Raw genomic sequence first — 115,343 nt, forward strand, 5'->3', positions numbered from 1 at the left:
ATCAAGAAATTCAACTTCCCTACTCCGGGACGCAATGGTAACTACATCGAGCAGGAAGAAGGAGCAGGTGCTTCTGCTTCTGTATCGGCCGACTCCATGGCCCCTGCCATCATAGATTTGCTGGGCGGAGCAAGCAATATCGAGGATGTGGATGCATGCATGACCCGCCTGCGTGTAACGGTAAAAGACCGTGAGCTTGTTGCAAACGAAGCGAAATGGAAAGAAAACGGTGCACTTGGCCTGATTGTGAAAGATAAAGGCGTTCAAGCCATCTATGGACCAAAAGCCGATGTCATTAAATCGGACATTCAAGATTTGTTAGGAGCGTAATACGATGAACCTGCTAACCTTAAACTGCCACTCTTGGCAGGAAGAGAATCAAATGGAGAAAATTCAGCATCTCGCCCAAACCATCAAGGAAAAAGCATACGATGTCATCGCTCTTCAAGAGGTTAGTCAAAGCATCGATGCGCCACTGGTCCGGGAAAACATAAAAGAAAACAATTACGGACTTGTTCTTTTGCAGGAGCTTAAGAAGCTTGGTGTCCAGGACTATCAGCTCGTGTGGGATTTCGCCCACATGGGGTATGACACGTATGAAGAAGGCCTTGCGATCCTGACGAGGCTGCCCCTGGTAAAGTCGCATTCCTTCTTTGTTTCCAAGGGTACGGATACTGACTATTGGAAAACCCGGAAGATTGTTGGCGTGACGGTGGAATATGCCGGGAGGGAGCTTTCCTTCTATACCTGTCATTTAGGCTGGTGGACGGATGAAGAGGAGCCTGCCCGATATCAGATCGAGCAGCTTCTCCATGAAGCACAAGGATGCGGGACGCCTTTCTTTTTAATGGGGGATTTCAACAACAGTGCCCATATTAAAGGGGAAGGCTATGAGCTGCTGACTGTGGAGAACGGGTTGTATGACACTTACCTGTTTGCTAAGGAGAAGGATTCCGGCATCACAGTGCGCGGCAAAATTGCAGGCTGGGATGACAACAAGCAGGATCTCCGGATCGACCTTATCCTGGCAAGTGAGCAGGTTGACGTCGCCTCGTCCCTAGTGATTTTCAACGGGGAAAATAAAGAAGTCGTGTCCGATCACTTTGGTGTGGAAGTACGCGTTCGTTTATAAAGTTATAAAAGGGGCCATCCGTTACGAGTCGGATGGCCCCTTTTATGTTTGTATTCCTGTTAAACTGACTACTTCGATTCCGCAATCTCCTCTATCTCTGCCTGAATCTTCTTCGTCCACTCATCCACTACGCTATAGTCCATCGCTTTTACATAGATAGCTTCAAGCTTCTCATGCCAGGTCTTCGCTTCTGCCAGCTTGCCGATAGCCTTCTGCATAGATTCGGAGTAACGGTCCTTGACTGCCTGGATTTCTTTTTCATAGCGCTCGTCTGTTCCGTTTCTGATGGTAGTTTCGTACATGTCGATGATGGAATCGCCTTCCCGCTCCGGAAAATACTCGTGAGGTGCGGTGCTGTCAAAGATGGCGAATCCGAGCTCCCGGCAGATGATCATATCCAAGCTGTAGGGATCAAAGCCGCAATGGTACACTTCCACGTCAAAGCCTTTATCCTCTGCTGCTTTGGCCAGCTTTTTCAGCATCGTCGACTTGCCTGAACCAGGGCGTCCTTTAATGAAATAGCGGTTGGTCAAGCCCTCTGTCAGGTTTGGTACGCAGTCCCTTGCGCCTACAGGAGTGGCTGCACCAAGGAACCGGTGACGGACATCGGCTTTTTTATCCAGGCTCTTCCCTTCAAAGAGGGAATCCACCAGGGAGAGGGTAAGCTCATTTGCCGCTTCAAAATTCATATTATGGATATAGTAGCGCTCCCAGTCATCATGGACCTTCAAGGCTCTGGCAAACGTTTGATAGGCTGCCTGATATGCCTGCTTCTTTTTCTGGGCAAGTTCCACGATTTCGGCCTTATACTCTTTTAGGAAACTGGAATTCCAGGCCTCACCCAAATTGACATACTCCTCGATGGCGCCTGGTGCTTTCGGCTCGATGACATGCGGTGCCGTTCCATCGACAATGCCGACACCCAGTTCCCTGATGATGAGGCCATCGACCGAATTCGTATCAGAAGAGCAATGCAGCAATTCGATATCATAGCCTTTTTCATTCCATGCCTTGCCGATTTTTTTGATGAGGGAGGATTTCCCTGTACCGGGGCCGCCCTTCAGGATGAATATCCGGTCCAGACCCTCTATGTTTGATTCATATAAACTGTAAAATCCACGTGCCGTATTTCCGCCAGCGTAATAATTCAACACTTTCCCTGCCAAAAAGAACACCCCTTCAATGGTAGGATATCTTACAAAGAACTATCCATTTTACCATATGCCAAATAGGCTGTATGGGTGATTGCCTAATTTTCAGTCCAAGATTATTTTAAGTCATTATAAAAAAGAAGAGTATACTAAACTCCTCTTTTTTACTTCTATAAAACTACTTTAAGAGTAAATTGATGTTTACTCGCAATCCTTTTCAAAATGCAAATTGATACAATAAGTACCAAAGCACCTCGAATTTCCTACACCATCACAACTGACTTCCAGGTTTGCGATCTGGGATAAAGAAACAGACTTTGTTTGCCCTTTTTCACTTATCGTAAACAAAATAACGTCATCGCCTCCTCCTGTTCCCGCTCTAACAGTCATCGGACAGTCGCTTTTATTTATAACGGAAAGGGTTGCTGAAGGCAGAGAAGAGAACCCGATTGCTCTCCAATACTCTACAAATTCCCCATTACATGTCTGCTCTATGTTGCCACAAATTTTATCTGTGACCAATTTCTTTTTCTTTCTAGGAGGTGGTGGTGGTGGTGGCTTTGGATGGGGCTTTGGATCTGGGTCTGGGTCTGGAGGACACCACGGATCCATATGAGAATGATCCCTGTGGGAATGATCATTGTAAGAAAAACACCTGCAAATATCATCTCTATAACCACATTGAGTACAAAATTCCACTTTATTTCACCTCCTAAAAATAATTTCATCGAATTGGTTTAATTAATTTTGTCTTAGTCTAAATAGCTAGCCTACATGGAGTAGACAATTAGATATTTGAAAACAAATTAAGCAAATAGGCGTTTATATAAAGTTATACAAAACTTTCCTCTTGTTCCCTCTGGTACCTGTACATTAAAAGTATTAGGATTGTTTACTGAAACCGCAACTGAATTTCCCGGTGGTACATCTATAGTACCAACCGTTGCACCCAAACTGTCTAAAATTTGAGCTGTAATATCTTCAGGTCCAGCGTTAAAAATTTCGAAGGTGCCTTGAATATAATCATTTACTTCCGGACCTTCCCAAGCAGTATAATTAAGAAGAGGTCCATTCAAATTTCCACAGATCTTTTCTTGAATCACTGTTGGACTTGGACAGCAACAACAGTTATTAGCAGATCCATTTGTACTGCACATTATTATCCCTCCAATCATCTGTTTTTTTATGCTATCACTCGTTTATAAAGTGTTATACACCATTTCCCTGTAGTGCCCGGCAGTGCACCAGTTTGCCCGGTAGTTTGAACGATAAACACCGTTGGGTTATTAACTGATACAGCTTTACTGCTTCCCGTTGGCACTGTGTAAACATCACCATTTACAGAAAAGTCGATCGTCCCAGGACCATTGTTTGTAACTTCAAACGTCCCTTGGATATAGTCACTTGCCTCAGGGGCACTCCATACGATTTGATCTATTGGATCCGTTATATTACCACATAATTTTTCTGTAAAAACAACGCCACTTGGACAACAACAGTCACTCCCTGTATTTAAACACATACTATCCCCTCCTTTTTTGTTAATTTCGATGAAATTTCCACCTACTGACATATTATGAATCCGCATTTTAGCATGTACATGTTATACGCGGAACAAATGTGCCTATTTCTATTGTTCCATCTGTTAAAGGTGTCTTAGGAAACCATCCCGCCGGGGGAAGCATGTCCTAAATTTCGGTAAACAGCAAATTAAAAAGACCGCCCAATTTGAGCGGTCTTTTCTTCATATTATTTTTCTTCCCATCTGTTCCAAAGCAAAATGGATGCCATGCTGCAGGGACTGGAAGAAATCAAAATGATCCAGGTCAATATCAGACTTTGTAATTTCCATACTTAATTGTGCGGATATCCCGACCAGTATCGTCTTGATTCCAAGCAATTCGGAAGATGATCCCAGCTTTTCGATCATGCTTGCCGTGTAGGCGGTAAGATTCTGGTCAATGCCTGTCAGGTCAAGCACCAGGTAGCTCGCCTTGTACTTCGGCAAATTGTAAAGGGTCTTTATTATCAGCTCATCTGCCCGTTCTTCATCATACTTCCCTAAAAGTGGAACGACCACAATGCCTTCAAGCACAGGAATGATCGGGGAGGAAATTGTCTGGACAAGCTCCTTCAGTTCTTTTGTTTTTTCTACAACCAGGGCTTCAAGCTTTGCAATCTGCTCCGCTTCTTTTCTGCGTGCAAGGCCATGGATGTTCTCTGCGACATTTACTTCCTGAGGGAAATATTGAATGATGGAGTATTCATGCCCTTCAATTTGGGACTGGATGACCTTGTACCAAATATCCGTTTTGAAAAGTCCAGTGAAGATACCGGCGTAGTGGGCAGCGAGGAAGATGCCGCCTTTCTTTTTTCCTTGCGCTTTGTTTATTTTGTATTCCCAATCATCCTTCAAATGGACGGTAAGGCTGTACTTCTCCACATCCAGATCGTGGATATAGGCCTTGCCCCAACCTGCGGAGGCATACGTATTTGTTATCAAGCCTGCAATTTTCTCGATGCTGATGTCTGTCATATTTTCAAAGTACTTCCCGACAACCGCTCCTTGGCGATAGCCTGTCGATTCCATTACGAGACAAGTGGATTCTTCACCTGAAACCTCTTCAATGGTATCGAAAAATGTTTTCATTGCCGATGATATCCAAAAAAGTACAGAGTCCTCCCCTTCAAAGAGGAATTCCCCCTTCTCCAGATCCCATTCAAACTGAAGCCCTTCTATGTCCATTTTATGTTGAGCGCTCATAAAACCAGTCCTTTAAAAGTTTATGAGTCTATTATAAACCATCTTTTTCGTAACATTAAATAAAATGTTATTACCAAAAAAAGAGTGGCGCTTCATTTAGCTCCACTCCTTTCCTTTTTTATTTTAACTTCAATTTAGCCAGGGCATCGGCAAGTGCGGTGTTGACCGGCTCATCCTGATCCTGGTTCTTCATGTATTGATTCACATCACGTTTGGAAGCTTTTTGGGAGTCATTTTTCTTGCGGCGTTCCTGGAAGGTGCTCAGCTTCTCGCGATGGCCGCAGACACAGGCAAACATCTGACCTTCCCCTTCCCCTCGCAATTCGAGCTTCTTGCGGCATTTCGGGCATCTTGCATTCGTCACCTTTGACACATTTTTGCGATGGCCGCATTCACGGTCCTGACATACGAGCATTTTCCCTTTTTTGCCGTTCACCTCGAGCATCGGCTTGTCACAATCCGGGCAGCGTTTGCCTGTTATGTTATCATGCCTGAATTTCTCTGTGCTGTTTTTCACCTCATGGACGATTTCCTTGGCATACGCCTTCATTTCGTTGATGAAGTCCGCTTTTCTCAGCTTCCCTTTTGCAATCAGGCCAAGTTTCTGTTCCCATTCCGCAGTAAGTGCGGGCGATTTAAGATCCTCTGGCACCAGATTCAAGAGCTGTCTTCCTTTGGAGGTAATATGAAGACCCTTGCCCCTCTTTTCCATCAGGAAGCTGTTGAAAAGCTTCTCGATGATATCGGCTCTGGTTGCCACCGTTCCTATCCCGCCTGTTTCCCCGATCGTCTTGATCAGGTTCCGGTCTGACTGCTCCATATATTTCGCCGGATTTTCCATGGCGGAAAGCAGGGTTCCTTCGTTAAAAGGCTCCGGCGGCTTGGTCTTGCCTGTGGTGATTTCCACCTTCCTGATGGACAGGGAATTCCCTTTATTCAAGCTTGGCAGCAACTGGTCGGTGTAGCCATCGCCAGCGTCTTCCTGCTCCTCAAGCGAACCGAATACTTCCTTCCACCCTTGGGAGATGACAGTTTTTCCTTTTGCCACAAACTGCTCCGAGCCGAGTGTTGCGGTGACGGTCGTCTGCTCATAGATGAATGGCGGCATCAATATTGCCAGGAAGCGTTTGACGATCAGGTCATAGATCTTGTACTCCTTGTCGGAAAGCTTGCTTAGCAGCACTGTCTCCTCAGTCGGGATGATGGCGTGGTGATCGGTCACCTTTTCATTGTTCACGAATGATTTGCTCCCCTTGATCGGCTTGGACAGAATTTTGGAGGCAACTGATTTATAGGAATGGGCACGAACAGCTTCCACCCTCTCCTTCAGTGTGTCAACCATGTCTGTCGAGATGAAGCGGGAATCCGTTCTTGGATAGGTGACTATTTTATATTGCTCATACAGGCGCTGCAGGATGGACAAGGTTTCCTTGGCAGAGTAGCCGAAGATCCGGTTTGCATCACGCTGCAGTTCCGTGAGGTCGTAAAGGGCAGGGGCGTAGCTTTTCTTTTCAGCCTTTGAAATTTCTGTGATGTTGCCCTGTTTGTTTTTCACCTGTCCATAAAGTCCTTCGATCTCACTTTTGTTAAAACTGCGTCTTTCCTTCGATTTCGCATCCTGCCATACAAGCTGGAAGCCTTTTTCGGTGAGTGCCTTCATGCCGTAAAATTCCTTTGGCACAAAGCTCTGGATCTCCTCTTCCCTTTTCGCAATCATCGCAAGGGTCGGGGTCTGCACCCGGCCGCAAGAAAGCTGTGCGTTGTATTTGGTCGTGAGCGCTCGGGTGGCATTCATTCCGACTACCCAGTCCGCTTCTGCACGGGCGACAGCAGAGTAATAGAGATTTTCGTATTCCTTTCCATTCCGAAGCTGGCTGAATCCATCCTTGATTGCTTTGTCTGTAACAGATGAGATCCAGAGACGCTTGATCGGCTTTTGCACACGCGCCTTCTCAAGGATCCAACGAGCTACCAGCTCCCCTTCACGCCCTGCATCTGTTGCAATGACGATCTCTTTCACATCTTTTCTGGTCAATTGGGCCTTGACCGCATTGTATTGCTTGCCTGTCTGCTTGATGACGACAAGCTTTGTTTCGTTCGGCAGCATCGGAAGGTCCTCGAGCTTCCATGCCTTGAATTTGGCATCATAGGCTTCGGGGTCCGCTAGTGTCACAAGGTGTCCGAGTGCCCATGTCACGATATACTGGTCTCCCTCAAGGAACCCGTTCCCCTTTTTGCCGCATTTCAATACGCGTGCTATATCCCTTGCCACGGATGGTTTTTCTGCAAGTACTACTGTTTTTGACATATCATACAAATCCCTTCGTTTCTTATTCCTTCCATCATCTTGGCATAATGTTTGGAGCTAGTCAAAAAAAGAAGAGAAGGGTGATTGGCCCCTCTCAGACTTGCTTTTATTTGTTTTCCGGCAGCTTTTTTAATTCTGCGACCGCTTCTTCCAAGCTGCCGACCGGAATCAGTTTGATGGACAGGCCTTCTCCTTTTACTGTCTGTTTTGCAATCTCTTCGTTGTTTCCATAATCATTGTCTTCTGGTACAAGGAAATATTCGTAGCCTGCCAGGTCCGCGCCGATGACCTTCTGTTTGACTCCGCCGATCGGACCGACAAATCCGTCCATTTCAATCGTCCCCGTCCCTGCTACTTTGTTGCCTTTTAGTAACGACTCTTCTGTCATCTTCTCGATCAGGGTCAAGGTAAGCATCAAGCCGGCACTCGGCCCGCCGATCTCTTCTATGTTGAAAGAGATCCGTTCATCCTCCACGAGCTCAAATACCTCTTCCACGTACATGCCAAGGAACGTATTGTTGTAATAGTCGCGTTCTGGATAGGTGCGGACCTCGATATCCTTTCGTTCCCCATCCCTCATTACACTAAGTACCGCCTTTTCATCCGGTTCCTTCTCTAGGATCAGTTGATCGAGCTGTTCATAGGATTCAAGCTCCACCCCATCCATCGCTACTAAAATATCAGTCACCTTTATCATATTCTTGTATTTCCAGTCAGGCTCAAAGTACGCAGGATAGAAGCCGGTCAAGGTCAAATCGGGGGAATCATCCATATATTCCCTTGCCTTGTATTCAGCCTTTATTTTAGATTGGATCATCATCATTTCATATTGATAATGAAGATCCTCCACGTCGATATCCAGCTCCTCGGTGGCAGCTGGCTCGATATCCACTCCCTCTTCGAACAGCATGCCCAGAACAAGATAAGGCCACCCGACATTTTCTAAGGAGGAAACATAGGTCATCCCAATCTCCCCATCAAGCTCATAGCCGTCCTCATAATCGACAAGTTCATCGAGCATGATCGGCTCATCGGCAAACAATACATCGTAGCCTGTAGGTACTATTGCCGATCCCACTAAAAGTATTGAAGCTAAAACGATACCCAATGCAATTTTCTTATCTCTCATCTAGTAAGGCCCCTTCTCTTCCAATTTTCTCTATTTTCTATTTTATATGAAGTGAAAGGGGAATAGTTCAAAAAAATTACGATAATAGGAAGAAACTTCTCTTTTCCTTTCCTAGCAGAATTTAGTATGATGAAAAGTAGATATTTTTAGAGGATGTTCAAAAAGTCCGGTAAAAATAGCTTCGAATTTCTACGTCAGCTTGTCTCTCCGCTCCTCACGTATACAAATCATACGCTGCGGTGCTCGAGACTTCGCTTCCTCGAACTTCTTTGCTCTTTTTATCCTCCTTTTTGAACTCGCTCTTAGAGATAGGATGGATACGAGCATGAGTTTATTAAGCATAGATGGATTAAGCCACAGTTTTGGCGATCGCATGTTATTCAAGGATGTCTCCCTGCGCCTTCTTGCAGGTGAGCATGTAGGGCTGGTTGGAGCCAACGGGGTTGGTAAATCCACTTTGATGAATATTATTACTGGGGAAATAGTGTACGACACAGGACGTGTGGAATGGACGCCAAGTGTGGAATACGGATATCTGGATCAGCATACTGTGCTGACACCGGGAAAGACGATCCGCGACGTATTGCGCGATGCATTCCTCCCGCTTTATGAAAAAGAAAAAGAGTTAAACAGCATCACTGACAAAATGGGCACAGCAACTCCCGAGGAATTGGAAGAACTTTTGGAGCAGATGGGGGAAATTCAGGACCATCTTGATGCCGGCGGCTTTTATAATCTGGATATAAAGGTGGAAGAAGCAGCGCGCGGACTTGGCCTTGATGCCATCGGACTTGAACGTGACGTTGCTGCCCTAAGTGGCGGACAGCGTACAAAGGTCCTTTTGGCGAAGCTGTTATTGGAGCAGCCGCAAGTATTGCTTCTGGATGAGCCGACGAACTATCTGGATGTCGAGCATATCCGCTGGCTGAGTTCTTATCTGAAGGAATATCCTCACGCATTCCTATTGATCTCCCATGATACGGAGTTTATGAATGGCGTTGTGGATATCATCTTCCACCTGGAATTTTCAAGATTGACCCGCTACACAGCTTCCTATGAGAAGTTCCTGGAGCTTGCGGAGCTGAACAAAAACCAGCATATCAACGCATACGAAAAGCAGAAGGAGTTCATCAAGAAGCAAGAGGACTTCATCGCGAAAAATAAAGCGCGCTATTCCACGACAGGCCGTGCGAAAAGCCGTCAAAAGCAGCTCGACCGCATGGAGCGTATCGACCGTCCAGAAACTGCAGCGAAGCCGACATTCGAATTCAAGGAATCCCGTGCAAGCTCCCGTTATGTGGTAGAAGCAAAGGATCTTGAAATCGGGTATTCCGAGCCACTATTGCCGAAGCTTACGATGGAAATCGAACGCGGCGATAAGATTGCCATTGTCGGATGCAACGGGGTCGGTAAATCCACCCTGCTGAAAACGATCTTGGGTAAAATCGATCCGCTTGGCGGGAATGTAGTCCGCGGGGATTTCCTTTTCCCATCTTATTTCGAGCAAGAGGTCAAAGCGAAAGACATCACACCGATTGACGATGTTTGGAATGAGTTCCCTGGACTCGATCAGCATCAGGTCCGTGCCGTGCTTGCGCGCTGTGGTTTGAAGAATGAACACATCTCCCGTCCACTGAGCCAACTGAGCGGTGGAGAACAGGCGAAGGTGCGCCTATGCAAGCTGATGATGCATGAAAGCAACTGGCTCCTTTTTGACGAGCCGACCAACCACTTGGATGTAGTCGCAAAAGAAGAGCTCAAACGTGCCATCAAGGCATACAAAGGCACCATCCTGCTGGTCTGCCACGAACCTAGCTTCTATGAGGACTGGGTAACGAAGGTATGGAACGTCGAGGAATGGGCTGAGCAGAAATAATTACTGGAGGCTGTCCGGAAAGTCATGATTTGTATGACTTTTGGGCGGCTTTTTTTGTGATGGGAACTTAGTGGTTGCGTGTTGAGTGTCGGATTATGTCGTAAAATGCGTTTTATCGATATCTTGGGGGTTTTCGTTGATATGTGAAAATTTCCGTTGATATATGAACGAGATCCATTGATAAAAAGATATTTCCGTTGATATATGAACGAAAACCGTTGATATCCGGTTCCGACGCCTATTCATGGACACGTATCCATTCATTATTTGCGGATAAATCATCCTCCACGCAACACTCTATGGAGAAAAGCTACCGTTCTTCGCCACTTTTGCCAGAAAACGCCTCCCGATATAAAATAAAATATATGTATCACGAAAAAAATCAGGGAGACGGTGCAATGAGCGACATAGATAAAAGAAACCGATTATCCGAAGAACCATTCTCTTATCAAATCACGAAAAAAGGGACGGTCCTGATCCAATACGAGGGGAAACAAATTAAGATTGTAAAGGAAAAGGAAGCCGAGCGCCTTATAGCCAGGATCCAGGAAGTCGAGAGAAACACGCCAGAAGTACAATTATTGCTGGCTAAAATAACAGGCAATTTTAAACGCGGTAACGAAAGACTCGGCAAAAACAAAAAATGAACGAAAAAAAACTCGAGGGCCTTCACCTTCGAGTTTTTCTTATATTCAATTTCCACTCGCCATTTACAACGGCTTCGGATTATAGCTCGATCCGGTCCAGTCTGTAAGCTCACAGATTGCCTCCCAAAGCTTTGGATAAAACTCGAACTTTGCCCCACGTTCAAGCGCTTGTGCCGGGATTCCCTTCAGGCTCTTCGTATTCAGGCCGATCATTCTCCGGACAAGTTGGATATGATGCTGGCGGAAGGTTTGGAAATTCTCATCAAACGCAATCATCTCCTGCATGAGCATAAACAGCTCCAGGTTATCCCCTGCGTTCTTGTGAAGTTCTAGCGGTGTCAGCCCGCGTTCATTCAAAATCGCTTCAAACGGCTGCCAGAGTGTCGGTCCCAATTTCAAAATGTGATTGAAGCCCGGTGAATCCTGACCGCTTCCTCTGCCAAGTGCGAGACGTATCGTATGGTAATCCCTCGGACTGATCACTTTTACCATATCGAACACTGGCGGCAGGTGCTTCATGTGCATATTGACCCGCTGCAGCTGCTGCGTCGCCTGAAGGACTTCCTTCGCTTTCATATCGGCGTCTGCGAGATTGATATATTGGATGACCAGCTTGAAGTGAAGCTCAGCGATCTGATGGATCATCTGAAATGTCAATTCATCCTCGCAGCACAGCTCCTGCTCCCCTTTTTGCAGGCTTAAAAGCTCTTCGGTGCGAATATATTTCTCATAATCGGTTATCTTTTTCTCTTCCATTTTTTCTCCTCCTGCTCCCGATCGAAATGGAAAGACTAACGGCTAACAACTAAGTTCCACTCTTTTCAGATATTTATGTAAACCCTTACATCCTATGTTACGCATTGCCTCAAACCACTGTCAACTATGATTCTATTCCCCTTGCAGGCTTTTATGCATCCATATGGCCGCCTGCACCCCGTCCCCCATGGCAATCGCCACCTGCTCGGAATGTGCCACAATGTCACCTGCCGCCCACACATGCTTCACATTCGTCATTTTCGTCCTTGGATCCACTTTGATATGCCTGTTCTTTTCAAGCAGCACTCCCAACCCTGCAGAGAGATCTGTATGAACCTCATTCCCGCCTAGAGCGAGAAACCCCTGTGAGGCCCTCAGGTGCAGACCTCCTTCCAATCTTATCCCTTCTAACCGCGTCCCGTTGCAAGCCACGGACACAATCTTTTCAACAATCACACGAACCCCTTTTTTATATAATTGTTCAAGTAGCTTTTCTCCGATGGGAGCCTTTCCATGGTTTACAAGAGTAATCTCCTGCGACCAATGTGTCAAAGCTAGTGCCATATTAGCCCCAGCATCCCCTGACCCTATGACCAAGGCCGGTTTATCGCTGACTTCATATCCATCGCAATCGGGACAGACAAATATACTGATTCCCATACATGGGATGAGCTCAGGAAACATGGGGATGTTGTCTTTTATCCCGGTGGCGAACAGGAGACGCCTGGACCTATAGGCACGGGACTGCTCTGTGGAAGCCTCAAACTCTCCAGCATCCTCTGATACGCTTGTCACACGGTCACTTACAAAATGAACACCATATCCCTCCGCCTGCTGCTTTCCAAGCATTCTCAGTGTCTCACCGCTCACACCATCAGGCCAGCCAAGGAGATTATGATAACACCGGCAGAGATTAGATCTCCCATCATTTGAATCAATCACAATCACCCTGTAGCGGTACCTGCCCAGCTGGATGGCAGCCTGCAGACCCGCAATACCCCCGCCGATAATCATGCAATCGTAGAGCATCATCTATCCCTCCTCCGACTCTTTTGGGTAGTATTATTTGTCAGTTCGGGATGAATTATCAATCCTTCACAAATCAATATTTGAGAAAAAAATTGTCCAAGCATGTTTCACTTTTTGTGAAGCGGGTATTTTTATTACATAACCAAGGAGGCGATTAACATGAAACCAACTTATAAAGAATTTCAAAATGATGAACAAGTAGTAGGAGCTGTACAGGAGCTTAAAGCGCAAGGTGTACACGAGAACGACATCTACGTGATCACACATGATGATGACCGCACAAAGCGTGTAGCTGACAACGCGGATGCTAACACAGTTGGCGTAGGCGATGTTGGATTAGATACTTATGTGAAGAATGTCTTCCGCAGTAAAGGCGATGAGCTTCGTGCCCAATTCCAGGAGCTTGGATTCACTTCCGGTGAAGCGGAGCAGCTTGAAGAAAAGCTTGATCATGGAAAAGTCATTCTGGTTGTAAAAGACGCAACTGCAAGCAGCACCTTTTAAGTAATCCTAAAACTAGTAAACTCCCCCCCTTATATATATAGAAAGAGGATGGTCCATGTGGCCATCCTCTTTTGTTGGTCCTATATGTCATACAATTCATCCACGTCGCGCTTTTCCCGTGTTAGATAAAAATAGTCATTACAGCTTGCACAATATACATACTCCCGCTTCCATTCCTCCTGATGACGAATGATGAGCTTGAGCGCGTCCACAAACTCGTATATCTCCCCATTGGTCATGGTAGGGTGCATCGAAAACCTGATCCATCCAGGTTTTCCGGAAAGGTCCCCTTCAGAGATTTTATCTGTGATACTTTTGGAAGCCGCTTCATCGATATCAAATAAAAAATGCCCATAGGTACCTGCGCAGGAACAGCCCCCCCTTACCTGGAAGCCGAATCGGTCATTCAACAGTTTCACGACGAGATTGTAGTGCAATTCTCTGATGCAAAAAGATACGATGCCGATGCGATGCCTTTTTTCCCCTTCAAGAACACGTACTTGTGGTATGCCCGCCAATTCACCAAGAAGCAATGCAACCATTTCCTGCTCACGTTCCATTATTTGCTGTGCACCCATCTTCTCTTTGAGGCGGATGCAGAGTGCCGTGCGGATAGCCTGCAGGATACCCGGTGTGCCCCCGTCCTCCCGCGTTTCAATATCCTCAAAATAAGCATGCCCGCCCCAAGGATCCGTCCACTTGACGGTCCCGCCTCCTGGATGGTCCGGCACCCTGTTGTGATAAAGATTTTTATCAAAAATCAGGACCCCGCTTGTACCCGGCCCGCCCAAAAATTTATGTGGCGAAAACAGGATGGCGTCGAGCTTCTCTAATGGATCCGGCGGGTGCATATCCATTGTTAAATAGGGTGCCCCTGCCGCAAAATCAACCACGCAAATTCCTTCATACCTGTGCATGACCTTGGCCAATTCATGATAGGGCGTCATGATCCCTGTCACATTTGAACAGGCGGTAAAAGAACCGATTTTCCATTTGCGATGCCGGTACTGTTTCAGCAACGCTTCCAGATTCCGAGGGCTTACATTGCCATTTGGGTCCGGCGGGACGATTACCACGTCCGCGATGGTCTCCTGCCAGGAGGTGTGATTCGAATGATGCTCCATATGCGTAATAAACACCACCGGCCGTTCCGCTTCAGGCAAAAATATACGGGCTTTCCACATCTCCGGGCCACGCAGGCCGAGAATTCTTTGAAACTTGTTCATGACGCTGGTCATTCCGAAGCCATCCATGATGAGGACATCCTCCTCACCTGCATGGACATGGGACTTAATGATGTTTCGCGCTTTATTATAGGCTGCTGTCATGAAGGAGCTTGTCGCATTTGACTCCGTGTGGGTGTTTGCCATGAATGGTCCGATTTTTTCAGCAATCCTCTTTTCAAACGGTTCATATAACCTGCCGCTTGCCGTCCAATCTGCATATCTGATTTGCTTTTCTCCAAATGGGGTTTTCATCTTATGTCCGTTCCCGATTATCCCTGTTCTGAAAGAGGAGAAATAAGTCTCCAGTTCTCCCCCATACTCCCTCCGCTTGCTCCCGATCCGAGCTCTAATCATCGATACTCCACCTTATCCTCGCGCATTCTCCACCCATTATATGTAAAGAAACATGGTAAGGGACCACTCTAAGGTTTTCAGTGATTTCTCTTTCTCTACGGATCCGTGTTACAATAAAGAGAGGCTATCTCTCAACACAAGGTACAAACCATTGGAGGGAATATAATGACGAAAATGACGTCCATTAACATTCAACACGATAAGCACTCCTTACTCCTTGAGCCAACCGGCCTATATACGTACCAAGGCTTTCAAGTACTGGAAGCACAAAATCAGGATCAGACAGACTGCTATTACTTGCTTTTTTATAAAACCGCCTATCTGACCGGAAAACATACAATCAAGATAAAAAGAAGCTCCAGATTAAGCTCCATCCTGCAAAAAGGCATCACTCTACCGCCGACCCATCCATTTGTATCCTATCTGCTTACACACAATCGCATACACACTTTCCCAGCCTTGAATCCACTATGGGAAAAAGTGCAGAAAAAATACTCCCCCCTTGAAGCAGCTAATATTCTCACCATCTTCGACACCTATATGAAAAAGGAAAAAATCATCAAAGCAATCAAGGAGCTTGCACTCAAGCTGCGACGTGATGGACAGCTACTCCACACTTATCAAATGCTGCGCCTGCTTTCTGATTTATATCCTTCCCACCCATGGGCACCTGACATGTCCAAGAGCCTGCAGTATCAGTCCTACCAATCACTCTATCAATCAAACCTTGCAACCCTTGCTGTAAAAGATCCCCTATATGCCGAGCAATACTGCTATGAACATCTGGAGGACAAGACATGCCTCACAACCCTTCATCAGCTTATGGAAAAGGAAGGACGCATCATGGAACTGCTCTGCTTGTATGCACACTCCCTGATTCATGACTCCCCTTGTGATGATCTCAACTACAAACAATTGACCGCCCTAATCACCGAGAACCCCGGCCTTGAGGGGAAAACGGATATCCTGGCTCATGTCGCACAGGCGAGAGCTGTCCCTCATGATAGATTATGGAAGGATCTCCTCACCCTTTTAAAGAACGAAGGGCGCTATGAGGACGCACTGCTGCTATTGACCAAAAATAATTCCCAGATTTCCACGAAGAATTTCCCTTATCTACTGGAAATCCTGACTCATCTCGATCCATCCAAGTATGTAAACATGCTGGAGAAGCTGAGACTCCCACTTTCCGACAGCATTTCTCCGAAGGAAGCGCAGTCGTTCTTCCAGGTTGTCATACCCATCCTTCTGAAGGAAAAGGGATTAGAATATACGAACGAATGGCTGATGCCGTACTACATTCAGTATCCTACCGTCCCGATCCTGCTGAAAATAAAGAAAATGGCCGTCCTCAAAGACGACCCGGATCAAATGTATGCCCTTGGCGAACTTTACTACCAAATGAAACAGCTGAACGAAGCGGTGGAATGCTTCAACTGGGAGCTCGAGCTCGATCCAACGGACACCCGCTCCATCAAATGGCTGACCAAGCTCTATCTCGAGCTCGGGATGATAGAGGAATCCAAATCCTATCAGTATATGTATCATAACCTGCAAAAGGGGTCTTGATAGTTGGTTCCATTTAAAAAAACTCGTCAAATTGACGAGTTTTTTTCATTTTGGGCTATGTTGCAGCCGCTTGGTTGAGCCGAGAAGTCGGATATCAATGAAAATTTCAATATATCGATGAATCCGGCCACGATATCAACGAAAATTTCCGGATATCAATGAAAATTTAAATTTATCAACGAAAACACAGGAGATATCGATAAAACGCATAATTCGACAAAAATCGATAAGGGCCTGGCCCCTGTCCCGTTAGAATGTTCACTAGTACGGGGTCTGGCCCCGCTAGGAATTTATCAATCGAATATTCCGCTCGGTAAGGAAGAATACTCCCACTATATCCTTAGTGTTGCGGGGCCAGACCCCCCTCGCTGAATCACGTGTCGTTTAAACGTTTATTCGCTCATCCCAGCATTTGCACAAACACAACCTTCAAGTAGTTGCCTTCTTTAAACTGCTTGATCGTCGCAAAATCACTTGGCAACGAAAACTCTTCGAGGATTTTGTATTTCTTTTTGTTGTCCTTGAAGGCCTGGTCGATAAAGCCTTTGAACTTGTCCATTCCGAAGGTGCTGCAATTGGTGGAAGCGACGATGATCCCGTCATGCTCCGTGATGGCTATCGCGTCCGAGACGAGGCTGGTGTAGTCCTTTGCTGCCCGGAATGTCACTTTTTTGGATCGTGCAAAGCTTGGGGGATCCATGATGACCATGTCGTATTTCAGGCCTTTTCTTTTGGCATATTTGAAAAAATGGAATACTTCCTCCACCAGGATGGACTGCGTCTTCTCGTCGATCCCATTGACGTTGAACTGCTCGGTCGTCTTAGGCAGGCTGCGGTTCGCAAGGTCTACACTCGTTGTTTTGGCTGCCCCTCCAAGTGCCGCATAAACCGAGAACGCACCAGTGTATGAGAAGGTGTTGAGGACCGTCTTCCCTTTCGCATATTTGTCCCGTATCGTTTTTCTGACCTCGCGCTGATCGAGGAAGATTCCCACCATGGCGCCGTCATTCAGATAGACTGCAAAATTCACGTCATTTTCTTTAATCAAATGAGGTTCGGGCGCTTTTTCCCCTGAAACAAAGTCATCGTCCTCGACATAGGTGCCGCCATCTGTATTGAATCGTTTCTTTTCATAGATGCCCTTTACATCGAGTACCTCCCCGATAGCGGCGAGCACCTCTTCCTTAAAGGTATAGATGCCTTCGCTGTACCAGTTGATCACAAGATAGCCGTCAAAATACTCGATGGTAAAGCCGCCGATTCCGTCGCCTTCCCCATTAAAGAGGCGATAGGCTGTTGTGGAGTTATCCTTCAGGAGGAATTCCCTTTTACCAAGAGCCTGCTGAAGCTTCCGTACAAAAAAACGGGTATCGAATTCCTCGTTTTCATTGTTGGTGACGATCCAGCCGTAGCCTTTATTCTGATTTCCATAATACCCTTTCCCAAGAAACTGGTTGGACTCATCCACCAATTTCACGAGGACCCCTTCTTCCTTCAGGTCCTTGCCATTGATGATGGCCTCTTTAGTTATCAGGGGATATCCGTTTCTATACTGCTTGCTGAATTTATTTTTCACTCTTAATGTGGTTTCCTGTCGCATCCCGTCATCCATTCTTCATATATTTTATTCTAGTATAACTCATTTACTGTTTTAGGGTATTTTATACATTCTCCCACAAAGATAAAGCCCCTACCCAATGGATAGAGGCCGTAAATGTCAATGTGTCGGTATGTTCGCGTTGTCCTCGCACACTTTTACCATGAATTCGTATTGAAGCAGTCTTACTTCGAATAGCTTCAGAGGGTCATAATAGCGCTCAGGGCTTGCTTTCATCTGAGCAAGCTTCTGATTTGCGTTTTCAATCGTCTGCTCGGTATCTATGACCGTTTCATCCAGTTCTGTGAAGGATGCCTGGTAGAACAAGCTGACATCGGCTTTCAGGGCCTTTTCAAACAAGTCGAATTCCAGGAAGAACTTTCTGATGACTGACTCTGTCACATCTTCAAATCTTTCATTCTCGATGTATTTTTTATATTGGTTGTAAAGCAGCTGGTTGTTGCTTTGAATGGAACCAAACAGGCGCCCTGCACTTTTCAGCAGGAATTGGGTCGTGTTTGGCCTGTTTAAAATGTTTTCCTTTTCCACGTCAGCCCTGCTAAGCATACGGTTGACGTCTCTTCGCCAGTCTTCGATCACTCTGAAATCACATTCCAGACGCATGCGGTCCTCTTTATAAAGGCCATTGAAGGTTTGGCTCATCTCCCTCAGGTATTCCTGACTTTCAAGGAGCTCCCTGTTCGAAGAGTCCAGCCATAGTTGAAGCTCCCCTCGGAATCTAGGCAAAAGATCCTCTTGCATGTAATGTTGGATCTTTATATTCATCTGCTCGTTCAATTCATGGTGCAGAGTGCTGAAATTGCTGTCCTCTTTCACGAGGCTTGAGCACTCTCTAAGCAGCTTCGGAATGGTGAGCTTCACTTCCCGTTTCATTTCCTGTGTTACCGCGCGATAATTCTCTGAAACTGTACGGATTTTCTCCTGTTCTGCATCCTGCAAATGATGGATGAAGCCTTTTAGTCTGCCTAAGATATCCTCATTGAATGCCACAGTGCTTACCAAGTTATCCTCCATCGCTATACGGCTATTCAGAAGCTCGGTCAATGTGGATCTGATCAGTTGCAATAGCTTGGACGTACGTCTTTCTTCCACTGCCTTGCTGCGCAGCTTGAAGTTGGCGTCCATGAAGGTGGCAAGACCAGGATGCTGTTTATTCGCCGCACGCAGAGAGGAATATGGATACACTCGTGCATCCGGGAAAAATTCGTTGATCCTGTTCTTCGTCTCCTCGATGATCTGTGTCGCTTCCGCCTCATGGAAGGCAGTATCCATTTTATTGATGACAAAATGCACGGGAATCTCCGGTGCACGTTCTTTAATTTTCACAAGCACATGCAGCTCTTCCTCCGTAAACGGAGTTTGAGCATCCAGTACGTATAGAAGGCCATCAGACAATGGGACAAAATCAAGGGTTTCGTTGCCTTCGACATTTTTCACATCAAATTCAGATGTGCTTATTAGAGAGTAATTCTGCTCTTCGAGGAACGTGGATGGCCATTTCAGATCAACAATCGCTCCTGCTTGATGTTCGCCTAGATCGTTCAGAACCCTTGTGCCCTCGGCCGTTATTTCGTTCAACTCAGCCTTTTCCCCATCAGCCCTGATAAAGATCGGACAAGCCTCATCCCCTAACAGCTTTTCCCCAATCAGGGAATTCAAGAAGGATGTTTTGCCATTCTGAGCAGTTCCGGTAACGACAATATGCTTTTGGTTCAGATTTGTCAGCTGGGAGAATAGCCACTTCTTGTGATGGCCCACCTCAAGGTGATTGTTCTTCGCCCAGTTGATCAATGTCTTGAATAACTCTACAGTATAATTCACCTGGATGCTGTCATGCTCATAACGGAAGATGCGAGTTTCGGCATCATGCAATGTATCTGCCGAAATGGCTGTCGGAAACACTTCCGCCCATGACATGACTGCAGCTGCAGCGAACAAGGAGTTGGACTGATTGGAGATCTTCAGCCAATTGCTTAAAAGATCCGGCACTATCCCTTCCAGTTCCTTGACCAAATATCTGCCGTCAATCAGATCAAGATAGGTTTCCTGATGAAGATCTGCCACCACATTCCAGGAGACGGAAGAGTTCTTCTCCACGTTCAGGAACACGGAATTAATCGTTTTTATCCAAGATAGGTATAACGGATGATTTTTATAGCTATTCCACAATCCTGCCGTCACTTCTTCGAATACACGTTTGTCGGATTCCAGCAATGCAATAAGAACATTTTGGAAATACTCAGGTGCAAAGCCTTCCGCGTGACGCTCCTGTTGCACATAAAGGCTCAGGCGCTCAAACCAGTGCGGCGACTTTGTACGGATGGACTCATTGACAGCAAGCTCGATTGCATGGTTCCAGTCCTCCTGCTCTTCATAGAACATCCTCGCAGTGGATGTCACTTCCGGATAATCAGGATTCACAGAGATCGCTTTACGCAATTGCTTATAGGCACCCTCAAGCTTCTCCCTTTCCACATACAGATTGAAGAGCTGCATGGCAACTTCCACTCGCAGGACATCATTATCGGTATGGATCTGCGTATAGATATCCTCCGCCTCTACAAGCATTCCCAGCTCATAATAGGCGTCCGCGATATTCTTTTTGGCCCATGGTGCCAGTTCATTGTTGATATTTTCCCACTTAAAGATGGCGCTCTCATAGTCCTTGCTATGGAAATATACCTCACCTTGAGCAAAGCGGATAAAGGATAGATCATACACTTCCTTCGTCTGTTCTGCCAAAAATGCCTCTCCAAGCACCTGGACAGGATGCTTCGTTTCAATATCGAGCATGAATGTTTCAAAATATGTTTTATTAATGAATTTGCTTTCCGTAGTCATTTTTCCCTCCACCAATCTCTATTTCTGCTTATTTTTAAAGAGAAAAGTAATCTAATGGTTCTAGTAGCTTCGTCTCTTGATAGAAAATATACTATTCTGCTATATAGTTCGTCAGTCTTTTCGTTTTTAGGACCATTCTATACTATACCCTTTTACTTATTGGTATAACTTTTCCTGTCCGAAAAAAATTCGACACATTTCCTTCGTACTTAACTTGATAAAATCGCACGGAATCTGGGATAATTCAGATGGTAGAATAATCTGAAAACAAAGGGGATTTGGGATGAAGATCAATCAAGTAGGTCAAATAGGGATACCTGTAAAGGATTTTGAAAGAGGAGTAGCCTTCTATAAAGAAAAATTGGCACTCCCTTTGCTATTCTCAACTGGGAATCTAGCTTTTTTTGATTGCAATGGCGTCAGACTACTTCTTAGCCTGCCTGAAAAAGAGGGATTTGCAAACGCCAGCTCTATCCTTTATTTTACAGTTGAAGATATTAAAGGCTCCTACGAAGAAATGTTAGAAAAAGATGTAAGGTTTTTGGATGAACCACATGTAGTAGCCAAAATGGGAGATACTGAGACTTGGATGGCCTTCTTTTCGGATGAAGAGGGTAATACTCATGCATTGATGAGTGAAGTTACTGTTTCCTAAGCTATTGTATTGGAGTTTTCTCATACACCATACATGCAAAAGAGGGCGCCCCAATCAGGAGCACCCTCTTTCTGCTACTTATTCATATGCGCCAGGAAATCCCCGAGCAGCTTATCGACATCTTCCACTTCCAGCTCTTCAGGCTCGTCTTCACTTGAAGCTTGCTCCTGTAAGGCTTTATCCCAATCAAAGGAATCCAGATCATCTTCTCCATTTACATCGATTGGGGCAACTTCCTCTTGAATGGAATCTTCCTGCTTGTCAAATCTTGCAGGGATATCCTCCTGAAGATAAAGTGCTTGATCGATATCCGTCGAGTTGCTGTTCATCGCAGCAAGGATGCTCGTGGCACGAACAGGGTCTGAGAGCAATTGATACACGATACTCCCAAGCAATGCCTCTGAGTGCTGATGCTTCAGCCAGTCCCGTTGACTTTTATTTAGGGAATTCGGCAACGGAATTGAAATGGTTTCTTTTTCCCTGGCACTCGAAGTGGTAACCCCTTGCAGGACAAACTCGGCTATTTTACTGGAAAAATTTCTTCTCTCTGTTTCCTTCAGCTTTTGCAGATGCTTCAGCAAGTGATCTGGGGTATCAGAGGGAATCCGGAAAGAGATGGCCTGTCCTCGCTTTATTTCGTTAAGGGAACCGGTTTTCTTCATAGAATCACCTTATTTTACGCTTTAACAGCTTTTTGGTCTTTCGGTTCTTTCGCTTTATCGGACTTCTTTTTGAAATCTGCGATCAGTTTATAGTATGCATTCGCCATCATCCAGATACTTTCCTTCTCATCCTCGAAGAAATCGATGTTATAGCCATCCAAGCTGTTGTTGAGCGTCTTCAGATAGTCCTTTAGCACCGTTGCTCCGCCGCCGACAAAATAGCAGATCTCCGTCTGGGAGTTTTTCAGCCAGACATTACGCAGAAGGCGATATTGCTTTTTCGCCAGATCTAATAGGATCCTATCCGTGATATCATGCACGCTCGTTCTGCTGCCGCGCACCATGATGTGGTTGCGGTCATTCTTCTTCGTGATGATTTCGACAACATCCCTGCGGCTATCAAGCTCCACGCCGTGCTTGGATCGGATTTCTTCGCGGATCTGCTCAAGCGCTTCAGACACACCAAGGTTGAACCCTTGTGCTTTATCATCGTCCACATTGCGGTTTTTAATGACTGCGATATCAGTTGACAGGCCTCCGATATCCTGGATAAGGATGCGCTTATCAATTAGGTCTTTATTGATGATATTTGCATTGTTATCCATCACAAGATTGATGTATGCAGCGAATCCTTCCGGATATACCTTCACTTCGTCAAATTTGATATTCACTTTCAAACCTTGATACTTCGGGGTAATAAGGAACTCTACCTGGTGTACTGATCCAAGGAGCTTGGAACGGTAGCCAGCGTCCTTGCCTTCCTTCACTTCTCTCAAAGGAAGTCCGGTCCCCAATGTGTAATTGGCATCAATGACATTTTTATTTCGCGGAAAATGCTTTTCATTTCTTGCATTTACAGCATCCAATGCCAAAGTGGCAAAAAGCATGATCAATGTCTGATCTTCCTCAGACTTGCTGCTTCCCGGATCCAATTCTGTCGCATTATTGCTTTTCGTTGCAAGATTACCAATCCGATAGATGCTGTTGTTATCTTTCAGGGCAGGGGAGTGGAGACGAACATGCAGACCATCCAGTGGATCCTTGTTGTCAAGCTCTTCTATTCCGATAACAGGACGATCCTCAATGTCTCTTGCCACTACGTTTGGAATGTTCAATTCTGAATCCATGTGGCCAAAAATAGCTTTAATAGAATCATTACCTACGTCAACTGCTGCAATTCTTGAATATGTCATTTGTTCATCTTCCTTTCTTTTCCTGTTTCATAAGTATCTTTCCATATGTAGCAAATAAATCTAGTCTGTATATCTTAAGCGTACAGAATGTTTGTCTACTATTCAATCATTCTTGCAATTCGTAATGAAAGTGTAAAAAATGTATACGTTTTTGTAAACTTAATATACTTGTATACACTTTTGGTTTACAACAAATACAAACCTGTACACATCCTTATATACCAACATGTTTACATATTTGTACACAAGTAAACCTAATTGTACACTTTTGTTTACTTTTATGTGTACATGTATACGTGAAGTGTAAACATGTAGAAATTGGATATTCCTCTATGTTTCACTCCCCTCCCCTCTTGTGAAAAAAGAGCGGGGCACCGTTATAATAACGATACCCCGTATCCATGTTCATGATCATTGCTAACCTAAATCAATCCGTAGTCTTGTATTCGAACGGGAAACACAGCTGACAATCACATTATGTGCATTCTTCTCGTCTTCCGTTAAAAAGGTATCCTGATGAACAACCTCCCCTTCCAGTACACGCATTTCACACGTGCCGCATCTTCCCATCTTGCATGAGTAAGGAACCTCTATCCCTGCTTCATGCAGTGAATCAAGTAAACTCCTATCAGCTGGTACAGAAATCGAAATTCCATTGCTAAGTTCTGCGATAAAAGAGGAAGAAGCGCGAATGATAGGAGGAGAAAAGTGCTCACTGTGTACACTGGAGGCAGGATAGCCAAGATCTTTACACCGCTCGATATGAGTGGAAATGAACGAGTCCGGGCCGCAAAAGTAAACATGCGTACCTATCCTGTGATCGGATAGCCCCTCCCCTTTCAACCGTTGACCCAGCTTGGAAAAGTAGAAATGGGTCTCTTTTGCATAATACTCAAGCAAAAAGGAAGAAAACGCACATTTGTCTTCACTCTTGGCTGCATAATGAAGCTCGAAAGACTTTCCCCTGCTTCGCAGATCGGCCATCATGGATAGAAAAGGCGTGATGCCGATACCTGCTGCATAAAACACATGGTGCCTGGCTTTATAGCTTAAAGGGAAGTAGTTTTTGGGGTAGCTTATTTCCAGCACGTCTCCTACCCTGGCTTCCCGATGCAAATACAGAGAGCCACCCTTTGAATTTGCTGCAAGAGCAACAGCAATCTTATATGAACCAGAATCATCCGGACTGCTTATCAAGGAATAATGCCTTATCAGATTAGAATCTGGTAGAAAGACTTTGATATGTGCTCCGCCGCTGAATGCCGGCAGTGATTTTCCATCTAGAGAAACCAAGTTAAATGATTTCACAGTTAACGTTTCCATTTTTATGGAATTTATGATTACTTTAAGCTTCTTTTCCACCAAACTTGGCCTGCCTTTCTACTGAAAGTCTGTATACCCTAAATACGCTTCCTTTTTTCTTGAAAAATGGTCGGAAATCGTTAAGGGAATCCCACATTTTGGGCATTCGATATTGAAAAGGTTATCCTTTACACTTGTTATTCCATGACACCTGCCACAAAAAACTACTTTTTCTTGTTCTCCGATTCCGTGATACTGTGCCTCTTCTTCTGAAAAACCTACTTCGCTTGCAATTCGTTTTATCACATTCAACTTATCCCACGAAGCAGCAACATAAAGGTACGTCCCCATTTTTTGCTTTAGGAGCCCCTCTTCCAATTCTGTCTGCCATTCTGTAAAATCCTTAACGCCAGCTACTTGGAACAGCTCATAAGTTACTTGGTCAGATTGGACATGCATCATGACATTCGCAACTTCTGCCAACCCTGCCTCATCGACACAGAATACGTAATGTCTTTTATACGGAATATAGGTTAGTGTTTTTCTCTCCATATCCATCACCAGCACTCCCCTATTCTCTTATTCTCTCATTCAAATAATCAATGACCGCCTCCCGATATAAGGCAATCCCTTTGTATTCATATATGTAGGAAGGAAGTTCTTCCAGAATCGCGGTAAACTGTTTGGCCCACTCCACATTGCCGGAAAATGCCTCCAGAGAAAGTAGATGTGTATGAATGGAAAATAGAATGGAATGTGTCCTTGGAAGGCGAAATAGTTTTTGCACCTCCACCCGAATATGTACCAGTTCCCCTGCATTGTCCTTCGTGACTTGCTTTCTTGCCTTGCCCCAATCGTGGAATGTCTCCAAGGGAGTATCAAGCCTGTGCCCGGCCGTCATCTGCCAATTGGTCCTTACCCACGGGGCTCCATCCTCAATTTTTAAAATAAATGCCTGAATTCGGTCCACCAAATCGTTGTCCTTAAATCCGGGTATAGGATGATGGAGCTCCTTAAAACTCATCCCCAGATTGAATGCAAGCGACCAGTTGGCAGGAAAACAGAGCTGGCCTGCATCCAAAAAAAGCTCCCCGTCTTTCTGAACCATCAGGATCAGGTCCTCCTGAACATGCCGTCCGATAAAATCCAACGGTTCCACGGGAAAAGAACTGTCATCCCCGAAAATAAACGAATGATGCTCGTTCATAACCTTATTGGAAAAGCTCCAATTCCTCCCTTCCTTCAGAAGACTGAACTTTTCCGGGAAATAAGTGGTCAGGTTATCCGCAACAAGGGCTAATGCCTCCCATTGAGCATCCATCGTATTCGGCAAGGATTGATAGCAACGCTCGGGATGTTCTTCAAGAAGCTTTCTTTTGATTTGTACTTCTCTCTCATAGTAATCGGTACACTCGATGCTGGATGGCGGATCCAACAGGACGGAATTATTCGTATACCTAAAACTCTTCCCCTTAAATGGATATGGGAAATTTCCACGATCATTATAGATAACCATCACACCACTTTCAGAATATTATTTATATTCATGTTAGGGTATTATTTACTGTTTCGCAATATGAAAAAGAAGGATGGAAGTCATTTTGACTCCATCCTCCTTATTAAAGACTTTTAATGAAGCGTTCCAACTCATGATTAAATCTTTCTGGTTCTTCAAGAAACGGACAATGACAGCTGTCTTCAAAGAAGACAAGTTCCGAATTGGGCAGATTGTCGCGAAGATGTTCACCCGCTGTAACAGGAATCAGCTTTTCTTCCCTTCCAAAACAAAGAAGAGTCGGCACTTGAATAGAAGGAAGAGAGGCTCGATAATCCACTACAGACTGATCAAAGAGAATGGCACTCGCAACTCCGGCAGGCAGGCTAGTGGTCTCCTCCAGCATCCACGTCATTTCCTCTTCTTCTACATCCTTTTTAAACATAAGTGGAATAAACCCTTTCAGGAATTCCTCTCTATTTTCCTGGACCTCCCTCATGAAATGCGTCAAGGTTGCGAGGTCAAAGGCGCCTATAGGAAAATCCGGCCATTTGTAGTCAGATGCCAACTCATCCACAATCACGGTTCCTTTTACATTATCCTCTCCGTACTGCTGTAAATACTCCCATACTAAAAATGCCCCCATCGACCAGCCTACCAGCACAACATCCTTCAATTCTAGTTTTTGGATAAATTTATGCAGATCTTCAGCATACGTTTTAATCGTATGGCCATCTTGATTCTTACTCGACCTTCCATGCCCTCTTAAATCCAATGTAATGGCTCGATGCTCCTCTTTGAAATGAGGTATCTGATTGCGAAAGAATCTACTACTCATCCAAACCCCATGAATGAACAGAACCGGCGTCCCTTCTCCCTCATCCTCGTAATAAAGCTCCACTCCTGGTTTAACTTCTAAAAAAGCCATCCTCTCACCACCCCTTCATATCACTACTAGATTATATATTCAGGGAGGAATTTAAATATTAATCACCTACAAAAAAGAGTGATTGCCGCATACGGGAAATCACTCTAATGATTATTCTTCTTCCCAAAACAGATCGTTCAGTGTCTTGGAGAGAGCTTTGCAGATGGAGACACATAAACTCAGACTCGGATTGTATTTCCCAAGCTCAATGAGCCCGATTGTCTGTCTGGATACCCCCACTATATTCGCCAGCTCCTCCTGTGAAAGATCATTTTCCACCCTGGCCATCTTCAATCTGATATTTTTCATATTCTCACCTTATATCTTTTCATCATCGTCAAGTTCCTTACTTTCAATTTTATCACTGATCCTTTTAGCAGCCAGGAGTGGTCCGCCAAAAATAATCAGGAAAAAAGGAATGTAAAATAATAGCGTGATAAAAAATACGCTGATGAAATAGTAAATGCTTTCTTCCCTTGTATCGGCAAAATTCACCGCACTGTTGGTTGCAAAAAATGCTGCAAGCCCAAGCCCGGCTAAGCCTGGTAATATAAAATTCTTCTTCGTAAACGACATCTTGCTGTTGCGATTATGCATTTCCACCTCTGATGACAGCAATCCCATGCTGGTGGAACGGATAATGTAATAGATGCCCTGCCCCATTATTATTACCAGCTCTGTTGTGACATTCACCAGATCTTTACCATTCAGATAGAATTTCACTGCGATGAACGCAAGGCAAATTATCATGATACCCATATAGATTTCACGATAAATCTTATTTTGCATATTAACGATTCTTTCGTCCACCACTTTTGTTTTCCCCTTAAAAATCCTCACCACTAACCCCTCCATTTATTTCCTTTGTTAATTCTATTATATATAATAAGTGTCTTTTTGCAACATATATATTGCAAAAAGCTAAATATATTTTATGCACCCAAAAAAAAACACAAAAACCAAGAATGGTTTTTGTGTTTTAGAATGTCACGATGATCTTCCCTCTTACATGGCGGCTTTGCAGTTTTTTCAGGCCTTCCACCAATTCTGTATGAGGTAGCACCTCTGTTATGAGGGGATTAAGTTTCTTATCCTTTATCATTTCCATCAATTCGCTAGCCATGAAGGACAGGTTACGGATCGCCCGCTCATCCTTGCTGGCATGGGCCGCTCCAAGTGCGACTTCATGGATGGATGGAGAAAGGGAAAATGGCTTTACTCCGGAAGTATCAGGTGGCCCAGCAATGAATGCAAGCTGGCCAGAAAAAGCAAGGCGTTCAAGGTCTGCTGTAGCGACATCCCGGCCCACTGTATTCAAGATAAGGTCCATGCCACGTCCAGCCGTTTCCTCGAGGATCCTCGCCGTCACATCTTCCTCTTTGTAGTCGATGGCAATATCTGCGCCAAGCGATTTTACCCACTCATGGTTTTCTTTAGAGGCGGTGGTATACACCTTCAGCCCAAGCTGTTTCGCGAGTTGGATGGCAAAGCCTCCGACCCCTCCTGCACCGGCATGTACAAGAATCGTTTCCTTCTGGGTTGTATTAAGCTTCTGGACGACTGCCTCATAGGCTGTCATCCCAGCACATAGAATGCCAGAAGCCTCTTCATAGCTTACATCTTCAGGGATAAGCGCTGCAGCCCTGGCATCCACTGCGGCGTATTCGGCGAATGCACCTTTTCTTGAAAGGTTCGTATGGATGGCGACACGATCACCTACGCTGAATCCTGCCCCTTCCCCTAACGATACAACCTCCCCGGCCAAGTCAACTCCTACAATATGTGGATACTCCCACGCCGGGTTTCCGTTTTGGGCGACTTTATAGTCAACAGGGTTTAAAGCGACTGCTTTGACTGCAACCAACAGCTCACCAGAATGTACAACTGGCGTCTCTATTTCCCCCCAGGTCATCCCGTCAAGACTCCCCGGTTCATTTAATAACCAAGCTTTCATTGTTTTACCTCCTCGTATATCAGTAAGCACCCTCTGAATAGGTCAGCTCATATGAGTGTGAATAAATTTCAACCAGATTTCCGAATGGATCTTCACAATATACCATTCTGTAAGGCTTTTCCCCCGGATAATATTCCCGGATCGGCATGCGCTGCTTCCCGCCGTGGGCTACAATTTTTTCGACTAGCCCCTCTACGTCTGGATCCTGGACACAATAGTGGAAGATTCCCGTTTTCCAATACTCAAAATTATTTTCCGGCTTTTCGTTCTGTGGGAACTCAAATAATTCGATTCCGATTTTATCTCCTGTAGCAAGATGGGCAATCCGGAACTTTCCCCAGCCTTTACCGAATACATCCGTACACATGATGCCGATGGCGGAATCGTCTTCCACGACCTCAGCAGGCTCCATGATGACGTACCACCCCATTACTTCCGTGTAAAATTTCACTGCCTCTTCAAGATTTGGGACAGAAAGTCCGATATGTGAAAATGTTCTTGGATATCTCATGGTTCTTCCTCCTCGTAATTTGTTATGATTTTTAATATAATGCATATCGTAAAGGATTATCCTAAGAAAAAAAAGTACGCACTTTCAGGTAACTACCAAAGCAAGGGAGGTATGTTTCACGTGGAACCAACAGCATTCCCTGTAAACAGGGCATTATCCATCATTGGAGGCAAATGGCGCCCCCAAGTATATTGTGCACTCGAATCAGGCCCTAAACGCTTTTCTGAACTGGAACGTGAGATTCCTGAAATAACCCGAAAGGTCCTGACCGATCAGCTTCGGGAATTGGAGGACCTGGGAATGGTGAAACGCACCTCTTATCCCGGCAAGGTCCTACATGTGGAGTATGAGCTGACAGGGGAAGCCCTGACCCTACAGCCTACGATGAAAAGCCTATGTAAGTGGGGCGAGGACAACTGTGAAGATAAATGAAAGCACGGCAGCCTGTATATTGACTGCCGTGCTTTAGATTCATTGCCCTCTCTATCTTTCTTCCTTCAGATCCTCATTTAAAATACCTTCTTCTAAAACAGCCGTTTTGTCTCCATACACCTTAGTGATATGTTTTGCTCCCCAGGCACATAAGGAGTCGAGAATCTCCTGTAAACTCCAGCCATATTCACTTAATTCATATTCAACCTTTGGAGGAACCTGATTATAGACGATTCGGTTTATCACACCGTCCTCCTCAAGCTCGCGCAATTGCTGTGTGAGCATTTTTTGCGTGATGCCGGGCATCAATCTTTTTAGTTCGCTTGTCCGCTTTTTTCCATGAGTCAGATGGCATAGTATGACGCATTTCCACTTGCCGCCGATCACTTCGAGTGTGGCCTCAACTGATATATTGTACTTCTTCTTTTGCATAGAATGCCCCTCCTGATTCCAAGGAACCTAAAAGTGCCTATATAACTTTTTGGTATCTATGGCACTTTAAAGTACGTTCTTCTCATAAGATTCCCATTGTATCATAATAACATTTGCCGGCTAACTTACACCAATTTCATTTTGCTGCTTTAAGAATTAGGCTGGGCTAAAGATAAGATGCCAACATTGAATGCCCTGTTGGTCTCCGTTCCAGGCGTTCGCTTTCCGCGGGCGGCCTCGGGAGCCTCCTCGGTGCTTGCGCACCTGCGGGGTCTCCCTTGACACGCTGCTTCCGCAGGAGTCTCACACCTTGCACTCCAACCAACAGGGGTGACCCGTAGAATAAATTCGCCTTAATAAAAGTACAAAAATTGCATTTTATCTTAGTCTTTAATTTCAGGGGCGAATTTAATTTATTTTTAGGATTCTCCTATTGGTAAATAACATTTATCCACTGAGTTGATTGGAACGGAGGACACTTGACTCCTGCGGGAAAGTAGAGGGCATGGGAGACCCCACAGGCAAAGCCGAGGAGGCTCCCATCCGTCCCGCGGAAAGCAAGTGTCCGGAGTGGAAATCAACGGGCTTCATTTGATGTATTCATACATCTATTTTCATATAGTGTGCAGCCATGGAGAGTCTTGCATACAACAAAGAACAGAACCCAAGGAGGAGAAAAAATGAGTTTAGATAAGAAAAGAAGTATCTTCGCACTGCTTGCTTTGGCAGTTAGTGCATTTGCGATAGGGACAACAGAATTCATCAGTGTTGGATTGTTGCCGCTGATTTCACAGGACCTTGATGTTCCTGTTACAACAGCAGGATTGACCGTTTCATTATATGCTTTAGGCGTTACATTAGGCGCACCAATATTAACCGCCCTGACATCCAGAATGTCGCGAAAAACCTTGTTGCTTTGGATCATGGTGATCTTCATCATAGGAAATAGTATCGCAGCCAGTGCGAGCGGCATCGGTGTGCTGCTATTTGCACGCGTGATATCTGCTTTTTCCCATGGTGTGTTCATGTCGATCGGCTCCACAATCGCAGCCAATCTGGTTCCTGAAAATAAAAGGGCCCAAGCAATATCCATTATGTTTACAGGCCTTACAGTAGCGACTGTTACAGGTGTACCATTCGGAACATTTATTGGACAGCAGTTTGGTTGGAGGATTGCTTTTATGGCAATAGTAGCTGTCGGAATCATCGCTTTTCTTGCCGTCAGTATCCTTATCCCGTCCGATTTGCCTAAGGGTGCTAAGACAAAAATCAGTGATCAAGCCAAGCTTCTGAAAAACGGCAGATTACTCCTTGTATTTATGATTACTGCATTAGGTTATGGTGGTACGTTTGTTGTATTTACTTATTTAGCGCCACTGCTACAGGATATTACAGGCTTTGGGGCAGAAACAGTCGTCATTATTTTACTTGTTTATGGAATTGCCATCGCGATCGGAAATATCATTGGTGGAAAGGTTGCCAATAAAAAACCGATTGTCGCACTCTTTTATATGTTTTTGGTACAGGCAATCGTACTGTTTGCCATAACCTTTACTGCACCGTATAAAATAGCCGGTTTAATTACCATCTTCTTGATGGGTATCTTTGCTTTTATGAATGTCCCGGGACTGCAAGTATATGTGGTGATGCTTGCGGAGAGGTTTGTGCCAAGTGCTGTTGATGTGGCTTCTGCCATCAATATAGCAGCATTTAATGCCGGCATTGCCATTGGATCTTATTTAGGCGGAGTGATCACTGACTCGATCGGATTGATCCACACAGCCTGGATCGGCGGACTCATGGTGCTCGCAGCCGTCCTTCTAACAGGCTTGAGCATGTCCCTCGAACGAAAGGATAACGAAGAAAACCGCTTTAAAGCAGTATAAAATTTAAAAAGGTATAATCCCACACACAGTAGGGATTATACCTTTTTATGTTATATATTAAATTTGCTCTCGATTCCAATGGCGATGTGCGGATATAGCTTCGATAAAGCTGGCAGAGAACTGTTTCATGTCCTCCCCTGCCACCACACCTGGACTATCCGATATTTCAAGCTTTTGCAGCCATTTCACTCCTTCATGTGTTGCTCCGATCGGTTTGAAATGGTCAAAGGCTTCTTCTGCAAAATATGTGGCTTCACGGTCGAACTGCTTGTCTGTTTCTTTGCCTCCTACTAGATAGAGCGCATCAAACAGGACAGAGTCACAGGTTAAGAAGGTATGATCGACCTCCAATTCGGAGCCGTCTGATCCCTTCACAACTCCAAGCTTTGCACTGATGACCTCTGCTTGCACACCTTGTTCTTTCAGTGTATCCAACACCGTCTTCACTTCGCTTCCGTTGTATTGATCAGCGATGATCACCCCAACTTTTCGAGTATCCGGTTTTTTCACCGTTTTCTCCTGGCTCAATGCAGGCGAAGCTTTGCTTACCCCTGAATCCTGTTCCTCAGGTGGGGTTGCACCGATTGCTTCTGCAAAAGTGGATGCAAGTTCCACGCTGACATTGGCGAACATATCCACTACCTGCTGTTGGACGGATTTACTCTTCACTTTGCCAAGCTCAAAGCTGAATGCCTGCTTGATATGTTCTTTCTCAGGCTCGCTCATGCTGTTCCAGAACATCGTTGCCTGGGAGAAGTGGTCCTTGAAACTCTCGCTTCTGTTTCGCACCTTGCGCCCTTCCACCTTTTCCTGATAGTGCACATAGCCGCCTTCCTCTTCACTCACTGGCCTTGGCGTGTTGGAGGCAAGGGAATTTTTATGATAGCTTACAGGGCCGCGATTGATGGTTTGACGGCCATAGCCATCCCTTTGGTTGTTATGGAACGGACATACAGGACGGTTGATTGGCAACTCGTGAAAATTTGGTCCGCCAAGTCTGATTAATTGTGTATCAGTATAGGAAAATAAACGTCCCTGCAGCAATGGATCATTGGAAAAATCGATTCCCGGCACTACATGTCCAGGGTGGAAGGCTGCCTGCTCGGTTTCGGCAAAGACATTGTCAACATTACGATTCAAGGTCATTTTCCCGATGATCTTGACTGGAATGTCCTCTTCCGGCCACAGCTTTGTAGGATCGAGAATATCAAAATCAAATTTAAATTCATCTTCCTCGGCAAGAATCTGAACGCCGAATTCATATTCAGGATAATCCCCGTTTTCGATCGACTCCCACAGGTCACGGCGATGGAAATCGGGATCTTTTCCGTTTATTTTCTGCGCTTCATCCCATACAAGGGAGTGCGTACCAAGTACCGGCTTCCAATGGAACTTCACGAAATGAGCCTTTCCTTCTTCATTTACAAAGCGGAAGGTGTGAACTCCGAACCCTTCCATCATCCGAAGGCTCCTTGGGATGGCACGGTCTGACATGGCCCACATCACCATATGTGCGGACTCCTGGTTGTTCGCTACAAAGTCCCAGAAGGTATCATGTGCAGATGCTGCCTGGGGCATTTCGTTATGCGGCTCCGGTTTTACGGCATGTACAAGATCAGGGAACTTCATGGCATCCTGGATGAAAAAGACCGGGATGTTATTGCCGACCAAGTCATAGTTTCCTTCTTCTGTATAAAATTTCGTGGCAAATCCTCTGGCATCCCGCACCGTCTCAGCAGAACCCTTGGACCCCGCAACGGTGGAAAATCGGACAAAAACTGGCGTCTTTTTTGAAGGGTCCTGCAGAAAGCCAGCCTTTGTATATTCCTTCATCGACTCATATAATTCAAACTCGCCATGTGCCGCGAATCCACGTGCATGTACAATTCGCTCCGGGATGCGCTCATGGTCGAAGTGCGTCATCTTTTCTCTGAAATGGAAATCCTCCATCAAGGTCGGGCCGCGTTCGCCTGCTTTCAGTGAAAATTCATCCTCCGACACCTTCACGCCTTGGTTGGTGGTCATCTCTTTTCCTTCATCTTTTACACGAAACTGTTCCAACTGATCGTTTTTGCGGTTTTCATTACTCAAACTGCGTTCCTCCCCTTGGTAACATTTATGTAAAACACATACCCTTTACACGTACCCTACCCTACTAAAGGACAAACGGGTATTAGGGGATTCTTTTTTACTATTTTTCTATAAAAGTCCTGTACTTTTGAGATACAAAAAATGATTCAGTTCACAGTTTTTTACTTCCAAATAAATATTATGAGAATCTCTCCTATAAAAAGGATTATGATATTATTGTAAATAATGGATATTCCGATAAAAGGGGGAGTAATTTGAAAATTGTAAAATGGGTAATACCATCAATTTTGTTAATTATTACATTCTGGTATTCTATTGATTTAATTAGATTTAGTGATTATGACGAAAAGAAATTAATATCTGAAGTTAGTGGAGATACCTTGGTATTATCAGAACTCATTATTGATCCCGAAGCCTCATATAAAGATTTAGAGGTGGAAATTACAGGTGAAACCAAAATAACAGGGTTAGGTCTGAAAACTCTCTTTGTAAATAGCATTGATGATTTAAAACAAGGTCAAAAAGTAAGAGTTTGGTTTAGTACAAATGCCGATAATAAATACATAGCTGAAAAAGTGGTAGTGTATAACTTGTTTAATTTTCATTGAAATTGTATTTAACAGTAAGAACCCAGACCTATATGGCACTGGGTTTATTGCGTTTTTATTAACTTCTTATTCAGTTAGAGCTCCAGTTTGTTGAAGATCTCCATTTATATCATTACAAATTCTTATGCAGGGTCTCTGCATTCATAATTTTTATTTGGGACATATTTTCTTACTTTATATTCTTTTAGCAACCAACCTTTATCCTCCCGGTCTTTCTTTACTATTACAGTAAATATATCGTGAGGTGGACCATGAGCCCCAGAGTAAGTCATTCCTTCCAACGTAGCTTCAAACATCCAAGAGCCTGGGTGGTGAAGTTTTTTGATCTCTATTACTCTTAAGCATTGAAAAGCTTTATCGTATGTGGTGCCATAATGTTTTTGAACTGCTTCATACATTTGTGATTGTAATAAGTCAATAACGGCATCTTCTAACAAATTTTCTCTTGTTGCTTCGGTTTCTGTGGGTAGGTTAGCATATGCTGAAGTTGTGATAATAAAAGTACATAAAATTAAGAAAGCTAATATTTTTTTCAATTAATCACCTTTATTTTTTTCCATTAGTTTCTCTCATAATTAAGACTTTATTCTTGTTCAGCTAACCTCTCCAATTCTTAAATAAATAGCGACTCAATATGCAGCTGCAATCGCTCCTAGATTGTGGAACACTTTACCTTTTATTAAAGTCAATTTTCTTATATGTAGATGTTCCTTGTATTAACTGGCATAATTCTACCTGGTCAGTTTCCCATAGTCTATATGCCTCTTCACCAACAAAAACTCCACCTATTTTTCCTACTGACAGTTTCCGAATAAAACTTTGTAACTGTTTATATACTTCTTTTTCGAAAGTTGCCTGTTGAATATTCCTTAAATCATCTTCCCATTCCGTTGTAATAGCAATTCTTCCAGTATCAATTGTGTTATGGGATTGTCGTGATAATTGTAATTGAATTGCCCTTGAATTTAGATTATCGAATGGGAATTTTTCTTTACCATTTCTTAATTTTATTGTATTCCACCTAACGAAGTGAGTTTCAGATTTAGGTATAATAAAATAGTGGGGGTCATTTTTATCAATACTTTCTTGATTATTAATAGGAATTTGTTGAGAAATGGCATCAACAGTGTGTTTATATAAAACTAAGTCTTTTTCAAAGAGTAGTTTGACCAACTTTTCATTATCATTTATTTCAAATATAAAACTTGTTGTAATCCCTTTTAAAAAAGAAGCCATAATTCCTCCTAAAAACATAGCATTATACACTATTTTTTCATTATTCTTACTCCGCAACCCTGTCCTTTAATGGAATATCCAATATTTACAACTGTATCACCTAATTCCTTACTAGAGGCTTAAAAGAGTAAGGTTCTCCGCAAGGACAGGTTGCGGATTAACAAGTCGTTTAGCACCCTAATTAGCACCTCATTCTATAACAACCGCTAAAGCAGGTCTAATTCACATGCGAATTATCCTGCTATTTTAATGCAATTTGTCACTTTCTCTCCCAAAACTGAGTCCCTTGCTCATCTCAATTCTCAGCCTCGAATATCAATGTATGGAGCTTCTTTCTGATACTTCTGATAGGCGTCTCGCGGCCGTAGTGGACGGCGTTGGTGAGAAATACGGCGGTTAGCTGATTGATCGGGTCTACCCAGAGGCTTGTGCCGGTAAAACCGGTATGACCAAATGATCCAATTGACCATTTATCCCCACAGGAGGGAGCCTCCCCATGTCCGCTCCAGACCTCAAAGCCCAGTCCACGATTAAACTGGCGATGTTCGACTGCCATTTTCAGATAAGAGGGCGGAATAACCGATTGCGACTCGGGGTGCAGCAGGATTCTTGCGTATTTCGCCATATCCCCTATCGTGGAAAATAACCCCGCACTTCCACTGACTCCTCCAAGCTGGAATGCCTTCTCATCATGGACCTCTCCTTGAATGAAGCTATCCTGATACTTTTCGGTGGAAGCTGCCTGTCTTTTGGACTCTTCGGATAGATTAAATCGTGTATGCTTCATTCCCCACGGTTCATGGATCTGTTCCTTCACAAATATGTCGAGTGGCTGATTGGTGACCTTTTCTGTTATTTTTCCGAGCAGGATCATGCCAAGGTCGCTGTAGATCATCTTTTGGCCAGGTTCATAGGTTAATTCCTTTTGATAGATTTCCTGGAGGACGTCCCTTTCTATTTTTCTTTCCCTATAAGGAAGATCTGCAGAAAAACCGGAAGTGTGCGTCAGCAGGTGCTCAATGGTGACATCATTGTGTCTGAACCCGGGCAATACATCCCTGACCAAGGTACTAAGTTTCAATTCTTTTTTTGCTAAAAGATACAGGATGGACGGTACTGTGGCAGAAATTTTGGTTAAAGAGGCTATATCGAATAGCGTACTTTCACAGATGCGCTGCTTCACACCAGACTTATCAGTAAATGATCCGTAAGATTCCAAGCATTTCACTTGATCATTTTTAGATACGTAAATGACCCCGCCTGGAATCTCCCCATTTTCCACCAGCTCTTTGATATAATCTTTATACAAGATGGTATGCCTCCAATCTTTTAATCTGACTTTTCTATCATTATATAATAAATGCACTAGTTGGATTTTCTTACAAAGGAATAATTAACTTTTAGGTAGTTTTATTTAAATTGAGGGAGAGAAAAATATGAATACAGCTTCACAAAAATATTGGAATGAGTTTTGGACAAGCAAAGGTCAAGAAAAACCAAGATCAGTGAGTGCATGGCAATTTGGATCAAAACCGGACCATTTAGCTCAATTAGTAATGGATGGTGTTAAAACAGCCACTTGTTCTGGTTTGATTTTTTATGAAATGGAAAACGAGCCCCTGCCTGCCGTGGAAGATTATAGCGTAATTTTAAATGGCAACGATGAACCTTTGGCGATCATTAAAACCGTCGATGTTAAACTGATGCCAATGAATGAGGTTCCAGAGGAGTTTGCTATTGCTGAAGGCGCAGGGGATCGAACATATCAATATTGGAAAGATGCGCACGAAAAGTTCTTCAAGAAAGAGTTGCGTGATCTAGGACTGGAATTTTCAGAAGATATGATGTTGGTATGTGAACGATTTAAATTAGTAGATATAAAAAACAAATAAAAACGCTTGGGGATACCCAAGCGTCTTTGTCTTTCAATCAGCTCAATATCCCATGAAGGCCACCGAGCAAAGTGAATATAACAAGATGGTCCCCGATTGCGATAAAAAATGCCTTTCGGGTCATCAATTTAAACAATGAATTTTTAAGATAAACCAATGAGATCACTACACCTATCATCGCTCCTATCATAAGCCCTTCCAGTAAGGTATGGGCACCAGTTGCCTCTGTGAGTACAGCCATGATAAATGAACCTATAAAGGCAATGATGACAGATACGATGTATTTGAGAGGCCCCTCACTTTGCGTGAATTGTGCATCCTTCTTCTTTCCGAGCATGATGGAGTAGTAAATGCCCCCGTAGACCATATAAAGGATCCCACCCGCTAATATTGCCAGTAAACTTAATTCGTTCAAATCCAATTCCATATTTGTTCCCCCTATTTCGGTTCGATGGCTAAAGCAATACTTTTAATCTTACACCGCAGGCTTAACGTGCCAGGAATGGGCTCCACCTCTACCAGTTCCACTGGATTCGCCAGATACTTATACCCGCTTTTAGGCAACCAGAAGCTGTAAAGTTCCGAATAGCATTCAATCAATCTGTTGCGCTCTCTATAATCGACAGGCTCCTCAAATTCATAGACAGCATGCTTACCGCCCCGGAAGTGATAGATCCGCTCCTGCTCCAACGTGAGCTTGTCAGGATCATTAACGGATAAGAGGCAGTCGTACCGGCTTTTTCCCGGTGGTGTAATATACGGGTTATTCTTAGGTATCCCGTACATAAACGTATCCTCCGTCACCAGATCCCTTGCATTCGCAAAGCGATAAATTTCCTCCCAAGCATTTGGCACACCTTCTGTATAAGGCCCGACACTTTGCCTTTTAATGGCTGAAAATGGAGGGAGTTCCACGATCTTGACCTTTTCCAAGTTAAGCCACTGAAACTTATTATATTCCTCTTGATCTTGAAGTTCTTTCTCCATCTTGCGGGATTGTTTAGATTTCTTGCTATCATCTTCGTATTCACGCGGGAACCGCTCCAGATATCCGCCTTCCCGCCACTTTTTCGGACTCATCTGGAAATTTGCCTGAAAGGTAGCTGTAAAATAGGAGAGAGAGGAAAAGCCGCACATGAGTGCAATCTGGGTGATGGGAATCCTATGTTCATAGATAAGGAAATGTGCTGCGTTCTCCAGGCGTAGCCTTTTAACATAATTAGCAGGTGTTTCCCCTACTATCCCTTTGAAAAGTCGCTGAAAATGATAAGGGGAATAGGTGGATATCTTAGCCAGATGTTCGAGGGAAAGCGATTGGTCAAGGTGAGTTTCTATATATTCGAGGACGATGTCTATCTGGTAGTGCTGTTCTTTTGTGTACATGTATGTAAAAAACCCCTTGCATTAGCTTTTATTGGTAATTTCATTATAGCAAGAAAACGCGAAAAGAACCGGAATATATCCGGTTCTTCGTGTATGATGCACCTTATTAGATGGACACATCTCCAATGGAAAATGACCATTTAAGTGCTTCAGATAGTTTATGTAAGGTAGATACTTGAACATCGACCGTTCCTGCTTCGATTGCAGCGATGTCGTTTACATTCAAGCCTGTTAAAAGGGCAAGGTTCTCTTGATCGAGGCCTCGTCTTGTTCTAGCCGTAATTAGTTGTTTGCCAATAATGTTCACCATAGTCCCCCCTGTGTTTGAAAGCGATTACATATATACTCATTATAATTAAATTTTTCGAAAATTACAATATCAAGTTGACGAAGGTTCTTACTCCGCTTTTGATTTCCGCAATAGGCTGCGCTTTCCGCGGGGCGTTTTGTGGAGCCTCCTCGGCTTCGCCTGTGGGGTCTCCCCTAAACGCTTCCTCCCGCAGGAGTCTTCGCCTATTGCTCCAATCAAAAGCTAGCATACTAAAAACATTTTTAAAATGTAAAATTCCGTGTCTTAGTTGTATCCATAACAAGCAACAATTTCTACAATAAACAACCATTAATAAAGGCAGTACACCTCTACACCCGGTGCACTGCCTTTTAGAAAGATGCTAAATGAAGATTAATATCCTGTTCCTTTTCCGCCTGTTACGATTGCGATGCCTGAGCTTGCTCCGATACGCGTTGCGCCGGCCTGTACAAGCTTTCTGGCAGTATCAAGGTCTCTTACGCATGCAGAGGCTTTTACGCCCATATCAGGGCCTACAGCTTCTCTCATGAGCTTGATGTCTTCAGCAGTGGCACAGCCAGGTCCAAACCCTGTGGAGGTCTTTACAAAGTCCGCCCCAGCCATTTTGGCAAGGATACAAGCTTTTTTCTTTTCTTCATTTTCAAGGAGTCCTGTTTCGATGATTACTTTTACAGGTGCATGGTCTTTTGCTGCAAGTACTACAGCCTCGATATCCTTTTTCACCGTTTCAAAATCGCCGGATTTAAGGGCACCGATATTCATCACCATGTCGATTTCCGTTGCGCCGCTTGCGATGGCGTCTCTTGTTTCGGACACTTTCACGAAGCTGTTCGTTGCGCCTAAAGGAAAGCCTACAACAGTAGTGATCCCGACGTTGGAGCCTTTCAGTTCCTTTGCAGCCGTTGCCACCCAGTAAGGATTTACACACACTGTCGCGAAGTTATATTCTTTCGCTTCTTCACAAAGCTTGATCACTTGGTCTTTTGTGCTTTCAGGCTTCAAAAGCGTATGGTCGATCATGCGCGCAATGGAAGGGCCTGTGATGATATTGGAAGAGGAGCTTGAAAAATTGCTGGATTGCCCGGTGACAGGTGCTGCCTGTACAGGCTTGCCATCCTTCAGTTCCTGTTTATTTGTAAGCTGTTCCATGATCTGATTCGTTATTTGTTCCACCAATGCTTCTATTTGCATTGTTTCCACCTCACATTAATGTAATCGGTCGACAATTCCGGCAATGACAGCATCAAAGGCGCCACTCGGGTCTCCGATGATGTCCCTTGCCGATCCACCTTCTTCTAGAATGAGCACATAGTCTCCCGCTCCTGCATGGAAATGATCGATGGCGATCATTGCATCGCCGCATTCCTTCCCCTGTGCATCAACGGGAATGACGACCATGAGCTTTTTATTTTGGTGACTTGGTGTTTTTATCGTCGAAACGACGTTTCCAACGACCTTTGCCAGCTTCATAGAGTGCTAGGCAGGATTTTCTCGATATCTTGGTGTGGTCTAGGAATAACGTGAACAGATAGGAATTCCCCTACGCGCTGTGCTGCATCCGCACCAGCTTCTGTAGCCGCTTTAACAGCTCCAACGTCTCCACGTACCATGACAGTGATTAGGCCACCGCCTACTTGCACCTTACCTACTAAAGATACGTTCGCAGCCTTCATCATTGCATCCGCCGCTTCAATTGCTCCTACCAAACCTTTTGTTTCGATCATTCCTAATGCGTTGCTCATTTATATTTCCTCCATTCGTTTTACGTTGTAATAGTCGATGATTCCTAGGATCCCTGCATCTGAGGGAACAAGATCTTTATTCAATGGGAGGGAGGATTCCCGGCTTTTTGCCAGGTATACTAGATCCCCTTCTCCGGATTGCCCGATGGTATCTATAGCAACAAGTGGTTTGCCTTTATTCTGCAGTTGATCATCCACAGGCTGGACAATCAGGAGCTTTAATCCTCTTAAATTGTCGTCTTTATGTGTACAGATCATATTACCGATCACTTTTGCTACAAACATGCTCTAACCTGCTTTCAGCGTTTGATAAAACGGCTTTCGATTTCCATGACCTTGGTCACACGGCGATCATGGCGGCCACCGGCAAAGTCCGTCTCAAGCCATGTCTTGACCAATTGTTTGGCAAGGCCTTCCCCGATGAATTGCCCTCCTATGGATAGCACATTGGCATTGTTATGCTCACGGCTGTTGATCACAGAGGACAGGTCCCAGCAAACGGCTCCACGCACGCCAGGTATCTTATTCAATACCATGCCGCTTCCTACTCCGACACCGTCAATCATGATGCCGACATAGGCCGGATTCGTTGCCACACACTCGCCGACAAGAAAGGCAATATCAGGATAGTCAACGGATTCGCCAGCTTTGCAGCCAAAGTCGAGATACTCATGTCCAAGCTCCGTCAAATAAACCTTCAACGCTTCCTTCAGTTCGTATCCACCATGGTCGCATCCAATTGCAACTTTTTTCATTTACATGTCTCCTTTGGCAAATACAGCGATGATTTTTTCAAATGATTCTGCGTTCAGGCTTGCTCCGCCGACAAGCACACCGTCTATATCAGGCATTTGGGAAAACTCGGCGGCATTTTTGTCATTCACTGACCCTCCATAAAGGATGGAGATGCCCTCTGCCCTGCCTCCGAGCAAAGCAGTAAGCACTTTACGGATATAGGCATGCGTGGACTGGGCCTGCTCGGCAGTAGCCGACTCCCCTGTCCCGATCGCCCAAACCGGCTCATAGGCCAGGATGAAATCTGAATCTATATCTTGCAGGGCACCGACAAGCTGTGTTGTCAGCACCTTTTCTGTTTGCCCGCTGTTCTTCTGTTCGATGGTTTCCCCGATACAGATGATCGGGGTCAGGCCCTCTTTTATGGCCTGTTTGATCTTTTGGTTCACCTGTTGATCATTTTCGTTAAAATACTGCCTTCTCTCTGAATGCCCGATGATGACATACGCACAGCCGATGTCCTTAAGCATGCTTGCAGACACTTCACCTGTATAGGCGCCCTTGTCCGCTTCATGGACGTTTTGGGCACCGATGCTGACCGTGGAGCCTTGTTGCTTCGCCATTAAGCCTGCTGGATATAAGAGCTGAGATGGTGGACAGATGACCACGGATACGCCTTCTTTGCTTTTCAGTTCCTGCAGATAGACCGCCATTTCCGAGAAGGTTTTATTCATTTTCCAATTCGCGATTGCGTAATTGGTTCTGGCGGAGGGGCTTGTGACGGATTGCCCAAGTGCATCTCTCACCATTTGTTCGATATAGGATTTTATCGCTTGATCCATCATGGTTTCCCTTACTTAGCTTTCGGCAGGATTCCATCCACTTCGCTGTTAGGGCGTGGGATTACATGTACAGAAATAAGGTGTCCCACACGTCCTGCTGCGTCCGCACCAGCTTCAGTTGCCGCTTTAACCGCCCCAACATCACCGCGTACCATGACTGTCACAAGGCCTCCGCCAACAAACTCTTTTCCTACAAGTGTTACGTTTGCTGCCTTCACCATTGCGTCTGCTGCTTCGATTGCCCCGATTAATCCTTTAGTTTCGATCATTCCCAATGCTTCTTGACTCATTTGAATTCCTCCTATTGATTGCTCTTCTATTTTTATTTTTGGTTGAGCTTTCGCCCGTGTTTTACCCTTGATTGGTTCTTGTACCTGCTCTGTATTCAATGGCAGTTCTTCGTTACGTTCTTCCATCTCATATCACCACACTAGATTATTCTGAAGCCGTCCACCAGCACGCAGCGTCTCTGACGGGTAAAGGTTTTGGCGCTTGTCAGCCCTTCCCCTGTCGGCCCTGCGATGGTAAGGGTTGTGAAACCCTCACTCTCATACCCGAGGCCGGATACGGAAGGTCCGTTTTTCACGAAAATGGTTGCTTGGATTTCCTTGGCCATCTTTGTGAGATTGGTAATGTTCTGTGAGTGCATCATGGCTGTATGACGATTTCCTTTTTCCGCCTTCACTGCAAGCTCAATCGCTTTGTCCACATTCGGGACCCTTACGATCGGCAGGATCGGCATGAGCATTTCAGTTTGTACAAGCGGATGGTCGGCAACTGTTTCGGCGATGATCAGTTTCACATTCGCGTCTGCTTTGATGCCTGCCGCTTCCAGGAGGATACGTGCATCTTTCCCGATAAAGTCACGGTTTGGATACGATTTGTCGTTCTTTTTGACCATGATTTTTGCCAACAGCTTATCCAGCTGGAAGCCTTTCAGCTCGATGGCGCCATTTTTGGTCATTTCATTTTTCAGCTCTGTAGCTACCTTATCGACGACAAATACTTCTTTTTCCGCTGTACAGAGGACATTGTTGTCAAAGCTTGCGCCTGTGACAATGTCTTTTGCCGCCTTTGAGAGGATGGCTGTCTCATCCACGACAACCGGAGGATTTCCCGGGCCTGCCGCAATGACTTTCTTGCCTGCCTTCATGGCTGCCTGTACGACAATTCCTCCGCCCGTCACCACAAGTGCATTCACTTTCGGATGAACCATGACCTCATTGGACGTTTCGATATTGGGGTTTGCCACAGAAGTTAATGTGTTCTCTGGCCCGCCTGCCTCGACAATTGCCCTGTTTAGAAGCTGCATCGTTCGGATGGATACCTTTTTGGCACTTGGATGCGGGTTGAATACTACCGTATTCCCCGCTGCGACAAGCGAGATCGAGTTGTTGATGATGGTTGCACCGGGATTCGTTGAAGGCGTGATTGCCCCAAATACCCCGATGGGAGCGTACTCCACAAGTGTCAGTCCGCCGTCCCCGGAATAGGTGGTGCTTACGATATCCTCCACCCCGGGAGTCTTATTGGCCGCAAGGAGGTTTTTGGCGATTTTGTCCGCCACCCTTCCAAGACCGGTTTCCTCTACTGCAAGCTTTGCCAGCTCCTCTGCATGGGACCGGCTTGCCTCGCGCATCTTATCGATCATTTTCTTTCTTGTTTCCAAAGAGGTTTCACGGAGCTTCTCCCACGCGACTCTTGCAGCTTCTGCCGCTTCGTCCACCGTAGTGAATACACCGTTGCCAAGTTGGACATCCTCTTCTGATACAACTGCCGCCTGTACGTTTCCGCCAAGCTGCTGCAGTACCTGCTCCACCATTTTCTTTATGTCGTTTTCCTTTATCTGCACAGATTACTCTCCTCCTTTTTTGAAGGTAAGTGACCCTTCTATTTCAATCTGATCCACTACTCCGACAATGGCTGCATCGACGGGTACACCGTTCGTGATTTCCGTCTGCCTCGCAGAGCTTCCACTGACAACAAGGACCACTTCCCCCACCCCTGAACCGACGGTGTCGATGGCGACGATGGGCTTTCCATCCTCCTCGATGGTTTTCATATCAAGGGGAGTGATGATAAGGAGCTTTTTTCCCTTCAGCTTTTCCGCTTTAGTAGTGGAAACAATGCTTCCTGTCACTTTTGCAATAATCATAGATTTGTCTCCTTTCTAGGAGTCCTGTTTTTTCAGTTGTATCTTGAATTCCCTGGCCAAATCCTTCGCCACTGGAGTCAGCTTGCTTTTCTTTGGCAAATGGAGCTCTTCCAGACCTTCCTGACTCGCTTTTTCAATATGCTTTGCGAGAATAAGAGGCTGTTTTTCATCCCATGCCTGAAGCTGTTCCTTGACCGTACGTACAAGGCTGCTCAATGGCACCCATTTCACCTGATCGGCTTGAATTTGCCTTATGTACCCATCCACCCTGTTCTGCACAGCATGCGGTGCTGAGATCTGTTGATACACATTGAACTCCACTTCGTCTTTCACCACAATCACCGGTTTGCCGAGCATTTGGAATTGAAGGACCAAGGAGGATATCGGATCGTCGTCGATTGTCAACGCAAGTTTGGCGAGCAATTGATAGGACGCAACCGGAAGAACAATGGCCCCAAGTTCATTCAGGAGTCCATTGACATCCTCCCGTTCGAGCCCCTCCAATGGCAAAATGGAATAGCCACTGAATGCATCCGTCTCGGCGAGATATTTCCTGCTCAAAAGCAGCGTTACTTCATAGCGTTCGGAAAGTATCGTAACCGCTTCCAAAACTCCTGTCAGATTACCAGTTTCATAGCCTAGCAGGATGCCAATCGGCCTTTTTTCTGCTCTTTGCTTATTTTCATTCAGATAAGCCTCCACTGCCTCTTGGACGAGCAGCTTAATCTTTTCCTTTACCGTTACATCCACAACCACAGCCTCCCATTCCATTTGATGGTCGTTCAATGGCAATGATTTCACCAAGCGTGCCATTCTGTAGTCCAGCTGCATTTGCTTCATCAAGGTCGATGTGCATTTCCAGCTTGTATCTTTCGGAGGACCGGATCAATACGTTGGAGAAAATCACCCCGCGGTCCCCATCCACCTTTACTTGCACGAGATCGCCATCCGAGACTCCGAATGTCTCTGCATCGCGTGGGTGCATGTGAATGTGGCGCGCAGCACAGATCAACCCTTCTTTTAAGATAAGCTGACCCCGCGGTCCCTGAACGGTGATGGATTCAGAGCCTTTTATATTCCCTGACTGCCTCACTGGAGGTTTGACACCAAGCGTAAATCCGTCAAACAAGGATACTTCCACCTGGGTATCCCCTCTTGCAGGACCGAGGACCCTCACCTTTTCTATCTTACCCTTGGGACCGATGAGTGTGACGGTCTCTTTGGCAGCAAATTGACCAGGCTGGGAAAGGTCTTTTTGCTTTTGAAGCTCATAGCCTCGGCCAAAAAGCCGTTCCACATGCGCAACCGATAAATGAATATGCCGGTTGGAGGCTGCAATCGGAACCATTTTTGCTGATTGCCCCAAGGAGTTCTGGACAACCTCCTGAACGAGCGCTTTAATTTTTTCCCTATCCATTCCTGTTATCACCCCTTTTCAAGTAAGGCTTTTGCCGTATACTGATCGGTAATCAGCACATTTGCATAGCCACCCTTAAGAGCACCCATCATTCCATCGGTTTTCTTGTTTCCACCCGCGACAAGAATGCTATATTCCTTTTTCGTCAGATGTGGTAGTTCGATGCCGATGGTTCTTTCATTCAAGGATTGATTGCTTAGATGCCCCTGTCCATCAATGAAACGGGAACAAATATCGCCGACTGTGCGATTTCGCTTGAGGGTTTCGATATCCTCATCCAAAAAGTAACCCGCACGCATCAACGTGGAATGATCCCCAGGCTCACCAACCGTATAGATCGCAATGTTCGCCTGTATGCCAAGCTCGAGCACTTTTCTTATGTGACGGTCGGCTACAATGGCCTGTTTGACGACAGTATGATCCACCACAGCAGGCACCGGTAAAAAGTGCGGTGTTGTATGGAACGCAGCTGCTAGCCCATTGAGTATTTCAGAAGCGTGGGTATTCAATTCCGAATAGCTGACCCCGCCATTCAACTGAACGATGGTTACATCCTTTACGTTTTTCGGATAGAGCCTTTTGGATAGCTCATAAAGTGTCGTACCCCAGGTGATGCCGATTGTATCTCCAGTTTTCACAATCGAATACAGGTAATCCGCCGAGGCCTCCCCAAGCTTTTCCTTGATCACCCGCTCCTCATTTGAATGGGAGGAGGTGACGACGCAGTGCTTCAGCTGATATCTGTCCCTTAACTGGTTGGCAAGCTCCTGGATATCTTCTGTCGGGTCATTGATGGTTACATGGACGATTCCGTCCTGCTTCGCCTGCAGCAGCAATCTGGATACCGTAGGACGGGAGACTCCCAATTCCTTTGCGATTTCCGCTTGGCTGAAATCCTGTACATAATACATTTTTGCCACTTCCACTAGACGAGCCATTTTTTCATTCGACATGTTCCACTCACCTAAATCTGAAATTATGTTCAATATAACGAGAATTTAATACGCTTCATTACGTGCTCTGGCTGTCGATTCTTAGAGGAAATAAAAGTAAATATGCTCAGTAAGCGTTTACAAATAAAATATTGTTCATGCGATATGAACATATGTTTAATTCTATTATAAACCCACTAAAAATTCTGTCAATACAAGTTATTCTTAATAGTCTAAAATTTATTTATTACTATAATTATAGAGGCACAAGCCATTTTTTTTGAAACCTATTAAACTGCCTATTCCTTTTCAAATAGGAAACATATATTACTAGAAACGACAGAAAGGATGTTTGTATGTATGGCACTTAGATTATTTTTGGCTATTCCGGGAATCCCCGGGAACTCCACTGTTATTCGGTTTGAAGATTCTATTGAACTATTGACCTACTCGTTGAATTTCTTTAATTCCGTTACCTCTCAATCTTTGAGCACCTTTACTGCCTCAAGGGCGACTTTAAGTCCATTGGTAATCACTAAACGGTCAGATAGATCCTCCCTCCCGCTATTATTTAACTTATTAACCGGCAGGACTATCAGGGAGATGACACTTTATGTTACGGATGATACCGGGGGAGATTTTCAAACACTATTCATTTTTACCTTAGAAAATGTTAAAGTTACACAATTCAATCAATCAGGTGAGGATGGGGCAGATTCCCCTATGGAAACCATTAATTTCCGTTACACTAAAATCACTATTGAGTCAGACGCTTTTGATGCGAATCAAGTTCTAACTTATGATACTTCTACCAATAGAGCCACCTTCAGTGATGGAGTAACATAAAAAACAAAAAAACATACGTCCTAATGGATGTATGTTTTCTTTGTTTGAAACCTATTCATTATGATTGTTACTTTCTAATTATCTCTTACCAGAATCAAACGGTTCTCCCACAGCCTTTGGTGCTTGTGAAGACTTGGAGAAAATAATCAGTGCAACAAGTGTTACTACATACGGGAATACTTTCAGGATCACCGGCGGAAATAATGCCAATGATGGAATTACCTGTGATACGTTTGCGATGGTGCTTGCAAAACCGAAGAAAAGGGTTGCTCCAAGGATTCCAAGCGGCTTCCATTGTCCGAAGATCAGGGAAGCAAGAGCAAGGAAACCAAGCCCCGCTACCGTTCCGGAAAACTCGCCCCCGAATGTTACGATGATGATGGCACCGGCAAGCCCTGAGAACGCACCCGAGATCATAACCCCGATATAGCGCATCTTTCTAACGCTGATACCGGCAGCTTCTGCAGCATGAGGATGCTCCCCGCATGCTCTTAGGCGCAGTCCGAATGGCGTCTTATACAGAGCGATCGTGCTGATGATCAAGATGATCAGTACAATCCAGGTTGTACTATATGTTTTAGTGAAGAACAGGCTTCCGATAACCGGAATGTCAGATAAAAAAGGAACGTCAAATGGACGCAAGCCATTGGAAATACGGATGTTCCCGCTTCCTGTAATATTCCGTGCAAGGAAAACCGTGATGGCACCGGCGATCATGTTGATGGCCGTACCACTGATGATCTGGTTTGCACTCAAGTTGATACTTGCAAATGCATGCAACAGGGAGAAAAGCAATCCCACAAGCGTCGCTACAATCAAACCGATCCAGATGGCCTTGGGATCTCCCGGCATGGCTTCTTGCATTTTCATGATCACTAGGGCACCAGAGAAAGAACCTACTACCATAAGCCCCTCTAGTCCGATGTTCACGACACCGCTTCGTTCACTGAATAATGCTCCTAAAGCTGTAATCAAAAGAGGGATTGTAAAAATAATTGCATACGGAGCTATTTGTTGTATGGTTGTCCACATAACCTATTCCCCCTCCTTGGCTTTCACGTTCGTGGATTGTTTGCTTTTACGTTTTTTGATCATAAAGCTGACAAGTCGTTCAATAAGAATACTTGTTGCTGCAAAGTAAATGATGATTGCGATAATGGAATCCGCAATTTCCGGCGGGATGTCTGTCATCGCGTTCATGAATCCGCGTCCGGAGTAAAGAAGACCGAAGAACACAGCTGCCAAAAGAACACCGATCCCGGTATTGGCACCAAGCAGTGCAACCGCAATTCCGTCAAATCCTTGAGTCGGCAGAATACCGATCTGGATACTGTTGGAGTTACCTGCATAATACGCCACCCCGCCAAGACCAGCCAGACCACCGGAGATCAGCATGGAAGTGATGACGCTGCGGTTTACCGCAATACCTGCATACTCTGCTGCGTCACGGTTGAATCCAACCGCCTTCAGCTCATATCCAAGCGTTGTTTTATTGATCACAAAAGAAAAGACAATAACCGCTATGACTGCAAGGAATAAACCTAGGTTGATGTAAGACCCATCAAATGCTTCAGTTAAAAATGGAACTTTAAGGGATGCTGTGTCCGGAAGCTTCTTTGATTCCGTTTCTAAGAATTCCCCTTTAAAATAAGCTGGAACTGCATAATATACCGTCCAGTAAGCGATCCAGTTCATCATGATCGTGGATACAACCTCATGAACATTGAATCTTGCCTTCAACAGACCTGGGATGAATGCCCACAGTGCCCCACCGATGAATCCGACAATGATCATTACCAAAAGCATGATTGGTTTTGGCGCATCAATGGATAAACCGATTGCTACAGCACAAAAACCACCAAATAGCATTTGGCCCGCAGCACCGATGTTGAATAGTCCTGTACGGAATGCAAATGCAACCGATAATCCTGTGAAAATCAACGGTGTTGCTGTTGCAAGTGTATTACCGGTCCTTGAGATGTTCTTCAGACCGCCTTCAAACAAGTATTGATATCCTTCTATCGGGCTGTTTCCCGTGATAGCCATTAATATCGCCCCTGCAATCAGTCCAAGAACGACTGCAATCAGCGAGATAATTCCTGCTCTCATTCGTCTTCCCCCTTCTTCACGCCTGCCATCATAAGACCGATCTCGTTTTCATTTGTGTCTTTTGCGTCCACGATACCAACGAGCTGTCCGTTATTCACGATAGCGATGCGATCCGATACATTTAATACTTCATCCAGTTCCAGAGATACAAGCAGAACGGCTTTTCCTTTATCTCTCTGTTCAATCAATCTCTTATGGATATATTCGATGGAACCTACATCCAGTCCACGAGTAGGCTGAACCGCGATCAACAGCGTAGGATCGAGTTCGATTTCCCTTCCGATGACAGCCTTTTGCTGATTTCCACCGGATAGGGATCTTGTAACGGAAACTGCCCCTTGTCCAGAACGGACATCAAAGCTTTTGATGATATTGTCTGCATGCTTTCTGATTTCAGAGAAATTCAACAGCCCTCTTTTTGAAAATGGCTTTTGATGGTAAAGCTCCAAAACCATGTTTTCTTCAATGGTATAATCTAAAACCAGACCACGTTTGTGGCGATCCTCCGGAATATGGGCAATACCCTTTGCAATCCTTGAACGGATCGGAAGCTTTGTGATATCTGCTCCCTCAAAGGTGATTGTTCCGGAATCGACACTTTTCAACCCGGTGATGCTTTCTACTATTTCAGATTGCCCGTTTCCATCGACACCGGCAATACCAAGGATTTCCCCTTTTCTCAGTTCAAAGGACATATTTTTCAGTCCGAAAACGTCCTTGCTCTGTTTCACGGAAACATCATCCATTTTGAGGACGACTTCGCCAGGAGTACTTTCTATTTTGCTCACTTTGAAGTTAACTTCACGTCCGACCATCATCTCGGCCATCTTTTCCTTGCTCGTTGCTGCAACATCTACGGTACCGATGGTTTTTCCTCTTCGGATGACCGTACATCTATCAGCCATTTCTTTGATTTCCTTCAATTTATGCGTGATGATGATGATGGATTTCCCTTCACCGATCAGGTTTTTCAGGATCTTCCCGAGTTCCAATATCTCCTGTGGTGTAAGGACCGCAGTGGGCTCGTCCAGAATAAGGACGTCCGCTTGACGATAAAGCATCTTTAAAATTTCTACACGTTGCTGCATTCCTACAGATATATCTTCTATTTTGGCATGGGGGTCTACATTAAGGCCGTACTTCACGGATAACTCTTCTATTCTTTTGCTTGCCGACTTTGTATCGAGCATGTAATAGTTGTGAGATTCAGAACCGAGAATGATATTTTCTGTAACGGTAAAGTTGCTCACTAGCTTAAAATGCTGATGCACCATTCCGATCCCGAGCTTCGTTGCAACGTTCGGATTGGAAATTTTCGTTTCATTTCCGTTGATCTTGATGGATCCTCGATCAGGTTGGTACATTCCAAACAGGATAGCCATAAGTGTGGACTTGCCCGCTCCATTCTCCCCTAAGAGGGCATGGATCTCTCCCTGTCTAAGTTGGAGGGTAATATCGTCGTTGGCAACGATCCCGGGAAACTCCTTCCTGATATTGAGCATCTCAACTACATATTCCATATAGCGATTCTCCCTTTTGAAGAGCGTATCCAGTAGGTTTTTTTACCATTTGGACACACTCGAGTATTATTTTTCCAAGAGGACAGACAACTAACCTCTAACAATATAGGCAACAAAAAAGACGGGACAACCCGTCTTTTTTTATTACATTATCAGCTTGCTTTCTCTCTATTACTTGATCAAGTCACCTTGTTCAGAAGCTACTTTCACTTCTCCGGACTTGATTAGCTCGAATACTTCATCAACTTTAGAAGTTGTGTCTTCGCTTAGGTTCGGGTTCTCATCAGGAAGACCAACACCGTCGTTTTTCGCGTCGAAGATTAATGTTTCTCCACCAGGGAACTCTCCGTCTTTTTCAGCTTTGATCATATCAGCCGCAGCTTTGTCGATTTGCTTCATAGCAGAAGTAAGGATAACGGATTTGCCGTCAGCGTATACGCCTTCTTCGTATTGGTCAACGTCTACCCCAACCATCCATACGTTTTCGCCGTCTTGAACACGGTTTTTCGCTTCCGTGATCGCACCAACACCAACACCACCAGCTGCTGCGAAGATTACATCCACACCACGGTCAAACATTTGAGCAGCGATTTGCTGACCAGCTGCCACATCGTCAAAAGTTCCTTGATATACAACATTGTCCGCTTTGATTGTTACGTTTGTTCCAAGGTTTTCATTTGCATAAGCAAGACCTTGTTGGAAGCCCCAGTTGAATTTTTGTACTGGAGGAATTTCCATACCACCGATGAATCCTGCTTCACCGTCTTTAAGCTCTAACGCAGTAGCAACCCCAGCAAGGAATCCTGCTTCATGCTCAGCAAAGAAGATGGAAACTGTGTTCTCTCCCACTACAGGATTGAAATCTCCATTATGTGGAGAACCATCGATTAAAACAAATTTAGCATCTTCGAATTGAGTTTGTGCATTGAAGATAGCTGTTTCAAATTTAAAACCAGGAGTTACGATGAATTTGAAATCTGCATCGTACAGGTTTGTGATTTCTTTAATATAATCTGCTTCTAACGTTCCAGCAGGCTTTAAGTATTTGTTTTTTAGGCCCAATTCTTTTGTAGCTTCTTTAATACCTTCCCAAGTACCTTGGTTAAAAGATTTGTCATCGATCGTTCCAGCGTCTGTTACCATCCCGACTTTAAATCCACCTTTATCTCCGCTGCCGCTGTCACTGCCGCAGCCAACTAAAAACAACATAGTTGTCATGACAGTAATGATTGTAGCTAGTAATCCCTTTTTCATGCCTTAACTCCCCCAAAATTAAAAATTTATAGTAAATTGAAAACCCTTACTAACATTACTATATTCGTAAACTTCCTATTTTTCAACATATGTTTTTAAAAGATGAACAAAATTTCCTGATTATATTTTCCTAGTAAAATATTTTGTCGAAAATTAATAGATAAATAGCGAATTCCTTCAATGGCACCTGGTAGAATTTACATTTTATCAGGGTCATTTGCTACTGGGGTTTTGTCGAATCGGTGTCTATTTTTCACCCTGGAACAGTTTCATTTTCACATAATAAAACCCTATTGGAAAAAAGTTGTTCCATAGGGTTTGCATACTATTTAAACGATCACCTCCAACTGAAGATCACGTGGTTCACGGGCATAGATGGCCGGATGGATTTCCTTGGCAGGAACGCAACCCATCTTTCTATAGAAGTGTTGTGTTTCGACAGAAGGATGTGCACCTATGTATAGTTTGGTGGCACCCATCCTTTTTGCTATCTCTTTGGTCCGATTGAACAGTTTCTCTCCAATACCCTGTCCCCTGCAGTCCGCAGACACATGAATATAGGAAAGCTCAAGGTAGCTGTCACCGGTTCCAAAGGGTTCTGGTTCAATACATGAGAAGCCCACAAGCTTTCCTCCCTTCATGATCGAAATCACTGCACCTCCACCTTCCGCTGCCTTTCTCAAATGTTCGGTAATCTTTCTTCTCTGCTCCATATCCCAATCGTCGATAAAGGAATCCTGTTGCTCCACAAAAACCCTGCTTTCCTGTACATAGACTTTTGTTGTTTGCTGATAGCGGGTAAAACCCTCAAGGAAATCATCCGAAATCTCCTTACCCGTAAGTATTAGCATCTCCAATTTCTTCACCTCTCCATTTGTAAGCACATCTATCTATATTGTATGATTAGTATATTCAAAAACAAACATATAAACATGTATATTCACTACGATTGAGAATATCGTAAAATTTTTCATAGAAGGACGTGGGTACACTGCGAATCAATAAATTCATCAGCGATTCTGGCATAGCATCCAGACGCGGGGCAGATAAGTTAATAGAAGAAGGCAGAGTGAAAATCAACGGCAAGGTAGCCAAGATCGGCGGGCAGGTGGAGCCTGGGGATGAAGTGCTGGTGAACGGGCAGCTCATCCGCATCGCCCGCGATAATGTATATATTGCCTTGAATAAACCGGTCGGCATCACCTGCACAACAGAGAAGCATGTAAAAGGGAATATCATCGACCTTGTCAACCATCCTCTGCGCTTATCCCATATCGGCCGATTGGACAAGGAGTCCGAAGGCTTGATCCTTCTTACGAATGACGGTGATATCATCAATGAGATCCTCCGCCCGGAAAATAGGCATGAAAAAGAATACATCGTCTCGGTCGACAAACCGATCACACCTGAATTTGTGAAGCAGATGTCGGAAGGGGTAAAAATCCTCGGTACCAAAACACTGCCGTGCGACGTGGAGCAGTTATCAAAGTTCGATTTCAAGATCATCCTCACCCAAGGATTGAACCGCCAGATCCGCCGCATGTGTGCCGAGCTCGGCTATGAAGTATATCGCCTTCAGCGCACCCGCATCATGAACATCGAGCTCAACAACCTCCCGATGGGCCAATGGCGCGACCTCAGCAAAAAAGAGAAAAAACAGCTTTTCGCTGAACTGAACTACGAACCAAAAGAATGGTAAAAGATCATAGGGGCCAGACCCCTGTTGTTATGTAAACATGAGAAAGAGGAAGCGCTCATCGGCTTCCTCTTTTCTTATATAGAAGAAAAGTGATCAATGCCAACAAATCTGTACAAATGCAAGAAAAACAAACTTTATTGTATTTTCATGCATTTCATGTATAATTGTTTCGAATTTAATATTTTTAATTTTCGAAATTAAAGAGCTTTTCTTTTGGCTGCATTTATAATAGAAAATTAACCTATTACAAAAATCATTTCGATACACAGGGAGGTTGCCATGACAAACACAATCATTCAATTTAAGCATGTTAAAAAGCAGTATGAACAAGACGCTGCCGTTTTGGATAATGTCAGCTTTGAAATAGAAAGAGGAAAGTTTTATACCCTGCTTGGTCCTTCGGGATGCGGCAAAACTACGATCCTGCGCTTGATTGCAGGATTTACCGAAGCAAGTGAAGGGGAAATCTATTTTAACGGAAAGAAAATCAACGATGTTCCTGCCAATAAGCGCCAGGTGAACACCGTTTTCCAGGATTACGCCCTGTTCCCTCATCTGAATGTATTTGAGAACGTCGCATTCGGACTTCGCATCAAAAAAATGAAAAATGCGGATGTGAAGGCAAAAGTAAAGGAAGCATTGAGCTTCGTTAACCTTGAGGGCTTCGAGGAGCGCGAGATCAGGGAGATGTCAGGTGGACAGCGCCAGCGTGTTGCCATTGCAAGGGCCATCGTTAACGAGCCGGAAGTCATCCTCCTGGATGAGCCTTTGTCGGCATTGGACCTGAAGCTCCGTACCGAAATGCAGTACGAGCTGCGGGAGCTACAGCAGAGACTCGGGATCACATTCATTTTTGTCACCCATGACCAGGAAGAAGCACTTGCAATGTCTGACGAGATTTTTGTCATTAATGAAGGAAAGATTCAGCAGAGCGGAACACCGACAGATATTTATGATGAGCCGATTAACCGCTTTGTTGCCGATTTCATCGGGGAATCCAATATTGTAGCCGGTAAAATGATCGAGGATTTCCGGGTGGAATTTGCAGGCAAGGTATTTGAATGTGTCGATAAAGGGTTGAAGCCGGACGAAACGGTGGAAATCATCATCCGGCCGGAGGATCTCGAAATCACGACACCAGAACATGGGAAACTTCAAGTTCGTGTGGATTCGCAGCTTTTCCGTGGTGTTCACTATGAAATCAGCAGCTATGACCAGGACGGCAACGAGTGGCTCGTTCACTCAACGAAGAAAGCGTCAGTAGGGGATACGATCGGCCTCCATTTTGATCCGGAAGCGATTCATGTCATGCGCTTCGGGGAGTCAGAAGAAGATTTCGACCGACGCCTCGAAGGATACGACACTGGAGTACTACATGGAAAATAAAGTATCAAGGAATCTATATTTTATTCCATATGCCCTTTGGATCGCACTATTTGTCATAGCACCCATCCTGCTTGTTCTCTATTATTCTTTCTTTGATATCGAGGGAAGCCTGTCTCTTGCAAATTACCAGAAGTTCTTTACGCCGGTCTATTTGAAGATGACCTTCAGCTCGTTCTGGTACGCTTTTCTCATTACAGCGATTTCCTTGCTGGTGGCTTATCCTACCGCCTATCTATTGACCAAGACGCGCCATAAGCATCTATGGCTCTTATTATTGATTGTCCCTTCGTGGATCAATCTCCTGTTGAAGGCCTATGCGTTTTTAGGGATTTTCGGTACATATGGGGTGGCAAACAGCTTCCTTGAGGTGTTGGGGATCGGGACCCAACAGATCCTCTTTACAGATTTCAGCTTTGTCTTTGTGTCGGTGTACATCTTTATACCATTCATGATACTGCCGATTTTCAACTCCCTGAACGAGCTTAATCCTACCCTTGTGGATGCAGCGAACGATTTGGGTGCGTCCCGTTTCACTACCTTCCGCAGAGTGGTGCTGCCGCTTACGATGGACGGGGTGAAAGTCGGTTGCCAGATTGTCTTTATCCCAGCTTTGTCCCTGTTCATGCTCACGAGATTGATTGCAGGGAACCGGGTCATCACATTAGGTACTGCCATTGAACAGCATTTCCTCGTGACACAGGACTGGGGAATGGGCTCGACGATCGCCGTCTTTTTAATCATCATCATGTTCTTGTTCATGAAACTGACAAGCAGCAGAAAGCGAGGGATATAAGTTGGATAGAAAAATATCTCACTCGTCCAGATTATTTCTAGGTTTGATTTTCATCATCCTTTACTTGCCTATTTTCTTTTTGATTTTCTACTCGTTCAACAGCGGCGGAAATATGTATGATTTTGAGAGCTTCACGCTTGATTCGTACAAGGAGCTTTTCGCCGATACACGGCTATTGATCATCGTATTGAATACGCTGCTGATCGCCCTTTTATCTGCCCTTATTTCAACGATAATCGGCGTATTCGGGGCATTGGCCATCCATTCTTTTAAAAAAAGAAGCACCAAAAACACGTTGCTGTCGCTCAATAATGTCCTGATCGTCAGCCCTGACGTCATTATCGGTGCTTCATTCCTGATTCTATTCACGATGGCAGGAATCAAGCTCGGACTCTATTCAGTATTGCTATCCCATATCGCCTTTTGTGTACCGATCGTGGTGTTGATGGTCCTGCCAAAGCTTTTTGAGATGAGTCCCTCCCTGATCGATGCCGCCCATGATCTTGGCGCGAGCCAGTTCGATGTGTTTAGAAAAGTGGTGCTTCCCTACATCACCCCCGGGATTTTTGCAGGGTTCTTTATGGCACTGACTTACTCGCTTGATGACTTTGCCGTTACTTTTTTCGTGACAGGAAATGGATTCACGACGCTTTCCGTTGAAATCTATTCACTTGCACGCCGCGGAATATCCTTGAATATCAATGCGTTATCGACCCTGCTTTTCCTGTTCACCATTATCCTGGTGATTGTGTACTACTTTATCACGGTGCGCAACAAACCTAATGGAATGGGGGTTAGACGATGAAAAAGCTTGTCCGTTTTTTCGTATTGATTGTGCTTATGTCTGCCGCCCTGCTTTTCACCATTACAAAAATGAATGAATCTCAAGGATTTTCAAGCGGCAATACCCTCACCATCTATAACTGGGGGGATTATATCAACTCCGACCTGATCGACCGATTTGAGGAAGAAACAGGCGTCAAGGTCATCTATGAAACATTTGATTCGAATGAAGCGATGAAAACGAAGATAGAACAGGGCGGCACCACCTATGACATAGCGGTCCCGTCTGAATATATGATCGATAAAATGCGCAAGGAGGATCTGCTGATACCATTGGACCACTCGAAGCTTCCCAATTTGAAAAATATTGATGAGCGATTTATGGATCTTCCTTTCGATCCGAAAAACAAATACTCTGTCCCTTACTTCTGGGGTACTGTAGGAATCGTGTACAATCCTACGATGCTTGACGGAAAGGAAATCACGAGCTGGAATGACCTGTGGGATGAGGATTTGAGGAATGAGATCTTGCTTATCGATGGCGCCCGCGAAGTAATGGGGATGGGACTGAACAGCCTTGGTTATTCATTGAATGATACCGATCCCGAGCATCTTTTGGAAGCGAAGGAAAAGCTGAATGCCCTCACCCCGAATATCAAGGCGATTGTCGGGGATGAAAGCAGGATGCTCCTTGAAAATCAGGAGGCCGCAATCGGTCTTGTCTGGTCCGGGGTGGCTTCTGAACTCATGTACGAGAATGAGGACCTGGAATATGTGGTGCCGGAAGAGGGCTCCAATCTCTGGTTTGACAATATGGTCATCCCGAAGACGGCGAAGAACGTAGAAGCTGCGCATCAGTTCATCAATTTTATGCTTGATGCCGAAGTGGCCGCCGAAAACACGGAATATGTAAGCTATTCCACGCCGAACAAGGCCGCCCTTCCGCTATTGCCAGAAGAGCTTGTAAACGATGAGAGATTCTATCCTTCACCGGAACTGACGGAAAAACTTGAAGTATACGAAAATCTGGGTGTTAAAAACCTGGCTTACTATAACGAATTGTTCCTTGAATTTAAAATGCATCGAAAATAACAAACATCACGAACTTTTTTTCATCTTTTTATTAATGAAGAAAAGTTCGTTTTTTAGTTCCATCGACCCGCGCGCATTCCCATTTATATTCCTTTTTATCCGTTCTAATATCACCCTTTGTTACATTTTATTAATATAGTATTGTTCTTGACATAAAATCGCTTTCAATTGAAATAATACTGTTAATTAATGCATTTTGACAAAATTGAATTATTTTTTTATTATATTAGAAACGTTGAGGGGGCTATAAAATGTCTGATTTTAATAAACAGAAAATTGTGGATAGCGTTCCTCAAAAAGGGTTCTTTGGACACCCTAAGGGACTATTCACTCTATTTTTCACTGAGTTTTGGGAGCGCTTTTCCTACTATGGAATGAGAGCGATCCTTGTATTTTACATGTACTATGAGATTTCAGACGGTGGACTTGGTCTATCTGAAGAGCTTGCACTATCCATCATGTCGATCTACGGTGCTTTGGTCTATATGTCCGGAGTGATCGGAGGCTGGCTTGCCGACAGGATTTTCGGTACCTCCAAAGCCATATTCTACGGCGGTATCCTGATCATGTTCGGTCATATAGCACTTGCCGTTCCTGGCAGCCTTTCCATGTTCTTTGTTTCCATGGTACTGATCGTCATCGGTACAGGTCTGTTAAAGCCTAACGTATCGAGCGTGGTAGGGGATATGTATGCAGAAGGCGATGACCGCCGTGATGCAGGATTCAGTATCTTCTATATGGGGATCAACCTTGGGGCTTTCCTATCTCCGCTTATTACCGGGGAATTGGCAAAAGAAAGCTTCCATCTCGGTTTCGGTGTTGCTGCAGTCGGGATGTTCCTTGGACTTTTAGTATTCATGCTTACGAAAAAGAAGAATTTAGGTTTAGCTGGAACATATGTTGCAAATCCGTTGAGTGCAGCTGAAAAGAAAAAGCTGACGCTTATTTTTGGTGCCGGCATCATCATCATTGGTGCGCTTTTGGCATTCTTGATTCCAAATGGTCTATTTACTATTGAAACAGTCATCAATATGGTAGGTATCTTTGGCGTAGCCATCCCAACCATTTACTTTATCGTGATGTACCGCAGCCCAAAGACAACGGCAGTGGAGCGCTCGCGTATCATTGCTTATATTCCGTTGTTCATTGCTGCATCCATGTTCTGGGCAATCCAGGAGCAAGGATCCACGATTCTTGCATTATATGCAGACAAACGCACACAGCTTGAGTTTGCCGGAATGACGATCTCACCAGCGTGGTTCCAATCCTTGAATCCATTATTCATCATCCTCCTTGCACCTGTTTTTGCATGGATGTGGGTAAGACTTGGAAAGTATCAGCCATCTGTCCCGAAAAAGTTCTCATTGGGACTGCTGTTTGCCGGTTTGTCCTTCCTTGTCATCCTGATTCCCGGTTATTTTGGGGGAGGAGAATTGGTTAGTCCGTTATGGCTTGTACTGAGCTACTTCATCGTTGTACTCGGGGAACTATGTTTGTCTCCGGTAGGCCTATCGGCAACAACCAAACTGGCACCTGCGGCATTCTCTGCCCAAACCATGAGTATCTGGTTCCTTGCCAGTGCTGCAGCTCAGGCGATCAACGCCCAGCTCGTCAGATTCTACAACCCGGAAAATGAAATCATGTACTTCGGTACCATCGGCGGAGCCGCCATTCTACTGAGCATCCTATTATTTATCCTTTCACCGAAAATTCAAGTGTTGATGAAGGGTGTCAAATAAGGAATTTTACTAAAAGGGGCCTGACCCTCAACGCTTTAAAGCGTTGAGGGTCAGGCCCCTTTTTTCATCTCCAAACGCTAATTCGGTCCGCTTTATCTTTAAATGTGGCGGTTAGGGATTTTGTTCTTGCCTTAATCAGTTCTTTTCTTCCTTCGAGGGTTCGGGCATAAATCAATTCAGCCTTGGCGACCCGTTTGTTCCACTGGCTCTGAAAGAATTCGGCACCTTTTTTGTTTCTCGCAATCACCAGGGGGACAGCATGATAATTGTACTGCCTGAATGGGCCCCATTTTGATTTTCTCTTAAGGAAGTATCGTGGATTATCCAGGGGATCATGAATTTCTTGCATGGCTTCAAGTAGCATCATCTGCTCCTGCCTTGTTCCACCACTGATCCAGAAGTGTACCTCTCCATCTGGCATTTGCTCTGTATTCATCTTGACTTTATCCTTTTCCGTTTTCCAAACCTTCATTTCAATCAGCGTCTCGAGGACCGTCTCCCCGATCTGCTTCGCACTTGTTTCCACGGTTCCGTACCTGATCCATAACCACAGTCCTTTAATCATTTTTGGCAGCATCACCAAGACTGAGAGAACAAGCCCGACAAGCAAGAAGATCATAAGAGTTTTCAAAGTGGTAAACCTATATGGCAAACCGCTGTCCAATATCGTTAGAAATGTAAACAAACCAATCATCATACCCTGTATGACAAGTGCCCTGATGGTATAGGGAAAGATGGCGCTTTTCGGGATTGCTTCAGGCAAGAAGGTCATCTCTTCTACCATCCCTTTCCCTTCACTTCGATCTATCGCTTGGTCCCAGTGTTTTGCCAGATTGTGACGATCGGCGGCATGATTCCTCATCTTTTCATTGGATGTTTTCATTTTCATTATGTCCATCGGCGGCTCTTCCAAATGAAGTCGGTTCAACCCGTTTTCAATCGTCTCCCCTGAATGGGAAACACCTACAAACCCTTTGAATCTCCGCTGTAACGTATTCATATCATAGCCTGAAAGATTGTCGGAAAAATCCATGCATACGAGATGCCAGATGGTACTGGTTTTATCTTCGTTCCCCCGTTCCACACGGATCGCCCTTCCTCTCATTTGATTGGAAAGCATAAACGTCCCGACATAGGATGCCAGAATAATCGAATTGATGCCCGGGGCGTCCCAGCCTTCCCCCAGAAGTGCAGTGGTGCCCGTAAGGACGTGCACTTCCCCCTGCATGAACATGGCTGTCATGACCCTTACAAGTTGCTGGTTGTGGGCACCTGTAAATTCAATCGAGATATATCCGGGATCATGGGGCAGGGGTGAAATTCGCAGGCTTTCTTTCATGGACCCAATAACGGAATCTTTTAAGGCTCCTTTTGCACTTGCAGGTAAAATGGCAATGGATCCACAAAGCACCCCCAGTTTAATACCCGGGAGATGTTTACGGCGGAGCGTTTAAAAAATCGGGATGACTCCAAGCCTGCTAATGGCCTTTTCATCTTCCGGACTAGTAGGCATATCCTCCATTCGAATATAATCGGTCAATATGACCAGTCTTAACTTCTCTTTTAGATTATTTGCTTCAAATGCCACAATGTCGCGGATGCTCCCTAGTTTAGAAGCGCTCGTCAGCAGCATCCGATCAATTTTTTTATTGGTACGCAAGTATACCCTTTTCCGGTCGATGGCACCTGCTCGACTCAGTTTTTTCCTTATCTCCTTCATTACATCTTCAAAAGCTAAGGTATACATATCCCGGAACAGGCAGTTCGTCAGGAGCTCCTCGGTCCAATCCAAATCAAGCTTAGGCAGAGTTTCTCCCCCGCTTCCAAGAATATGACGATAGGCTTTCCAATCGAACACCCCTTCCTCTTTCAGAAAGATGAGAATGCTGGAAAAATAAGAAGGAGACTCCAGTATTTTTTCAATGTGAACTTCAGGCTCCACAATCCATGGATGATTTTTCATGACAGTTACGAACTCAAGGTTATTGACCAGAAAGTCCATAATCTGATCGACCTCAACCCTGTAGGACTGTATGATTTCCCTTTCTTTCAATGATGGGGCAGACATATACACATAATCCTGATGTGGGCACAGGTCCTTCTCTTTGATCAATTCCGGCACACTGATTTCCAGGTCAATCGGTCCGCAAAGCTCGATATAACGCTGCCATTCCGCCAATGAAACATCATACGGAGGCGTCGCTGTCAGTGCAACTACCGTTGGTTCAGAAAGACGCTTTCGAAAATCCAATGCACTTTTCCACCATGACGCCCTCAAATGATGGGCTTCATCTAAAATAATTGTCTTAAACCCGGTACGATCGATGGCCTCCAAAACGCCATCTTCCTGGATGTCTTCCTTCTCCTCTTTATCCGAAAAAACACTATGTAAGGCCTGATAGGTGGTGACCGTCAAAAATTCCGGTTTTTTCAGATCCATCGATATCCAATCCGGCTTTTCATTTTGTTGAAGAAATAGTTCCAGAAAACGCTCCAACCATTGATTCTTTATTGCGAGTGTCGGGGCTACAATCAGGGTCGGCCCGTTCAGCCTCAGCATCACCTCAAGCCCCAGCACCGTCTTTCCCGAACCAGGAGGCGCAATCAAGTGAAGGTGCCGGTTCTGCAGATGCTCCTCCAAAGAAGAAAGAACACGACGCTGATACGACCGCCAATCAAACATGAAATTAATATCCGGTGGGAATGCCTTCACTTTGCGTCATCTCCTTTTTGGTTTATCGTAGCATTTGTCGGCAATCCCTGTCATGTAAAAGAGTGGCCAAAAAGGGGCCTGACCCCCGCCGCGTTACCACATTAACGCGGCGGGGGTCAGGCCCCTTTATACTATTTCATCATTTCCTTAACAAGCTTACGATTCCGGTTTTTAAATACCTCGTTATGGGATGAGACCATTGCCGCTCCCGGTGCGGTTGGCTGGATGTACTGTTTGGCTTTGTTCACTGCGTTGGCAGCATCCTGGAAGGCACCTGATATCAAGTGCAGCTTTCCGTCATGCTTCAGGATATCCCCAGCAGCATACAGTCCCTCGACAGAAGACTCACTGTTGGCATTTCCCGCCACATAAAAGTTTTCCGCTATCTCTATATTCAAATCGCTGTTCTGCAAAAGGCTCGCGTCCTGTTCGTACCCGTGGTTGATGATCACTTCTTCGATCTCGAGATGACAGACTTCCCCTGTTTCCGAGTTGGTCAGCTCCACCTTTTCGATCTCTTCCTGATTGGAATCGGCAACAAGCTTTGTGATGGTGGAATTGAACATGCACTCGACAGAGCTGTTCAAAAGCTGTTTCACCTGTGCCTCATGCCCCCCGAGAGCATCCTTACGGCAAGTGAGATACACTTTTTTTGCAATGGGCTCGAGTTCATTCGCCCAATCGATGGCCGTGTTTCCCCCACCTGAGATAATCACGGTTTTATTCCGGAAATGCTTTAAGGATTTGACCGTATAGTTCAGATTGGAAACTTCAAACCTTTCCGCACCTTCTATATTGAGCTTTTGCGGATTAAGAATGCCACTTCCGACCGCGACGATCACCGTTTTGGAGTAATGCTCCTGCCCTGAAGCGGCATGAAGCACAAAGATACCATCTTCATCCTTCGTGATGCTATCCACCTTTTCGTTCAAGACCACTTCCGGATTGAACGTCATTCCCTGCTGGACGAGCTGCTCGATTAATTTTGCCCCTGGTATCGGGGTCTGACCCCCAACGTCCCAGATCACTTTTTCAGGATACACATGGATTTTCCCACCGAGCTGCGGCTGGAATTCTATTATTTTTGTTTTCATTTCTCTCAATCCACTGTAAAAGGCGGAGTATAACCCTGCTGGACCGCCGCCAATGATTGTTACATCATATATTTCCTTTTCCCCCATATGTGCACACCCCTCGCATCCACCGATCGTGTAATTGATTATCATTCTCACTAAAATATACGACTTTCTTTCTACTTTTACAACACAAAAAACGGTTGACATAAGAATTGGTTGGTTTTATAGTATAAATGTACCGATACTGATAATCATTATCAACTGTTTTTTATTTACATATTTTCAAACCTTGGGAGGGTTCAGCATGGTGAGACTTTACACAAATGAATTGAACATTGGCTATGGTGAGCACCTCATTGTCAAGGATCTTTCAATAGGGATTCCTGACAAGCAGATTACCACCATCATCGGCTCCAATGGCTGTGGAAAGTCCACACTTTTGAAAGCGATCACTCGCATTATTTCCCAGCAATCCGGGACTGTGGTCCTGGACGGCCAGGATATTTCACGCGAGCATACAAAATTGCTAGCAAAAAAGATGGCCATCCTTCCACAGACCCCGGAAAGCGCAAGCGGACTGACAGTCGGCGAGCTCGTTTCATATGGGAGATTTCCTCATCAGAAAGGATTTGGCCGGCTGACCAAAAGGGATTATGAAGTCATCGATTGGGCCCTGCAGGAAACAGGTACCCTTGACTTTAAATACAGACCAGTCGATTCCCTTTCAGGCGGCCAGCGTCAGCGTGTCTGGATTGCCATGGCGCTGGCACAGGAAACGGAAATCATTTTCCTCGATGAGCCGACCACCTATCTTGATATGGCCCACCAGCTGGAGGTGCTCGAGCTTTTGCAGCGGCTGAACCGTGAACAGGGGCGCACCATCGTCATGGTCCTCCACGATCTTAATCAGGCTGCCAGATTTGCCGATTATTTGATTGCCTTAAAGGATGGTCATATCATAAAGGCCGGTAATTGCGAGGAAGTCATCCATCCGGACGTGCTAAAGGACGTGTTCCAGATCGATGCCGTCATCGGACGGGATCCGCGTACCGATAAACCGATGTGCATCACTTATAATTTACTAAAAGGAGAAAATACCCATGAAGAAAATTCTAGTACCATTCGTATTCCTGCTCTTACTGGTTGTTAGTGCCGCATGCAGTAACAACAACAATAATAATGCTGCATCTGAAGATACTAACAAAAAAGGTTCATCTGAAACCATCACCTATGAATCTGAAAACGGCCCTGTAGAAGTGCCGGCAAATCCTGAGCGTGTCATTGTTCTTTCCTCTTTTGCCGGTAATGTCATGGCACTCGATGTAGACCTTGTCGGAGTGGACTCCTGGTCTGCGATGAATCCCCGCTACGCTGAATACCTGGAAGGCGTGGAACAGGTAACGGATGAAGACCTGGAGAAAATCATTGAACTGAATCCCGATTTGATCATCGGACTTTCCACCATCAAAAACGTTGAAAAATTGAATGATATTGCCCCTACGGTAACTTTTACATACGGGAAATTGGATTACCTTACACAACACCTTGAAATCGGAAAGCTTTTAAACAAGGAAAAAGAAGCACAAGATTGGATTGACGACTTCAAACAGCGTGCAGCTGCTGCCGGTGAAGAAATCAAATCCAAAATCGGAGAGGACGCAACAGTATCCGTCATTGAAAACTTCGATAAAGAGCTTTATGTTTTCGGCGATAACTGGGCTCGCGGTACAGAAATCCTTTATCAGGAAATGAAACTGAATATGCCTGAAAAAGTGAAGCAGACAGCTCTTAAGGATGGATACTACACATTGTCCTTTGAAGTGCTTCCCGAATTTGCTGGCGACTACATGATTTTCAGTAAAAATTCCGACGGTGATACTTCCTTCCAGGAAACAGAAACCTACAAAAACATCCCTGCTGTAAAGAATGGCCAGGTATTCGAGGTTAATGCGAAGGAATTCTATTTTAATGATCCTATTTCACTTGAGTTTCAATTGGAATTCTTCCAGAACAAATTTTTAGGTAGATAAATAGTGAAGGCAAGAGGGATTCTGTTTGATGGGATCCCTTTTAATCTATAAAAGAAAAGATGAATGATGATGAATGAAAAACAACGAAGGTTCCCTTTCCTACTAAAACTTATTGCAGCAATCCTGGTATTTTCCGGAACATTTGTGGTTGCGATGCTTTTTGGGGCGGCTGATACTACGATCCGGGATGTTTGGGCAGCACTTACTGCAACTGATTTGGATGAGAAATCCATGATGATCCGAGAAATCCGCCTTCCCCGTGAAGTGGCGGCTATTTTTGTGGGAGCAGCTTTATCCGTATCTGGAGCCATCATGCAAGGGATGACAAGAAACCCGCTCGCTGACCCGGGGCTTCTCGGGCTCACTGCCGGAGCAAATGCAGCGCTTGCGGTAACACTCGCATTTTCACCTTCCACGAATTACTTCGGCATCATGATCGCCTGCTTTATCGGGGCGGCTGTCGGGGCGACGTTGGTTTTTGGTATCGGGGCCATGAAGCGTGGCGGCTTTTCCCCTTTCCGGATCGTGCTGGCAGGAGCGGCCGTATCCGCGTTCCTTTTTGCCATTGCAGAAGGTGTGGGACTTTATTTTAAAATCTCCAAGGATGTTTCGATGTGGACTGCCGGGGGCATCATCGGGACGAACTGGTCACAGCTACAAGTCATCATTCCTTTCATTACTGTCGGGATTTTAATCTCCATCTATCTGTCTAGACAGCTGACGATTCTGAGCTTGAGCGAGGAGGTTGCAGTCGGACTTGGACAAAAGACAGTGCTGGTGAAAACGGTACTGTTCATCGTGATAGTGTTGTTGGCCGGAGCTTCTGTGGCACTTGTCGGCAATATGGCCTTCATCGGCTTGATGATCCCCCATATAGGCCGCGCGATCGTCGGTACGGATTACCGCTATATTTTGCCGATGTCCGCAGTCGTCGGTGCCATATTCATGCTGCTTGCCGATACACTTGGCAGGAATTTGAATGCCCCGTTCGAAACGCCTGTAGCAGCCATCGTGGCACTGCTCGGCTTGCCCTTTTTCCTCATCATCGTACGGAAAGGGGGCAAGGAATTTTCATGATACATCCATCTTTGGTTAGAAGGCAGCGCCTGATTGTTGGTTTGCTAGCCTTTCTTATACTATTGACCGTCATTGTCGGAATAGGGATCGGGTACTCCTCTGTATCCTATGATCGGCTTCTGCCTACATTGCTCGGAAACGGTACCTTCAAGGAGGAATTTGTCCTATTTTCCATCCGGCTCCCGAGGATCATCATTACTCTGTTGGCAGGAATGGCGCTGGCATTAGCGGGGAGCATCCTGCAAGGAATCACGAGGAACGATCTTGCAGATCCGGGGATCATCGGCATCAATACTGGCGCCGGGGTTGCTATCACAGTGTTTTTCCTGTTTGTCCCGATAGAAGTCGGCTCTTTTGTCTATATGCTCCCGCTTGTCGCCTTTATAGGGGCCCTGCTGACTGCCTGTTTGATTTATCTGTTTGCATATAGCAGGCAGACCGGACTGCAGCCTGTCCGGCTTGTACTGACAGGTGTCGGATTCTCGATGGCCCTCTCCGGTATCATGGTCGTTCTTATTTCCAGTGCCGATCGGGAAAAAGTGGACTTTATAGCTAGTTGGCTCGCAGGTAACATCTGGGGGACGGACTGGCCGTTCATCCTGGCACTGCTGCCTTGGCTGGTCGTTTTGATTCCATTTACCATCTATAAGGCGAATAGACTTAACCTGTTGGCGTTGAGTGAACCTGTATCGGTGGGAGTCGGGCTATCCGTGGAAAAGGAGCGGCTGGTCATGCTCTTTACTGCAGTTGCCCTTGCAGCCTCCGCTGTTTCTGTAACAGGGGGAATCGCCTTTGTCGGCCTGATGGCGCCGCATATCGCCAAAGCGCTCGTCGGTCCGAGAAACCAGCTCTTCCTGCCAGTGGCAATCCTGATCGGCGGCTGGCTGCTCCTCTTTGCAGACACACTCGGCCGCAACATTGTCGATCCAAGCGGCATACCTGCAGGGATCATGGTCGCGTTGATTGGCGGGCCTTACTTTATGTATTTGTTGTTGAAGAAGTAATTAGCGAGGCCAGATTCCAAAACAGTTCTTATGGGGAATGATTCAGGGCTTTTGATTCCTTCACTACCTTGTTTTGGGGAGGGGGAGGGTATCATTCGGGCCTTTTGATTCCTTCACTACCTTGTTTTGTGGCGGGCGAGGGTATCATTCCCGCCTTTTGATTCCTTCACTACCTTGTTTTGTGGCAGGTGAGGGTATCATTCGCGCCTTTTGATTCCTCCACTACCTCGTTTTGGGGCGGGCGAGGGTATCATTCGCGCCTTTTGATTCCTTCACTACCTTGTTTTATGGCGGGCGAGGGCATCATTCGGGCCTTTTGATTCCTTTACTACCTTGTTTTGGGGCGGGCGAGGGTATCATTCCCGCCTTTTGATTCCTTCACTACCTTGTTTTGTGGCGGGCGAGGGCATCATTTTTCGAGGACAGCCTTTGATTCCTCCCTTACTCTTTTATTGGTGTCTAATGGACTGGACTCAAACCAAGATTTTTTTATGCAACAAATAAAAAAGGTGCCTGCCCCTCAACGCTTTAAAGCGTTGAGGGGCAGGCACCCCTTATTATGTCAACTCATCACCAATTCACATGGTTTTTTCACAAGCTGTCCTTCTTCTATGAAAAGGACGCGATCGGCGATGGCTTTGGCGTCTTCGAAATCGTGGGTCACCAGGATGGAGGTGATGCCCGTTTTCTTTAGTATGTCTTTCAGTTCTTCGCGGATTTTCTCCTGCAGGTGGACGTCCAGGTTACTGAACGGCTCGTCGAGCAGCAGCAAGGATGGTGAGGGTGCAAGGGCGCGTGCCAATGCAACTCGCTGCTGCTGGCCTCCACTCAGCTCATACGGATAACGATGGCCGTAGTCAGACAGGTTGATCAGGGCCAGCATTTCCTCGAGTCGTTCCTGCTTCTGCTTCCGATTCATTTTTCGCAAGCCGAACTTGATGTTCTGGGCTACCGTCATATGAGGGAAAAGCGCATAGTCCTGGAATACGACACCTATCCCCCGCTTCTCAGGAGAAAGGTGTGTCTTTTCATCAAACATGCATTCCCCATTGATTCTCATGATCCCATCCTGGGGAGTCTCAAGACCTGCTATCAGGCGGAGGAGCGTGCTTTTACCGCTACCGCTTCTCCCGAGGATCGAAATGATTTCCCCTTTTTCAATATCCACCCGGATATCCCGCAATGTATGATTTTGTGCATTTTTATATCGGAACTTTAAATCTTGAATCTGAACAAACATTACTTCCCCTCCTTATCCAGTACTCGATAAAAGACAAAGATGCTTAAAGCGCTGATAAAGATGATAAGCAGCGATGCGATGGACGCTTCCTGTACCCTCTCATCATTTGCATATTTGAAAGCCTGTGTTGCCAAGGTCGAAAAATTGAATGGCTGCAGGAACAAGGTAAGCGGCAGTTCTTTCATGATATCGATGAAAACGAGAATGAACCCGCTGACAATCGCTCCCTTCAACAATGGAAGATCTACTGTGAAAAAGGTTCTGAGCGTCGATGCCCCCAAAGTACGGGAAGCTTCGGTAAAGCGGTTCCCAGTCTTTTCAAAGCCTGACTCGATCGCATTGAAGCCGATTGCCAAAAAGCGGATCACGTAGGCAAAGACAAGCATCGATAGCGTGGTCCGAAGCACAAATTCAGGCTTCAGCTTGAACATGGCCAAAAAGGACACAATCTGCTGGTCGAGCAATATAAAAATCGTGATGACTGCTATGGCGATGGCCGCCCCTGGTATCGAATAGCCGAGTGTCGTGACCCTCGAGAAGATTTTCGGGACCATCCCTTGCTGCAGCCTCGTATAATTGGAAATGATCAGTGCAATGACAAGGATGATCGTCGCTGCAACACCTGCAACAAAGATGGAGTTCTTTGCAAGCTCCAGGAATTCAGGCTTGAAGACTGTTTCAAATGTCATGGTCGCCCACGCTAATAGCTGAAGCAACGGCACAATGAAAGCAATGGCAAAAATGCCGAAGCAATACGCAAAAACCAGCCAGCCCTTTACTCCCGTCAAGCGCTTAGGCTCAATCGGCCGCACCTTTGAAGACGGATCAAAGAATTTCTTCCGCCCCCTTAACAGGCGCTCCATGGAAAGGATCACCATCACCATGATCATCAATGTCCCGGCAAGCTTCAGGGCGGAGTCTAGATCCATCATGCCATACCAGGTACGGAAGATAGCCGTGCTGACAGTCTGAATCCCGAAATAGCTTGTTACCCCGTAATCATTGAGCACCTCGAGAATGACAAGCGTCACACTCCCGACGATCGCACCACGCGAAATGGGAAGTGCCACCCGGAAGAATGTCTGAAAGCTGTTGCTTCCCAAGAGCCTTGCGTTTTCGATAACTGAAGCGGAAAGGCTCTGAAAATAGCTTCTTGTTATGGAATACACATAAGGGAAAAGCGTAACCGTAAAGACAAAGATGGCGCCAGGGATGCTCATCATATTAAAATACGCTTGGTTCACCTGCATATCGAAATCGTTTCGCAAGGTGGACTGAATGATTCCTGTGTAATTGATGATGCCATGATAGGTGTATGCTGCGATATACGGTGGGATCGCAAGCGGCAGTATCAGGCTCCATTTCAGGAAGTTCCGCAAGGGAAACTGATAGATCGTGATCAGCCATGCAAGGCTCGTTCCGATCAGCATCGTTGCCAAAGCGGTAAACAGAATGATCAGAACGGAGTTTTCAAGATAGTCCCTTAATAAATATTCTTTTATATGTAGCCAGTTTTCATTAGGCTCTGTAAAAAATTCGACCGCTATTAAAATATTGGGTATGAGAATGATAGTGATAAAAACCAGACTTAGAATGGCCCAGCCTTTATGTTTCACCCTTGACCAATGGAACTTACTCACTGTGACACATCCTTTAGATGACAAAGCTGTTGTAAATACTTTAATTATCCAATCTAAATTATAACGAAAATCATTCTCAAATGGAACGTCCAAACAAAAGAAAAGAACCGATTCACCCAAAAAGGAACCGGTTCTTCACATTATTGTATTATTTCCAGCCTACTTCATTGAAAATCTTGATGGCAGCCTGTTGGTTTTCACCATAAACAGTCAGGTTTACATCCTGCTCTTTGAATTCGCCCCAAGACTTAAGTAGCTCGGAAGGCTCGACATTCGGATTTGCAGGGTACTCGTAGTTTGCTTCAGCAAATTTCCCTTGTGCTTTTTCATCAGAAAGGAACTCGATGAATTTCACTGCATTATCTTTGTTTTTCGCATGCTTCGTCACAGCCGCTCCACTGATGTTGACATGTGTACCAGTCGTATCCTGGTTCGGGAAGAACACTCCTACGTTTTCTGCAACCTTCACTTCTTCCGGATCATCGGAATTCAACATTACACCAAGGTAGTATGTGTTCATGATCGCTACGTCCGCTTCACCGGCAACAACCGCTTTAGCCTGGTCGCGGTCTCCGCCTTGCGGGTCACGTGCCATATTGTTCACGATTCCTTGTGCCCATTCCTTCGCTTTATCCTCACCCATTACATCGATGAAGGATGCAACCAAAGAAATGTTGTACATGTTGTCAGATCCTCTTACTACTACACGGTCTTGCCACTCAGATTCTGTTAAAGCTTCATATGTGGAAAGTTCTTCAGGTTTTACTCGGTCCTTAGCATACGCAATGATACGTGCACGCTTTGTAAGACCGAACCATTGGTTATCTTTATCACGCAGTTTTTCAGGAATATTCTTTTCAAGAACTTCACTTTCCACTGCTTGGAATAATTCACGATCTTTTGCTTGATACAGATTACCTGCATCCGCTGTGATGTATACATCCGCTTCTGTCGCTTCGCCTTCGATGCTTAGACGCTCCATCAATTCTTCGCCTTTACCCTCTACCACGTTGACCTTGATGCCTGTTTCTTCTTCAAACATCTTGTACAACTCTTGATCCGCTTCATAGTGGCGGCTTGTATATACATTTACTTCCCCGGATTCTTTTTCTTTGTTCGCTTCTTCACCTGAACCGCTATTGTTCTCTGAAGAAGTATTGCCATTATTATTTGTGCTGCTTACGCAACCTGTTAACGCCAACACTAAAGCAAGCATTAAACTCATGATGATATTCAGTTTTTTCACGAAAGACACTCCTTATGTAAATTAATATTGATAATCACTCTCACTTACTATTGTAATGATAATCATTATCAAGTCAACAACTTTTTTTCTTTTTTAAAAATAATGAATATGGCGGAGAGCATCCTATGTGCCCTCCGCCATTATCTTTTGCTTTTTCTGGAAAATTATTTACCCTCGTCTTCAATCAGTATTTCCTTAAACCACTTTGCACAAGTATAGGCCTGCTGCCAGTCTGGATCGTGATCCTCTATCCCCCAACATGCAGAAAGGATTCCCATTGCCACAGCTGCTTTCAGCAAACGATTTCGATCAAGCGATAAGCACTCCGATATCCATTCCACGCGTTGTGATAACAGCCTTTTCGGGTTTTCCTTTTTTAAAAGATGATTGGTCATAAAAGAAATCAAATCAAAATACGGATCCCCGACCACCCCTTTCGGATCGATGGCCAGCCATCCTTTTTCCTCATCATAAAGGATGTTTTCATGATGAAGGTCGCCGTGAAGCAACTCCATCCCAATTGTTGATTCCGTCAATTCTGCGAAATACGCTTGAGCCATCTCTATGTAACGCGAGTCAATGGGACCATCTCCATTTGGATGCATGGAGTTATAGCGGCCAAGCCCGGATGCCCAGTCAAGTATGGTCGGGCTTTTGCATTCTGCAGGGACGGGCCTGCGAATCGCGCTCCACACTTCCAGAAACTGATGAACCGCAGCCTTTTCGTCCTTTTCCTCTGAAAGCATCGTACCTGGCACAAGCTTCTCGAGCAGCATGGCACCACGTTCCGCGTCTGCCTTCAATAGCCTGGCACATCCTTTTCCTCCATAGACGTTAAGCGTGTTAATCTCATTAGAAAAATCAAAGGAAGGGACGCCGAGCTTCAGCATAACGGGGGTACCGTTCGGTTCCTTGGCATGCAGTACATAGTTGTAGGATAGGTTGGATACTGGCTCTCCTATCTGCAACTTCCATTCTTTTTCACAAAAATGTATCGTTGAATCCAACTTGGTCAGCCAAACCTTACCCGCTTCCCCGAAAACATCCACCATTCTCTTTTGAAACCATTCCGGAATATTCATAGCTTGCAAATCTCCCCTTCTAATCATAAAAAGGCATGCCACTCTCAGCCGGCATGCCTTTTTGAGCTATTGCTTATACACCTATATTGATATTATTCGGCTTTTCTTTCTTTTCCTGAATGAAATTAAGGATGAAAATCGATGTGACGATGATGACTCCGGCAATATCCGTGAATGTCTCTGGGATGATCATCATCAGTGCGCCTGCGCCAAGCACGATACGTAACAATGCGTTCAGGCTGGTTCGGAAATATCCTTCAATGGAGGCACTCAAGGCAATGATTCCCACCACCGCTGTAATGGAAATCAGCGCAATGTCGAGTGCGGATGCCATCGGGAATTCCTTGGCATTGACCGCAGCATCCGTTGCATCGATCATCAGCATCGCTGGATTATAGACAAACAAATAAGGAATCAGGAATCCGGCAGCAGATAATTTCAATGCCGTGAACCCGGTACGCATCGGATCTCCACCTGATATGCCCGCTCCCGCAAAGGCTGCCAGGGCGACGGGTGGCGTGATGTTGGCAAAAATCCCGAAATAAAATACGAACATGTGGGCAATCAGGATCGGAATCCCGAATTCTGCAAGGGCAGGTGCCGCCATCGTTGCCGTAATGATATAGGCAGGGATGCTAGGCAGACCCATTCCGAGGATCATGGATGCAATCATCGTAAAGAAGAGCGTCAGGAACAAGGATCCTGCACCAAGACTTGCGATGGAGGACGTCATGACATTCCCAAAGCTAGTCAAGCTGACTACCCCGATGATGATACCGACTACCGCACAGGCCACCATAACAGATAGGGATTGCCTTGCACCATCATTCAATGCGTGCAGGATATCCATGAAGGACATGCGCGTCGTTTTTCTCAGTGCCGCCACCACTACTGTGGAAACGATCGTATAAAATGCTGCATGCCCAATCGGTACCCCTTGATAGAGCAGCACGATAAGGAATACGATCGGCAAAAGCAGATGTCCGCGTTCCTTCATGATTGCACCAACCCGAGGCAGGTCGGCCTTTGGAATGCCTTTCAGATTTTCCCGTCCGGCCCTGAAGTGCACTTGCATGATCACGGCCAAAAAGTAGAGTACAGCCGGAATCAAAGCGGCGAGGGCGATCGTACCGTATGCCACACCGGTGGTTTCGGCCATGATGAAGGCGCTGGCCCCCATGATCGGTGGCAGGATCTGTCCACCGACCGAGGCACTCGCTTCGACCGCACCAGCGAAGTTCTTGGAATACCCGATCCTTTTCATCAAGGGAATTGTAAAGGCTCCTGTCCCGACAACATTCGCAACCGCAGCTCCGTTGATGCTTCCCATGAAGCCACTGGAGATGACGGCCACTTTTGCAGGTCCCCCCTGTTTATGCCCTGCAAGCGCCAAGGCAAGGTCATTGAAGAATTGACCCATCCCAGAGCGCGCCAGGAATGCTCCAAATAAGATGAAAAGAAAGATGAAGTTGACGGAAGCCCCGATTGCGGTGGAGTATAATCCTTCCGTCTTCAAGTATAGCTGTCCAAAAATATCCCCCAAGTCGTATGGGCGTGTCATCATCTTGATCGGCATCCAGCTCATATGGCTGAAAAACGGATAGGCAAGGAACACGAGCGCCAATATCGGAAGGATAATCCCGGTGACTCGGCGTGCCCCTTCGAGTACAAGGAGGACCGTCAAAATGGCAAGGACAATATCCGTTGTATTTGGAATGCCGCCACGGGAGGTTACAATATCTTGATACTCCATGATGAGATATCCTGCAGAACCTAATGCAAGGACAAACAAGATCCAGTCATACCAGGCTATCTTGCTGCGGTCCTGATTTTTGGTTGTAGGATAGAGCAGGAAAATCAACGCCAGTCCAACCGCAACATGAACGGAACGCTGCTGGAGGGCAGGCATTGGATTGAAGGTAACGTATAAATGGAAAAGAGAATAGAGAATGGCAACGGCAGATACAACCAGGACGGTTTTTTTACTGGCAAAATGGCGCACCTTTGACTCGGCATCATACTTTTCCAGTATTTCCGCTTTTTTGTCTTCTGAAATTTCATCCTTTTCTACGCGATCGTGCTGTTTTTTTGAATCTTTCACTTCTTATCACCTCTTAGATACTGCCATAATGGTAGTTTTATAGCTTTGATTTCAACAGTTTCATAGTCTTCCACGTATGTATACAAGGGGATGGTCCGACCTTCGAGATACAGTGTCGTTTGTACATTTTCGGAAACGGAAAGTTGAAGATTCTCCATTTTTTGATTGATTTTCATATGGATAAATCCATCCTTGGAAGGAATGACTTCTCCTGTCGAGGGAGTCCCTGCACCGAAGGTTTTAAAACGCGTCCGGACGAGAAAAAGACTTTCATCCCTTCTCTCATAGGTTTCAAACCAAGGCTCTTTTTCGACGGAATGAATCCAGCCAAGTTCAAACTTCCCCTCCTTCAGGAAAAAGCTATCCCCCTTAAAGGAAACCTGAGTGACAGGTACTTTGACCAAAAGGAGAACGAGGAGCACTATAAGTATTACAGTGCTCCCCAACATGAAACGTTTACTGTTCATCGTAATATTTCTTTGCTCCTGGGTGGACAGGTGCCACCATGCCTTCCTGTGCTTTCTCTAAAGATACTTCAGTCGCTGCCTGATGGGCATTGCCAAGTGTCTCCAGGTTGTCAAAGAATGATTTTGTCAGCTTGTATACATCGTCTTCGCTCAATTCACTGCTTACTACAAGTGCGTTCATGATGGCTGCAGTCGGAACCGCTTCTGCGTTTCCATAAGTATCAGCAGGAATATCCATGGCAACGAAATATGGCTGATCCTTAGCTAATTTTTCAATATTGGCAGGATCTACGGACACCATTTTGATATCAAGCGTTTTGGATAATTCAAGTACAGATGCATTTGGAAGTCCGCTCGTTAAAAATGCCGCATCGATTGAACCGGACTTCAAACCGTCCGCCGCTTCTGCGTAGCCAAGGTAATCCACTTGGATATCATCGTATGTAATACCATGACCTGCAAGAAGATTACGCGCGTTCACTTCCACCCCTGAATTCTGGTCCCCTACTGCTACACGCTTTCCAACCAGGTCTTCAATTGTTTCGATTCCGGAATCTGCTGTCGTGACGATCTGTACAAAGTTGGGATACAAAGTGGCTACTTGCTCTACATTCTCCACTTTTTCAGAGAAGTTTCCTGTCCCATTCACCGCTTCTGTCAGGACATCACTCATGACAAATGCCATCTCGATTTTCCCTTCTTTAATTAAGTTGATATTTTCCACGGAAGCACCAGTCGCCTGTGATTTCGAGTTGATGCCGAATTCATCGGAATATTCATTTGCAAGGGCTGTCCCAATAATATTATAAGGACCTGATGAACCACCTGTGGCGATGGTGACGATGTTCGTCTCCAACCCATCCTCTTTTTTACCTGAGCTTTCGTTACCCCCACAGGCAACTAGCATTGTGCTGGTCAATAGAACGCTTACAATTACAGAGCCAACCTTCTTGATTTTCATCCAATCTCTCCCCTTTGCCAGATAAAATAGTTCTAAATTAGTTTAGCAGAATAATAGTTATGCTTCAATTAATTTTTACACTTTTCTGGTTATTTATACAATTCTGTTTACGGTACTCGCCTCTAAAGGTAATTTCTCTTTCTATATGGAACTATTATTAGTAGAAAAGGGGGCAAGGAACATGAAAAAAAGAAAACTGGTAATGGGAACCTTTGGTGGGCTACTTTTGTTGTTCGGGGCAGTAACAGGTTTCCAGACTCTGACCTTGGAAAGCAGGCAGCCTGCTGCTAAGCCGACAAGCGTGGAAATAGACAAGGATAAGGCCCTGCAGCACTTATCCGAAGCGATCACCTATCAGACGATTTCCTATGAGGATCGTACAAAATTTGATTTTAGCGAATTTGATAGATTCATTGAATTCCTGCAAAACAGCTACCCTTCAATCCACGAGGAACTGGCATTGGAGCGGATTAATAATTATGCACTTCTATATAAATGGGAGGGGACCGACTCCTCCTTGAACCCCATTGGCCTGACAAGCCATTATGATGTCGTGCCGGTCCTCAAAGGGACAGAAGAAAATTGGGAGCAGGAGCCGTTCAGCGGAACTGTGACAGAGGATGCCATCTGGGGGCGCGGTACGCTTGATGATAAAATCGGGGTAATCGGGATCATGGAGGCTGTCGAGTACCTCATTCAAGAAGGTTATCAGCCAAAACGTGATATGTACTTCATGTTTGGATTCGATGAGGAGATCGGCGGCGAGGAAGGTGCGAAGGCGATTGCAGAAACGTTAAAGAATAGAGGCATCCGATTTGATTTCGTCATGGATGAAGGCGGTGCCATCGTGGAAAACATGGTCCCTGGTGTTTCTCAGCCTGTCGGGGTCGTTGGCGTCTCGGAAAAAGGCTCGGCGACAGTGGAATTGACCATAGAAGGTAGCGGCGGCCACTCCTCCCAGCCAAAGGATCAAACGAATATCGGAAGGATCGCCAAAGCGATTTCCAAGCTCGAAGAAACCCAATTCCACGCTGAACTTAGAGGGCCTGGGGAAGACCTTTTTGAATTTGTGGCACCAGAAATGAATCTAGGGATGAAGTATGTGTTCGCTAATAAGGCGATCTTCAAGCCGGTCATCGAACATATCCTGTTGCAGGAGCCTGCATCCGCAGCCCTGATACGGACCACCATCGCCCCGACCATATTCCAGGCAGGCGAGCAGTCCAATGTACTGCCGGAAAAAGCGACGGCCATCATCAATCTCCGCCTAATGCCCGGCGACTCGCTTGAAGAGGTGAAAAGCTTTATTGAGAAAACAATCGATGATAAGCAGATTAGCGTCTCTATCAGTGGCAGCGAGGCAACCAAGGTTTCCTCTGTGGACGGTTGGGAGTTTTCCACCATCCAACAGGCGGCAAGGAATGTCTATGGAAATGCTGTCATCGCCCCTTATCTGATGGTTGCGGGATCCGATGCCAAGCATTACGACGATGTGTCAAACAACACCTACCGCTTCCTGCCTGTCCAGATTACGGCGGAGGACCTGAACCGGATGCACGGGACCAATGAACATGTGAGCATCGACAATTATTTGAATAGCATCAAGTTCTATGCTGAATTGATAAAAGAAGCCAATAAATAACTCCAGCTCAAACTGGAGTTTTTCTTTTTAATTGAAACCAATTTCTGCCGATATACGTAATGTAGTATGAAAGGTGGAAAATACATGTACATACATATTGATGAACCAACAGAAAAGATTTCGACGAACGCCATCACGGTATGGCGGATCAGCAATACAATCGGACATGCCGTTGCTTTGCTTATTACAGCGATTCTTATATTTTGTGCAGATAGTTTCGACTGGTACCGCTGGGTGGAGATAACGCTCTACTTCATTGGTGGATTTTTGAGCTTCTCTGCCCTCTATTCCATCCTCATCGAACCGACCCTTACGCAGCGCTATTGGCGTTATAAAATCGATGAGGAGTTTGTGCAACTAAAAAATGGGATGTGGAATGAAAATCATACGCTGATCCCGATGGAGAAAGTGGAATACGTCCGAACCGAGCAAGGTCCCATCCTGAGGAAATTCGGATTATACAATATCGTCATCGGCACCACCACATCCAACCACACCCTTCCTGCGATTCCAAATGAGGTGGCCCTGGAGCTGAAATCCCAGATTGCAACCTATGCCAAAATCAAGGATACGCTAGATGTGGATGGAGGGGTAAATGAATGAATGACGCACATGATGTGAAGCGATATCATCCTGCCTGGATTGCAGTGGAACTGATAACAGCACTGAAAAATTCCGTCTTCGCCATAGTCTTCCTCTTTATCCTTAAGGCGAATTCGACCTCAGGCTGGATTGTCTGGGGCCGCTATCTATTCATCGCGGCTGCCATCCTGACGATCTTTTCCGTATTTATGAAATGGTTCATGCACCGCTATGAATTGCAAGCATCCTCCATTGTTGTGAAGGAAGGAATACTCGTAAAAAAACAACGGACCGTTGCAATTGAACGCATCCAAAATCACCATTCCAATACCACTTTTGTGCATAGGTGGTTCAACCTTACCTCCCTCACCCTGGAGACGGGAACGAGCGGTGATGATGCAGCCATCACATTCCCTGTCATCACAAACCTGGAGAAGGACCGGATCTTGTCCCTGTTGGAAGAAAAGGGTTCTGCTCAGGTGGCAGAAAACGGAGAGAATCTTGAACAGAAGGGGCGGACCGTTCATTTTCGATCCACAAGAAAAGATCTCTTTAAGGCATCTTTTACTTCGCTGAGCTTTTTGGCCATCTTCCCTTTGCTTTCGGCAGTCTATTTCAATCTTGCAGATTTCTTTGACATCGAGGATTCTGCCGGTAATGCAGCGGAGTACCTGATCGGGCACTGGTGGATGCTCATCATTCTATTTGTCATCGCCATGGCACTTTCTGTAGCGATCGGCTTCTTCAAAACGGTCATCAAATATGGAAACTATGAAATTAGTGATGACGCGGAACGTATATATATCGAAAAAGGGGTAGGCAGCTCCTCAAGCTTTTCCATCCAAAAGCATAAGGTGCAGGCAATTGTCGTGGAACAGTCCATCTTGAAAAGGCTGCTTGGCCTTGCTTCCATCAAATTGATCACGGTCGGTTCTGCAGAGGGCGAGGAAAAGGATTCAAGCTCCCTCTATCCCTTTATGCCGAAGCATGAAGCCTACGAGCTCCTGCATACCCTTCTGCCTGACTATCCCATTGAGGAGAATATGAGTCGATTCCCTCTGAAGGTTCTCTGGCTGAAGCTGGTGCTGCCCTACTATTTGACGATTTTGACTGCAGCTGGCCTGTTCTTCTTTAAAAGGGAGTGGATCTGGGCCGCTGCAATCATCTTCTTCCTATCGGTTATTTCTAGAGTATTGGATTACTATTTTACAAGTTATATCCGTCATGGCGACACCGTACAGGTCCGCAGGGGCGGCATCACCAACGAAACGTTCGTCACCAGACGATCCCAGATCCAGCAGATCACCGTCCGGCACTCCTGGATCCAACGCAAATTCGGCGTCGCCTCCCTCAGCTTCATCAACAGGGCCAAACCGATGCACACCAGCGAACTGTACGGACTTTCCAAAGATCAAGCCAGCGAATTTTATCGCTGGTATCATAGAAGTTGACCATAACGGTGCCTGACCCTCAACGCTTTAAAGCGTTGAGGGTCAGGCACCGTCTTTTTGTTTCACGTGAAACTTTTTTGGAGTTGCATCCCCATAATTGAGTAAATTTTACATTTACACTCCTGTTATATATCAAATGATTTGAAAACAGGCTGTAATAACTGTAAAATAAGATATGTAACTTTAATATTAGGGGGAGTTCGATGAAGAAGAAAAGTAGTTTACTAATCATGGCTATGTTTCTAGTACTTTCGTTATTTTTGGCGGCTTGTGGAAATGGAAATGGAAACGACGGGGAATCCACAGGTGATAAAAAGGATCCAAAACTAATGAGCATGCTGACCGGTGGAACATCTGGTACATACTATCCACTTGGCGGCGAAATGGCTAAAATCATTACAGACGAAACAGGAATTCAAACTGACGCACTTTCTTCCAATGCATCTGCTGATAACGCAGCTGCGCTGGCAAAAGGCGAAGCGGACCTTGCATTTGTACAAACTGATGTAATTGCGAATGCAATTGAAGGTAAAGGTGCTTTTGAAGGAAAAGCGATTGATAATGTAATGGCTATCGGTTCTTTATATCCAGAAACAGTACAAATCGTTACAACTCCAAAGTCAGGCATTAAAAGTGTGGAAGACCTTAAAGGTAAGAAAGTATCTGTAGGTGCTCCTGGTTCCGGTACTTACATGAATGCGGAACAGATCCTTGAAATCCACGGCATGACTATGGATGATATTGATGCACAAAACCTTGACTTCGGTGAATCTACTGGAGGAATCCAGGATGGCAACATCGACGCGGCTTTCATCACTTCCGGTACTCCAACAGGAGCGGTTGAAGGATTGTCAGCTTCTGCTGATGTCGTGATTGTGCCAGTTGCACAGGACAAAATCGATGCTTTGATTGAAAAATACCCTTACTATGCAGCAGATACGATCCCTGCAGGCACATACGGTCTTGAAAGTGAAGTAACTACAGTTGCAGTACTTGCGATGCTAGCTGTTACTGACAGCCTTTCTGAGGATCTTGTATATGACATTACAAAGGCGATCTATGAAAATTCCGGAAGCCTTGCACACGCTAAAGGGAAACTGATCACACTTGAGACAGCAACAGACGGAATCGGAATCGACTTCCACCCTGGTGCTGAGAAGTACTTCAAGGAAAAAGGATTACTAGACTGATCTACAAAAGAATGAAGGAACGGCCGACTGTCAATTTCACTTTGCTGTCGGTCCTTCTTTATTGTTGGCTGTTTTCGCATACAGTGTTGCTTTTGACGTATTCAACGTAAGTACGTAATATTATTTGCATTCGTGCTCTTTTCCCGTGTAATAGATTTTTTCTTTTGAATAATACGGGGATAAATGCTGTAAAAAATCCAAAAACCGATTTTTTACGGACATAAGCAACAAACTTTACGAAAAGAGCCTATTTGTTAACATGAATTAGGTGGTTTTTACCATGAAACTTCTCTCAAAAAAATCAATAGTACTTATTATTTCCTCGTTTACAGCAGTTCTCATATTGTTTCTTTTTTTATTCCCTCTCCGCACAGCGCTGGTATTTCACGTTGAAAATACTGAAGAAATCCAAGCATTCCTTCCCATTGAGGAAGAGGACACCTTCCAACTCATCTTCACCCACTCCATCCATCTGACAGATGTTGTGGAAAAATACCGGGTGATGGACGATCTCCAGATTGTCCAAACAGAGATTGTGTATGAAGAATTCGGGATCGGGATGCCTTCCAATGCAGGGGAAGGGGAGGAGTTTGTGTATGAAGATGGAAAATACCACATCAAGAATATGAGCAATGTCTTCCCTTCCCTGAATATAAGGAATGGAAAAACAGTCTCCAAAAACCGTCTTGCCTGGGGTAATGATGGAGAAAAAATGATTTGGTTCAATGAGTACTTCATCCCAGGGGACTGGTATAAAGTAAAAGTAGAAAAGCTGACATTATGGCAGTATTTGAAAGGAATGAAAATTCATGAGTGATACAAAGGACAAATTAGAGATGACAGCAGAAGAGCAGGAAAAGCTCTTAAAAAAGTATGATGCAGAGGCCAATACCCGCGATCTTACGGGCTATACCGCTAAAGTACTCTTCGTCATGCTGCTGGCCTTCTCCCTGTTCCAGCTATATACGGGGATATTCGGGCAGTTCACCGCCTATATTCAACGTACCGTCCATCTGGGCTTTGCGTTGACTATCATCTTCCTCCTGTTTCCCGCTAGAAAAGGGTTAAAGAAAACGAAGGTCGATTGGTATGATTATATTCTTATAGGTTTGACCATTGTTGTGTGCGGTTACTGGCCTGTATTCTATGATACATTGGTTCAACAGATCGGCGGAATCAACACTCAACAGACCGTCATTGGCGGACTTGCCATACTTCTTGTACTTGAAGCGACAAGAAGGGCCGTCGGACTACCGATCACCATCATTGCCGGGGTGTTCATGGTGTATGCATTGTTTGGTCCGTACATGCCGGGAATTCTGATTCATAGAGGACTCAGCATGGAACAACTGATTCAATCGATGTTCTTTACAACAGAAGGTATTTTAGGGACACCACTACAGGTATCCTCGACTTATATCTTCCTGTTTCTATTATTTGGGGCATTTTTGGTACAGACGGGTGTCGGAAATTACTTCAATGACCTTGCCATTGCCATCGCAGGAAAACGGACAGGCGGACCTGCAAAGGTTGCCATTTTCTCCAGCGCCCTGCAAGGTACCATTTCCGGTAGCTCCGTTGCAAATACTGTTACAACTGGATCTTATACCATCCCGCTGATGAAAAGGCTCGGCTATCACCGAAACTTTGCCGGGGCTGTAGAAGCAGCCGCCTCCACGGGAGGTCAGATCATGCCCCCTATCATGGGTGCAGCTGCCTTCTTGATGATTGAGTTTGCTGGTGTCGCTTATTGGGATATTGCTAAGGCAGCAACCATTCCTGCCATCCTTTATTTCTCCGGTATCTGGATCATGACGCATCTGGAAGCGAAGAAAAATGGTTTGTTGGGATTGCCAAAAGAAGAAATTCCGAAAAAGAGTGTCGTGCTAAAGAAAATCCATTTATTAATCCCGATTATCGTTATCGTCGTTTTGCTTTTCCAAGGATTCAGTATCGAAAGAACGGCATTGATCGGTATTTTAAGTACCATCGTTGTAAGCTTATTCCGCAAAGATACGCGGATCACTTTTGAAAAGTTCCTGCTTGCCCTTACGACAGGGGCACGAACTGCACTCGGGGTTGCTGCTGCAACAGCCTGTGCAGGTATCATCGTAGGTGTTGTAACGAAGACCGGACTTGGCTTGAAGATGGGGAACACGCTGGTTGATTTGGCAGGATCGCTTGCATCCACGCCAAACATCCAGCTATTGCTCACATTGTTCTTCACGATGATCGCTTCCATCATTCTTGGTATGGGATCACCGACTACAGCCAACTACATCATTACATCAACGATCGCTTTACCAGCGATCATCGCATTGAATGATCAGCTTGAAGTGGCAATTCCGATCCTTGCTGCTCACATGTTTGTATTCTATTTCGGGATCGTAGCGGATATCACCCCTCCTGTTGCCTTGGCCGCTTTTGCTGCAACGGGGATTTCAAAAGGAGATCCAATCAAAACCGGAATCAATGCATCAAAGCTCGCCATCGCGGCATTCATCATTCCTTATATGTTCGTATTCCAGCCGCAACTGCTGATGATCGATACAACCATCCTTGAAGTCTCATGGATCCTTGTCACTTCGATCGTCGGTATGATCTCCATCGGTGCCGGCCTCATAGGCTTCTGGTACCGCAAGCTGCACTGGATTGAAAGAATCCTGACCGTCCTGACAGGACTACTACTTATCTATCCGGAATCCAATACCGACATCATCGGCTTCACTGCATTCGCCATCATGCTGGCACTGCAGATATTCTGGAAAAGGGATAAAGGCAATGTAGGAAAAAGAGCAGAAGCATAAAATAATTTAGGGGCCTGACCCTCAACGCTTTAAAGCGTTGAGGGTCAGGCCCCTTTTTAATATCTCCCATTAAGGCCCTATGATCCCTTCTTCCTTGGCTTTATACACCGCTTTATGCCTACCTGTGACATCGAGCTTGGAGTAGATGTTCGAGATGTAGTTTTTTACGGTTCCTTCTGTCAGGTAAAGCTTGCGGGCCATTTCCTTGTTAGAAAAGCCGTTGGATAGCAGCTGGAGAATTTCTATCTCCCTTTCCGTCAGCCTGAAGCTATTTTTCTGATTCTTTTCCTCTTTAATAGATTCATGCGGTTTCACCCACTCGGAAATCAACTGTTTGGCAATTTCCTGTGTAATTAAAGTTCCGCCGTGATGGACGAGCCTGATACCAGAGGCAAGATCTTTAGGATGGATTGCTTTTAGCAGGTAGCCTTCCGCTCCTGCCGCAAGTGCCTCTCTCACATAAGTCAGTTCCTCAAAGGTGGTAAGAATCATCACCTTCACACTAGGAAATCGCTTTTTTATTTCCCCAGTTGCTTGCACTCCATCCATTACAGGCATATGGATATCCATCAACACTATATCAGGGTCAAGTCGCTCCACCGAATGAAGCCCCTTTTCTCCATGCTCTGCCACCCCGACAATTTCAAAGTCGGCTTCCCCTCCCAATACGATAGACAGACTTTCACGGATGAGCTCCTGGTCATCCACAATCAGCACTTTTATCATCCTCTTCCACTTCCCCTCTTAACCGGCCCAAAATTACAGGTATATAGCAGGTAATCTTGGTACCTTCATTTTCATCCGACTCTAAATGGATTCCACCCTGCAACGATTCGAGACGGTCCTTCATGCCCTTTATTCCATAGCCCTGTAGGATATTCCGGTTACCGCGTCCATTATCTTTCACCTCTAGCACGATATTCAGGTTTTCCTCCTTCAACGTAATCAGGACCTTCTTTGCCTGACCATGCCGGACAGCATTTGTCAGTGCTTCCTGTAGACAGCGAACAAAAGTAAGTTTGCCCTGCGAGGATAATCCCTTTTCTGGTGAACCTGACACATGGAATTCCACTTCTGTACTTGTATGTAAGGAAAATTCCCTTGCGATTCTTTGCAGCTGCTCTGTGGCCTCTTCCCTATTCTCATATGGGGAGATTTTATGTATATGACTTCTGATTTCGTTAAGTGACTCCCTCATCACCTTGCTTAGCCGTTCTACTTGATCCTTTGCTTTATCAGGAGAAGCTTCCAGCAGGTAGGAGGCAGCGTCCAGTCCCATAATGACAGACGTATACGTATGCCCTATCGTATCATGAAGATCTTTCGCCAATCTGTTCCGCTCTTCCAATAACGTTACTTTTTCAACCTGCTTTGCATATTCCTCCAACAACTGATTTTGTCTGCGATTCTCCTCCAACAATAACTTCGTTTTCTTTTCAGCCTCCAAAACCTTCGCTACTGCAATACCAATCCCAAAGAAGAAAAATCCATCGATGACACCCAGGCCCAGATGCTCTATGCCGATGGCCAATACAGCAAGGAATGGCACAACTGAAAACCCTAGCCAGAGGAACTTTCTCTCTTTTCCAGGCTTGCTATAGATTGCTGCGCATAGGGCCGGATAAGCAAGGAAAGATGAGTATTCCCCTAATAGATAACAGCCCACGATTAAAAACACACCGCTGAATATCAGTTCAAGTAAAGGGTAGTGCCTGACCCCAAGACTTTCCTGTTGATGCCCTGACCATTGCGGGATAAGGAAGGACGCAAAGAATAACGGCAATAAAAGCCAGAAATAAGTTGTTTCCAAAAGCAAAAATACCAGTATGAAAAAGTGAAAAATAAACCACCCGATTCTGGTGATTTGTGCTGTTTTGTATACCCAATGTGTTTCTTTATGAATTGGCAGCATAATGACTCCTTCAAGCGTAATATTCAACTTCTAATATATTCCACATCAGACTCCACTTTCCTTTTCAGAAGATGGGTTAGTCATAAAAAGTCATATGACTGCCTTTATGACGAAGTTCACTTTTGGGTATGACCTGTTCTGTCACATAATGAAGATACAAATTGAAAATATAAAGGAGAATTTAACATGAAAAGTTTTTTCTATAAGCATAGTTTGATTCTGTTTCTGGTGGTACTTGTAGGAAGAGGCATTCTAGGAATGCTTGCAATTGGGGGGATCCAATACTTTAACCCGGATCTGACGATTGAGAAGGACTTAGGCTGGGTGGTCATGCTCATTTATGCAACGTGTACGATTCTTGCTGTAAAATGGGTGAAGATTGATAAAGAAATAGGATTGACCTTGCCTGCCTCAGCAAAAGATTGGTATGCCTGGCTTCCAGTACTTGTTATTCCTATGTCCCTTACCTTTGTTTTGGGATTTAATTCAACATGGGGGCATCTGCCGTTTCTTCTAATTGCAGCTGTCGGTGTAGCGATAAATGAAGAAATACTTTTCCGCGGCATCCTTCTGCGTGCCATCTTGCCATTCGGTAGAGCTGTAGCCATAATCGTCCCATCCCTGCTGTTTGGCGCTGCACATCTTGGTAACATTTTTGTAGGAGGAGATATCACCTATGCACTGTTCCAGTTCGCTTGGGTGTTTTTTGGCGGCATGGCTCTAACCGCTATGACCATTGCCAATAAAAGCTTACTCCCAGCCATCGCCTTCCACTTTATTCTCGATGCGATTGAATATGCTGCAGTAGGCGCATACGGCGTACACAGTGAAGGGTTTTCCTTGCCGATCCTTACAATGTTCCTTTTGCTGAATGTCGCTTTCTTCTTTTACTCGATCATTATCTTAAAACGAGAAGGCACTAATGATGAAAAAGCAAATTTTGCTGATCCGATTATTATTCATAGATAAGAGAAAAGGACAAATCGATGAGGTTTGTCCTTTTGGCATTTTTTTACTTAACTGATTTCATATAGGGATTTAGTACCTTTCCCCGTTTCCCTTATAATTCCCCGTCTAAACTGCGTTTGAATTTATAACTGTTGAAATGTAATATTTGCACTTTGACTTTAACCTCTGTGAGAGATTCTTGATTTAGGTAAAAATTACGATTTTCTTTTAGTTTTTGAAAGGCCTTAGGATGTTCTCTGAACCATTTTTCTCCTGCATTCAGGATATCAAGTTTATTTTCCACCCCTTCCGAGTAGATTGCTTCGATTTTAGCTTTTATATCTTCTTCTATCTGTTTTTGTAAAGTATTCAATGTTAGATCCTCCTGCAGTTTTTCCAGCAGATCCGCACTGACAGAAACTTCTATTGAAAACTTTGGATTTTTTGCTGTTTTATCATACTTGATTTTCATCTTCGGCTCCCCAAGCTTGACCGCAGCTACCAGCTCTCCCTCCTTTTCCACCCTCTGATTCAAAGATATCCCCTTTTCCGTCATCCAATTAATTGTGACGGCATGTTCTGAAGGTATTTCTCTTCTATACTCCTGGTGCTGAAAGACGGAAAGACCATTCAGATACAATACAGGATAGTTCTGATCGGCCTTCCAACTGCCTTCATCAATTTTTACAGAAGGAATTTTTGCAGTTCCCATCGGTTCATAATAGTCCCTCAGGAAATCCATCATGGTAATAGCCTTTAATTCATTCTCTGCCATCTGTCCTACCTTTTCTTTAAAAAGTACCGTGTAAATGGCAGGATAGTTGAAAAGAGCTGTTACATTAAAAACATCCTCGATCTTCTCTTCTGTCGTAAATATTTTCATGGTCGGTCGCAAGGAACGGTTTCTTCCGACTTCCTCCAGTATTTCGTTGGACTTGCTCTGAATGAGACGATTGGTTAACAACAACGTATTTACATGTCCGAAATATAGTGGCGGTTCGGATTTACCATAAAGCTTGCTGACTGCCATATTCAGTGTTTCCCCCCTTGCAGTCGCGATATAAATCGGTATTGGCTCCACCGATTTCGCTCCCTCCTGCTTCGCCACATTGGCAAAATTTAACCCTTGGAGATATACGAGATATTCTTTATTTTCTTCATCATAATCCAGACCAATTGCCACAATATAGGTAAGATCCTGGATATTCTTTATCCCTGAACATCCTGAAAGCAGGATGATACAGCTTAGAAAGAGTAATTTCACCTTGCCCATCATGAATGATCCCCCCTTGTGGGATCATCCGGACTTGTGGAGGTCGTTCGTGATTTATAGAATTGTGTCGGCGCCCTCAGGAATGACTTGATGATCTCTTTCAAACTGATAGGAGCCAAAGAACCGAAATATGGCGTGCCAAAGGAAGTGAGGGTAGAAAAATAGAACACTGTTAAAATAAAGCCTAATACTACGCCGAACAACCCTAGGAACGTACTAAGTATTATAGCTCCGAATCTTATGATGGTGATGGCAGAACTTAACGATTGATTCACCAAGGTGAAGGAGGAAATATAGGTTATGGCCGCGACGACCAGCATAGTCGGCGAAGTCAGGCCTGCCCTGATTGCAGCATCCCCCACTATCAAGCCTCCGAGAACGGCAACGGTCTGGCCGATTGCCCGAGGCAGGCGGACTCCTGCCTCATTAAACAGTTCAAAAAGAAAAAGGATGATAAACATTTCTATCGGTGCGGACAAGGGCAGCCCAAATCTGGAGACAGAGATGGTCGCTACAAGGAGATAGGGAATCTGCTCAATATTAAAGGCGGAGAAAGCAATCCAGATGCTCGGCAAAAAACCGGATACCATAATCCCGATCATTCGGATGATTCTCTCCAATGACACATAGGCATAATTGATATACAGATCTTCCGGAGATTTGGTCTGTAACAGCAAATTGGCCGGCGCATAAGAGACAGTCGGGTTTCCATCGACCAGAAGAGCAAATCTTCCCTGGTTCATAACCTGTACGATAAAGTCTGGCCTACCTGTAAAATCCATCGTTGGAAAGACGGAATAAGGTGTATCCCGTATGGTTGATTCCAGTTCATAAATACTGGTCAAAAGGTCCAAATTCACCTGATTCAATCTTTTACGAATTTCATCCAGGACTCTTTGGTCGATCACATCATCCAGGTACATGAGGGCAACTTTTGTATTGCTTCTTTTTCCGATTGTAAATTTCTCAAGGCAAAGGGAAGGCGTATTAAGCCTTCTTCTGATCAAGGAGATATTCGTTCTAATATCCTCTACAAAACCATCCTTGGGACCTCTGATGGAAGTTTCTAGTGCCGATTCCTCCGGCTGGCGCTTAGGGAAATCCCCTGCTTGAATGCTTAGAAGCCTTTCTTCTATAAGAAACAGCACTTTGCCTTCAAAAAGCAGCTGGGATAACTCGTCTATCGTCTTGCAAGTAACATCCTCTGCCTGAAATAGTGACTTAATATTCTTCTTTGTCGTTCCTTCATGTGCCTCTCCAAGCTTCGGTATGATAGATTGATTCATAAAATTGCTATCAATCAAGGTTTCCAGATAAATGAGTTCAAAGCTTCCGGTATCTGTTTCATGCTCCTTGCAGACCAGATCCTGACTTTTCGAGAATTTCCCCTTCAGCCCTGTTGCTTTCTCTACCACATTTTCCTCACACTGTGGAGTTGATTCTGGTGTCATTGCCATGTTTTTCATCCTTTTTTTTGATTACTAATATGAGTAACGCTGATATTAGTATCTGGATTAAAAAGAATGCCATGCATGCTGGTAAAAAGTAATGATAAATTGCTTGTGTAAAGTAATAGGTTTCCACATTGATCATGATTGCGGTAAATAACAGTAGATAGATGCTAATGACAAGCTTGGCATTCAGCCTGTAATGGTTTTTTTTCTTCGTCAAAAAGGTCCCAAGCAAATACATGAACAAGCCTATACGGATGACAGCCCCACTCAGCCATTGATATAAAGCAAAAAAATCGAGATGGGAGATGTATTCCCCAATTTTCAGGACACGCCACTGTTCATAGGCAGGATAGCGGAAGGTAATTGCTTCCGTTGGTCCGAATTCCATAATGGCGGCGGTAAGAGGACCGAGAATCAAGCCTATCAATATGGTCAGAAGCAGAATCAGTTGACCGAACTTGATCGGTGCCTGGGAGAAGGGCTGCAGAAGTATAACAAGATATATTTCAAGCAAGCCTGATAGCGTATAGATTCCCCCTTTTATGACAGGCTCATAGCCATCTGCAAGTAAAGGAAACAGAAGTTGCGGATCCTTCAGGCTGGTGTTTGTAATGGCTATGAATATACCGAAGAGCATGACAAGTGGCAGAAGGAAGCCACTCGATATGGCCATGGTTTTTATACCGGCCCATGTGACCGTGCAACAGACAATTATAAGCATGATATTGATCATCAACACAGATGCATCCGCGAGAAAATAGGCATTCAGCCATATTACAAGATCTTTGAAGGTAACATAAGAGCTGCAAAATAAATAAAGAATAACTGGAAGTGATAGAATGGTGGAGAAAACCTTGCTAAACCGGTTCCGGACCATGCTGAAAAAACCCTCATCCGGACAATTTTTCACAATGTAGTAGATCAGCCATAAAAAGAATAAGGCTATCGGATAGCACAAAATGACACTTAACCAGCTGTCCCTGCCAGAGGACGTAAGCAGATTTGGGATGAGAATGACGTGATTAAGCAGCCCCGTGGATAAAATAAGCAGCATAAAAAGCTGTCTAGGAATCAGGATTTTCGTTAAGCTTTGCATAGGCATCTCCAAATTGTATAGATTTACCTTTTATCCTTACCTGGGATTCTATATTATATGTAAAAAAATAAGCAATCAGAGGGAAATAATGTTTCTCCTGATTGCTTATTTCGAATGGGTCCCTTTTTCTCTAACTATCTCTTTTCCACAAAAAACATAGAAATGGCACCCAAGCCAACATGTGTGCCCACGGAAACTCCCATCTGCATGATGTGGATGTCCCCTGTGAAATCTGTATCCTGTTCCATCTTTGCTTTCAATTCCTCTGCAATGCTGATATCGGATGTGTAGCCTATGATGACAAATTCCGTGATGTCCCTGTCATATCTGTTCATAAATTCCTGTACATAATGCCTCAGGACCCTTTTCTGGCCTCTTTCCTTTCCGACGATCGCCCCTTTTCCCTGCTTCATGCTCATGATTGGCTTAAGGTTCAGGATCTTTCCCAGAAAGGCCGTAGTATTGGTGATTCGGCCACTTTTTATCAGGTGATTTAAGTCATCGACGGATAGAAAATGTTTTACATTCACTTTATACTTTTCTATAAATTCCACGATTTCTTCAAATGAAGCTCCCCGTTCCCTCATCAAGGCACTTTTCATGATCAGCCATCCGCTTCCATGGCTCATGCATTTTGAGTCCACTACATGAATCTTGATGGGGGAGCCTGGATTTTCCTCATAGAAATAATCCTTGGCCAACACTCCGGACTGATAGGCACCACTGGTCCCACTAGACATACAGATACATAGTATTTCCCTGTAACCAGCTTCAATCGCCTCGTTAATGATGCCCAAATACTCCATAGGACTTGGCATCCCCGTTGTCGGGTGCTCCGATAGCGCTTCCAACATACCGTAATATTCATCAGGTTCTAAATCTACTCTATCCTTATAAACTTTCCCCTCAATATTAATCGTCAATGAAGCCAGACTAATATCGTACAGCTCCAGCACCTCATTTGATAGATCACAAGTCGAATCCGCCATTATCTTAATCATTCATATCCTCCAAAAGTCGTTCTGCTTCAATCTTACCCCAAACCGCCCCAATAAACTATCGTGTCTTTGGAAATGGAAATACTTTCAGGGGGCCAGACCCCTGTTGTTATGTAAACTAACCAAACAGTAATTCAGATTAAAACTACCTTTTTTATAGATTTTTTCTTTTAAAATTCCATTTTAGCTATTTGATGTAAATATCATGTTAGTGGTATTCTAAACGCAAACTTAGAAGGGAAGTGTATTATGCCTTATAAAGAACGTACAGAACCTAAAGAACTCCAAGTGATGAACGTATTGAATTCAAGAATGTCCTTGTCAGAACAAGACCTCATTCAGTTATCTACCTTGAGGAAAGGTTATGAAGGTGAATTACTTTTTGATAAATTAGTAGAAAACCTTCAGGGAAACTGGCTCGTATTAAATGATCTCCTATTAAAAATAAATAATTCTCTTTTCCAAATAGATTCATTAATCATTACTCCAGAAATCATAAACTTATCAGAAATAAAGAACTTTGAAGGCGATTTCTATTATGAATCCGACCGCCTTTACATGAAAAATAAGAAGGAAGTAAATAATCCACTAAATCAACTAAATAAAAGTACTCTATTACTTAAGCAAATGCTTCAAGCAATCGGCTTTCAAATGCCTATCCAGTCAAATGTAGTCTTTATCAACCCCGAATTCACCTTATATCAAGCACCTCAAAATAAACCTTTTATCTTTCCAACCCAGATAAATAAACATCTGAAAAACTTGGGTTCCACTACTTCAAAGATTAATACTAAACATAAGATATTGGCAGAAAAATTAGTATCTCTGCATCTTACAGACTCCCCATATAATAATATTCCCGATTATGAGTACAAATCGTTAAGAAAGGGGATCGTTTGTGAAAAGTGTGTTACTTTCAATATGTTATTAGTTGGAAGAAGATGCAAATGTAATTATTGCGGACATGAACAAATGGTTGCGTCCTCCGTAATTAATAGTGTAAAAGATTTTAAGCTTCTTTTTCCCGACTCTAAACTGACAACCAATGCAATTTATGAGTGGTGTGGAACTGCATTACCGAAAAGAAGAATAAGAAATGTTCTCGAAAAGAATTATAAAGCTTCTGGTGTTCATCAGTGGACTTTTTATGAATAACGATTATCTCTTTTTGAAATGAAAACAGGTTACTGCTGGTCGGCGTCTTCTTTCGGTCTTCATCCAACCTTTGATGACCGGTTTTCACCGACTACCTTCTTCTTTCGGTCTTCATCACACCGATGAAGACCACTTCCTGTCAAATGGCTTCTCATTTTGGTCTTCATCCAACCTTTGATGACCGCTTTTCACGGACTACCTTCTTCTTCCGGTCTTCATCACATCGTTGAAGACCTCTTCCTGCCAAACGGCTAATCCTTTTGGTCTTCATCCAACCTTTGATGACCGGTTTTCACCGACTACCCTCTTCTTCCGGTCTTCATCACACCGATGAAGACCGCTTCCCACAGACCGACCTCTTCTTTCGATCTCTCTAGTACCTTTGAATACCGCTTAGCGTGAATCGGCTTTTAAACTCATCTCTAATCCTACCTACGCAAAAGAACCTCCAATCCACATAGGGTTTGAAGGTCCATTGACATGTTATATTTATTATTTGCCTAACTACTGACGGTAGCTTTCTTGCCACTTTCTATACCGAGACCAAGCGTCTCCGCAGTTGAGCGGTGAAGTTCATGGAAAAGCTCTGGGTTTTCCACTAATGACACCCCAAATGATGGGACCATTTCTTTTATTTTGGCTTCCCATTCAAACATATGTTGTGGGAAGCATTTTTCCAATACTTCAAGCATGACATGGACGGCAGTGGAAGCACCAGGTGATGCGCCGAGCAATGCAGCGACCGAACCATCCGAGGCACTGACCACTTCGGTGCCGAATTGAAGCGTTCCTTTTCCTGCCTCCGTGTCTTTGATGACCTGGACACGCTGACCCGCCACCACGATGCTCCAATCCTCGCTCTTTGCGTTTGGAATGAATTCGCGCAGCTCTTCCATGCGCTTTTCATTAGACAACAATACTTGCTGGATCAAGTATTTGGTCAATGCCATCTCTTTAAAGCCCGCTGCAAGCATCGTCATCACATTATTCGGTTTGACCGATCCGATCAAGTCCAAGTTGGAGCCTGTTTTCAGGAACTTAGGTGAAAAGCCGGCAAATGGCCCGAACAGCAAGGTTTTCTTGTTGTCGATATACCTGGTATCTAGATGCGGAACAGACATCGGGGGAGCCCCAACCTTTGCCTTTCCGTATACCTTTGCATGATGCTTCTCCACGACTTCCGGATTGTTGCACACCAAAAACAGGCCGCTCACCGGGAATCCTCCAATTTGCTTGGACTCTGGGATACCGGTTTTTTGCAGCAGGTGCAGACTTCCGCCTCCACCGCCGATAAATACAAACTTTGCTATATGAGATTCGGTTTTACCGCTCTTGATATCCTGCACTTTCACTTCCCAAGAGCCGTCGACAGTCCGTTTAAGGTCCTTTACACTATGCTCATAGTTGATCTCGACATCTCTTTTTTTCAAATGATCAAACAGCATGCGTGTCAACGCACCGAAGTTGACATCTGTCCCGGAATCGATTTTTGTTGCCGCAATCGGATCCTTCGCTGTACGGCCTTCCATCATCAGCGGCATCCATTCCTTCAGTTTTGTAAGGTCATCGGAATATTCCATTCCATGAAACAAAGGGTTGCTTGATAGCGCTTGCATACGTTTTTTCAAAAACGTTACATTTTCTTCCCCTTCTACAAAGCTGATATGAGGAATCGGCATAATGAAGTCCTGAGGTTTCCGAATCACTTTATTTTTCACAAGATAGGACCAGTACTGCCTCGAAAGCTGAAACTGTTCATTCACCTTGACTGCTTTACTGATATCAATAGAGCCATCCGCCTTAACTGAAGTATAGTTAAGCTCACACAACGCAGCATGTCCCGTGCCTGCATTATTCCACTCGTTCGAGCTTTCCTCACCTGCCCTCGCAAGCTTCTCGAACACTTTTATTTTCCAATCAGGTGCTAGTTCCTTCAGTAGTGCACCCAAAGTCGCGCTCATCACTCCGGCGCCGATCAAGATCACGTCTGTTTTATTCTGTACGTTGCTCATTATTACATCCACATCCCCTATATTTATAAAAGAGCATGCACGCCCGCTAAAAGCAAGGCGCCACCTAAGAAACAAAACCATTCCATCCAACTACTATTATATCGTATCTATCACATTTTTTTATAGATTAGAAATATCTACTATTATCTGACTATTATAAACTAAATTCGATCTAGAAAAAAGAGAAGTCCTGTTCTCTCCACAACTATTGCATCTATTTCCACTAATTTTCATGGCTGAAAACAAGAGATTGACTCCAAATTCACCATGTTACTTGTCCAGAAAATATAATAAGATTGGAATTTTGATAAAACAAATAATGGTATAATATATATTATTTACAATAACATCCCAATTTTTCGTTGTTTTTCCGGATACAAGGAGGCTTGATATGTTTAAAAAACGAGATTTTGTCATCCCAGAAACAGGAGTGGATGAAGTTAGAAGCATACGTATCGGCAATATGGATCAAACCGTTTTGATTCAATCATATGACATTTCCAATCCTGTTTTGTTATTTATACACGGTGGTCCCTCCATGCCTTTGCCTGGTGTATCTTCTAGGGGAAAGGATTACACCATTGTGACGAATACAAGAGAACTGGTGAAGCACTATACGGTGGTTTTTTGGGATCAAAGAGGGACCGGAAAATCGTACCAGAAAAATATTTCCCAAGAAACGATGAATTTCGAGCAATTCCTACAGGATGCAATCGAAGTAGTAGATTATGTTAGAAAAGAATTTGGTAAAGAAAAGATACATATAGCGGCTCATTCATATGGGACGTTAATCGGCATGTATTTAGTTAATAGACATCCAGAAAAATTCCATTCTTATACCGGTTTTTCTCAAATAATAAGTTGGACTGAAAACGATAAATCCTGTTATGAATGGGCGAAGAATGAAGCGGAGAAAAGAAATGACAATAAGGCTTTAAAGGAGCTAAAAGCAGTAGGGGAACCTCCTTATATTGATAGTTACAAGCAATGGGCGGTTATTAGGAAATATCAGATGAAATACAGTTCGATGATTTATTCTGATGATCAGATCAAGCATCCAGGGCTTTTGAAGATTTCTTTGGGCATGTATTTTTCAGAGGATTATTCCTTTACCGATCTGGTGAATACCTTTTATAGAGGATTTAAATTAATCTATACGGATGATTTTATCAAGAATATCCCTACTATCAATCTCTTAAAAGAAGTTAAAGGACTAAAAGTACCCACCACATTCATTCACGGGGAAAAAGATGTTCATGTCCCTTTTGGTTTATTGGAAGAATTCTTAAAAGGCCTCCCAAATAATCAGCTTGCAGAGTGTGTCCTGCTTCCAAACTCATCCCATCTTTTTCATCCCATCGATACGAAAGCCATTGAAGGCATCTTGATTGAAAAATTAAGGGCCAAGGAATTGTCGCTGTAACTTATGTCACTACGAAGAAAAGGCCCTTCAAAGTATTTGTAGGGCCTTTCACGTTTTACTCAGTTCTTATTGAGATTCTCAAGTTCCGTTAAGATGGTTTTAAATTTAGACTCAGAATCTATAATCATTTCTTGTAAAATGTTGGTTATATTATTGACTCGCTCTGTTTCCTGCCTTATGTTACCTACATTTTCGTTCACTTGGTTGATCGATTGCGCCACATTTGCAGCCAATTTACGGACTTCATCTGCCACCACACTGAATCCTCTCCCATGTTCACCTGCACGGGCTGCTTCAATGGCGGCATTCAATGCCAGTATATTAGTTTGCGTGGATATATTTTTAATAAGTTTAGAGACCTCACTTATCAAGTCGGTTTGTTTATTTAATGCATGTAGCGCTTCCATTTTTTCTTTGGAGTTATCGACTACGATGTTCACGAGTTCAACCGGCATTTCCTTTAATTGGGACATTATTTTTAAAGCATTATTTTCCCGATCTGTTATGTCAGTAGCTATTTTGAGTACAGCTTCCACTTTTCCTTCATCATTCAATATAGGAATATAGGTTGCTTCCAGCCAGAGGATATTCCCATGTTTCCCAACTCTCTCGATCTTTTCTTGAAATTTGACCCCTTTGCCAAGGTTCATCCATAACTCTTCGTACGCTCTACTCCCTTTATACTCCGAAGTACAGAATTGCTTATGAGACATGCCTTCCATTTCGTAGGCGGAATACCCCATTGCCTTTGCAAAATTATCATTCATCCAGATCACTTCTTTATTCAAGTTGAACTCTATCATTGCCAGATTTCTTTCAAGAGCTGATAAAACCGATATTTCCTCTAGTATTTGCGTACTCACATTAGGATTTATTGTGCTACTTAACATTAACGGACCCCTCTACAAAAAAATACTTTCTTTTTTAGGATAGAGGAGTTTACAACTTTTTACAAGAATTGAAAATTATCATCCTTTTACCCATATTTCTTCTGATGATCTTTTTTCCGCTTAAGATAATCCTTATCCTCTCGGGCAAGCTTCCACTTTTCCATAAAGATGGCCGCTGATTCAGCCTTCACAGGATCAATCTGCCTTTCGTTTACCTTGCCGTTCTCGTCATATTTCTTCCCGCCCTTATAGTTTGTATAACGGCGGGATCGTGTATATCCCATCTGCAGGAATTTTCTTGCCATGTCCATTCCGACAAAATCTTCTTCGTCCTTATAATCAAGGAACATCTGATAGATTTTTTCGGACGACTCCTCGGCAATTTCCGGGTTCTTAAAGCGCCAATGCTGCAGGATTTCACTTTTATAAGGTTCCACCAGCAAGACACCCTGTTCTCCCCTGCCAACTCTATACAGTTCAGGATTCTTACGAAAATCTATCTTCTCAAAGTCCAAATCATAGTCGAAAGCCATGGCTGTCACCCTTTTTATTTGAGGTTTACCCTTGGTTGCCTTTTAGTATGCAAATAAATATTCCCCTTGAAGATCACTCTTATTTAATTAAGGTCACAAAACTTTTCAACCTACCCCCAGAATCTTCGTATGCTTATCTAAACTTATTTTGTTAGTCACTTTTTGACGAAAGATATTAACCGCTAGTACTTGAAAATCCCTATTAGTTTTATTACCTAAAAAAAACTCTATAAAAATAGATTTATAAATTATGACACTACATCCATGAGGAGGAGTCTTAGTGAATCGAGTTTTTAGGTGGATTGTCAGATCATTGTTTGCACCTGTCACTGGGAATGCCGGGGCGGTAGCGAGTACACTTGGTTTTTTTCTGGCATTTCTACCTTTAGATAGTTTTAGAATTCCATTATTGCTTGCTTTTTCACTCTTGTTCCGTCTTAATATCATCGCCCTATTCCTTGGAACGTTGATTACGGTTTTTATTCCAAATATATCCGATTTACCTTCCACGGATTTTGGTTCATTGGAAGATCACTGGTTGGTTTCTATGCTGAAAAATAAAATATTAACTTCCCAATCCCTTGTAGCTGGTGTTTTCGGGGGATTGGTTGGACTAATCTGCTATTTTTTCTTCCACTGGTTTTACAACTTGGGATTGAAGACTATGGAGAGAAATCAGGAATCCGTTTTTCTTGATCCTGCCAAAAGGCGCTGGTCTATCATTATGCGCATGAGCGTTGGATTCATTATATTGATTGTAGTAATATCGACTTTTTTTATAAAAAGTCTACATACTAATCCAATTTTTCCTGAGTTGCAATTGAATGAAAGCGCAGTACAAAGCGAAATCGAGCCAATCAATGAGCCTTTTAGTGAAGAAGAGCTTGCTTCAAAAATACAAAAATCAAATTCAACTGAAAATACTGTTCAATTAAATAAAGAAAAGATTACGAAAGAACAAGAGGTGTATGGATTTTACGTCAATTGGGACGAAAACAGCAAAGCTTCTTTCAAAAAAAATAAAGATTCCATTACAACACTGGTGCCTGAGTGGCTGCAAATCACGCCTGACCTAACCCTGAAATCCGACACTGACCACTTAATTGCTAGAGAGGCAAAGAAAGATAATATTAAGATCCTGCCATTAGTGAATAATTTTATAAACAATAAATGGGATGGCAATGTGCTGCACCGATTATTCACTACTCCCGGTGCTGAAGAGCGTTTCATCAAAGATATGCTGGCATATGTCAAAAAAAACGGTTTCGACGGCATTAATATTGACTTTGAAGAAATCGATCCAAAGGATAAAGAACGTTTCACCCAATTCATGGATAAGGTCTATAAAGCATTCCACGAGCATGGGCTTATGGTCACATTGGACGTGCCGCCGAATGACAAAAGCTATGATTATGCTTCCTTGGCAAAAAGCGCTGACCGTGTTATCGTCATGCTCTACGACCAGCATTACACTATGAGCCCGTCCGGCCCTGTGGCCCAAACAGATTGGGTCAAGGAAAACTTGAATCAACCCGATATTCCTTCTGAAAAATTAATTGCCGGCTTAGGGACTTACGGATACGACTGGGAAGAAAACTCGAATGAGCCAGCAACAGAGATGACATTTAGGGATATCATGAAATTAGGCAGGGATACGGACCTTAAAATCAATTGGAGTAAGGAAGCTGGCAATCCTTATTTACGATACAAACGAAATGGGAAAGAACATACTGTTTGGTTTTTGGATGCTGCTACATTATATAATCAAATGAATCTCGCGACCGATAGCGGATCAAGGGGAATAGCGCTTTGGCGCCTCGGTTCAGAAGATCCCTCTATCTGGAGTTACTTGAATAAACCAAAGGAAATCCTTAATCCGTCTAATTCCCTTGGCACCATTGATATTCTTTCTCCAGATCTCCATACAGGAGCAGGGGATGTTTTAAAGATCACTTACCAACCTCAAAAAGGAAAAAGAACGTTTGAATTTGATTCAAATGGGATGATCGTAAATGAATCCTATGACAAATTTCCACAACCAATCGAGGTGACCCGTTACGGAAAATCCGACAACAAAGAAGTCGTCCTTTCCTTTGATGACGGTCCAGATCCAGCATATACATCAGAAATATTGGACATTCTGGACAAGTATGACGTGAAAGGCACCTTTTTTATTGTAGGAAGGAATGCGATGATGCATCCTCAGCTAGTAAAGAGGATGCATGATGAAGGCCATGAAATCGGTAATCATACATTTACTCATCCTGATATTACATCCATCACACCATCTCGGTTAAGAATGGAACTAAATGCAACTCAGCGTTTAGTTCAGGGCATAACAGGGCATTCGATGACTCTTTTTCGGCCACCATATATAGCGGATACGGTACTAGGTTCAAGAAAAGAGCAGTTGCCAATAATGGTGACCCAGGATATGGGCTATACCTTGGCCCGTGAATCCATTGACTCTGGTGATTGGCAAAAAATATCCAGCAAGGAACTTGTGAATCGTATATTGGATCAGCTGAACGCAGGAAAAGGAAATGTGATTTTGCTACACGATGCCGGCGGTGACCGCGCCATCACAGTGGAAGCCCTGCCGACCCTCATTGAAGTGCTAGAAGGTAAAGGATACACATTTACCACCATTGGTGAGCTAATTGGGAAAAGTGATAGGGAAATGATGCCCCCCGCTGACCCGGACAGCCCTTATCTGGTCTATGTCCAGGCTGTATTTAAGGTTATGCAAGGCTGGAATTTTGGATTGACCTTCCTTTTTTATTCAGCCATCCTTTTAGGAATCTTGCGGCTGATCCTATTAGTTTTCCTTTCTAGAAAACAGGTGAAAAGGACTAAAGAGACCGAGATAGACCCTGACTTTTCACCTTTTGTCAGTGTTGTTATTGCTGCATATAACGAGGAAAAAGTAATATGCAAAACAGTGAATTCCATTCTATCAAGCGTATACCCTGCTTTTGAGATACTGATTATAGACGATGGATCAAAGGATGATACCGCCGCTAGGGTTCAAGAAGCTTATTCAAATCATCCTCATGTCAGGTTGATCAAGAAAAGGAATGGTGGAAAATCTTCCGCTGTTAATCTCGGCTTTAAAGAAGCCAAAGGGGAAATCGTGGTTGCTCTTGATGCTGATACACTAATAGCTGAAAATGCCATCTCCTTGCTTGTGAACCATTTTAAAAATGAAAATGTTGCCGCTGTTTCAGGCAATGTCAAAGTCGGCAATAAGGGGAACCTCCTTACTAACTGGCAGCATATTGAATATGTGACAGGCTTCAACCTAGAAAGAAGGGCTTTTGCAACTCTCAATTGCATTACGGTTGTACCTGGTGCGATCGGTGCGTGGAGAAAGAAAGCGGTCGAAGAAGCAGGATATTTTCAGGAAGATACATTGGCAGAAGATACCGATATCACCCTTACTCTTTTACGCAATGGGAAAAAGATTGAATTTGAAGAAAAGGCTTATGCCTTCACAGAAGTGCCAGAAGATATTAAAAGTCTGGCAAAACAGCGTTATCGATGGGTTTATGGTACGTTACAATGCTTATGGAAACACCGTGGGGCTTTGTTCGATAAGAATCATAACTCATTGGGATATATCGCCCTTCCTAACATGTGGCTTTTCCAATATTTTTATCAAACGATCTCGCCTATTGCAGATATATTATTCATCATGGCTCTTTTCACCCCTCACGCTGAAAAGGCAGCCATCGGGTTTGTTCTTTTTTACTTGATGGATTTCTTTACTGCTCTATATGCGTTCAGACTGGAGAAAGAAAGTCCTAAACCACTGACATCATTGTTTCTGCAACGAATCTTGTACAAGCAGCTTATGGCGTATGTGGTCATAAAATCTATTCTTTCTGCAGCGAGGGGAGTAACCGTTGGGTGGAATAAACTAAAAAGAAAAGGAAATGTTACGAAAGAAACCTCTATTGTGAATGTGGAGGAAACTAAATAAAGAATCTTCGCAAAGGTCTTCCCAATTTAGGGAAGACCTTTATCTATTGGTTCATAAAAAAAGATCACCTTAAGTTGGTGATCCATTTGGAAAGATTACATTTTCTTTCCATTGTTTTCTTTATTCTCCTGACGAGTCTCAGCCTTTTCTTTTGCAGCTTGTGAAACGTCCTGACCATTGTTGGTTATCGTGGTGGCTGCATTATTTGTACTATTTCCCGTCGTCTTCGGTATAGTCGTTTGAACCGGTTTAGCCGGTTCGGCTGGCTTTGCTGTCACTGGCTGTGCAGTTTTTACAGGTGGTGTAGTCGTTACTGGCGGTTCACCCGTTACTCGCGGTTCAGTCGTTGCAGCTGGTGTCTTGGTTGGTGCATTCGTACTTGTCACAGTTGCATCAGAAGTGCTTACATTCTTTTTAGTAGGATTTGCCTCAACTTCATTAGTGGGGTTTTCCTTTTGAGTATCTGCTACGGCCACATCATCATTTTTCGATGCCGTTTGGGGCGCAGCAGTAGTATCGGAAGGCTTTTGATTGTTTTGTCCGACTTCCCCATTCGTAGCCTGGGTTTGATTTTTCTCTTTTAATTCACTGATTACATCCGCTTTTAAATCCTTGCCGAATATGTTTAAAGCATGATCCCCTGCTATGTGTTCGACTAATAGGGCATTAGTGACCGAAAACGTAACAGCACCCGCTAGCACCATGGAAAATGCTCCTCTGGATAGTTTTTTCATATTGATCCCCTCGTGTTCTATGTATTCATACTAATAGAATACGAACGAGCAAAAATATAATATGGGGGTAGCAAGGAACTTATTTACAAATAGAATCTATTTTCTTGTCATTGTGCTTTAAATATTGATAGGGTCGAGGTGCCTGTCCCCTCGACCCTTCCTTTTTATTCAAATCGGTTCCAATTTATTAACTCATCAAGCGGAAGGCGAGTTTTTTCAAAACCTGCTTTCGCGCCTTTGCCTAGGGAGATTAACATGATAGCTTCGTAGTTTTCCGGTACATTGAATTCTTTTATGAATTTTGTTTCATCGTATCCACCCATTGGAACGGTATCATAGCCTTTTGCTTTAGCTGCAAGCATTAATTGCATGGAGACAAGTCCCCCGTCAATGTGAGCAATTTTCGCTAAGCGTTCTTTAGAAAAAGATCCGTAACCATCCAAAATGCTATTAACATACATGTCTTTTACGTCTTCTGGCATTCTTCCCTTTTCAGCGATTGCACTATAAATACGATCGGCATTCTTGTATCCATCTCTGTCACCAAGGACTGCGATGACCACGGAAGCATCTACAATTTGTTGCTGATTATTGGCGATTGGCAACAAGCGCTCTTTTTCCTTTTGATCTTCAATAACTAGAAATCTCCATGGTTGAAGGTTGCTAGATGATGGTGCTAACGTAGCTGCTTCAAGAATCTCTAAGACTTCACTTTTATCCATTTTAAATTCAGGATCATATTGTCTTACTGAACGGCGTTCTTTCGCGACTGTCAGAAAATCTGTGTCCTCTAATTGTTTTGGCGCTTCTTTTGTTGTATCTATTTCTTTTACTTTATTTAAGTATTCTTCTTTGCTCATTGTTTTTTTAGACATATTCATTCCCCTTTAACTGTATTTTCTACAAGAACAGTATAGGTTGTTAACTGTTCCTTTGTCAAATACAGTTAACGGAAACAAAATAAAAAAGCGAAACAGCTATGTTTCACTTTTTCATTAAATCAGCTATGGTCTTTTGTTCTAAACCGGCAACGACCCAGCCTTCCATTTCATCACGTAAAGTACAGAGGGATTCACGAGTAGTCTCAGCAAAACATTCTTTACTTTCTACATTAAAGAACCCCTTAGGAAAGGTTTCCGCTTTCATTGCATCATATACTTCGGACAGTTTGATTTCACTTGGATCTTTGACAAGAAAATACCCACCGTCTCGGCCTTCTTTCGCCTGGATTAATTCGGTTTTAACCAGGTGCCTTAATATTTTTCTTAAAAAGACAGATTTAGAATTAAGTTTCTCTGCTAATTCTCCGCTCGGACATCGGCCTTCATTATTAGCAAGCACCACGAGGGCCTGAATGGCCATACTGAACCACTTTGTACTCGTCACCTTTTCACTCATTGTCTCACCTCTTCATCTACACTTTATTCTGAAACATCTCCCATAAAAAGTCAAAGTGTTTACAGAGGGGTTTAAGAGCTTGACGCTTTTACCAAGCTCTTAGACTAATCTATCATTTGCCGGAATGATACTTTCTAACTCAATAGTATCTTCATTAATTAACCTTTCTAGTTTCTTTGCAAAATCATCAAGTTGATTTAGTTCAGTGATTATGAAAAAGTTTGAACGCATATGGTATGGTTTTTCCATCTTATTATCAGCTATTATCTCTATCCCAATGTGTCCTCTGTTGTTATGTATAAAAAATCTAATAGATAAAAAATGAGTAACATTTTCAATATCATTTCCGGAAGTCCAGATAAACTCATTACCTTTGGAATTTGAAAAATTGTTAATACCTTGTCTTAACTCTTCAAGGTCTTCATTAGAAGTGTAAATATCTATGTATATCATGCAGTTTAAACCCTTAATTTCCATTTGTAGCTCAAAAAAATCAACATCTTCCCACATCTTTGCTAATCTAATACTCGGTTCAGGCATAAGGTATTCACCTCGATTCTTTACTTCCAAATTATTCGACTATCTATCTGCCTTTTCCTTTTTACCTTCTTGGACTTTTTTATACATAAAACGAAATATTGTATTATCATTTATCTGTATTTATATATGGAACAGGAGTGATTATATGTTTTTAAATGGTAAAGGTCGTGTCATTTCATGTGGGCACTTTACTACTAAGATTAATAATAAAAAAATGAGTATCATAAATATTCAAGTGAATGGGGAAGTACATAAATTCTTTGGTAGTGGGAAGATTCCAGAGTTTAAGTTTGGTGACATTATTGAATTTACAGTTATAGCTCAAAAACAAAAAGGGCTTGAATATAACTTTTACCTTGCAAAAGCTGAAGCAATAAAAACTGAGAATCAGTAATAAATATAAAACGGCTACAAATGCAGCCGTTTTAATTCGCCCTAATACTCCAATTATTTATCAAGCAATTTTAACATTGAACTATCGATATTTAATTCAAATCTCTGCTTTACCACTATTTGTGATACGGTTCCCCCCGATTAATCCGGAAAGCACGATACACCTGCTCAACCAAAATCAACCTCATAAGCTGATGAGGAAAAGTCATCTTAGAAAACGACAGGGTATCATTCGCCCGCTTCATCACTTCATCGCTCAAACCGAGTGAGCCTCCGATGACGAATGCGATTTTACTTTTCCCATATGTAGCGAGCTTATCGATTTCACCTGCGAGCTGCTCGGACGATCGCTGCTTTCCTTGGATGGCCAGCGCGATGACGTGGGTGTCATCTGATATCTTCGCCAGGATCCGTTCTCCTTCTTTCTGCTTGACCTGGATCATTTCGGCATCGCTAAGCTGTTCTGGTGCTTTTTCATCCGGCAGCTCCACTACCTCCACCTTTGCATAGGCGCCAAGTCGCTTCAGGTACTCATCTATTCCTTGTTTCAAATATTTTTCTTTTAGCTTCCCAATTGTGATTATTGAGATATTCACAGTCATCCCCGCCTTGCAAACAGTTTATCCACAGAAGTTATCCACATATCAACAATTTCTACCCACATTTAGTATGCGAATATTAGTTCCCCACCATATATACTGCATGTTCGGAGCAGAATTCACAGGTTGTTGATAACTTTTCCTCTTCTGGCACCATCTCCAGGATTGGCGCCTCTTCGTGTTCATCTATGTACATTTCCATTGCCAGCTCGATATGTTCCAGACAGCATTTCATTGTGTTCAATCCTTTCTGTACCTTGTTTTCTTTACAAGGATACCACTTATCCACATGTTTATAAATGAAAGCACACAAAAAGGGAGAAATCTCCCCTTTTTTTAAGATGATTCTTCTGATAGCTTCACGGAAACGTTCTTTACATCCTTGCCTCGATAGAATGTCACTTCCATGGTGTCACCGATTTCTTTTTCATTATACAAATGTTTCCGAAGCTCAATGACATCTCTTACAGGCTCCCCGTCGAGCTCGACGATTACGTCGTATTCCTTAAGTCCTGCTTCCGCCGCTGGTGAACCAGGGGACACTCCTGTTACGTAGACGCCCGCTTTGACCTCTTTTGGAAGCTTTAATGTTTCCTGCCAGTGGTAGCTCGATACATCAGACAAGGAACCGATGCTCACTCCAAAGTATGGTCTTTTTACTTCGCCATACTGTTCCAGGTCGTTGATGACAGGAATCACCGAGTTGATCGGGATAGCCAGACCGATCCCTTCTACTTCCTGCTGGGCGATCTTCATGGAATTGATTCCGATTAGCTTTCCTTGGATATTGATCAATGCCCCGCCGCTGTTACCAGGATTGATGGCGGCATCCGTCTGCATGACATCCGCATGCCAATCAAAAGTCCCGTCGCGGTTAATATCCACCGGGATGCTTCTATCTGTCCCAGAAATGATTCCTTGTGTGACAGAGCCGGAAAATTGAAGCCCCAGGGGATTTCCTATCGCTATCACCGGTTCACCGGTTCTCACATTATCAGAGTTGCCGAAGTCGGCCACCTTTGTCACAAACTCATCCTTCATCTCAAGGACGGCCAAATCTGTCCAAGGATCCTCTCCAAGCACCTCAGCAGGGACCCTGGTTCCATCAATTAGACTCAACTCGACTTCCCCTGCACCTTCTATTACATGGAAGTTTGTGACTACGTAGGCTTTGCCGTTTTCTTTTTTATAGATTACACCAGAACCTGTGCCCGCTTCGCCTTCAGAACCCGATTCAACTTCACCGTTTTCCCAAAAAGACGACTGCTGCAGATTGATGACCCCCACTACTGCTTCCGCCACAGCATCCACCGCATTGGTGATCGCAGATTCTACATTGACAGAAACATTACGCACTTCAGCCGTTCCGGCATCCCCGGGCTCTGGGACTCGCCTTGCTTCTTCTTCTCTAGCCGGTTCACTAAGATCAGGCGTAGCATTGTTTGACAATGACGGTATGGCCACCATAAAGAGAAAGGCGCCTAGCAATAACCCAATAAGTCCGGGAATCAAATAGCTTCTTTTTTTTCTTTTCTGTTTTGAATGATCATGCTGATCGTAGTATCCCACTGCCTCATCCATCCTTCCTGAAAATGCAACTTTATGCCAGCACCTCCTCCGCGTAAAATACTTAGGGGAGTAAAGTGCCTTTGCATTTTCATCCTGGAAAAAGACAAAAAGAAAGGCGCCAAAGCCTAAGAAATTACACGAAAGCAAGCGCTGTTGGAGATTTTGGATCTGTATCATATAGCTCGACCTGCTCACCGGTGATGATCCCCCGTGTGGCAAGTGTTTGCTCTACAGACATCCTCGCTAGATCTTTCATGTTATTATCTTGACTTAAATGCGCCAAATAAATACGCTTTGTTTGATCGCCCATCACATCTGCCATGGCAAGCGCTGCATCCTCATTGGATACATGCCCGACATCACTGAGGATACGGCGTTTGATGCTCCAAGGATAATGTCCCATCTGCAGCATCTGCACATCATGATTGCTTTCAAAAACATACGCGTTTGCGTTCGAGATGATCCCTTTCATCCGGTCGCTGACATAGCCTGTATCGGTGATGACGACAAGCTTCTTGTCTCCCTGGTGGAAGGCGTAGAACATGGGCTCCGCAGCATCGTGGGATACACCGAATGATTCTACATCCAAATCACCAAAAGTTTTGACCCGCTCCGTTTCAAAATTGAATTTCAAATCGGTCGGGATCGCGCCGACCAGGCCATCCATCGCTTTCCAAGTCTTTTCATTCGCATAGACCGGGAGCTTGTACTTTCTCGCAAGCACCCCGATTCCCTTGATATGATCGCTATGCTCATGTGTAACGAGGATACCGGAGAGGTCCTCTATCTTTTTATCTATTCTGGTAAATAACTCTTGCATCTTTTTGCCGCTCAAACCAGCATCAATTAATAAAGAATGCTCCTCTGTTGCGACATAAATTGCATTTCCAGTGCTACCACTGGCAAGCACGCTAAAATGCAGGCTCATGTCACTTCACTCCAATGTTCTATTTTCTTTTCGGATGATCTGTCCTTCCAACGCATTGACGAAGAAATCCTGTTCCCCATTGACGACAATATGCCAGGTTGGTGTCAGTACATGGGAAGATGTAATCTGTACTAAAGTATAATAGCCAAGTTTGACATCCGTCACATGGCTTCCAGGCTTCAGTTCATTCATATTATACAGGTTTTCAAGTGCATTGAAGGCCGTTATCAGCTCCTGCGCTTCATCCATCTCTTCCAAATCTGAAATCAATGTCTGTTTGTAGGAGACGATATTGTTTTCATCATCCAGATATAAACTAAGCATGCCGCTTTCATTATTACTATAAATCAACCCTTTTTTATAGGATTGAAAAAAGATAAGTTCCTTTTCGCCTTTACGGTAGAACTTATAATCATATTTATCGTTGAACAATAATTGATCTTTCAGCAGTGAAGGAAGCCTCGTTTCCATTTCTGTTTCAGGTGCAGGTATAGGCTCTTTGAAAGCACCAACCAGAACTGTTTCGTTTACAATCTCGACCGTTTGCCCTTTTTTCTCCAAAGCTTCCTTGTCCTCAACAGAAAATTTATAACTCTTTCCACTGATATAGCTTTCGGATACCTGTTCCTTTGGAAGATTCTCATAGGTAATTTCATCTGCTTCGAACTGCTCTTCAATTGTCGCCTCTGTAATGATAGACCACTGATTTTCATTTCTCTTTTCAAAAATTTGCGAAGCCAAAAAGATATTCAAGATGAGAAATGTAATAATGAAAATGGTCTTTGTTTTGCGCCAATCCATTTTACATTCCCCCTCCCAATTCATCTGTTTCCGTGAAAATGACCTTTGACCAGCTGCTGTTATCAAGGTACATCCATACAGGCTCCAAGATGAATACCCCTTGATAATCCATTTCACGTTTTAACTCATATCCTACCCTGATATCCTGGACCGTTGACATGTCCAGATTCTTCAGGGCATTCAATTCACGCTCCACTTGGCTTGCGGGTGGGAGAATTGTAGTCTGTGGATCATTTATCGGTGGCCCCAGTTGATAGATGGGACGTGAATAGCTTGACACTTCATTGTTTCTCCATACCTGATTTATCTCGGTCAATCCATCACGATTCATCACAGGATAATTTCCGACATGTAATTGAAATACGACCCTTTCATAATCTGCATCAGATACATTCCAGCGTGAAAATTGGAATCGATCCGTCCAGCCGCTATGCTCGTTCACAAAGTCTATCCCTCGTTCAATCACATTAAAATCAGGGGAATTGGCTTCATTAGGCAATACTGTATTGACATACTGAAGCTGTGTATACGTACGGTCCACGCTCATGAATCTTTCGCTGTCCGTATATACTTCCCCTACATTCATCTGATCCTTTGTCACGACACTTGGATCATTGAATAATGCATCCCTGAACTCATCCGGATTAATTGAATCTGTGAGGAAGTTCATTCTGGGCAATTCTATTGGACCCTTAGGTACGAAAATATACCTGTCTTCCTCTGCAGCAATACTTACATACTCGTTATATATAACGGATGGTGTATAGAATTTCTCTTTGAGAGTAGAGAGGGAAATATTATTGACCTTTGCTTTATACATCCTTCTATCTTCATAGTTGACCAGGTGAAGGATAGGCGCACCTTTTTCCCCTTGATTATTAATGTCTATCAATATTCGATCCACCGTTCCATTCGGCACTTCTTCGTCAGTAAAGCCAATAAGGAATCTCAAGGTTTCCAATGGGATATCATCAGGGAATATCACTTCCATCTTCCCATTGTCATGCATAAAAGGAATAAATTCCTCTTCGTCAATCAAGGTGGAAGTTTGATCTATGTCAAACAGACTCCACTTTTTCATTTCTTTGGTAAAACGGAGTATTTCCTGATTCTCAATCGTTCCATAGTGCACCCCATCGAAATGATACAGGATTTTGGAAGGGCGAATAATGTTTTCCGGCTCTTCCGTTTTACTGATTTCAACATTTCGAAGCAGCTTTTCATTGCTTGTATAGTCCAATGACGGCTGATAAGTCCACAAATTCCAGGAAAGAACCAGGCTGGTCAAGACAAGGATGGTTAATATAAGTGATTTCAGATTTTCGTATTTCATGACCAATCATCCTTTTGTTCTTCTTGCGTGATAGGAAGTGTAAAGAAAATCTTTGTTCCCTTCCCTTCCTGACTTGACGCCCAAATGTCCCCATTATGTGCATTAATCATTTCCTTTGCGATGGCAAGACCTAGACCGGTCCCCCCAAGCATACGCGTCCGCGCTTTATCCACGCGATAAAAACGATCAAATACCTTGGAAAGATCAGCTTTAGGTATCCCAACCCCCTGATCACTGATGCTAACTAATATCTGGTTGGCCGTTTCCTCTATATGGACAGCAAAGGTGATGGTACCACCTTCAGGTGAATATTTCATGGCATTCGAGATGATATTGTCCAATACCTGGGTGATTTTATCCTCATCCAGACTCACCCACACTGCTTCTCCAGGCAAGTCACGGACAAACGTTACGTCTTGGGATTTTGATAGCTCGAAACGGTCGATGATTCGGTTAAAGAATTCCACAAAATCCACGGATACTTTATTAAAACGATAATCCCTTGTATCCATTTTGGAAAGCTGAAGCAGGTCATTTACGAGACGGATCATACGCTCAGTTTCCGTTTGGGTCACATCCAAGAATTTCGGTGCAATCTCGTCATCCTTCCAGGCACCTTCCGCCAGCGCCTCCAAGTAACTGCGCATCGTGGTCAAAGGTGTCCGCAGTTCATGGGATACATTTGCAACAAATTCCCGTCTCTCTTGATCTATCTTCTCTTGTTCTGTAATATCATGCAAAACCGTTATCAAGCCGTTAATGAACCCCGTTTCCTTCTGAATGATGGAGTTGCTGGCTCGGAGAATCAACGGTTTCTTTTCTGTGCTGAAGTCCAGTATCAACGTTTCCTGTTCCGATACTAAACTATCAAATGTATGCGTTTCGACAATATCAAGGACTTCCACAATCGGTTTTTGCAGGACTGTTTCACGTGAAACGTTCAGCATCCCGAGTGCAGGCTCATTAATCAGGATAACCCTGCCTTTCCGGTCTGTCGCAATAACCCCATCTGTCATATGGGAAAGGACCGAGCTTAGCTTTCGCCTTTCTCCCTCTGTTGTAGCTTGTGCTTCCTGGAGTTTTCTTGTCAGGTTATTAAAAGAAAGCGCCAGTTGCCCTATTTCATCATTTCCGTATATATTTACCTTGCGCGAAAAATTCCCTCTTGCCATCTCCAACGCCTGTTTTCGCATATCCGACATCGGCCTCGTTATCGTCTGTGCCAACAGTACTCCCAATACAGCTGTTACGGCCAGAGCAAGCGTTGTCCCAGCCGTAAAGATACTATTGATCTGACGCATCTGGGCATAAACATTTTCCATGGATGCCTTCATATAGATAGCACCTATGATTTCCTGACTGTTCGTCTTTATGGGAGCTGCAATAATGCGTACGCGGTCTCCTGTATTACGATCGATGGCATCATCCTCGGAATACTGTCCCACTGCTAGCGCACGTTTAATAAGCAGGTCGGTTGTCCTTTTCCCTACCATTCTAGTTTGATTGTAAGGATCTGAGGTTCCCAAAACCCTGCTTTTGTTATTGATGACCCGGACTTCCAAGATGTCCTCCATGGTAACATCCTGCAAGACATTCCGGATATCCTCCTCAATTGTTAATGTAGTATCGTCCCGCTGCTTCTTGATTTCCTGCTCGATACTGTAGGTCAATAACGTTATCCGTTCGTCTAGAGAGTCTGAAAAATTGTTAATTAATTGCTTTTCAAGCTTGCTTACAAAATAAACCCCGATAATCTGCATGGCAATCAGAATCAACAGGACATAAATCAACACAAATTTTAAGTGAATGGAGCGAAAGAAACCAACTTTTTTCATGTGTATTATTCCTGCTCGGATTGTCGCAGGTAATAGCCAACTCCTCTTCTAGTTACAATCCATGTAGGATGGCTTGGATTGTCCTCTATCTTTTCGCGGAGGCGTCGCACTGTTACGTCGACTGTACGGACATCTCCATAATAGTCGTAGCCCCAAACAGTTTGCAACAAATGCTCACGAGTCATGACCTGTCCTATATGCTTAGCCAGATAATGGAGCAATTCGAACTCACGGTGCGTCAGCTCGATCATATCTCCGCGCTTTGTCACCATATAGGCATCCGGGTGGATTACAAGCGAGCCGATGGAAATCTCGGTCGGTTCATCCACGTCATTACCTTTCTGTTGATGCCTGCGCAGATTAGCCTTTACTCGTGCGATTAATTCGCGTGTGCTGAAAGGCTTTGTGACATAGTCATCCGCACCAAGTTCAAGACCCAATACTTTATCTATTTCAGAATCCTTGGCAGTAAGCATGATGATAGGCATTTCATACTTTTTCCTGACTTCACGGCAAACTTCCATTCCATCTCTTTGAGGAAGCATGATGTCCAATAGAATCAAGTCCGGGCGAATTTCTTCCACTTTGTTGACCGCTTCTTCGCCGTCATAGGCGCAATAAACATCATAACCCTCTTTTTGTAGGTTGAATTTCAATATATCTGCAATTGGTTTCTCGTCGTCTACAACTAATATTTTCTTTTCCATCGCGAATTCGCTCCTTATCACATCTATCTATTAGTATCATTTAAATTTTCTATGTGCATTATACTAAATACTTTACCATGTAAAGCTCGGTAAAGCATCTAATAACAGAAAAGCAGGTATTTCTATATCAACACCGCTGTTGCTCTCCGCAATAGGCTGCGCTTTCCGCGGGGCGTTTGTGGAACCTCCTCGACTTTCGCCTGCGGGGTCTCCACTAAACGCTATCTCCCGCAGGAGTCTTCGCCTATTGCTCCAATCCACAGCTAGATTCTTAATTAGTTTATACTACTCATAAACCTAGCCTGAAAGAAAGAAAAACCTCTAGCTTTTTATGGTTTGCTAGAGGTTTGAGAGATTATTTTAGTTTAAGAATTGCATTGGGTCTTTTAGTTGACCGTTTTGGTACACTTCAAAGTGCAGGTGGATTCCAGTGGATTGACCAGTTGTTCCCATTACCCCGATTTTTGCTCCTCGGGCTACTGTTTGTCCAACTGATACATCAATGGATGCCAAATGAGCGTACGTAGTCTTCATTCCATTTTGGTGATTGATCACGATTTTATTGCCATAACCGCCATCCCAGCCAGCTGACTCTACAACACCATTATCAGCAGCTTTGATTGTACGGTCGCTAGGACGTGCGATATCGATGCCTTTGTGCATCTTACCCCAACGATGTCCCATTTTACTTGATACATAACCGCCTACTGCCGGCCATGCAAGTGAACCGCTGCCACGTGATGGGATTACCTTTGTTCCTTTTAGTACGATATGCTTAACAGGTTCTTTTAACACTTCTTCGTGTGTAACCTCTTTATTGACTTCAACACCATTTTCTTTAGTGACGATGGTTTGAATGTTTTTCTCCCCATTTACACCTTGCTGCTTCACTTTTGTTTCCCCTTTAGGAAGATCTGCATCTTCCACTACTTCTTGCTCATAAGGGATTTCTTCGTTACGGGAGGATTCCTCTTTCACTACCACATGTACGAATGGTTTCAATGCCGTAACATTTAACGTAGAACCTATCTTCAGTAAAGAATCTTCCTTGATGTCAGGATTCAATGCCAACAGCTCTTCGGAAGTAAGATCGTGCTTTTCAGCGATATCCCCAAGTACATCACCTTGTGCCACCTCGTACTTTTCCTCTTCCTTGACACCCTTCTTCAGAAGGTTAACAGCTTCTTCAACCGTCAGTACTTCAGAAGGTTTAACATTTTTCTCGGAAAATGAAACTTTTTCTTTCATTTGAACGTCTAATATACGAGACTCATCCACTTTGATAGCAGGAAGCTCCACATCGACTTTCTTTCTTTGCTCTAGCTCTTTCAATTTCTCCTCAGAGACAAAACCTAAAGTCAGTTGCTTTATTACTTTTTCCGCATCTTCCTTGCTTCCAAGCAGCACGATTTCTTTTCCATCGACAGTTATGGCAGAGGCATTTGCCTGTACTTCCAATTCAGCGGTAACTTTATCTAGAGTTTCCTTGTTCTGAGTGGAAGGTCTGAATACCTTTTCCGGTAAAACGGAAAGCTGGTTTCCTACAGTAAGGTCAAGACCTTTGAAATCCTTCTGCATCTCTTGAATCTTTGCATCGACTGTT

Annotated in this window: 112 protein-coding genes and 1 pseudogene (2 of these 113 only partly in view); 33 read left to right on the plus strand and 80 right to left on the minus strand. The window is 44.2% G+C overall.

Annotated features, from left to right (window positions below):
* Together JOC95_RS02800 and JOC95_RS02805 are read left to right on the plus strand one after the other, a co-directional pair.
* On the plus strand, positions 1–330 hold the end of the coding sequence (locus tag JOC95_RS02800; RefSeq protein ID WP_204413164.1) for a PTS transporter subunit IIBC. It extends 1,308 nt beyond the left edge of the window; only the last 330 of its 1,638 coding nucleotides appear in the window; its start codon lies beyond the left edge, outside the window; it ends in the stop codon at positions 328–330.
* Positions 331–334: 4 nt separating this feature from the next.
* Positions 335–1,132, plus strand: coding sequence for an endonuclease/exonuclease/phosphatase family protein (locus JOC95_RS02805; protein WP_204413166.1), 798 nt, complete (start codon positions 335–337; stop codon positions 1,130–1,132).
* 68 nt (positions 1,133–1,200) lie between these two features.
* Here the strand turns inward: JOC95_RS02805 and JOC95_RS02810 are convergent, their stop codons facing one another.
* From JOC95_RS02810 to JOC95_RS02840, 7 genes are all read right to left on the minus strand, one after another.
* Positions 1,201–2,298 carry a PRK06851 family protein gene (locus JOC95_RS02810; protein WP_204413168.1) on the minus strand — a complete coding sequence of 366 codons (1,098 nt, stop codon included), beginning with the start codon at positions 2,296–2,298 and terminating at the stop codon, positions 1,201–1,203.
* A 186-nt stretch (positions 2,299–2,484) separates the two neighbouring features.
* Positions 2,485–2,982, minus strand: coding sequence for an S-Ena type endospore appendage (locus JOC95_RS02815; protein ID WP_204413170.1), 498 nt, complete (start codon positions 2,980–2,982; stop codon positions 2,485–2,487).
* A 107-nt stretch (positions 2,983–3,089) separates the two neighbouring features.
* Positions 3,090–3,440: an S-Ena type endospore appendage gene (locus JOC95_RS02820; protein WP_204413172.1), complete on the minus strand. Its 351-nt coding sequence runs from the start codon at positions 3,438–3,440 to the stop codon at positions 3,090–3,092.
* A gap of 26 nt (positions 3,441–3,466) precedes the next feature.
* Complete coding sequence (locus JOC95_RS02825) at positions 3,467–3,856, minus strand: S-Ena type endospore appendage (RefSeq protein WP_204413174.1); 390 nt, start codon at positions 3,854–3,856, stop codon at positions 3,467–3,469.
* Between the two features lie 171 nt (positions 3,857–4,027).
* Positions 4,028–5,047 (minus strand): STAS domain-containing protein, encoded by a 1,020-nt coding sequence (locus JOC95_RS02830; RefSeq protein ID WP_204413176.1) that lies wholly within the window; start codon positions 5,045–5,047, stop codon positions 4,028–4,030.
* Positions 5,048–5,165: 118 nt separating this feature from the next.
* On the minus strand, positions 5,166–7,355 hold the full coding sequence (locus JOC95_RS02835) for a DNA topoisomerase III (RefSeq protein WP_204413178.1): 2,190 nt from the start codon (positions 7,353–7,355) through the stop codon (positions 5,166–5,168).
* Positions 7,356–7,461: 106 nt separating this feature from the next.
* On the minus strand, positions 7,462–8,484 hold the full coding sequence (locus JOC95_RS02840; RefSeq protein WP_204413179.1) for a S16 family serine protease: 1,023 nt from the start codon (positions 8,482–8,484) through the stop codon (positions 7,462–7,464).
* A gap of 325 nt (positions 8,485–8,809) precedes the next feature.
* Here JOC95_RS02840 and JOC95_RS02845 point away from each other — a divergent pair, with 325 nt between their 5' ends.
* Both JOC95_RS02845 and JOC95_RS02850 read left to right on the plus strand, forming a co-directional pair.
* Positions 8,810–10,360: an ABC-F family ATP-binding cassette domain-containing protein gene (locus JOC95_RS02845; RefSeq protein ID WP_204413181.1), complete on the plus strand. Its 1,551-nt coding sequence runs from the start codon at positions 8,810–8,812 to the stop codon at positions 10,358–10,360.
* 398 nt (positions 10,361–10,758) lie between these two features.
* A complete protein-coding gene (locus JOC95_RS02850) occupies positions 10,759–11,007 on the plus strand; it encodes a hypothetical protein (RefSeq protein ID WP_204413183.1) in 249 nt (82 codons plus the stop codon).
* Positions 11,008–11,070: 63 nt separating this feature from the next.
* Here the strand turns inward: JOC95_RS02850 and JOC95_RS02855 are convergent, their stop codons facing one another.
* Together JOC95_RS02855 and JOC95_RS02860 are read right to left on the minus strand one after the other, a co-directional pair.
* Positions 11,071–11,763: a tryptophan 2,3-dioxygenase family protein gene (locus tag JOC95_RS02855; RefSeq protein WP_204413185.1), complete on the minus strand. Its 693-nt coding sequence runs from the start codon at positions 11,761–11,763 to the stop codon at positions 11,071–11,073.
* 132 nt (positions 11,764–11,895) lie between these two features.
* A complete protein-coding gene (locus tag JOC95_RS02860; RefSeq protein ID WP_204413448.1) occupies positions 11,896–12,792 on the minus strand; it encodes an NAD(P)/FAD-dependent oxidoreductase in 897 nt (298 codons plus the stop codon).
* A gap of 159 nt (positions 12,793–12,951) precedes the next feature.
* On the opposite strand from JOC95_RS02860, the gene JOC95_RS02865 reads away from it, so the two are divergent.
* A complete protein-coding gene (locus tag JOC95_RS02865) occupies positions 12,952–13,296 on the plus strand; it encodes a YflT domain-containing protein (protein ID WP_204413187.1) in 345 nt (114 codons plus the stop codon).
* A gap of 80 nt (positions 13,297–13,376) precedes the next feature.
* Here the strand turns inward: JOC95_RS02865 and JOC95_RS02870 are convergent, their stop codons facing one another.
* Positions 13,377–14,876, minus strand: a complete 1,500-nt coding sequence (locus JOC95_RS02870) for an aminotransferase class V-fold PLP-dependent enzyme (protein WP_204413189.1) — start codon at positions 14,874–14,876, stop codon at positions 13,377–13,379.
* A 165-nt stretch (positions 14,877–15,041) separates the two neighbouring features.
* Between JOC95_RS02870 and JOC95_RS02875 the strand changes: the two genes are divergently transcribed.
* Positions 15,042–16,445: a tetratricopeptide repeat protein gene (locus JOC95_RS02875; protein WP_204413191.1), complete on the plus strand. Its 1,404-nt coding sequence runs from the start codon at positions 15,042–15,044 to the stop codon at positions 16,443–16,445.
* Positions 16,446–16,845: 400 nt separating this feature from the next.
* Here the strand turns inward: JOC95_RS02875 and JOC95_RS02880 are convergent, their stop codons facing one another.
* Positions 16,846–18,045 (minus strand): class I SAM-dependent rRNA methyltransferase, encoded by a 1,200-nt coding sequence (locus JOC95_RS02880; protein ID WP_204413193.1) that lies wholly within the window; start codon positions 18,043–18,045, stop codon positions 16,846–16,848.
* 117 nt (positions 18,046–18,162) lie between these two features.
* The gene (locus JOC95_RS02885; RefSeq protein WP_204413195.1) at positions 18,163–20,904 is read right to left on the minus strand and encodes a GTP-binding protein; all 2,742 of its coding nucleotides are present in this window, start codon (positions 20,902–20,904) and stop codon (positions 18,163–18,165) included.
* 283 nt (positions 20,905–21,187) lie between these two features.
* Between JOC95_RS02885 and JOC95_RS02890 the strand changes: the two genes are divergently transcribed.
* Positions 21,188–21,559, plus strand: coding sequence for a VOC family protein (locus JOC95_RS02890; protein ID WP_204413197.1), 372 nt, complete (start codon positions 21,188–21,190; stop codon positions 21,557–21,559).
* A 74-nt stretch (positions 21,560–21,633) separates the two neighbouring features.
* Here the strand turns inward: JOC95_RS02890 and JOC95_RS02895 are convergent, their stop codons facing one another.
* The 10 genes from JOC95_RS02895 to JOC95_RS02940 form a co-directional block, all read right to left on the minus strand.
* Positions 21,634–22,221, minus strand: a complete 588-nt coding sequence (locus tag JOC95_RS02895; RefSeq protein WP_204413199.1) for a hypothetical protein — start codon at positions 22,219–22,221, stop codon at positions 21,634–21,636.
* A 14-nt stretch (positions 22,222–22,235) separates the two neighbouring features.
* Entirely contained in the window at positions 22,236–23,414 is a 1,179-nt protein-coding gene (locus JOC95_RS02900) for a ParM/StbA family protein (protein ID WP_204413201.1), read from the minus strand.
* A gap of 417 nt (positions 23,415–23,831) precedes the next feature.
* Complete coding sequence (locus tag JOC95_RS02905) at positions 23,832–24,776, minus strand: PDR/VanB family oxidoreductase (protein ID WP_338083041.1); 945 nt, start codon at positions 24,774–24,776, stop codon at positions 23,832–23,834.
* An 18-nt stretch (positions 24,777–24,794) separates the two neighbouring features.
* Complete coding sequence (locus JOC95_RS02910) at positions 24,795–25,274, minus strand: dimethylamine monooxygenase subunit DmmA family protein (RefSeq protein ID WP_204413203.1); 480 nt, start codon at positions 25,272–25,274, stop codon at positions 24,795–24,797.
* A 13-nt stretch (positions 25,275–25,287) separates the two neighbouring features.
* On the minus strand, positions 25,288–26,232 hold the full coding sequence (locus tag JOC95_RS02915) for a heme-dependent oxidative N-demethylase family protein (RefSeq protein ID WP_204413205.1): 945 nt from the start codon (positions 26,230–26,232) through the stop codon (positions 25,288–25,290).
* Between the two features lie 103 nt (positions 26,233–26,335).
* Positions 26,336–27,139 carry an alpha/beta fold hydrolase gene (locus tag JOC95_RS02920; RefSeq protein WP_204413208.1) on the minus strand — a complete coding sequence of 268 codons (804 nt, stop codon included), beginning with the start codon at positions 27,137–27,139 and terminating at the stop codon, positions 26,336–26,338.
* A gap of 111 nt (positions 27,140–27,250) precedes the next feature.
* Positions 27,251–27,448: a helix-turn-helix transcriptional regulator gene (locus JOC95_RS02925; protein WP_204413210.1), complete on the minus strand. Its 198-nt coding sequence runs from the start codon at positions 27,446–27,448 to the stop codon at positions 27,251–27,253.
* 9 nt (positions 27,449–27,457) lie between these two features.
* Complete coding sequence (locus JOC95_RS02930; RefSeq protein WP_338083042.1) at positions 27,458–27,979, minus strand: DUF6773 family protein; 522 nt, start codon at positions 27,977–27,979, stop codon at positions 27,458–27,460.
* Positions 27,980–28,118: 139 nt separating this feature from the next.
* A complete protein-coding gene (locus JOC95_RS02935) occupies positions 28,119–29,093 on the minus strand; it encodes a zinc-binding dehydrogenase (protein WP_204413214.1) in 975 nt (324 codons plus the stop codon).
* A gap of 19 nt (positions 29,094–29,112) precedes the next feature.
* The gene (locus JOC95_RS02940) at positions 29,113–29,604 is read right to left on the minus strand and encodes a lactoylglutathione lyase family protein (protein ID WP_204413216.1); all 492 of its coding nucleotides are present in this window, start codon (positions 29,602–29,604) and stop codon (positions 29,113–29,115) included.
* Between the two features lie 120 nt (positions 29,605–29,724).
* Here JOC95_RS02940 and JOC95_RS02945 point away from each other — a divergent pair, with 120 nt between their 5' ends.
* Positions 29,725–30,036, plus strand: coding sequence for a winged helix-turn-helix transcriptional regulator (locus tag JOC95_RS02945; RefSeq protein ID WP_338083043.1), 312 nt, complete (start codon positions 29,725–29,727; stop codon positions 30,034–30,036).
* 51 nt (positions 30,037–30,087) lie between these two features.
* Here JOC95_RS02945 and JOC95_RS02950 read toward each other — a convergent pair whose 3' ends face one another.
* A complete protein-coding gene (locus JOC95_RS02950; protein ID WP_204413218.1) occupies positions 30,088–30,468 on the minus strand; it encodes a winged helix-turn-helix transcriptional regulator in 381 nt (126 codons plus the stop codon).
* 680 nt (positions 30,469–31,148) lie between these two features.
* Between JOC95_RS02950 and JOC95_RS02955 the strand changes: the two genes are divergently transcribed.
* A complete protein-coding gene (locus JOC95_RS02955; RefSeq protein WP_204413219.1) occupies positions 31,149–32,354 on the plus strand; it encodes an MFS transporter in 1,206 nt (401 codons plus the stop codon).
* Between the two features lie 57 nt (positions 32,355–32,411).
* Here JOC95_RS02955 and JOC95_RS02960 read toward each other — a convergent pair whose 3' ends face one another.
* Entirely contained in the window at positions 32,412–34,445 is a 2,034-nt protein-coding gene (locus JOC95_RS02960) for a catalase (RefSeq protein WP_239582666.1), read from the minus strand.
* Between the two features lie 254 nt (positions 34,446–34,699).
* Between JOC95_RS02960 and JOC95_RS02965 the strand changes: the two genes are divergently transcribed.
* Positions 34,700–35,053, plus strand: a complete 354-nt coding sequence (locus tag JOC95_RS02965) for a DUF5666 domain-containing protein (protein ID WP_204413220.1) — start codon at positions 34,700–34,702, stop codon at positions 35,051–35,053.
* 122 nt (positions 35,054–35,175) lie between these two features.
* Here JOC95_RS02965 and JOC95_RS02970 read toward each other — a convergent pair whose 3' ends face one another.
* The 3 genes from JOC95_RS02970 to JOC95_RS02980 all read right to left on the minus strand — a co-directional run bounded on the left by JOC95_RS02970 (position 35,176) and on the right by JOC95_RS02980 (position 37,598).
* Positions 35,176–35,589: a DUF3888 domain-containing protein gene (locus tag JOC95_RS02970; protein WP_204413221.1), complete on the minus strand. Its 414-nt coding sequence runs from the start codon at positions 35,587–35,589 to the stop codon at positions 35,176–35,178.
* A gap of 133 nt (positions 35,590–35,722) precedes the next feature.
* A complete protein-coding gene (locus JOC95_RS02975) occupies positions 35,723–36,289 on the minus strand; it encodes a hypothetical protein (protein WP_204413222.1) in 567 nt (188 codons plus the stop codon).
* A gap of 295 nt (positions 36,290–36,584) precedes the next feature.
* Positions 36,585–37,598 carry a serine hydrolase domain-containing protein gene (locus tag JOC95_RS02980; RefSeq protein WP_204413223.1) on the minus strand — a complete coding sequence of 338 codons (1,014 nt, stop codon included), beginning with the start codon at positions 37,596–37,598 and terminating at the stop codon, positions 36,585–36,587.
* Positions 37,599–37,725: 127 nt separating this feature from the next.
* Between JOC95_RS02980 and JOC95_RS02985 the strand changes: the two genes are divergently transcribed.
* On the plus strand, positions 37,726–38,181 hold the full coding sequence (locus JOC95_RS02985) for an ASCH domain-containing protein (RefSeq protein ID WP_204413224.1): 456 nt from the start codon (positions 37,726–37,728) through the stop codon (positions 38,179–38,181).
* Positions 38,182–38,218: 37 nt separating this feature from the next.
* Here the strand turns inward: JOC95_RS02985 and JOC95_RS02990 are convergent, their stop codons facing one another.
* From JOC95_RS02990 to JOC95_RS03060, 15 genes are all read right to left on the minus strand, one after another.
* Positions 38,219–38,608 (minus strand): DUF1761 domain-containing protein, encoded by a 390-nt coding sequence (locus JOC95_RS02990; RefSeq protein ID WP_204413225.1) that lies wholly within the window; start codon positions 38,606–38,608, stop codon positions 38,219–38,221.
* Positions 38,609–38,619: 11 nt separating this feature from the next.
* Positions 38,620–39,564: an AraC family transcriptional regulator gene (locus JOC95_RS02995; RefSeq protein WP_204413226.1), complete on the minus strand. Its 945-nt coding sequence runs from the start codon at positions 39,562–39,564 to the stop codon at positions 38,620–38,622.
* Between the two features lie 106 nt (positions 39,565–39,670).
* Positions 39,671–39,874, minus strand: a complete 204-nt coding sequence (locus JOC95_RS03000; protein WP_204413227.1) for a helix-turn-helix transcriptional regulator — start codon at positions 39,872–39,874, stop codon at positions 39,671–39,673.
* A gap of 372 nt (positions 39,875–40,246) precedes the next feature.
* A complete protein-coding gene (deoC, locus tag JOC95_RS03005) occupies positions 40,247–40,894 on the minus strand; it encodes a deoxyribose-phosphate aldolase (protein WP_204413453.1) in 648 nt (215 codons plus the stop codon).
* Between the two features lie 186 nt (positions 40,895–41,080).
* A complete protein-coding gene (locus tag JOC95_RS03010; protein ID WP_204413228.1) occupies positions 41,081–41,344 on the minus strand; it encodes a EutN/CcmL family microcompartment protein in 264 nt (87 codons plus the stop codon).
* Positions 41,341–41,616 (minus strand): ethanolamine utilization microcompartment protein EutM, encoded by a 276-nt coding sequence (gene eutM, locus JOC95_RS03015; protein ID WP_204413230.1) that lies wholly within the window; start codon positions 41,614–41,616, stop codon positions 41,341–41,343. The genes JOC95_RS03010 and eutM overlap by 4 nt, the downstream gene beginning before the upstream one ends.
* Positions 41,617–41,901 (minus strand): EutN/CcmL family microcompartment protein, encoded by a 285-nt coding sequence (locus JOC95_RS03020; protein ID WP_204413233.1) that lies wholly within the window; start codon positions 41,899–41,901, stop codon positions 41,617–41,619. It abuts the gene before it with no gap.
* 14 nt (positions 41,902–41,915) lie between these two features.
* On the minus strand, positions 41,916–42,371 hold the full coding sequence (locus JOC95_RS03025; protein WP_204413234.1) for an RpiB/LacA/LacB family sugar-phosphate isomerase: 456 nt from the start codon (positions 42,369–42,371) through the stop codon (positions 41,916–41,918).
* Entirely contained in the window at positions 42,372–43,196 is an 825-nt protein-coding gene (tpiA, locus tag JOC95_RS03030; protein ID WP_239582667.1) for a triose-phosphate isomerase, read from the minus strand. It abuts the gene before it with no gap.
* Between the two features lie 8 nt (positions 43,197–43,204).
* Positions 43,205–43,483: a BMC domain-containing protein gene (locus JOC95_RS03035; protein WP_204413457.1), complete on the minus strand. Its 279-nt coding sequence runs from the start codon at positions 43,481–43,483 to the stop codon at positions 43,205–43,207.
* Positions 43,484–43,623: 140 nt separating this feature from the next.
* Complete coding sequence (locus JOC95_RS03040) at positions 43,624–45,045, minus strand: aldehyde dehydrogenase (protein WP_204413236.1); 1,422 nt, start codon at positions 45,043–45,045, stop codon at positions 43,624–43,626.
* A gap of 3 nt (positions 45,046–45,048) precedes the next feature.
* Positions 45,049–45,348: a EutN/CcmL family microcompartment protein gene (locus tag JOC95_RS03045; RefSeq protein WP_204413238.1), complete on the minus strand. Its 300-nt coding sequence runs from the start codon at positions 45,346–45,348 to the stop codon at positions 45,049–45,051.
* Between the two features lie 15 nt (positions 45,349–45,363).
* Complete coding sequence (locus JOC95_RS03050; protein WP_204413239.1) at positions 45,364–46,161, minus strand: hypothetical protein; 798 nt, start codon at positions 46,159–46,161, stop codon at positions 45,364–45,366.
* The gene (locus tag JOC95_RS03055) at positions 46,070–46,765 is read right to left on the minus strand and encodes a phosphate propanoyltransferase (protein ID WP_204413240.1); all 696 of its coding nucleotides are present in this window, start codon (positions 46,763–46,765) and stop codon (positions 46,070–46,072) included. Before JOC95_RS03055 ends, JOC95_RS03050 begins: the two co-directional genes overlap by 92 nt.
* Positions 46,766–46,773: 8 nt before the next feature.
* Positions 46,774–47,718 carry a sugar-binding transcriptional regulator gene (locus tag JOC95_RS03060; protein WP_204413241.1) on the minus strand — a complete coding sequence of 315 codons (945 nt, stop codon included), beginning with the start codon at positions 47,716–47,718 and terminating at the stop codon, positions 46,774–46,776.
* Between the two features lie 339 nt (positions 47,719–48,057).
* On the opposite strand from JOC95_RS03060, the gene JOC95_RS03065 reads away from it, so the two are divergent.
* On the plus strand, positions 48,058–48,543 hold the full coding sequence (locus JOC95_RS03065; RefSeq protein WP_204413242.1) for an Hcp family type VI secretion system effector: 486 nt from the start codon (positions 48,058–48,060) through the stop codon (positions 48,541–48,543).
* Positions 48,544–48,621: 78 nt separating this feature from the next.
* Here JOC95_RS03065 and JOC95_RS03070 read toward each other — a convergent pair whose 3' ends face one another.
* The 5 genes from JOC95_RS03070 to JOC95_RS03090 form a co-directional block, all read right to left on the minus strand.
* A complete protein-coding gene (locus JOC95_RS03070) occupies positions 48,622–49,575 on the minus strand; it encodes an ABC transporter permease (RefSeq protein WP_204413243.1) in 954 nt (317 codons plus the stop codon).
* Positions 49,576–49,578: 3 nt separating this feature from the next.
* A complete protein-coding gene (locus JOC95_RS03075; RefSeq protein ID WP_204413244.1) occupies positions 49,579–50,652 on the minus strand; it encodes an ABC transporter permease in 1,074 nt (357 codons plus the stop codon).
* A complete protein-coding gene (locus JOC95_RS03080; RefSeq protein WP_204413245.1) occupies positions 50,649–52,172 on the minus strand; it encodes an ABC transporter ATP-binding protein in 1,524 nt (507 codons plus the stop codon). The genes JOC95_RS03075 and JOC95_RS03080 overlap by 4 nt, the downstream gene beginning before the upstream one ends.
* 171 nt (positions 52,173–52,343) lie before the next feature.
* Positions 52,344–53,426, minus strand: coding sequence for a BMP family lipoprotein (locus JOC95_RS03085; RefSeq protein WP_204413246.1), 1,083 nt, complete (start codon positions 53,424–53,426; stop codon positions 52,344–52,346).
* Positions 53,427–53,755: 329 nt separating this feature from the next.
* Positions 53,756–54,277, minus strand: a complete 522-nt coding sequence (locus JOC95_RS03090; protein WP_204413247.1) for a GNAT family N-acetyltransferase — start codon at positions 54,275–54,277, stop codon at positions 53,756–53,758.
* A gap of 140 nt (positions 54,278–54,417) precedes the next feature.
* Between JOC95_RS03090 and rluF the strand changes: the two genes are divergently transcribed.
* The 6 genes from rluF (at position 54,418) to JOC95_RS03120 (ending at position 60,918) form a co-directional block, all read left to right on the plus strand.
* A complete protein-coding gene (rluF, locus tag JOC95_RS03095; protein ID WP_204413458.1) occupies positions 54,418–55,125 on the plus strand; it encodes a 23S rRNA pseudouridine(2604) synthase RluF in 708 nt (235 codons plus the stop codon).
* A gap of 279 nt (positions 55,126–55,404) precedes the next feature.
* The gene (locus tag JOC95_RS03100; protein WP_204413248.1) at positions 55,405–56,511 is read left to right on the plus strand and encodes an ABC transporter ATP-binding protein; all 1,107 of its coding nucleotides are present in this window, start codon (positions 55,405–55,407) and stop codon (positions 56,509–56,511) included.
* Positions 56,501–57,304 carry an ABC transporter permease gene (locus JOC95_RS03105; protein ID WP_204413250.1) on the plus strand — a complete coding sequence of 268 codons (804 nt, stop codon included), beginning with the start codon at positions 56,501–56,503 and terminating at the stop codon, positions 57,302–57,304. The genes JOC95_RS03100 and JOC95_RS03105 overlap by 11 nt, the downstream gene beginning before the upstream one ends.
* Position 57,305: 1 nt before the next feature.
* Positions 57,306–58,109, plus strand: coding sequence for an ABC transporter permease (locus JOC95_RS03110; protein ID WP_204413252.1), 804 nt, complete (start codon positions 57,306–57,308; stop codon positions 58,107–58,109).
* On the plus strand, positions 58,106–59,179 hold the full coding sequence (locus JOC95_RS03115) for an ABC transporter substrate-binding protein (protein ID WP_204413254.1): 1,074 nt from the start codon (positions 58,106–58,108) through the stop codon (positions 59,177–59,179). Before JOC95_RS03110 ends, JOC95_RS03115 begins: the two co-directional genes overlap by 4 nt.
* A 251-nt stretch (positions 59,180–59,430) precedes the next feature.
* On the plus strand, positions 59,431–60,918 hold the full coding sequence (locus tag JOC95_RS03120; RefSeq protein ID WP_204413255.1) for a peptide MFS transporter: 1,488 nt from the start codon (positions 59,431–59,433) through the stop codon (positions 60,916–60,918).
* Between the two features lie 64 nt (positions 60,919–60,982).
* Here the strand turns inward: JOC95_RS03120 and JOC95_RS03125 are convergent, their stop codons facing one another.
* From JOC95_RS03125 to JOC95_RS03135, 3 genes are all read right to left on the minus strand, one after another.
* Positions 60,983–62,329, minus strand: coding sequence for a P-loop NTPase family protein (locus JOC95_RS03125; protein WP_204413256.1), 1,347 nt, complete (start codon positions 62,327–62,329; stop codon positions 60,983–60,985).
* A gap of 39 nt (positions 62,330–62,368) precedes the next feature.
* The gene (locus JOC95_RS03130; RefSeq protein ID WP_204413257.1) at positions 62,369–63,631 is read right to left on the minus strand and encodes a DEAD/DEAH box helicase family protein; all 1,263 of its coding nucleotides are present in this window, start codon (positions 63,629–63,631) and stop codon (positions 62,369–62,371) included.
* A gap of 131 nt (positions 63,632–63,762) precedes the next feature.
* Entirely contained in the window at positions 63,763–64,812 is a 1,050-nt protein-coding gene (locus JOC95_RS03135) for an NAD(P)/FAD-dependent oxidoreductase (protein WP_204413258.1), read from the minus strand.
* 199 nt (positions 64,813–65,011) lie between these two features.
* Between JOC95_RS03135 and JOC95_RS03140 the strand changes: the two genes are divergently transcribed.
* The 4 genes from JOC95_RS03140 (at position 65,012) to JOC95_RS03155 (ending at position 68,818) form a co-directional block, all read left to right on the plus strand.
* The gene (locus JOC95_RS03140) at positions 65,012–65,857 is read left to right on the plus strand and encodes an ABC transporter ATP-binding protein (RefSeq protein WP_204413259.1); all 846 of its coding nucleotides are present in this window, start codon (positions 65,012–65,014) and stop codon (positions 65,855–65,857) included.
* Positions 65,808–66,737: an iron-hydroxamate ABC transporter substrate-binding protein gene (locus JOC95_RS03145; protein WP_204413260.1), complete on the plus strand. Its 930-nt coding sequence runs from the start codon at positions 65,808–65,810 to the stop codon at positions 66,735–66,737. Before JOC95_RS03140 ends, JOC95_RS03145 begins: the two co-directional genes overlap by 50 nt.
* Positions 66,738–66,803: 66 nt before the next feature.
* Positions 66,804–67,814: a FecCD family ABC transporter permease gene (locus JOC95_RS03150; RefSeq protein ID WP_204413459.1), complete on the plus strand. Its 1,011-nt coding sequence runs from the start codon at positions 66,804–66,806 to the stop codon at positions 67,812–67,814.
* Positions 67,811–68,818 carry a FecCD family ABC transporter permease gene (locus JOC95_RS03155; protein WP_204413261.1) on the plus strand — a complete coding sequence of 336 codons (1,008 nt, stop codon included), beginning with the start codon at positions 67,811–67,813 and terminating at the stop codon, positions 68,816–68,818. The genes JOC95_RS03150 and JOC95_RS03155 overlap by 4 nt, the downstream gene beginning before the upstream one ends.
* A gap of 562 nt (positions 68,819–69,380) precedes the next feature.
* On the opposite strand, the gene JOC95_RS03160 is transcribed toward JOC95_RS03155, so the two are convergent.
* The 7 genes from JOC95_RS03160 to JOC95_RS03190 form a co-directional block, all read right to left on the minus strand.
* On the minus strand, positions 69,381–70,058 hold the full coding sequence (locus JOC95_RS03160) for an ABC transporter ATP-binding protein (RefSeq protein ID WP_204413263.1): 678 nt from the start codon (positions 70,056–70,058) through the stop codon (positions 69,381–69,383).
* A complete protein-coding gene (locus JOC95_RS03165; protein ID WP_204413264.1) occupies positions 70,058–71,698 on the minus strand; it encodes an ABC transporter permease subunit in 1,641 nt (546 codons plus the stop codon). Before JOC95_RS03165 ends, JOC95_RS03160 begins: the two co-directional genes overlap by 1 nt.
* Positions 71,699–71,846: 148 nt before the next feature.
* Positions 71,847–72,944 carry a Fe(3+) ABC transporter substrate-binding protein gene (locus JOC95_RS03170; protein ID WP_338083044.1) on the minus strand — a complete coding sequence of 366 codons (1,098 nt, stop codon included), beginning with the start codon at positions 72,942–72,944 and terminating at the stop codon, positions 71,847–71,849.
* A gap of 164 nt (positions 72,945–73,108) precedes the next feature.
* Positions 73,109–74,026: an aminoglycoside phosphotransferase family protein gene (locus tag JOC95_RS03175; RefSeq protein WP_239582694.1), complete on the minus strand. Its 918-nt coding sequence runs from the start codon at positions 74,024–74,026 to the stop codon at positions 73,109–73,111.
* 73 nt (positions 74,027–74,099) lie between these two features.
* On the minus strand, positions 74,100–76,082 hold the full coding sequence (locus tag JOC95_RS03180) for a TRAP transporter permease (protein WP_338083047.1): 1,983 nt from the start codon (positions 76,080–76,082) through the stop codon (positions 74,100–74,102).
* A gap of 41 nt (positions 76,083–76,123) precedes the next feature.
* Positions 76,124–76,594 carry a DUF1850 domain-containing protein gene (locus JOC95_RS03185; RefSeq protein ID WP_239582668.1) on the minus strand — a complete coding sequence of 157 codons (471 nt, stop codon included), beginning with the start codon at positions 76,592–76,594 and terminating at the stop codon, positions 76,124–76,126.
* Positions 76,584–77,555, minus strand: a complete 972-nt coding sequence (locus JOC95_RS03190; RefSeq protein ID WP_204413270.1) for a TAXI family TRAP transporter solute-binding subunit — start codon at positions 77,553–77,555, stop codon at positions 76,584–76,586. The genes JOC95_RS03185 and JOC95_RS03190 overlap by 11 nt, the downstream gene beginning before the upstream one ends.
* A 181-nt stretch (positions 77,556–77,736) precedes the next feature.
* Here JOC95_RS03190 and JOC95_RS03195 point away from each other — a divergent pair, with 181 nt between their 5' ends.
* The 6 genes from JOC95_RS03195 to JOC95_RS03220 all read left to right on the plus strand — a co-directional run bounded on the left by JOC95_RS03195 (position 77,737) and on the right by JOC95_RS03220 (position 85,227).
* Entirely contained in the window at positions 77,737–79,197 is a 1,461-nt protein-coding gene (locus tag JOC95_RS03195; RefSeq protein ID WP_204413272.1) for a M20 family peptidase, read from the plus strand.
* Positions 79,198–79,281: 84 nt separating this feature from the next.
* Entirely contained in the window at positions 79,282–79,800 is a 519-nt protein-coding gene (locus tag JOC95_RS03200) for a PH domain-containing protein (protein WP_204413274.1), read from the plus strand.
* Positions 79,797–81,230: a PH domain-containing protein gene (locus tag JOC95_RS03205; RefSeq protein WP_204413280.1), complete on the plus strand. Its 1,434-nt coding sequence runs from the start codon at positions 79,797–79,799 to the stop codon at positions 81,228–81,230. The genes JOC95_RS03200 and JOC95_RS03205 overlap by 4 nt, the downstream gene beginning before the upstream one ends.
* A 203-nt stretch (positions 81,231–81,433) precedes the next feature.
* The gene (locus JOC95_RS03210; protein WP_204413281.1) at positions 81,434–82,420 is read left to right on the plus strand and encodes a TAXI family TRAP transporter solute-binding subunit; all 987 of its coding nucleotides are present in this window, start codon (positions 81,434–81,436) and stop codon (positions 82,418–82,420) included.
* Positions 82,421–82,700: 280 nt separating this feature from the next.
* Positions 82,701–83,237 (plus strand): DUF1850 domain-containing protein, encoded by a 537-nt coding sequence (locus tag JOC95_RS03215; protein WP_204413282.1) that lies wholly within the window; start codon positions 82,701–82,703, stop codon positions 83,235–83,237.
* A complete protein-coding gene (locus tag JOC95_RS03220) occupies positions 83,230–85,227 on the plus strand; it encodes a TRAP transporter permease (protein WP_204413283.1) in 1,998 nt (665 codons plus the stop codon). Before JOC95_RS03215 ends, JOC95_RS03220 begins: the two co-directional genes overlap by 8 nt.
* 69 nt (positions 85,228–85,296) lie before the next feature.
* Here JOC95_RS03220 and JOC95_RS03225 read toward each other — a convergent pair whose 3' ends face one another.
* A complete protein-coding gene (locus tag JOC95_RS03225) occupies positions 85,297–85,953 on the minus strand; it encodes a response regulator transcription factor (RefSeq protein ID WP_204413284.1) in 657 nt (218 codons plus the stop codon).
* Complete coding sequence (locus JOC95_RS03230) at positions 85,928–87,139, minus strand: sensor histidine kinase (RefSeq protein ID WP_204413286.1); 1,212 nt, start codon at positions 87,137–87,139, stop codon at positions 85,928–85,930. The genes JOC95_RS03225 and JOC95_RS03230 overlap by 26 nt, the downstream gene beginning before the upstream one ends.
* A 186-nt stretch (positions 87,140–87,325) precedes the next feature.
* Here JOC95_RS03230 and JOC95_RS03235 point away from each other — a divergent pair, with 186 nt between their 5' ends.
* Positions 87,326–88,108 carry a CPBP family intramembrane glutamic endopeptidase gene (locus tag JOC95_RS03235; protein ID WP_204413288.1) on the plus strand — a complete coding sequence of 261 codons (783 nt, stop codon included), beginning with the start codon at positions 87,326–87,328 and terminating at the stop codon, positions 88,106–88,108.
* Between the two features lie 91 nt (positions 88,109–88,199).
* Here JOC95_RS03235 and JOC95_RS03240 read toward each other — a convergent pair whose 3' ends face one another.
* The 4 genes from JOC95_RS03240 to JOC95_RS03255 all read right to left on the minus strand — a co-directional run bounded on the left by JOC95_RS03240 (position 88,200) and on the right by JOC95_RS03255 (position 92,911).
* On the minus strand, positions 88,200–89,363 hold the full coding sequence (locus JOC95_RS03240) for a Ger(x)C family spore germination protein (RefSeq protein ID WP_204413297.1): 1,164 nt from the start codon (positions 89,361–89,363) through the stop codon (positions 88,200–88,202).
* Positions 89,360–90,817, minus strand: a complete 1,458-nt coding sequence (locus JOC95_RS03245) for a spore germination protein (RefSeq protein WP_204413299.1) — start codon at positions 90,815–90,817, stop codon at positions 89,360–89,362. The genes JOC95_RS03240 and JOC95_RS03245 overlap by 4 nt, the downstream gene beginning before the upstream one ends.
* Positions 90,783–91,910 (minus strand): GerAB/ArcD/ProY family transporter, encoded by a 1,128-nt coding sequence (locus JOC95_RS03250; RefSeq protein WP_204413301.1) that lies wholly within the window; start codon positions 91,908–91,910, stop codon positions 90,783–90,785. The genes JOC95_RS03245 and JOC95_RS03250 overlap by 35 nt, the downstream gene beginning before the upstream one ends.
* 134 nt (positions 91,911–92,044) lie before the next feature.
* Entirely contained in the window at positions 92,045–92,911 is an 867-nt protein-coding gene (locus JOC95_RS03255) for a DegV family protein (protein ID WP_204413303.1), read from the minus strand.
* A gap of 246 nt (positions 92,912–93,157) precedes the next feature.
* On the opposite strand from JOC95_RS03255, the gene JOC95_RS03260 reads away from it, so the two are divergent.
* A complete protein-coding gene (locus JOC95_RS03260; protein WP_204413305.1) occupies positions 93,158–94,063 on the plus strand; it encodes a nuclease-related domain-containing protein in 906 nt (301 codons plus the stop codon).
* 500 nt (positions 94,064–94,563) lie between these two features.
* Here the strand turns inward: JOC95_RS03260 and JOC95_RS03265 are convergent, their stop codons facing one another.
* Complete coding sequence (locus JOC95_RS03265; protein ID WP_204413306.1) at positions 94,564–96,075, minus strand: malate:quinone oxidoreductase; 1,512 nt, start codon at positions 96,073–96,075, stop codon at positions 94,564–94,566.
* A gap of 391 nt (positions 96,076–96,466) precedes the next feature.
* Here JOC95_RS03265 and JOC95_RS03270 point away from each other — a divergent pair, with 391 nt between their 5' ends.
* The gene (locus tag JOC95_RS03270) at positions 96,467–97,498 is read left to right on the plus strand and encodes an alpha/beta fold hydrolase (RefSeq protein ID WP_204413307.1); all 1,032 of its coding nucleotides are present in this window, start codon (positions 96,467–96,469) and stop codon (positions 97,496–97,498) included.
* 59 nt (positions 97,499–97,557) lie between these two features.
* Here JOC95_RS03270 and JOC95_RS21670 read toward each other — a convergent pair whose 3' ends face one another.
* From JOC95_RS21670 to JOC95_RS03280, 3 genes and pseudogenes are all read right to left on the minus strand, one after another.
* Complete coding sequence (locus JOC95_RS21670) at positions 97,558–97,971, minus strand: methyl-accepting chemotaxis protein (protein ID WP_419096218.1); 414 nt, start codon at positions 97,969–97,971, stop codon at positions 97,558–97,560.
* 27 nt (positions 97,972–97,998) lie between these two features.
* Positions 97,999–98,388, minus strand: a pseudogene (locus JOC95_RS21675) (PAS domain-containing protein); the annotation flags it as partial.
* An 86-nt stretch (positions 98,389–98,474) separates the two neighbouring features.
* Positions 98,475–98,921 carry a DUF4385 domain-containing protein gene (locus JOC95_RS03280; protein ID WP_204413309.1) on the minus strand — a complete coding sequence of 149 codons (447 nt, stop codon included), beginning with the start codon at positions 98,919–98,921 and terminating at the stop codon, positions 98,475–98,477.
* Positions 98,922–99,585: 664 nt separating this feature from the next.
* Between JOC95_RS03280 and JOC95_RS03285 the strand changes: the two genes are divergently transcribed.
* Positions 99,586–102,903: a trifunctional glycoside hydrolase family 18/polysaccharide deacetylase/glycosyltransferase family 2 protein gene (locus JOC95_RS03285; RefSeq protein ID WP_239582696.1), complete on the plus strand. Its 3,318-nt coding sequence runs from the start codon at positions 99,586–99,588 to the stop codon at positions 102,901–102,903.
* A 95-nt stretch (positions 102,904–102,998) separates the two neighbouring features.
* On the opposite strand, the gene JOC95_RS03290 is transcribed toward JOC95_RS03285, so the two are convergent.
* The 4 genes from JOC95_RS03290 to JOC95_RS03305 all read right to left on the minus strand — a co-directional run bounded on the left by JOC95_RS03290 (position 102,999) and on the right by JOC95_RS03305 (position 105,575).
* Positions 102,999–103,637 carry a hypothetical protein gene (locus JOC95_RS03290; RefSeq protein WP_204413311.1) on the minus strand — a complete coding sequence of 213 codons (639 nt, stop codon included), beginning with the start codon at positions 103,635–103,637 and terminating at the stop codon, positions 102,999–103,001.
* Between the two features lie 164 nt (positions 103,638–103,801).
* Positions 103,802–104,512, minus strand: coding sequence for a nitroreductase family protein (locus tag JOC95_RS03295; RefSeq protein ID WP_204413312.1), 711 nt, complete (start codon positions 104,510–104,512; stop codon positions 103,802–103,804).
* A 109-nt stretch (positions 104,513–104,621) separates the two neighbouring features.
* On the minus strand, positions 104,622–105,035 hold the full coding sequence (locus JOC95_RS03300) for an RrF2 family transcriptional regulator (protein WP_204413314.1): 414 nt from the start codon (positions 105,033–105,035) through the stop codon (positions 104,622–104,624).
* 99 nt (positions 105,036–105,134) lie between these two features.
* Complete coding sequence (locus JOC95_RS03305) at positions 105,135–105,575, minus strand: hypothetical protein (RefSeq protein ID WP_204413316.1); 441 nt, start codon at positions 105,573–105,575, stop codon at positions 105,135–105,137.
* 145 nt (positions 105,576–105,720) lie between these two features.
* On the opposite strand from JOC95_RS03305, the gene JOC95_RS03310 reads away from it, so the two are divergent.
* On the plus strand, positions 105,721–105,969 hold the full coding sequence (locus JOC95_RS03310) for a hypothetical protein (protein WP_204413317.1): 249 nt from the start codon (positions 105,721–105,723) through the stop codon (positions 105,967–105,969).
* 115 nt (positions 105,970–106,084) lie between these two features.
* Here JOC95_RS03310 and rlmH read toward each other — a convergent pair whose 3' ends face one another.
* The 9 genes from rlmH to JOC95_RS03355 form a co-directional block, all read right to left on the minus strand.
* Positions 106,085–106,564, minus strand: a complete 480-nt coding sequence (gene rlmH, locus JOC95_RS03315; RefSeq protein WP_204413318.1) for a 23S rRNA (pseudouridine(1915)-N(3))-methyltransferase RlmH — start codon at positions 106,562–106,564, stop codon at positions 106,085–106,087.
* A gap of 82 nt (positions 106,565–106,646) precedes the next feature.
* Positions 106,647–106,802, minus strand: a complete 156-nt coding sequence (locus tag JOC95_RS03320) for a CxxH/CxxC protein (RefSeq protein WP_204413319.1) — start codon at positions 106,800–106,802, stop codon at positions 106,647–106,649.
* Between the two features lie 101 nt (positions 106,803–106,903).
* Positions 106,904–108,136: a S1C family serine protease gene (locus tag JOC95_RS03325; protein ID WP_338083048.1), complete on the minus strand. Its 1,233-nt coding sequence runs from the start codon at positions 108,134–108,136 to the stop codon at positions 106,904–106,906.
* A 133-nt stretch (positions 108,137–108,269) separates the two neighbouring features.
* Positions 108,270–109,064 carry an MBL fold metallo-hydrolase gene (locus JOC95_RS03330; protein ID WP_204413320.1) on the minus strand — a complete coding sequence of 265 codons (795 nt, stop codon included), beginning with the start codon at positions 109,062–109,064 and terminating at the stop codon, positions 108,270–108,272.
* A 6-nt stretch (positions 109,065–109,070) separates the two neighbouring features.
* Positions 109,071–109,865, minus strand: coding sequence for a two-component system regulatory protein YycI (locus JOC95_RS03335; RefSeq protein ID WP_204413321.1), 795 nt, complete (start codon positions 109,863–109,865; stop codon positions 109,071–109,073).
* 1 nt (position 109,866) lies between these two features.
* Positions 109,867–111,198 carry a YycH family regulatory protein gene (locus tag JOC95_RS03340; protein WP_204413322.1) on the minus strand — a complete coding sequence of 444 codons (1,332 nt, stop codon included), beginning with the start codon at positions 111,196–111,198 and terminating at the stop codon, positions 109,867–109,869.
* Positions 111,195–113,033 carry a cell wall metabolism sensor histidine kinase WalK gene (gene walK, locus JOC95_RS03345; protein WP_204413324.1) on the minus strand — a complete coding sequence of 613 codons (1,839 nt, stop codon included), beginning with the start codon at positions 113,031–113,033 and terminating at the stop codon, positions 111,195–111,197. The genes JOC95_RS03340 and walK overlap by 4 nt, the downstream gene beginning before the upstream one ends.
* Before the next feature lie 5 nt (positions 113,034–113,038).
* Positions 113,039–113,740: a response regulator YycF gene (gene yycF / locus JOC95_RS03350; protein ID WP_204413325.1), complete on the minus strand. Its 702-nt coding sequence runs from the start codon at positions 113,738–113,740 to the stop codon at positions 113,039–113,041.
* A 360-nt stretch (positions 113,741–114,100) separates the two neighbouring features.
* Positions 114,101–115,343, minus strand: partial view of a M23 family metallopeptidase gene (locus JOC95_RS03355; RefSeq protein WP_204413326.1) — the 3' portion only. The gene runs 248 nt beyond the window's last position; only the last 1,243 of its 1,491 coding nucleotides appear in the window; the start codon falls outside the window, past its right edge — the gene reads right to left on this strand; its stop codon occupies positions 114,101–114,103.

The organism is Sutcliffiella tianshenii, assembly GCF_016908565.1.
Taxonomy (GTDB): domain Bacteria; phylum Bacillota; class Bacilli; order Bacillales; family Bacillaceae_I; genus Sutcliffiella_A; species Sutcliffiella_A tianshenii.

What these genes read in the sequence shown, in the direction of transcription:
- JOC95_RS02805 (WP_204413166.1), top strand. Translation starts at nt 335, where the DNA reads ATGAACCTGCTAACCTTAAACTGCCACTCTTGGCAGGAAGAGAATCAA.
- JOC95_RS02820 (WP_204413172.1), bottom strand. Translation starts at nt 3,440, where the DNA reads ATGTGCAGTACAAATGGATCTGCTAATAACTGTTGTTGCTGTCCAAGT.
- JOC95_RS02825 (WP_204413174.1), bottom strand. Translation starts at nt 3,856, where the DNA reads ATGTCAGTAGGTGGAAATTTCATCGAAATTAACAAAAAAGGAGGGGAT.
- JOC95_RS02830 (WP_204413176.1), bottom strand. Translation starts at nt 5,047, where the DNA reads ATGAGCGCTCAACATAAAATGGACATAGAAGGGCTTCAGTTTGAATGG.
- JOC95_RS02835 (WP_204413178.1), bottom strand. Translation starts at nt 7,355, where the DNA reads ATGTCAAAAACAGTAGTACTTGCAGAAAAACCATCCGTGGCAAGGGAT.
- JOC95_RS02840 (WP_204413179.1), bottom strand. Translation starts at nt 8,484, where the DNA reads ATGAGAGATAAGAAAATTGCATTGGGTATCGTTTTAGCTTCAATACTT.
- JOC95_RS02845 (WP_204413181.1), top strand. Translation starts at nt 8,810, where the DNA reads ATGAGTTTATTAAGCATAGATGGATTAAGCCACAGTTTTGGCGATCGC.
- JOC95_RS02850 (WP_204413183.1), top strand. Translation starts at nt 10,759, where the DNA reads ATGAGCGACATAGATAAAAGAAACCGATTATCCGAAGAACCATTCTCT.
- JOC95_RS02855 (WP_204413185.1), bottom strand. Translation starts at nt 11,763, where the DNA reads ATGGAAGAGAAAAAGATAACCGATTATGAGAAATATATTCGCACCGAA.
- JOC95_RS02860 (WP_204413448.1), bottom strand. Translation starts at nt 12,792, where the DNA reads ATGCTCTACGATTGCATGATTATCGGCGGGGGTATTGCGGGTCTGCAG.
- JOC95_RS02865 (WP_204413187.1), top strand. Translation starts at nt 12,952, where the DNA reads ATGAAACCAACTTATAAAGAATTTCAAAATGATGAACAAGTAGTAGGA.
- JOC95_RS02870 (WP_204413189.1), bottom strand. Translation starts at nt 14,876, where the DNA reads ATGATTAGAGCTCGGATCGGGAGCAAGCGGAGGGAGTATGGGGGAGAA.
- JOC95_RS02875 (WP_204413191.1), top strand. Translation starts at nt 15,042, where the DNA reads ATGACGAAAATGACGTCCATTAACATTCAACACGATAAGCACTCCTTA.
- JOC95_RS02880 (WP_204413193.1), bottom strand. Translation starts at nt 18,045, where the DNA reads ATGCGACAGGAAACCACATTAAGAGTGAAAAATAAATTCAGCAAGCAG.
- JOC95_RS02885 (WP_204413195.1), bottom strand. Translation starts at nt 20,904, where the DNA reads ATGACTACGGAAAGCAAATTCATTAATAAAACATATTTTGAAACATTC.
- JOC95_RS02890 (WP_204413197.1), top strand. Translation starts at nt 21,188, where the DNA reads ATGAAGATCAATCAAGTAGGTCAAATAGGGATACCTGTAAAGGATTTT.
- JOC95_RS02895 (WP_204413199.1), bottom strand. Translation starts at nt 22,221, where the DNA reads ATGAAGAAAACCGGTTCCCTTAACGAAATAAAGCGAGGACAGGCCATC.
- JOC95_RS02900 (WP_204413201.1), bottom strand. Translation starts at nt 23,414, where the DNA reads ATGACATATTCAAGAATTGCAGCAGTTGACGTAGGTAATGATTCTATT.
- JOC95_RS02910 (WP_204413203.1), bottom strand. Translation starts at nt 25,274, where the DNA reads ATGGATATGGAGAGAAAAACACTAACCTATATTCCGTATAAAAGACAT.
- JOC95_RS02915 (WP_204413205.1), bottom strand. Translation starts at nt 26,232, where the DNA reads ATGGTTATCTATAATGATCGTGGAAATTTCCCATATCCATTTAAGGGG.
- JOC95_RS02920 (WP_204413208.1), bottom strand. Translation starts at nt 27,139, where the DNA reads ATGGCTTTTTTAGAAGTTAAACCAGGAGTGGAGCTTTATTACGAGGAT.
- JOC95_RS02925 (WP_204413210.1), bottom strand. Translation starts at nt 27,448, where the DNA reads ATGAAAAATATCAGATTGAAGATGGCCAGGGTGGAAAATGATCTTTCA.
- JOC95_RS02935 (WP_204413214.1), bottom strand. Translation starts at nt 29,093, where the DNA reads ATGAAAGCTTGGTTATTAAATGAACCGGGGAGTCTTGACGGGATGACC.
- JOC95_RS02940 (WP_204413216.1), bottom strand. Translation starts at nt 29,604, where the DNA reads ATGAGATATCCAAGAACATTTTCACATATCGGACTTTCTGTCCCAAAT.
- JOC95_RS02950 (WP_204413218.1), bottom strand. Translation starts at nt 30,468, where the DNA reads ATGCAAAAGAAGAAGTACAATATATCAGTTGAGGCCACACTCGAAGTG.
- JOC95_RS02955 (WP_204413219.1), top strand. Translation starts at nt 31,149, where the DNA reads ATGAGTTTAGATAAGAAAAGAAGTATCTTCGCACTGCTTGCTTTGGCA.
- JOC95_RS02975 (WP_204413222.1), bottom strand. Translation starts at nt 36,289, where the DNA reads ATGGCTTCTTTTTTAAAAGGGATTACAACAAGTTTTATATTTGAAATA.
- JOC95_RS02985 (WP_204413224.1), top strand. Translation starts at nt 37,726, where the DNA reads ATGAATACAGCTTCACAAAAATATTGGAATGAGTTTTGGACAAGCAAA.
- JOC95_RS02990 (WP_204413225.1), bottom strand. Translation starts at nt 38,608, where the DNA reads ATGGAATTGGATTTGAACGAATTAAGTTTACTGGCAATATTAGCGGGT.
- JOC95_RS02995 (WP_204413226.1), bottom strand. Translation starts at nt 39,564, where the DNA reads ATGTACACAAAAGAACAGCACTACCAGATAGACATCGTCCTCGAATAT.
- JOC95_RS03000 (WP_204413227.1), bottom strand. Translation starts at nt 39,874, where the DNA reads ATGGTGAACATTATTGGCAAACAACTAATTACGGCTAGAACAAGACGA.
- deoC (WP_204413453.1), bottom strand. Translation starts at nt 40,894, where the DNA reads ATGATCGACCATACGCTTTTGAAGCCTGAAAGCACAAAAGACCAAGTG.
- JOC95_RS03010 (WP_204413228.1), bottom strand. Translation starts at nt 41,344, where the DNA reads ATGAAGCTGGCAAAGGTCGTTGGAAACGTCGTTTCGACGATAAAAACA.
- eutM (WP_204413230.1), bottom strand. Translation starts at nt 41,616, where the DNA reads ATGAGCAACGCATTAGGAATGATCGAAACAAAAGGTTTGGTAGGAGCA.
- JOC95_RS03020 (WP_204413233.1), bottom strand. Translation starts at nt 41,901, where the DNA reads ATGTTTGTAGCAAAAGTGATCGGTAATATGATCTGTACACATAAAGAC.
- JOC95_RS03025 (WP_204413234.1), bottom strand. Translation starts at nt 42,371, where the DNA reads ATGAAAAAAGTTGCAATTGGATGCGACCATGGTGGATACGAACTGAAG.
- tpiA (WP_239582667.1), bottom strand. Translation starts at nt 43,196, where the DNA reads ATGATGGATCAAGCGATAAAATCCTATATCGAACAAATGGTGAGAGAT.
- JOC95_RS03035 (WP_204413457.1), bottom strand. Translation starts at nt 43,483, where the DNA reads ATGAGTCAAGAAGCATTGGGAATGATCGAAACTAAAGGATTAATCGGG.
- JOC95_RS03045 (WP_204413238.1), bottom strand. Translation starts at nt 45,348, where the DNA reads ATGATTATTGCAAAAGTGACAGGAAGCATTGTTTCCACTACTAAAGCG.
- JOC95_RS03050 (WP_204413239.1), bottom strand. Translation starts at nt 46,161, where the DNA reads ATGGCACGCTTGGTGAAATCATTGCCATTGAACGACCATCAAATGGAA.
- JOC95_RS03055 (WP_204413240.1), bottom strand. Translation starts at nt 46,765, where the DNA reads ATGGATAGGGAAAAAATTAAAGCGCTCGTTCAGGAGGTTGTCCAGAAC.
- JOC95_RS03060 (WP_204413241.1), bottom strand. Translation starts at nt 47,718, where the DNA reads ATGTCGAATGAAAAAATGGCTCGTCTAGTGGAAGTGGCAAAAATGTAT.
- JOC95_RS03065 (WP_204413242.1), top strand. Translation starts at nt 48,058, where the DNA reads ATGGCACTTAGATTATTTTTGGCTATTCCGGGAATCCCCGGGAACTCC.
- JOC95_RS03070 (WP_204413243.1), bottom strand. Translation starts at nt 49,575, where the DNA reads ATGTGGACAACCATACAACAAATAGCTCCGTATGCAATTATTTTTACA.
- JOC95_RS03075 (WP_204413244.1), bottom strand. Translation starts at nt 50,652, where the DNA reads ATGAGAGCAGGAATTATCTCGCTGATTGCAGTCGTTCTTGGACTGATT.
- JOC95_RS03080 (WP_204413245.1), bottom strand. Translation starts at nt 52,172, where the DNA reads ATGGAATATGTAGTTGAGATGCTCAATATCAGGAAGGAGTTTCCCGGG.
- JOC95_RS03085 (WP_204413246.1), bottom strand. Translation starts at nt 53,426, where the DNA reads ATGAAAAAGGGATTACTAGCTACAATCATTACTGTCATGACAACTATG.
- JOC95_RS03090 (WP_204413247.1), bottom strand. Translation starts at nt 54,277, where the DNA reads ATGCTAATACTTACGGGTAAGGAGATTTCGGATGATTTCCTTGAGGGT.
- JOC95_RS03100 (WP_204413248.1), top strand. Translation starts at nt 55,405, where the DNA reads ATGACAAACACAATCATTCAATTTAAGCATGTTAAAAAGCAGTATGAA.
- JOC95_RS03105 (WP_204413250.1), top strand. Translation starts at nt 56,501, where the DNA reads ATGGAAAATAAAGTATCAAGGAATCTATATTTTATTCCATATGCCCTT.
- JOC95_RS03115 (WP_204413254.1), top strand. Translation starts at nt 58,106, where the DNA reads ATGAAAAAGCTTGTCCGTTTTTTCGTATTGATTGTGCTTATGTCTGCC.
- JOC95_RS03120 (WP_204413255.1), top strand. Translation starts at nt 59,431, where the DNA reads ATGTCTGATTTTAATAAACAGAAAATTGTGGATAGCGTTCCTCAAAAA.
- JOC95_RS03135 (WP_204413258.1), bottom strand. Translation starts at nt 64,812, where the DNA reads ATGGGGGAAAAGGAAATATATGATGTAACAATCATTGGCGGCGGTCCA.
- JOC95_RS03140 (WP_204413259.1), top strand. Translation starts at nt 65,012, where the DNA reads ATGGTGAGACTTTACACAAATGAATTGAACATTGGCTATGGTGAGCAC.
- JOC95_RS03145 (WP_204413260.1), top strand. Translation starts at nt 65,808, where the DNA reads ATGAAGAAAATTCTAGTACCATTCGTATTCCTGCTCTTACTGGTTGTT.
- JOC95_RS03150 (WP_204413459.1), top strand. Translation starts at nt 66,804, where the DNA reads ATGATGAATGAAAAACAACGAAGGTTCCCTTTCCTACTAAAACTTATT.
- JOC95_RS03155 (WP_204413261.1), top strand. Translation starts at nt 67,811, where the DNA reads ATGATACATCCATCTTTGGTTAGAAGGCAGCGCCTGATTGTTGGTTTG.
- JOC95_RS03160 (WP_204413263.1), bottom strand. Translation starts at nt 70,058, where the DNA reads ATGTTTGTTCAGATTCAAGATTTAAAGTTCCGATATAAAAATGCACAA.
- JOC95_RS03175 (WP_239582694.1), bottom strand. Translation starts at nt 74,026, where the DNA reads ATGAATATTCCGGAATGGTTTCAAAAGAGAATGGTGGATGTTTTCGGG.
- JOC95_RS03185 (WP_239582668.1), bottom strand. Translation starts at nt 76,594, where the DNA reads ATGAACAGTAAACGTTTCATGTTGGGGAGCACTGTAATACTTATAGTG.
- JOC95_RS03190 (WP_204413270.1), bottom strand. Translation starts at nt 77,555, where the DNA reads ATGAAAATCAAGAAGGTTGGCTCTGTAATTGTAAGCGTTCTATTGACC.
- JOC95_RS03195 (WP_204413272.1), top strand. Translation starts at nt 77,737, where the DNA reads ATGAAAAAAAGAAAACTGGTAATGGGAACCTTTGGTGGGCTACTTTTG.
- JOC95_RS03200 (WP_204413274.1), top strand. Translation starts at nt 79,282, where the DNA reads ATGTACATACATATTGATGAACCAACAGAAAAGATTTCGACGAACGCC.
- JOC95_RS03205 (WP_204413280.1), top strand. Translation starts at nt 79,797, where the DNA reads ATGAATGACGCACATGATGTGAAGCGATATCATCCTGCCTGGATTGCA.
- JOC95_RS03210 (WP_204413281.1), top strand. Translation starts at nt 81,434, where the DNA reads ATGAAGAAGAAAAGTAGTTTACTAATCATGGCTATGTTTCTAGTACTT.
- JOC95_RS03215 (WP_204413282.1), top strand. Translation starts at nt 82,701, where the DNA reads ATGAAACTTCTCTCAAAAAAATCAATAGTACTTATTATTTCCTCGTTT.
- JOC95_RS03220 (WP_204413283.1), top strand. Translation starts at nt 83,230, where the DNA reads ATGAGTGATACAAAGGACAAATTAGAGATGACAGCAGAAGAGCAGGAA.
- JOC95_RS03225 (WP_204413284.1), bottom strand. Translation starts at nt 85,953, where the DNA reads ATGATAAAAGTGCTGATTGTGGATGACCAGGAGCTCATCCGTGAAAGT.
- JOC95_RS03230 (WP_204413286.1), bottom strand. Translation starts at nt 87,139, where the DNA reads ATGCTGCCAATTCATAAAGAAACACATTGGGTATACAAAACAGCACAA.
- JOC95_RS03235 (WP_204413288.1), top strand. Translation starts at nt 87,326, where the DNA reads ATGAAAAGTTTTTTCTATAAGCATAGTTTGATTCTGTTTCTGGTGGTA.
- JOC95_RS03240 (WP_204413297.1), bottom strand. Translation starts at nt 89,363, where the DNA reads ATGATGGGCAAGGTGAAATTACTCTTTCTAAGCTGTATCATCCTGCTT.
- JOC95_RS03245 (WP_204413299.1), bottom strand. Translation starts at nt 90,817, where the DNA reads ATGGCAATGACACCAGAATCAACTCCACAGTGTGAGGAAAATGTGGTA.
- JOC95_RS03250 (WP_204413301.1), bottom strand. Translation starts at nt 91,910, where the DNA reads ATGCAAAGCTTAACGAAAATCCTGATTCCTAGACAGCTTTTTATGCTG.
- JOC95_RS03255 (WP_204413303.1), bottom strand. Translation starts at nt 92,911, where the DNA reads ATGATTAAGATAATGGCGGATTCGACTTGTGATCTATCAAATGAGGTG.
- JOC95_RS03260 (WP_204413305.1), top strand. Translation starts at nt 93,158, where the DNA reads ATGCCTTATAAAGAACGTACAGAACCTAAAGAACTCCAAGTGATGAAC.
- JOC95_RS03265 (WP_204413306.1), bottom strand. Translation starts at nt 96,075, where the DNA reads ATGAGCAACGTACAGAATAAAACAGACGTGATCTTGATCGGCGCCGGA.
- JOC95_RS03270 (WP_204413307.1), top strand. Translation starts at nt 96,467, where the DNA reads ATGTTTAAAAAACGAGATTTTGTCATCCCAGAAACAGGAGTGGATGAA.
- JOC95_RS21670 (WP_419096218.1), bottom strand. Translation starts at nt 97,971, where the DNA reads ATGTCCCAATTAAAGGAAATGCCGGTTGAACTCGTGAACATCGTAGTC.
- JOC95_RS03280 (WP_204413309.1), bottom strand. Translation starts at nt 98,921, where the DNA reads ATGGCTTTCGACTATGATTTGGACTTTGAGAAGATAGATTTTCGTAAG.
- JOC95_RS03285 (WP_239582696.1), top strand. Translation starts at nt 99,586, where the DNA reads ATGGAGAGAAATCAGGAATCCGTTTTTCTTGATCCTGCCAAAAGGCGC.
- JOC95_RS03290 (WP_204413311.1), bottom strand. Translation starts at nt 103,637, where the DNA reads ATGAAAAAACTATCCAGAGGAGCATTTTCCATGGTGCTAGCGGGTGCT.
- JOC95_RS03295 (WP_204413312.1), bottom strand. Translation starts at nt 104,512, where the DNA reads ATGTCTAAAAAAACAATGAGCAAAGAAGAATACTTAAATAAAGTAAAA.
- JOC95_RS03300 (WP_204413314.1), bottom strand. Translation starts at nt 105,035, where the DNA reads ATGAGTGAAAAGGTGACGAGTACAAAGTGGTTCAGTATGGCCATTCAG.
- JOC95_RS03305 (WP_204413316.1), bottom strand. Translation starts at nt 105,575, where the DNA reads ATGCCTGAACCGAGTATTAGATTAGCAAAGATGTGGGAAGATGTTGAT.
- JOC95_RS03310 (WP_204413317.1), top strand. Translation starts at nt 105,721, where the DNA reads ATGTTTTTAAATGGTAAAGGTCGTGTCATTTCATGTGGGCACTTTACT.
- JOC95_RS03320 (WP_204413319.1), bottom strand. Translation starts at nt 106,802, where the DNA reads ATGAAATGCTGTCTGGAACATATCGAGCTGGCAATGGAAATGTACATA.
- JOC95_RS03330 (WP_204413320.1), bottom strand. Translation starts at nt 109,064, where the DNA reads ATGAGCCTGCATTTTAGCGTGCTTGCCAGTGGTAGCACTGGAAATGCA.
- JOC95_RS03335 (WP_204413321.1), bottom strand. Translation starts at nt 109,865, where the DNA reads ATGGATTGGCGCAAAACAAAGACCATTTTCATTATTACATTTCTCATC.
- JOC95_RS03340 (WP_204413322.1), bottom strand. Translation starts at nt 111,198, where the DNA reads ATGAAATACGAAAATCTGAAATCACTTATATTAACCATCCTTGTCTTG.
- walK (WP_204413324.1), bottom strand. Translation starts at nt 113,033, where the DNA reads ATGAAAAAAGTTGGTTTCTTTCGCTCCATTCACTTAAAATTTGTGTTG.
- yycF (WP_204413325.1), bottom strand. Translation starts at nt 113,740, where the DNA reads ATGGAAAAGAAAATATTAGTTGTAGACGACGAGAAACCAATTGCAGAT.